Raw genomic sequence first — 115,343 nt, forward strand, 5'->3', positions numbered from 1 at the left:
CATACAATTTTATAATCAACAACGATTACAAAAAAGACTAGACGGCCTTAGCCCCTTAGAATACAGGTCTAAAGCCGCCTAGTGTCGTTTTTTTATTTCCACTGTCTACTTGACAGGGGGCAGTTCAGAGTGCCGAGTACCTTATTTACCTTTTCAACTAAATTATCGAAAAAGGGTTTAATTACAAAATCTCTAGCTCCGCTTTCTATTGCACTATTTACTAGATTATGGTGTCCTATAGCGGAACACATGATGACTTTTGCTTTTGGATCTATTTTTATTATCTCTTTAAGGGCATCAATACCGTCAAGCATGGACATTGTAAAATCCATCAATACAATATCCGGAGAATATAATTTGTACATTTCAATTGCTTTTAAACCGTCTTCAGCTTCAAGAAAATCATCAAAATCGTTTTCTAAAAGAAGTTGTTTTAGTAAATTTCTCATAAAAAGAGAGTCATCAACTAACAAAATTTTTGCCATTGACTATTTACCCTTTCAGTATATTTAGGCAAATTCGAAAGGTAAATTTAGTTATTTTTATTCAGGTATTACCTGGCAACCCGGCTACCGTGACAACAATGTGTTTTAGGCCCGTGGCTTTGCGTCTTTTACTTTCGTAAAATTTGCCTATATGCAAATGATATCGAATTTTGTAGATTAATTGAAATAAATTGACTTGTTGCACATTCCGAATAAATTGTGTATTTGTAAGATATTCCTTGTTAACTAAAGGAAAAAGTAAGAAGTTGTGAAGAAATACACTTAAACTAACGGGTAGCTTTACTTGAAGATCGATGTTTATCATGTGTTCAATAATTGGGCCATAACAAAAGGTCGCAATTTTGGAGCGACACTGGTAAAAATGATGGAACCTTTTGATAAACATACTTAAATCTGCTAGATAAGTTCCTAATAAAGACAGAACCTGATTACCTCATTTGTTCAGGACACCCATATCTTTTATTACAATGGGATAATTCGACATTTCCAGCATGACAGGCAGTTCGTGTAGATATCGACAGCATTGGAATTGAAGTGATTGTCTAAATTAGAATGTGTTGCTAAAGAAACTAGGGTTGTATAAAAAGCCAACATTCATTTGCAATGTGAAAAATAAACCCCGAAAATCCTGTACCAATAAAAATACTCCAAAACTGTACTATTAAAAAAACACTTAACTCCTTGGTAATAAAGGGCTAAGCGCATATCTGTTATATCGGGATGACAGGAATTGAACCTGCGCCCCCTAGCAGCCCATGCAAGAATTCAAAGCTTATATTAAACAAAAAGGTTCTGTGACATCGACTACCCTGAACAAAGTATGAAAATTACAAAGGAAGGAGAACGCGTCAAGGGAAGTCAGTTAAAAGGAATTGTGAAGTCATATTAGTGTCCGAAAAGTATCCGAAAAGTTTATAAAACAAATGATTATGTGTGACTTCGAAAATTAAAAACGTTGATTTAATAGGCTTTTAAGTGTCTGTTTTTGATTGTATGTAAGATTATTAAATGGGCGGCATGATGTAAGGATTTTAAGATCTTACATTTGAGAAGTGGTTATTACCATTTTTCATCCATTCTGAGAACTAGTCACGTAAATGATTTTTTCTCTAAAGTATAGACTACTTCCTAAAAACAAGGAGGTAGTCTTTTTTATGTTGTTTAAATTTGCTTATCAAGATTTAGATTGTTACATGCCTCTTCAATAAAAATAAAGTCATCAGGACTACCATTTCTTTACGCCGTGCAAATTATTGGATGTGGGCTTTTTGAATTTCTACATGCATTTCGCTCCCTCTTTAGTTTCTGTTATTCTAGGAGGCTATTGAAAATAAATGGTGATAAAGTTCCTGTTTGAATGGTTTGTCGGTTTCTTGATGTACTGTGGTTGCTTTGTACTCATGACACAAGCCCTCTTTACTTTATCCGTTTAATTTCCCTCTCTGTCTTGATGCGAATTTTATTTGAAGGTGTATTGGTTTTTGCTGTTTTCATGTTGTACGTTTCTCCTGAAGTTTTATTTTGTTTCGGTAGTTATCCATCGGCAGAAAGGATTCCACGGGAAAAAACAGTAGATAAATATTGGAAGGGAAAAGAATAGGCTCTATGTTTAGTGACAGAGACCTAAACGTAAACATAATTTGTTGTAGAGAGTGATTTCGTATACACAGAACTGGTATTGACTTTTCCACTCTCTATTCATGTTTAAACTAAATAAATATAATACAATGGGGAGGTAAGAAATAAAATGTTACAAAATGAGCTACAAGGGTTGGGAATCGACCCTTACCAAGTTGGTCAGTTAGTTCCTCTGGATCTTCAAAGCCACGACCCGTATATGATGAGCAGGCGTTGTGGAGGCTGTGGCTTCCGATGTGGAGGCTGTGGCTTCCGATGCGGCGGCTGTTTCGGCTTCCGATGTGGTGGCTGTGGAGGCTGCTTTGGTTTCGGCTGTTTCGGCTTTGGCCTCGGTTTTGGCTGTTTCGGTTTTATTTAATAGTTTTGGCAGTTTGAGCTGTTTGGCGCCGTGTAATTCCCTTAAGTAAAAATTAAATACTTTAAATCAAAAATGCCCTTGCGTAATTTCTCGCAGGGGCACTTCTTAAATTTAATGAAAGTATATTACTTTGACGATAATTCTACATCGAATCGCCACCGGCTCTTCGTGTTTGCTTTATCTCAGTTGGTGCCTCCTGGCCATACGCCGCTGAACATGGCGCTTCCGCTTTTCTTTTTATCATATTGGACAAAAAATCGTACATAAACTGATAGTGCATAATTTGTACGATTATGAATAAGGAGGAGCTGAATGACAAAACTTAACTCGTCCTCACGTATAAAGCTCAAAAGGGATACTTTTTTTCTTCCAGATCCAAAAGGCGGTGTGTATTTTAGAAACAACTTAAACTCATTCCGGATGGAGGGTAATACAATCTATCAGTGGATTGAAAAATTGCTTCCAATGTTCAATGGTGAGTATACAATGGGAGAATTAACAATGGGATTAACTGCCCCTTATCGAGATAGGGTGTACGAAATTGGAGAAACGTTGTACAGCAACGGTTTTGTTCGGGATCTAAGTAAAGAGGCTCCTCATCAATTAAATCAAAACGTTCTTGAAAAGTATGCTTCACAAATCGAATTTATAGAGAATTTTATGGAATCTGGTGCGTACCTTTTTCAAGAATACCGTAAGGCGAAAGTCCTGGCTGTTGGCTCTGGCCCCTTTATGCTTTCATTGGCTTCCGCTTTAATCGAATCAGGTCTTGCCAAATTAAATGTTATGGTCACAGATTCCATTCTTACCAATTGGCAGAGGCTAAATGAACTGGTGCAAAATGCCCGTAAGACCGATTCTGAAGTTGAAATCAAGAATGTACCCTTTCATAAAGACGCGGGGAGCAGTTTCTGGAAGCAAGCAGTTCAGCTTTATGATTGGATTCTATACGTCTCGCAGGATGGCAATATAAATGAGCTAAGGGATCTTAATCTGGTTTGCAAAGAAGAAAAGAAGGCATTTATGCCAGCCATCTATTTAGAACAAGTGGGGCTATCTGGTCCATTTGAACAACCGGATACAGATAGATGTTGGGAGACCGCATGGCGCAGAATCCATTACTCAGCACTAAAAAAAGATCGGCCGTCTCAATCCTTCTCTTCAACAGCAGGATCGATTTTGGCAAATGTTTCCGTATTCGAATTATTCAAAAGGGCTACAGGGATTGCAGATTCCAATGAGAGTCATAAAATTTACATGCTTGATCTTGAAACCCTTGAAGGAGACTGGCTTTACTTCATCCCGCATCCATTGGGTACGTCCAAACGTGAAACTCCAAGACTGGTGGAAGATTTTGATTTACGCCTCGAACTGGAAAAGGACAGAAATGAACCAACGAGTAACCTCTTAGAGTATTTCGGTGGGTTAACGTCAGAAGAAATAGGAATTTTTCATACCTGGGAGGAACGAGATTTACCCCAACTTCCACTTGCACAGTGCTATGTTCAAGCAGTTAACCCCTTATCAGAGGGACCGGCAGAACTACTTCCTGAGGTTGTCTGTGGAGGACTATCACATGAGGAAGCAAAAAAAGAGGCCGGGCTGACGGGCATTGAAATGTATGTTTCACAAATGATAAATTTGCCTGATTTGGGATACAAGCATCAGAAAAATAAGGTAGGTGCGAACATACCTGAGGAATTTATAGGTATCGGTGCTGGAGAAACAATCGCAGAGGCTGTTTGCAGAGGCCTTCAAGTATATTTAGGTGAAGAATTGAAAAAAAGAAAGGTCGATCAGCAGAGTAGGGTTTATCGAATTAAGTTGGGAGCCGTAGAAGATAAGCGATGCAGGTTTTATTTTAATGCCCTGACTACCTTAAATGGTGCTCCAACAATTGGTTTAAAAGAGGATGTTTTAGGCTTCCCTGTGGTATGGGTAAGGTCGAATCGCCGTTGGTACACCTGCTCAGGTTTAAATACTACATTGGCATTACGAAATGCATTGAAACAAGCGCTTTTGGATGCTCAAAACCAAGTGAATTCCACAGTAAAGCAAGAGATGGGACCAGCTGTTTTTCTGGAAAACAACGAAAACAAATTGGATATTCCATCTTGTGATGAAATGACATCTCGGGAGCTATTACAATCGTCTATTCATGTATTGAACCGGAATCGCATGCGGCTAGTAATCTATGACCTTGCCTATGAGCCTTTTTTAAGACAAGAACTGGCAGGGGTGTTTGGTGTTAAGGTACAAGAGGAGGGATCCTAATGGCTGCTCATATACTTATAGATGGTGAGGGGTTATTAGCGGATTATGTCGATGATCAATTGTCTCCAAGCTATTTTGTTAGGCGCCAAAGTATTCTTGAAGAGGTTCCCGAAAATACAAAATTAGTTCTTGTACTGCACGATACCTGGAAACCACACGTTCATCAAAAAGCCGAAGAGAGGTTAAGGACCCTAGGTATTCCGTGGTTTCGAGGCTTCGTTTCGTTTGGTGAAGGAATCATTGGTCCATTTGTACGACCTGATGTACCGGGATGTTCTCGCTGTGCTGACCTACGACTTTTGTTAGCTGGGCCTGATCGCCAAGAAAGTTTGGGGTTAAGGATGAAAATGGCAGCAAGTGAAGGTTTACTCCGTGATGCATGGGTATCACGAACTGGACTATCGCAAATGGCGAACTTGATTAGCAACGAAGTGATAAAGATTCTTCAAGGAGAACAAAGCCCTTTAGGAGAAAGGATGTTCATTACAAATCTGAAAACGTTAACGATCTCCAGCCACTTTTTTTTACCAGATTCGTTGTGCCCTATGTGCAGTCTAATACCTAAAGACACATCTGAATTGGCTTACATTAAGTTAGAACCAAGCCCTAAATTGAATCCTGGTAGTTACCGATGCCGTTCGATGGATGAATTAAAAAACGTGCTAGTCAAAGATTATCTGGATTATCGTACTGGTATCATGAATGGGAAAATGCAGGATTTCAGGCTGCCGTTCGCTGACGTTGTAGTGAACATGCCGTTGCTTGTTGGGGACGAGGGAGTAGCAGGTAGATCTAATTCTTATGAAGTGAGTGAGCTAACTGCTATTTTAGAGGGTTTGGAGAGATATTGCGGAATCGAACCTCGAGGCAAATGGAAGGTAGTTCGTGATAGCTATCACAATTTGGTGGATAAAGCATTAAATCCTGCAAAGGTAGGTTTGCATGAGGAGGAACAGTATGCAAAGCCACAATTTCCATTTAAACCATTTCATCCTGATCAACCAATGAATTGGGTCTGGGGATATTCATTTTTACAAGAACGCCCTATTCTCGTTCCGGAGTTACTGGCCTATTACAGTTTGGGATATGGAGAAGGATTTGTTTATGAGACTTCCAACGGCTGTGCATTAGGGGGGAGTTTAGAGGAGGCCATTTTCCATGCCATTATGGAGGTCGTTGAACGAGACTCATTCTTATTAACCTGGTATGCACAACTCTCCCTTCCCCGTCTTGACCTTAGTTCTTCGAACGATAAAGAATTGCAGTTGATGGTTAGCCGGATTCGTGAAGTCGCTGGTTATGACCTGCTTTTTTACAATGCGACAATGGAACATGAGATTCCGTCCGTTTGGGCAGTGGCAAAAAACAGGGGATCCAAGGGTGCAAACCTCATTTGTGCAGCCGGAGCTAATCCTGATCCTGTAAAGGCAGTAAAAAGTGCGATTTACGAGCTTGCAGGAATGATGTTTAGGCATGACGAAATCTTGGAGAAAAATCGACAGAAATATGAAGAAATGTTACAGAATCCGTTTGCTGTACGTACCATGGAGGACCATGGCATGCTTTACGGGCTAAAAGAAGCAGAGGAGAATTTAAGTTTTTTATTGGATGAAAATCGTCCTTTACGTACATTTGATGAGGAATTTAAATGTCCGCTTGTGAATGCTGATTTGAAGGATGATGTTGAGGATATTCTAAATAGGTTCCGAAAGTTAGACCTGGAAGTCATTGTGGTTGACCAAACATCACCTATAACCAAAAGGAACGGCTTATTTTGTGTAAAGGTATTGATTCCTGGAATGCTGCCAATGACCTTTGGGCATCACCTTACACGTATAAGAGGTCTTGAACGGGTACTCAACGTACCTGTGAAACTCGGGTTTAAAAAGCACCCGTTAACATATGAACAGTTGAATCCAAATCCCCATCCTTTTCCATAACTGCAAGAGTAGGAGGGTTTCAGGTTGGAACTAGATACATTCCTATACAATCTGCATTTTGATACTGATAAACTTCTTTCGTCGGATTGGCAACCGGATTGGGAAAACGCACCACTTCCCTATAAACTTTACCGTGGTTTACCAGAGGTTCCACTTACCTCAGATGTACCGTTAACTCTCAAAGGGAGAGAAGTTCATTCAATACCAAGCCTGAAGGAGTTTGGTCATTACTTGTGGTATGTATATGGTCTTACTCGTTACTCTCAAGTTGCTTTCATTGACGGCACCGAGAAGAAACCTACTGTAAGCTACGCCCAGTTGTTTCGCAGATTTGTTCCCTCTGGTGGAGGGTTGTATCCCAATGAATTATATGTGTACTTAAAGTTGGAGGATGTACCAGAGGGAGTTTACCACTACGATGTTGCACACCATTGCCTTTTATTGCTGCGAGAAGGCAACTACGATTCCTACCTATCCCGAAGTCTTGGAAATCGTTATAATCTTTCAGATTGTTTTTGCACTGTTTTTGTATCGACAGTTTTTTGGAAAAATTTTTATAAATACAATAATTTCTCTTACAGGTTACAAGGGTTGGATGCAGGCGTGCTAATTGGGCAATCGTTGGAAGTCGCGGGTAGGATGGGATTCTCAACAAGGGTATGTTACCAATTTCTAGATCGTTCTATCAATCATTTGCTTGGGCTATCTGAACAGGATGAAAGTGTATATGCTGTGATCCCATTATCTATTTATAATGTTGACCAATTTAATTTAGAAAAAAATATTTCTGCAACGGAATTGTCACGGGAAGTTCCGTTGCTCAAGCATATAACATATAACCGTTCAAAGAGAGTCATTGATTACCCTGTGCTGAAAGAGATCAATGAAGCTTCGATGTTGGAAACAACACATTCATTTGTGAACAAAAAGAAAGATGTTCCTCTTAACAATGCATTAGGCACAGAGTTAATCATACTGCCATTTACGGAGAAGTTTTCATACGATCTGGCATCCGTTTGCAGAGAGAGGCACTCTCCTGATACTGATTTTATGATAGGGAAAGTCAGTCAAACAAAAATAGCCACATTGTTAAAAGAGACCTTTGCATTATCGTACCAAAATGACCTTGACGACAAAAATAAGGATGCTGAGACTGGTCTAAATTTGTATGGCAGTTTTTATAATGTTGAAGGTATTCAAGATGGTGCTTACGCCTATGACAAAAACGTTCATGCACTTCGGAGAATATCTTTGGGGGATTTCCGGGAGTATATGCAAAATGGTTTAACAACGCCTAATCTAAATCTATTTCAGGTTCCGCTCTGTTTGCATGTTGTTGGAGACAAGGACTACTTCAAAAAGGAACTGGGCTATAGAGGATACAGAATTCAACAGATGGAAGCAGGTATACTCCTGCAGAGGCTGCTCTTAACAGCATGTGCTCTAGAGATGGGGGGACACCCACTATTAGGATTCGACACTAACCAAATTGATGAACTTTACGGAGTCAATTCGACAGAAAAAACGAGCCTTATACAAATCCCTGTCGGTCCATACCGTCCCCGTGTCTGGTTAAAAGGAAGTTTGAATAGCTAGGATAGAAAGGAGTAGTAAGTATTTTGGAATTGATTCAATTGAATTTTAAGACTTTAAGGATTGGACTGGTGTAAATAAGGAGATTATCCATGCCTAGTTGGAGATTTTGATTGGACTTTTTTAATTTTTGCATTAAAAAACTATTGTTAAAATTTCTTGTACCTCAATAACCATAAAAAAGATTACCGTTAAAGATGTTACACCTCAAATTCCGCAAAACCTTGATATATCGCACTGTTTTCATACAACATTAAAGATATTACACACTCTCATCTTACGGGCAGCATGATGTAACTCTCCACATTGAAATGTTGATATATCAAGGTTTTTACCAATGAAAAAGTGATATATCTGCAAAAATATCACATGAATATTTTAAAAAGCATTTTTATAGATTGCTTTTTGTAGAATGTCTCCGTAAAGTCCTCGACTTTATCGAAAGGGAAATTGGGATGGCAAGTATGCACCTTGTGATAATATGGTGGGGGATAATAATGATCATTTCAGTTAACCTTTTTTAATTATCGCTACATATTTTTTAAAGTAAATAAGTAAAACAAAAACCCGAAATATAGACACTCTTTTAGAGTGTCCATATCTCGAGTAGTATTTCAATATTGAAAAGGTGCTTTTTAATTCAATTTATTTTTCTCTTTTCCACCATAATGAATCTTTTGGATTTTCAACAGCTTCTATATACTCAGACTTTGAAGCAACTGTTGGGTAAGAACCTTTTAGTGATTTTCCTGAGGTGTTACTGAAAAAGAATGATATCACTAGAAATCCGATAATACTAACGATTGTTAGATAGAAACCAGGTGCTAAGTTATTCCTAGTTTGGTGGACTAGCCATGTTGAAACTAATGGGGTAGTCCCACCAAATATTGAAACAGAGACATTAAAGGTAACAGCTAATGTTCTATATCGAATATCTGTGTAGAACATAGTTGGTAACGATCCGGGCATTGTGCCTTCATAAGTTGAAAGAAGAACACCCAGAATTAAAATTCCTAAAGAAATAAATACTATCGTATTCAAGTTTATTAAATAAAAAGCTAGGACAGATAATAGGGTTAATCCCCCTAAACCAATTAAGAAGACAGTCTTGTTTCCAATTTTATCACCGAGCTTTCCAAACATGAAAGCAAGAGGCACCATAATAACCATTACAATAGTAATTAATACGGTTCCTAACGTACTAGATAATCCAATAATTTGATCTAAATAAGAGGGCATGTATGATAATAACATATAGTTTGTAATATTAAAAAATGCGACAGCCACAAAGCATACAAGAACATCCCTTTTGTGATTTCTTAAAATAGTTAGGAAGCCTTCCTCTTGGACTTCGTCATGAGAAAGTTCATTTTCAAAAATCGGTGTTTCTTCTAAGCTGCCTCTTAAGTAAAACCCAACAAGCCCTAATGGTAGACCAAGTAGAAACGGTATTCTCCAACCCCACGAGGCCATCTGCTGATCAGATAAAGTGATAAAGAGTATGCTGGCGAGTAGTGAAGCTAATATATAACCAGCGAGCGTACCAATTTCTAAACCACTTCCTAGCATATTACGTTTATTATCTGGAGAGGATTCTGCAATGTAAACCATTGCACCAGCATATTCGCCACCAGTCGAAAAACCTTGAATAATTCTTGCAATTAATAGGAGTATAGGAGCCCATATACCTATTTGATTATATGTAGGTAATAAACCGATTAGTAATGTGGAAATAGCCATTAACATAATCGTAATGGTTAAAACAATTTTTCTACCAAATTTATCTCCGATTTTACCAAATATAATACCGCCTATTGGGCGCATTAAAAAGGCAATCGCAAATGTGGCAAATATGAAAACTAATTTTATCTCATCATTCTTAACAGCACTAAAAAAGTTTTGACTAATAATAACAGCTAAATATGAATATAATCCAAAATCAAACCATTCCATAGCGTTTCCTACTGCTGTTACAAACACGCTTTTCTTTGTTTGTTTAATATTTACAACATTGATTTTTTTCTTGTTAAATTTCATATATCATGTCAGCCCCTTAACATGATATATTATTATCTAATAATAAAAATAAATTCTAAAAACTCTATTGTATAATCCGAAGCTTTAACATATCGCCTAAAATAAATCCTAAACTTTCAACTCTTCAAGTGTATATTGTGCCTCCACTTTATATTAGTTTGAGTAGGAGGGGCATCCTTACCGAAAAAGAGTAATCCGCCCTTTATGGAGCAATAGATAATCTCTACTTAAACCTTCAAACCTACATCTTTTGTTAGTCCACGCCTATAGTCCTTAATCAATTTCTCTTCAATAAAAATTTACTTTTCAAAGAAGGTCAAACCCCACCAAATGTCTAATATATAATTTGGTTGTCACTAGGAACATTGGGGGATACAAACTTGGAACATTCAGTAGAAAAACAATTCACTTCTGAAATCATGAATAAAATCTTGAGTACCTATCAGTTAGACACTAACTTTAAAAAGCTCGGTGATTTTGAGAATTACGCTTTTGAAGTTTATCATGAGGGAGAAGCGAAAATATTAAGAGTTACGCATAGTTCACATCGTACGCAAAAGGAATTAGAATCGGAGTTGGATTGGATTCAATATTTGCATGGTTGTGGAATCAGTATTCCAGCGGTGTTTCTGTCTCCGAACGGGAATACAGTAGAGGCATTTCAGTCAGAGGATTCCGTTTTCTATGCCTCGTTGTTTGAAAAAGCACCGGGAAATCCTGTGAAGCTAGTTGATTTTGATGAGAAGCTTTTCCGTATTTGGGGAAAAGTAATTGGAAAAATGCATCATTTTACAAAAAACTACCAACCAGGAGAGAACATCCAACCACGTTATCAATGGGATGAAAATGATTTATTGCGTTTAGAATATTACTATCCTAAGTCTGACCAGGAAGCCTTGAAAGCAGCTCGTAATGTCGTGGCAGAAATCGAGAAATTGCCAAAAACGAAAGATTTTTATGGACTTATCCATACAGATGTCCATGCTGGAAACTTTTTCTATGATGGGGATTCGATCCATATTTTCGATTTTGATGATGCAAGCTATCACTTTTTTGCATCGGATATTGCCATTCCGCTTTATTATTTTCTCATTAGTAAGCATTTATATGGAACAAGAGGGGAGCGCAATGAATTTGCAAGAGAGTTCATGCAAGCTTTTCTGGAAGGATATCGCGAGGAAAATGAGCTTTCACAAGAATGTATCGAAACGATTCCATTGTTTTTGAAGCTAAGGGATGTTGATTTATATTCTGTTTTTAGTAAAAAAATGCCGGCTGAGGAACGAACAGAACGAATTCAGCATTGGATTGCTGAAATCAAGGAACGTATTGAAAAAAATGTGGCTATTGTGGATCTTGATTTGAATAGTAACCTGAAATAGGATCGACCAAGTCGACACGGTTGTCCAACCTGATTTAACGGGGTTCTATTCAGTATTATCATTGTTAAGGCATACGACCGGCGTAAGAAATATCATATAATAATAAAACTCTACTTTTTCATGATAAAAAGAAGAGTTTTTTTGCCTTATGATTATTTGAAATAATAATCGAAGGAATCTTTTAGTATAAAAATATTATTTAGTAGTGAACAGAATATATCATTTTCCTACTAATGCTCGCTGCTCAAGTAACAGCTGTAGCCATTGGGATGGTTTGTTATAAGACTCATGCTTATTTTTGCGATTTGGTGTGATATATAAATGCCAGCTTAATGCCCTTTGCACACATGCAAGTTCATCAGAAATACGTAATGCTCGTTCAAGCTCCCTCATTGGCGCTATTTTTGTCCAAGGTTCTAAATAATACGGTCGAAATTCATCCACCAATCTCAACCATTCAGATTCGGATTCAATTAAATCATCGAGAGCATGCCAGAAAATTCGTGTACTGAAAAACGGATGTGAGACTGATGCATCGCCCCAGTCAAAGAATACGATGTTATTTTCCACAAGTCTAATATTATTGGAATGTAGATCCCCATGTTCAAGAGAAGCAGGAATAATTGATTCCAATTCATCACACATTTCTAGCAGGATTGGTAAAAGCGTCATAACTTGATTGGTTTGTTCTTTATTTAAACCTGTTGCACACATTTCTTCTAAACGTTGTTGGATTTCCTCTTTAAGAACGGACATTCTACGATCCGGAACTCCAAGCTGTAACAACCGTTCAATGTTCTCTAACTCAGTGATTTGAAGCTCACCAAATTCACTTATTGCCTTTTGCCAAATCTTTTTATCTTTCAGTGTGCGTAGAGATTGACCTTTCAGGTCTCTCATCAATAGCCAACCTCTCATTTCATTTACCGCAAGGACTTCAACTGTTTTTCCAGGGTGAGTGATATTAAGTTCTCTACTAAGCATTGCCTCTTGTTTTGAAGCAGAACCGACAACCTTAAAGTAATAATCATCTTCGTTTGTTGGAACACGGATAACAAGGCTCATATCGGTTTCCTTTACACGTTCCATCTTCCCTCTAATAGATAAACTAGCTTTCTCAAGTTCTTCCCTTATCCAGCCTTCTACTTGGTCATCATAATTTTCTTGAAACCAGGGAATAAGAATATCCTGTCCTGACATACCTTTCCTCTCCTTTATTACCTCATTTAAGATTGTAAAGTAGCTTCAGAAACTATAAAATAATGGACAAATTAATATTTATTTCTATATCCTCCTCCATCATGTTGATGTCATCATTTATGGGCTTAAGATTGTATTACTGTACCAATGATTTTAGGAGAACTTGGCTTTGGTTTTTGGTTATAACTTTAATTAAATTTCACCTCACATGAAAACTTTGCTAATAAAAACCTATATTACTATTTATTTATGAATATTAAACTTTTTTCGTTATTTTTAACCATATATTCCATTAGAGAAAAATAATCCCTCAGTTATCTTGAGGGACCTATACAAAAACATTGTCGTAATAAACTAATACAATGCTATCTTCACATGTTACATACAAATTGAACAATGGTATGATAATGGTCGTCATTAGGGTACTAAACTTTATACTGGAGAGATAGTGATGAGTACAAGGAAAACAATGCTACTACGACATTAACTTATAGTTAATTAATATAAAAAGCCTCATCTATTTATGATACGGGTCACCGTGCTTAATATTAAACGGTTTATAATATAGTAAAATCCATTCTTCAATAATCTGGCAAGCTTATGAGAAGAGGGAAATTACATATCTTGTTTCATGTATTTAAGTTAACGAGTAAATTTATAGAGGAGAGGTTTTTTGAAATGAATCGGAATTATAAGAAAAAAGAATTATTATTGGAGAATTTAACTGAAAAAGATATACCTGGATTAATACGTCTTACCAAATCAGTTGGATGGGATTATAACCGGGAGGAATTAACGACGATTTTTTCTACAGGAAAAGTATATGGACACAGAAGCCAACTAGGAGAAGTAGTTTCTGCAGCTGCAGTTATTTTATATGATAACGATTTATTGGCATCTATAGGAATGGTTCTTGTAAATCAAGATTATAGAGGGTTAGGCTTAGGGAAGGAAGTTACCACAATTTGTATGGACTCTGTTTCCCGAGATACAACTATTATGTTAGTTGCTTCAATTGCGGGTGAACCTGTTTATAAAAAGCTAGGTTTTGAAACGATTAGTTATGTATATAAGGTAACATGTGATTACTACATTCGATCAAATAAAATTCATGGAATACAAGTTGAAATTTCCCCTTATAGTGAAACAGATTTTTCTGAGGTTGTGAAATTAGATCAAAAAGCGACCGGAGTAAACAGGCGGGAGCTTTTATTACATAGAATTAACCAAGCAAAAAAATCTTTAGTTGTTAAAGATAAATATGGAGTAATAATCGGTTTTGGATTATCTATTCAAGGAACTAAAAGCTTAATATTAGGACCTTTAGTCACACCCAATGATGAAATAGCAGCTTTATTAATTGATAAATTAGTGGGTAACTACATGGGTAAGTTAAGAATTGATGTGGCATCAGGACACGAGAATTTTATAAGGTTTTTGGAAAAACAAGGATTTGATAATGTAACTAAAAGACCGATGATGGTTATTAATCCTGATAAGTTTCCGCAAAGAAATGGAACTTTATATGGGATAGCGGGGCAAACATATGGATAAAGGGCTGTTACAATTAAAAATGAAGACTTTGAAGTCAAGTGGTCAGAATATTTGAGGTAGTGGATGCTGTTGTAAAAGAAAGCCTAAGTTCCCTTTTTTAAGCGGAAACAATCTCTTTTATAAGTGAGGTGATGCCACTTTAGTGTCCGAAAAGGTTATAAAACAATTAATAAATGGCTGCATGATGTAACACCTCAGGACCCTTGATAGTTAGGGGGTTAGTGGTAATTAGTACTTTTGTTCATAGCAAGAAAAAAGAAATAAGGTTTAAACAAAAGGAATTGCCTCTTTTCGGCAATTCCTTTTTATGCTATGTACTTTAATTTAAGGGTCTATATGGTGTACCTTACATTTTAAGCGCAATCTAGCAATATTAATATATTTTGCAGAACGATTTCACTCCACCTCATTAAATATATATCTATTCAAAAAGTCATTGCGAAACTTACTAGTCGGATCATATTTCATAAGCAGTTGCTGAAAATCAGGCATCTTTTCATAAAGTGATTGTATTTTTGCAGGTGAGGTAGTAAACAGTTTTCCCCAATGTGGCTTTGCTTGAAAAGGTTCAAGCTGGGCTTCAATTATTGGTAGAACCTGCTGGACTTCAGCCCATTTGTCCTGCCACGTAAAGTGAATGGCAACCGAATCCTGCTTATAGGATGGGCTCATCCAAAGCTCATCCTGCGCAATGGTCCGCACTTCTGATATAAGTAGATGTGGTGCAATTTGTTCCCGAATTTCACTAATCGCACAAAGGGCGTCATAGGCGTGTTCGCGGGCGAAGATATATTCACTTTGCAGCTCTTGACCCTTACTTGGGGTGAAATCCATTCGGAAGTGTGGCAAGCGATCTAGCCAATCCCCTGGAACACCCAGCTGTGCTGTACAATTCTCTGCTCCAACCCCTGGAACGGGATGAAGATTTTCTTTGGCCGCTTTTGCTCCGTAAAAGTCCTCTCCTAACGAAAAAGTCTGATCATCCATTAGTTTGCTTTTTAGCCACACCTGATTAAACATTTCGTCCTGCCAATCAGTAAACAGACTAACGCTATAGGCACTGGAAAAGATGGTATCAATATCGTGTGCTAGTTGCGCTAACGGAAGATTTTCATAAATATCTTGCCTTAATTGACAGCTTGGTAGGACATCTAGTGTTAGTCTTAAGACGATACCGAGTCCACCCAATCCAACAACCGCGCCTTGTAATTCCTCTTTCGATTTTTCCCTTGAAAAAGTTGCAATATTTCCATCGGCTGTGACAACATCCATTGCACGCACAGCTGCAGCTAAATTTTGATTGCTATTACCTGATCCATGCGTTGCTGTTGAACAAGCTCCAGCAACCGAAATGTGTGGAAGGGAAGCAAGGTTATGTAAGGCATAACCATGTTGTTGAAGCACATGACAAAGGTCACCATACTTGATTCCTCCCTGCACGGTTACGCTTTCCTTTTCACGATCAATGGATAAGACTTTGTTAATCTTTTGCAAGGATACTATATTCTCATTTGAATCTGCGATGCTATTAAACGAGTGACCCGTTCCAATCACACGAAGCTTTGTTAACCTTGATACTAATTGTTGCACTTCTTCAACGGATTCAGGTTCATGCCAGTTAGTCGTACTATATTGAAAATTACCTGCCCAATTTCTTTTCATATCAATTAATCCTACTCCTTTTTTTGACTATGTAGCAAAGTTTTTAAGAGTAATTGCAAAGGATCTCTGGCTAAATGCTAATTAAACTGATGAATTTAGATCTTATATAAAAGAACGAAGTGAAGGGAAATTTTTTATTGAAGAAACCAAAAAACGATGGTAGTAATCCATGTTGAAAAGGTGTGAAGGAACTTTATAACTCAAAAGCATAAAAACTATAAATATATATCTTATGTATTTTTTATGGGAGGGTTCTGAGTAAAAAAATACAACACTAAGAGAAATACTTACATCAGATGAAATGGCTCAAATTAATGAGCTTAGAATTTCATTACTAAAATCAGAATCAGCTTCAAAACGAAATTATTATGTAACTGAAATTCTGAAAAAATTTGAACAAGCTAAAAATCGCTGTTCCCGACAGAATAAAAAGATAGTTTCCTCAATTATTAAGTTATCTTTTTGCTGGAAAGGATATAGGAGGGATGAACAAATTATTGATTTATATCATCTTCTTTAGGTAGTTCGTTAAGCGCATTTTCCAGAATATCAATTATTATTTTATTTTGCTCATATAGGAGATTAAGACGATTAACTACTGCTACAAAGCCCAAAATAATTGTTATAAGAAAAACAAAAAACATAAAATCTCCTCCATTTTTCATAAAGACACTACCAAAAGATTTCTTATATTTATTATTCTATCTACGCCGATTATATCCTTTTATCTTCATGATGAAAATCTGATTAATCAATTTGTAAACATTCAGCTATTAATCTTTTCAAGGAAGACTTTACTTAATACGTAAAAAGACCTTCACTAGAAAGCGAAAGTCTTAAGATACAAAAGGTTATGAAAGTCCCTGTAAGTAAGCGTTATAAAGAATATAGTAAAGTTTGCAACGGCATCATTATCTTACTTTCTAAATGTCATATTTCCAGGTGATACCCTAGTAGTAAGAAACTAGATAGATTTGCTAGGCTAACAGCAGAAGGTATCACTACAATTAAAAATTTGTTTGAACGAGGTAACAAAGTTCATGTCTTAAATATGGGTTTAATCGAGGTTATACCTACAGGTCGGTTAATTTTAAGTGTAATGTTCGCCTTTTCGGGAAAATGGGCAAACGTATGTCCTAATATTATGAACTTTCAGAAGCAAAGTATTTGGGCTAATAGGCAAGTTACCAAAACCAGCTTCAGGTAATAAGTTACTTGTATATACCGAAGGTGGTGAGAAAATGGGTCGACGAATAAAACATACTTCACGTGACGTGGAGGAGTTAGCGAGGCTCATGCTTGCGGAAGCAATCGGTGAAGGAGTTCAAGGGATGAACATGGTAGGCTCGGTTGTGGCTAATCGAGTCGAGGCAGACTGTGCTCCTGACTTCAAAGGGTTGCGCAATATCAGACATGCGATCTATCAAACCATACCTGGAACCAATATTCCTCACTTCGAGCCTGTCTTAAATGGATCATTGTATACACAACGTCCCACAGAAGCTGACCTCCAGAGGGCAAGGAATTTGTTACATGGTGATAGGGAACCTCGTGCAAGAATGAATTTGTGGTTCTTTAACCCCAGTCCGGGGAAAAAGTACCGAGCTCCTTGTACCGAAACGATGCCAAGATCACCCATGACAAAGTTCGATTTTGCGCACAAGAACCATTGCTTCTATGTCGCGGTACCGGGCTATTGCCCAGAGTTTTATAGATAAATTAATAAAGGAGCTGATCTTCCCATGACTAGTGGAGACCCTGGTCATTATCCAATGAATTATTATCCTGGTTTTTATCCAGCTTCCATGATGCGGACCAGTCGCGCACAACATGCTGGCTCTCAGATGGCTATGCCTTCTGGCCCCTCGTATGCCGCCCCAGTTGTCCCGATGGGGACCGCGCAGCAACTTCTGGCAGGCGCGATGGAAGAATCATTTATTGAAAATATCATACGCATCAACAAAGGTAAGGTAGGTACATTCTACTTTACTTATCAAGGTAACAACGAATGGAATGCAAGGGTTTACTACGGGCGCATAGAAACGGCTGGTCGTGACCACATCATCATCAGCGACCCGTCCAGCGGCAAACGCTACCTGCTAATGATGGCAAATCTCGACTGGGTGGAATTTGATGAAAAAATTAACTATCCTTTCCCGAAAATCAGTCCGGAAGTCCAGGCGTCCTTGACGACATCAGAATGAGTTATAGAATGCTTAAAACCCGCTTACTTCCTTTTTTGGAGGATGAGCGGTTTTTTAGTTCTGCGGTTGTTTTCATAAAGCAGTATTTTGAAGAACAAGGTAAAGAAAAAACAAAAAGAAGAGCCAAACCTCACTAGATCAAGATTTAGAAGTGTGTGGCTCTGGTTGGTTCAAAATCAAACGATAGTAAGTCTGTTTATAAGCAGTTATATTTTAATGTTGTACTTAATGCTGAATGTCTTCATTTTTTACAATAGATTCAAAGGATGGCTCTACACTTGAATGCAGGGCAATTAATTCATGATCATAATTACGCCTTACCTCGCAAGTTCTATCAAAAATCATCGTCGCCTCATCACCTGGTTTACAAGCAGGCCATTCAGGCAGGTCATTTGAAGAAGGCGTGCCATTCTTTGCAAAACTGATCCATGCATCAAACATCTGCTTCTCCAACAAATCTGAAACACCAGGAATATTACATACTGCAACTTTATCCGTATTCCGGAAGACAAAAGGAATTTCGCTGCAATGCCAAGCAGTCCTTCCACCATCATAAGGAAACTCTAAACTAAACAAATACGAATAAGTTGGAGATTCCTGATGCTCCGCTTTCTTAGCGATAAAATCAATAGAGGGAGCACGGAATAAGGAATCAAGAAATAATAAGTCTGTCAAATTTTTCTCAGGATAAGTTTCTTTAAAGAGGGCTATTAGTTTTTCACTATGTTCTCCGTATCTCTTTGTAATTAATTCTTCTATTTGTTCACTGGATAGCTTTTCTTTGTCAGCAATTCCTGGTCCAAATGCTGGGAATTCTGCGAAAACTGTGCCTATCATTATAGGTATCGTTTTGGCATGCTCCGTAAATCCAACAACTCGTGGATCTCCTACATAAAAATCATTCTGAATTGGAGTACAACCAACATAATGGCCCTCTATCGCCAGTTTTTCCGATACCTTGTTATAAACTTCTGCCAAAAGGGGATATGGAATAGTTTCTAGTTTTTCAACTTCTCCTTCTCCATAGCCAAGTTCATTTAGTAATGCTTTTACGATTTCTGTTCCATCAACTTTACCTGTTGCTACAAAACCATCAATCAATCCACTTTGTATGATTCCTTTGTGAAACAACCCATCAGCTTCTGGTGTTTGCATCAAAGTCCAAACTTTCATCCCGCCTCCAGACTGTCCAAATATTGTTACATTGTCTGGATCTCCACCAAAGTTCTCAATATTATCTTGAATCCACTTTAAAGCAGCAACCATATCTGCATTCCCTGCATTGCCTGAATTCTTATATTTTCCCCCGAAAGGCGATAAATCTAGATAACCTAAAATATTCAAACGATGATTTATGCTAACTACAACAACATCACCAAATTTACTCATATTTTCTCCATCATAAGCTACTTGCTCAATGGACGACCCAGCTGAGAAACCACCACCATGCAGCCAAACAAGTATAGGCTTTTTAGCGTTTTTATCTATACTTTGAGTCCAAATATTCAAATATTGGCAATTTTCATCCATTGGCCAATAACGATGAGGTACGAGTATCTCACCTGAAGGTTGTTCCTGTTTCAACAAAGGACTTACATACCCGTAAGATGTTGCTTCCTTCACACCGTCCCATGGCTGAACTTCTGTAGGCATCTGGAATCTTTTAGCATCTGCATATTTTATGCCGTGAAAAGCATACGTCCCATCAATCTTATAACCTCTTAATTTCCCAGCTTTAGTTTCTACGATTGGTTCTGTATTACTACAAATAAATGTTCTCGACATATCAACTTCCCCCTTATTTTCTATAGCTCAAACAATCATTTTTGGTAGACTTATCCTATCAATATCAATCTTAAACTAATAGAACAGTAAATGTAAGCGGTATATTTAAAATGGCTAAATTCAGTATCTATATACCGAATTCCCCAGTGAGCATGATGTATGGGCTTTAAGATAACATCATTTTGCTAACATTGTGGTAGATGAAAGGAGGGTTCTTGACCAAATTTGTAAGAAGCTTCTTTTTGGGGTTTAGTGTTACAATGAATTTAACATTTTTATTTCAGGGGGCGAACTAAATGTACATTGTTCTTACATATTTTGTTACCCTTTTAGTCCTAGTGATTTCAGTCTTTATTTCACTTTTATTTAAATATGAATTAGAGAAATTGTTTCGAGTTAAGAGTGATGTTCTCCCTTTTCATATATGTAATGTGCTCATTACATTCATGGTTTCATTTGGGGCCAACACTGTCATGACAATTTATATCGTTGAGAATGAATATAATTTCCTACTACAATTAGTCGTTGTACTGTTAATGAGCTTTCCCATTTATATTTTCGGTCACTTAGCATTTGAAAAATATAAATTAAAATACTGGCCATACGATACTACTGACAATAAGAAAGTGATTGTCCTTAACGAAAAATACTTAAAAAAGAAAAAAATGCCCTCAAGATTGAGGAATTATAATGCTGCTTCCAAGGAAAGTAAATCAAATAAGGATAAAATTAAAGGAGGATGACATGGAAGTTTTTGCAAAATATTTAGAAGGCATCGATAACCCCGACCATCGCGACCGAACAGAGGAAATTTTGGCTTGGATTGCTAATAGATTCCCAAAATTGGAACCGCAAATCAAGTGGAATACGCCCATGTTTACCGATCACAACACATTTATCATTGGCTTTTCGACAGCGAAGGAACATTTAAGCGTTTCACCCGAAGAAGTAGGCATTGAGCGTTTTGCTGATGAAATAGCACAAGCTGGCTATAGTGCTACGAAAGGCTTGTTTCGAATTCCGTGGAATGAGCCCGTAAATTACGAATTGCTTGAGAAAATGATTGAGTTTAATATACAGGACAAAGCAGAATATACGAATTTCTGGCGAAAATAATGAATCAGACTTATCAAAAAAGAAGCATGACTCCGAAATGTCATGCTTCTTTTTATCTCAATTAAACGTATTGATACACCTTGTAAACACAAGAAGGAGAATGCGGGTTTTTGTCGAATTTCTAGAAAGATACTAGAAACGTATAGAGAGGTTGAAGAATATGTACGAGCATATGGTATTTTTTAAATTTAATGAAAATATTACTCCAGAAAAAGAGCAGGAACTTTTAGCTAAGCTGCTAGGTTTTAAAGAAAAAATCCCTGGGATTGTTGAACTTTCTGCGGGCTTTAACGTTACAGAGGAAGAAGATCGAAAACAAGGTTACAGTTTAGGTTTACGCGTGACCTTTGAAGATAAACAATTTCTTACTGAATACGGTCCCCATCCTGTTCACCAAGATTTTGTTAAATCTTTGGAGGGTGTAATTGCAAATGTAGTTGTAGTCGATTACCCAATAGTTTAAAACTTCCCAAAAGAATTCCCCTTTCCTCAAGAATGGGAAGGGGAAAACTCAATAGTATGTTAATTACTGCGATTCTTCTTCTAATCCTTCTCTCCTGATTTCATTATCTGATCCGCTAACATCATCAATAACCGCTTTGATTTCACCTTCCATATAAGCATCCGAAACTTGTTCATGTGTAGTTGCCAGTCCTGAGGATAAAGTATCTTCCCTACCATAGTCCTGAACATCATACATTCTTCCGGCAAGTTTCAAAGAATCTTTTTTATTTTCATTCTTCTCCATTATTCTCACTCCTTTTTAGCTAATTCTCAATGTAGATTGATACTAATGGGTAGTTTCTATTGTAAGTTTCCCTATACCATTTGCTTTTATTATTTTTATCATTTATTGATGCTTTTCTTTAATGTTTATTTCCGATTTTTTACTAGTAGAGAGGACTTACACCATTATAAATTCTTGATTTTCGCTGTATAGTACCAAAGAATTTTAAAAAAGCGAATTAATTACTTTTCAATAGAAAAAATAATGAAGATGGATAAAAAGTTCTTAGAAAAGTGGTGAAACTATGCCTAAAAAAGGAATTAAAAATTCGAGTATTGAACAATTAAAAAAAGATCATGAGATTGAATCAGCATTCAAAGTAGATAATCCCAAAAAGCATGGTACTAGTTCAAAAAGAACAAAGTGAAGTAGGTTACATTCGGAATGAATAATGGTGCATGATTCTGTTGATAGCGGCTCCGGGGGAGGAAGTGTAGGGGGCTGACTGAAGAAGAAAAGTGAGGCGCAAAGGCTGCGCCTCGCTTTATTTATATGCAGTAATGCATTAATATTTGCTGTCCATTTCTATCGCATTTAAAAATAGATGTCCCTTCTGCGATAAAACAAATTCACATAAATTTTAATTGCCTATAAAATGATATGGTATAATTTTACATGCAAAACAGATAGAAGGTGAATGAATGGAAAAGTATATGAATTTGAATATCAATATAAATAGAAAGAGGAAGAAATCTTTTTCTAGAGCGATTTTATCTTTTCTAAAATGGTTAGGTATTTCTCTAGGAATTCTCATTTTAATAGGATTCTCTTATCAGCAAATTGTTACTCGAATAACTGCTGACAAGTATCCTACAGTAGGCGAAATAGTGGATATAGGAGAATATAGTCTTCACCTTTATGGTGTTGGTGAAGCAAAAAATCGACCTACGATTATACTAGAATCCGGTTTGGGAACCCCTACCTCATATAAAGACTGGGAAAATATACAATCAAAACTATCTGACTACACAAGAGTCATATCCTATGACAGGGCAGGCTATGGGTGGAGTGACGCCGCTATGAATGAACGAACAGCAGAACAAATTGCAGATGATTTACATAATCTGCTTAATCGGGCAGGTGAAAATGGTCCCTTTATTTTAGTCGGTCATTCATTTGGTGGTTTTACGTCGCAAGTATTTTCACAGAAATATAAAGAGGATGTAGCTGGACTGGTACTGATTGACTCCTCACATGTGGATGATGAGGGTGGTTTTTCAAAATTTGAAAGTTATCTAGTTAGAGGGTTGAAAGAAATTGGTGTTGGAAGATTACTAGGATCAATTAATATGCTGCCTCTTCATGAATATTTTGCAAATGACGAAGTAGCTGTGCATTTTTTCCATCAGCGATTCTACGATGCAGATCAAATAAGTGAACTTGGATTTTTGATGACGAAATCAAAGGATCAAGTTCGTGCTGCACAAATGGAGGGTTATGGTGAGCTGCCTCTTTATATTTTATCAGCAGAACATAAAGATTATCCAGAGTGGTCAGATCTCCAAGCTCAAACCGCTTCCTTATCAAGAAATAGTAAACATATAGTTGTCAACGATGCTAGTCATTATATCCATTTAGATCAACCAGAAGTAGTGATTGAATCAATTGTTGAGATGGTAGAGAACCTAAAATAAATGGCATTGAGTTGAAGGAAACTGTTATGGACTAACAATCATTTCTTTAGGGCAATAACATATTTTTACATATTTATAAGACTCTAGTTTTCAGCCCCGTCACTTATGTATATATGTCATAAATTATCCTTGATAGGTGGTATAAATATATCTATAGAAAAGGATGATTTTATGGGAATTAGGAAAGAAGTTTACGATTACATTGTCATAGGTGCTGGAACCGCAGGAGGGGTTGTTGCCAAGGAATTATCAGATGATTTCGGAACTTCTGTATTGGCTCTTGAGGCAGGAACAAACATGACAGATGAGTTAAGTAGTGCTTCTAACCCAGGCTCAGGCCTATTAGCTTCCGATAACAGACACTCATTTCAAATAATGTCTACAGTAGAACCTAATATTAATAGTCAGCTAAGAATCTCGGGTGGAAGAGCAATTGGCGGAAGCTCTGAACATAATGCTATGTATGCAGTAAGAGGGAGTCGCGAACTTTATGATCAATGGGGAGATCTTGTTGGATCTCAATGGAATTATGATAATATAAGTTCTTTATTCATAAAAAACGAAACATATACAGGTGAAACACAAGATCCGTCACAACGAGGTATAGATGGCCCCATATATGTTAGACAACAATTTATTCCAGAACACGAAAATGGACTAGTTCAAATATTAGCAAGAGCGACATCCAAAGTGCTGAATATCCCAATTGTTGAAGATTATAATACTGGAGTAAAAGATTGCACATTTTATAAATCACAGGCTACGAATAAACCAGTGGAAGGAGGTTTTGTTCGTTCGTCAACAGCAACTGGATATTTAGGTACTGATGTGGTTACGCAAGGTCATGAGTTAAAGCCAGATGAATTTGGAGTTGGGGAAAGGGATCTGACTATTTTTGCAAAAACTACAGTGAATAAAATTCTGTTTAAACAAAAAAATGGAGTTCAGGTTGCTGTGGGTGTCGAGTATGTCAAGAACGGGAAAACCAAAACGGCTTATGCAAAGAAAGGAATTATTCTTTCTGCAGGAAATTTTTCTTCGGTTATCCTGCAGCGTTCCGGAATCGGAAATCCAACGGATTTAGAAAAAATTGGTGTATCAACAATAGTGGATAGCCCTAATGTTGGACACAACTTCCAAACTCAATTTAATGGTGGAGTGGGAGTTGAAGTAGAGACTAGCCGACTTCTTGAAGTGAGGGATGCTGACCCTAATCTGCCTTTTCCGTTAGGAGCTTTTAAAGGAGAAGGTGCGACAGGAGGCCGACGACTTCAAATTTACAGCAGTTTAACACCTTCTTTTCTTCCACCCTCAGTCGTGATCGAAAACGACTGGGCATTTAATGAAAATAAAGAGACGAATGTGATGAGTATTGGTCCTTTTGACAATAACCCTAGAAGCAGAGGAACTATTTTGGCTGCCCACAGCGATCCTGAAGCTTATCCCACGGTTCACCTAAATCCATTGACAGATCAGAATGACTTAGAATTCATGATCAATCAGTATATTGAAATATACAACATTATGAAGGAAGCTCGAAGACTTGATCCTGAAGGAAGATATAAGTTAGTATACCCTTCTGAAGATGTCTTTGAAATAACAAATGAAGCGGATAAAAGAGCAGAGATTGCTAAATACGTTAAAGCCGCGTATCGCAATATTCAACACTTTGGCGGACAATGTAGAATGGCTACTAGCATTCAAGACGGAGTTGTAGATGGATATCTCAATGTTTTTGGAACTGAAAATCTAAAAGTCGCAGATCTTTCTATTTCTCCAATTTTACCGGACGGAAACACTGCTATCCCGTCTCAAATGGTCGGTTTAGCTTGTGTACGATTTATTGAAGAGGGCTTTTAAACACAAGAAAATTTGCAGACAGCGGATCAGAAGAACAAGAAATAAAAAGTTGAATGTTAATTTCCGATTCATATATTGTTGGTTTATTATAAAAGACCTTTGTAAGTTCGCTAAACTTATGAGAGGTCTTTTCTGTTAGTTTTTTGGACATGCAAGTCTATATAAACATTGTTTTTTTGAATTTTGAACTTGTATGATGAAGTACATATATTCTATATTTCTATCCGATAAAGTGCATTGAAAGAATTTATCTTATTATGATTAGACTAAAATCCCTCATTGTTCTCTCTTACTAAACAAATCTTTATGAAAGACTTCTAAATGATTGTACCTTCGGATATTAACCATACCATAAAGTTGTTCTTATCGTGAATTTCTATATCATAAAAAAATGATCGTAATAATTCTTGTCTTTTTTTTATATTTTGCAGATCTTCCAACTTTTTTCCCCTTACTGTATAGATAATGTCCTAAGAAATATGTCTTACTACCATTATACTGAAAATCAATCAGGAAAAATAAGGAGGAAGATTGAAATGGAATGGATTGTGTTATTAATTGGCGGTCTTGGCATACTTTTTGTAGCAGCAATGTTTAAGGATCTTTTTCTAAAGATGGACGTTACAGAAAATGTGAAGGATCACACTTCACATATTGCATATTTTAGTGGGGCTGGCGATACGATTGAAAAAACACAAGTGAAAGAAAGTGAATCCGAGGTACTAGAAAGATGGCAGGAAGACGAAATAAACAGGATAAACGAAGAAACGGTTGTACGCGACCAATTAGAGAATGATCGCCTATTTCAAGATGACCAGCATAGAAAGTTGCAAGAAGTAGGTGAACAACATTCTTTGAGGAAGCACAGCTGCTTGAAGATCTTTCAGATCGATTCAACCCATATAAGGATGTTGGAACGGATATGAATATAGACATACATTACCATGGAGTAGTTGATGACCCATTAGATATCCTTGAAGACGAAGTGGCTGACACAATGTACCAAGATTTTTACAATAATAATGATTAAATTTTGAATGTTATTAATGAAATCTCTCTGAAAATAATAAGTTCCAAAGACCTATATTACTTTTATGAAGAAGTGCTAATATTTTTCTATAGTTAGATCACTAGTGAAGAGATCCATGCTCCGATGAAAGTCTATGTCATATTGTTTTTCATTATTGAAACTAGTTAAAAAGATCTATTTTTCTAACGACCCCATAAAAATTAAAAGTTTATTCGAATAACTAGATGTCTACAAAAAAAGACAAAAATTGACGAGGTGACGAATGATGAAAGACAAATTGATGAAAACTGGAGCAGCACTACTTATTGCTGGTTTTACAGTAACTGGAACAGGGTATGCATGGGCAAATGGATTAGATTCATTTAAAAAAGATTCTACAGAATATGTAGCCGAGGAATCACAAGAAGTGGACGTTACTACAGAGGAAAATATAGCGATTGATGAAATACATGCAGATGATGAAACTGTTAATGAAGAGCTTGAGAATGAAGCGGATGAAACAGCAGAAAATGCTAATCAAGAAGAAATAGAGAATGGAGCAGACGAGAATGTGAATGATACTGATCAAGAAGATGAAACTTTGGAAGAGGTTGATAAAGAAGAAGCAGAGAACGATGACAAATCAGTAGAAGACTCTGATAAAGGGGAAGTAGAGGACGAAGCGGACGAAGATGAAGTTGCCCAAGAAGAAGTAGAAGATGGAGCAACTGAAACGGAAGAAAGTACACTTCCTGCTACACCAGAAGGTTATAAGGCTGGTAATCTAGCTGCTCTTGGAAAAGCCTACGGAAATGTGAAAAATCCAACAGCAAAAGCTGCAATTAAGCGTAATATGGAACGTTCAGTTGAAAGATGGGAGAACAAGCAATCGAAAGCTGAACAATCAAAGCAAACAACAGAACCAAAGGAAACTGAAGTAAAAGAAGAAACTGTTAAAGCTGATTCACCAGTTAAACAAGAAAAGGCGACTAAAAAAGCTCCACAAGCTCAATTGAATGCAAAGCATGCTGAACAGAGAAAAGAGTTAAGAGATACTCAAAAAGCAGAGCGTGAAGCACAAAAAACAGAACGAAAAGCGGGAAAAGAACAAAAGCAAAAGAATGGAAAAACGAACTAATTTCAGAAAACTTCTTTTCAATTTTCAATCTACCTTCTATAGTTAATAGGAATGTTGTTTGGTAAGAACGGAGAGATACCAATGCTTTTGTCTATCATACAAGGAGTATTCAATAATAAGTCCAATACAGAATTGAAAGAGCTTGTATTGAAGGCAAAAAAAGGCGATGAGAAGGTCATGAACGAACTTCTCATCGCCTATACTCCGTTTATGAAAAAAACTGCATCAGTAGTCTGTAAACGATTTATTAGTGAGCATGATGATGAATTTAGCGTAGCTTTAAAAGGTTTCTATGAAGCTATATTACAATATAATCCCGACGAGAAGACTTCATTGAAGACTTTTTCACATTTAATTATTAAAAGAAGACTCATTGATTATATGCGCAAAGAATCAAAAAGAAATGAAGAACTAATTGTATTAAATGATGAAGATAGGGAAGCAGGTGCAAATCCTCAACATTATGTATTCAACGAAATGTCGATATCCTCATTTTTGAAAGAACAGCAAGCTGTTGAGCGCCGTGAAGAGATTAAGGAATATTCACAGGTTCTTAAGGAATATGGCTTGTCGTTTCAAGAGTTAGTAGTATCCTCACCCAAACATGATGATTCAAGAAAAATAGCTTTTAATATTGCACAAATCATTTCTTCAACACCCGATTTTTATAGTTATTTTATCGAAAAGAAAAGACTACCGATAAATGAGCTTACATCCATTACCAAATTGTCTAGAAAGACAATTGAACGAAATAGAAAATATATTGTGGCGGTTACACTGCTAATTAACAGTAACTTTGTATACCTAAAGGAATACATTAGAGAGGAACTTTTATGATGCGGAAAAAGAGAGGCATTGTTTGCGAAAAGAAAAAATATTATTCAATCCTTCTAACAGATAAAGGGGAATTCTTACGCGGAATTCCGATGAAAGATAAAATAGAGATAGGAGATGAAGTTGAATTTCTTCAAGTTCTTTGGCCATTTCTATTTAATAGAAAAGTTAATCCAGCAATTATTGGAGCCGCTTTGATTGCAGCCATGCTTCTCTTTTTATCCGCTTCATTCTTGTTTCCGAATACGAGTACTGTGATGGCTTATGTACAACTAGATACAGACGAGGCAATGGAGTTTGGGGTCGATAAGAAAGGTAATGTCGTTTCCTTACGTCATTTGAAAGAATCGGCTTCAGAATTGGAGAATAGCTTTGAAAAATGGAAGGGGAAACCCTTACGTAGGGTATTAGATAGTGTAATAAAGGATTTATCTACAAATCCTAATGATGTACAAGTTATGATTACAACGATTTTTCCGAACGGAGAAAAAAAACCTATAGTGCACGAAATTATAGAAAGTGCTGTAAGTGATGTTCAAAAGTCATATAAAGAAGTGACCTTAGAAGTTAACGAAAGTACGTTTGAAGACAGAATGACAGCAAATAAACAGCAAATGTCAGTTCATGAATATAAAAAAAGTGATCAGGAAATTTCTGAGCCGGAAATAAAGGAATCTTCAGTAAAAGTTGAAAAAGAGACAAAATTAGATTCTAAAAATCAGAAGAAAGATCAGGAGCCTATACAACATAAGGAAAAACAAGAGAAAATATCAAATTCTAAAAATCAGGAAAAAGAACAAGAAAAAAAGGTACAGCCAATAAAGCAGCAGAAAAATCAAGAATTCCCGAAACAACCGAATAAGAAATCAGATGAAAGTAATCCAGCAAGTGAAAATCAAGTAGAACATAAGAGACCTAATAATTCAAAGACTAAAAAAGAAAAAGAGAAAAATCCTCAAAAGGATAAAGCAAAAGATTTCGAGCATCCTCCGAAAAAGAAGGAGCAGCCTACTAATCCTTCTTTAGATAATAATGGGAATAAGAAAAAGCAGGATTCTTCATCTAGAGGAGAAAAAAACAACTCAAGTAAAGATAAAAAACCGTGATGTATTGTCGGTTGGCTTAAAAAATATTGTTGAGGTTAGTTGATTATTTAATAGAAAGTGAAAATAAGGGCTATGGGGCTGTACTTATTTTTGAAGTGTATTATATGGAAGACTTCTATACTGATCTGTCATTTATCTCTCATTATAAACAATCAATTTTGATAGATATTCTTTATATTTCAGTGTGTATGTTTTTTTCTTTTTCCCCTGATTTAAGCACGTCTTTTTTTTGATTATGAAGATTGAAACATACGCCTGTATCTGTGTTCCCATTTAATACTCCAATTCAATAACTTAACATGATGAACAAGATCATGGCGACCATGATCTTGTTCAAACGAACTGGTAATACTCTTATCTTTTCACTGCATGCACGTAATGAATTGTTTCAAATGCTGTTAAATAATCATTTCGATTATTAAAATAAAGCTCATTAATTTTCGTTGGTGATAAATGTTCGTATATGAGTAGACCTGATGCTTCTAATAAACTCTCCATTTCAGAATAATAAAAGCACGATTTCATAGGCTATCCCCCAGCAGCAACCATTTTTAGCATATTTTCTACTCTATTAGAAATGCCTCTTTCTTCAAAAAGTTTTTCGTCTGCATAATCAAAGACTATGGAACTGCCTGATGGTACTGTCGTAAATAATTCATTGATTAAGTTTGCTAATTCTTCCTTCTTTAAATAAAAGGAAACACCTAACAGACTAAAAAACGTTTTTTTATTCTCAATTCCTTGATCGATTAATTTTTGAGTGGAATACTTCTTAGTGAAATCCATTGGAACAAAATGAAGGTTACTCGGTATTCTAAAATTTGTTTCTTCTAATCTATTCTTTTTAAAATCTTGCGTGGCTGGATAATCAATCTCGTATATATCTAGAATGCTTTCTAATTCCGGGTGGCGAAAGCAAAATGTATCTAACCCAGCCCCAAGAATAACATATTGGGTAACCACCGAAAAAAAAGGCCCTTTCTCACTTTAATGGTAAGAAAAGGCTTTTATTCTATAATCTTTCATCATACCAAACTATTTAATCCAGGCACCGTCAGTTCCAAGTTTATTTTCTGCTGCTCAGGCCTATATTGGTCTGATTTTCGACCCAAAAGTAATCCCCATTGACAGCCCAGCGTCTTCCGGAGAATAAACTCTGAGCTAATTCCCCACCAATACGCGGATACGGAATAATGTCCCACGCTTTGGCTCTGGCATAATAATTGTCAAGCTGCTCTTGGGTATTAACCACAGTAGTATCGGACACATATATGCCTGATTGCTTTAACTCAATGTATTTTTGTTGGGTTATATTTGGAGTAGTTAAGGGCCTGTTTCCTACCATCCCTTCAATTCCCCAACCATCAACTAAAGCAAGGATACCCTCGTCAACTCCGTTGGTAGAAACGCCATCTTTAAAAGCCTGATTGAATTCTGTCCTGCGGAATAATTTTAAAGTCCGGGTTTTTAGTGTTGGTGTATGGGACAGATGTTGTATTTGTGTTATTTTTATATAAGGTGTTCTAGTCAATTTTTTTGATGAAAAGGAATTTGATTTTTAAACCGAATAAGAGCTGCCAACTTTTTATGAAGCATTAAACATCATTGATAAGATGTAAAAGCCTGCTTTTGAAACATTATGAAAATTACTGTATGCTAAATCCCCTTTGAAAGCACAGAGTTTCCTCCTAGTTTGGTGCAGCCATACTAAAACAATTATTTTTTTCGCAAGGCGTTCCCTGCAAAGGGCAGTTGCCCCCATTGCTTTAATAAAAATAAATTGTTTTTAAAAAAGGACTTTACAGTTTAGACATCAAATGATATATTCTAAGCAACTGGTTATGACAACACTACATATGTTTTTATGTGTCTTGAGGAGATTGCTATGATTGATATGGATAGTCGCTTGCCACTGTATTATCAATTAATGGATATTATTATTGAAAAAATCAACAAGGGTGAACTAAAAGACCACGATAAACTTCCTTCTGAAAGACAGTTATGTGAACAATATAATGTGAGCAGGACGACTGTCAGACAAACAATGCAAGAGTTAGAGAAGGAAAAACTTATTTATAAGAAGCACGGAAAAGGTAGTTTTGTATCACCAAAGGTTATTAATCAAAGTTTGGTTAAGTTTTATAGTTTTACTGAAGAAATGAAAAAAATCAATAAAACTCCTTCAACAAAAGTAATCAAGTTTGAAGTCATTAAGTGTGAAGGAAAGCTAACAAAGAAAATGGGTTTAGCCGAAGGTGAATTATTATACAAAGTAACAAGATTACGTTTGGCGGATCATGTTCCAATGTTATACGAAACTTCATACTTACCTGTTAGTAGATTCCCAGGATTAAAGGAAACATATTTGGAGAAAATTCCAATGTATAATATTTTCAATGATAAATATCAAACAGAAATAACAGGGGCAAACGAACGGTTTCAGGTAACGATTCCTACAGACGAGGAGGCAAAACAACTTAAGATCAATAAAGGTGCCCCTTGCCTTCATATAGAAAGAGTTACACATGAAGGTTCATCCGTCATAGAATATACGAGTACAATAGCTAGAGGTGACAAGTTCACTTACTTTGTTGAGTTAAAGTGAACTTTTTCATAAGTTATCTGGTAGTGACAACATGACGTTATAATAAAAAAGAAGGGTGATAAATGTGAGTGATCAGCAAGTGAATATGTCAGATACACTGAGAGAAATTGGACAACAGCCATCTTTATGGAAAAAAACAATCGTCCATTTTTCAAAAAAAGTCGAATTGTTGAATTCATTTTTAAGAGATATTGAAAGGCAACATAAACGTGTTAGGGTTATTTTTACGGGGGCGGGCTCCAGTGCATTTGTTGGGGAAACACTTTATCCGCATATCCGCCGTGAAATTAATCAAAGAGGTTGGGATGCCGAATGTATTTCAACGACTAACCTTACATCTACACCGGATTTATTTTTAGATGAGAATGTGCCAACTATTATCGTTTCATTTGCAAGGTCCGGAAACAGCCCTGAAAGTATTGCGGCCGTGGAACTTGCCGACAAGATCATTAAAGATTTTTATGAAATTACAATCACTTGCAATAGTGAAGGCGCCCTTGCCAATAGGAAAAGAGAAGAAGGTAAGCAACTTGTATTAATATTACCTGAGGAATCCAATGACAAAGGTCTTGCGATGACAAGTAGTTTTTCAACAATGATGTTAACGGCGTTATATCTTTTTACGAATGATAAGGAGAATTTTTCCGAAAAACTTGAAAAAGTAGCGAGCGCCGGTGAAAAAATGTTAAGTGCCTGTACTGAGCTTCTTCCTAATCTTGTAAAAGAAGACATTTCAAGACTTGTATATCTTGGTTCAGGTGTATTTGAAGGTTTGTCACGGGAATCAGCCCTTAAATTTTTGGAGCTGACAGGTGGGAAATTCTCAACCATGTTTGATACATCATTAGGATTTCGTCATGGTCCAAAGTCATTTTTAAATAATAAGACGATGGTTGTTGTGTATCTATCCAATCAAGAATATACAAGAAAATATGATTTGGATATGCTGGAAGAGTTGTATTATGAGAAAAATCGCGGACCTTTAGTTGCTATTTCTGGAATGGAAGACCCATTTATTAAAAAGCATAGTGATATACAAGTAGTGAATCCCGAGCTTGTATCATTGGAGGATGTGTGGTTAACATTCCCATATGTCATATTTGCGCAATCATTTGCATATGAAAAATCTTTGGATAGCGGAATATCTCCAGATAATCCTTCTCCAGACGGTTTAATCAACAGAGTGGTCCAAGGAGTAAAAATCCATCCTTATGGGGGAAACGAATAATGTATAGACAAGCTAGAAACTTAGTTTTAGAGGCACAAGGTAAAAATTATGCAGTCCCAGCTTTTAATACACATAATATGGAAATTGCAAAGGCAGTGCTTGAAACGGCGGAAGAAATGAATTCACCTGTACTGCTCGCCTTAACACCAGGAACCATTAAATATGTGGGTGAAGAATTCATTGTTGGTATTATGGAGGCTGCCCGAAAAGTATATAGCGTTCCATTTGAGTTTCATTTGGACCATCACGAAAATGTGGATGACATCAAAAGATTGATCGATGCAGGGATTCGCTCTGTTATGATTGATGCCAGTCATCATCCATTTGAAGAAAATATTCGGATTGTTAAAGAAGTGGTTGATTACGCTGGCCCTAGAGGAGCCATTGTTGAGGCTGAGCTGGGACGTTTGAGCGGGATTGAAGATGATATGAGCGTCGATGAAAAAGATGCAATCTACACAAATCCAGATCAGGCACAGGAATTTGTTGAACGAACTGGAATTAACTCTTTGGCTGTTGCGATTGGTACAGCACATGGACTATATAAAGGGGAGCCGAAACTTGATTTAGAGCGTTTAAATGAAATTCAGAAGGTTGTTGATATTCCTCTTGTCCTACATGGTGGTTCCGGACTTCCAGATGCCCTTGTCCAGGAAACGATACGGATGGGGATATGTAAAGTGAATGTTTCGACTGAATTGAAGAATGCTTTTGCTTCAGGTTTACGTGGCTACTTTAGTGAGCATCCGGAAGAAAACGATCCGCGTAAATATTTCGAAGGGGCAACCGCAGAATTGAAACAGGTTGTTAAGAATAAAATCAATATGTGTCACAGTGGACAGAAAGCATAGGAGATTTGAATGATTATTACAATCACACTTAATCCTGCTATCGATGTTTCTTACCAATCGCACCACTTTCAGCTGAATAAAGTGCAGCGTGTGGCAAATGGCAGTAAAACAGCGGGTGGTAAAGGTTTAAATGTTTCGAGGGTATTAAAACAATTAGGATGTGAGCCACTATGTACCGGCTTTTTGGGGGGACATAGTGGTTCGTGGATAAAAAGTCGGCTAAACCAAGAAGGGCTAGATCACTCATTTATTGAAATTAATGAAGAAACAAGAACTTGTCTTGCGATCATTGATAATCAATATGGTACACAAACGGAGTTGCTAGAGGAAGGCCCATTTATAACGATTGCGGAAAAGGATAAATTTTTATCTGAGTTTTCCAAGATGTTGGAAAAGGCAAAGTTGATTACGGCATCGGGTAGTTTGCCTAAGGGGATTCCTCTAGACATTTATTCGGAAATTAGTGAAATGGCTAATGCGTCAAACGTTCCATTTATATTGGACACTAGTGGAAAAGCGCTTGAATATGGCATCCAAGGAAGACCATTTTTAATCAAACCAAATAAAGAAGAACTATGTCAATATGTTGGCAAACAAGAATTGACAATGGATGAAATGATCGACGCAGCGAAAAAAATTTGTGAAACGGGAGTTCAATATGTGCTCGTATCCTTAGGTAAAGAAGGAGCTCTTTTAGTAGGGCATGACACCGTATTGCTTGCGGAAATCCCCGAAATTCCAGTCATAAATCCAGTGGGTTCTGGTGATAGTATGTTGGCAGGGATGGCATATGCACTGAAAAATCAATATGATTTCAAAACCTGCCTAAAATGGGCGTGTGCTTGTGGAATGTCAAATGCAATGGAAGCAAAAACCGGGGAGATTCATTTACATAAGGTACAAGAACTATTAACTAAAATTGATGTAACCGTTTTATAAATATAGTGGGCTTTATCCTACGAATTCCATAACAAACGAGAAGACTCTATTCTATTCCCATTTACAATTTACAATTTTTGTAAACAACCATATTGAAAGCGCACGCAAAAAGGGTCCACCTATTTTAATGAATAACAATAGATTATTACTTTAGAAGTTAAATAGGACTTGCAGACATGTTTTATAAACAAAAAAATATATTCATATAAAGGGGAAGATTATTCTATGACAAAAGTAACAATTATTGGGGCAGGAAGCGCCTTTACACAAAACTTAGCGGTAGATATATTAAATATTCCTGGATTAGATGAAGGAAGTATTGGACTTGTAGATATCGATGAATATCGGTTGGAAATCGCCCATCAACTAGTAGAAAAAATTATTAAGCTTACAGGAAAAAGGTGGACAGTGGAATCTTCCATAAATAGAAGAGAGATCTTGCCTGGTTCAGATTTTGTCATCAATCAAATTGAAGTAGCAGGTTTGTATACAGTGAAAGCGGAATATGAAATACCTTTAAAATATGGGGTGAATCAATGTATTGGGGATACTCTTGGTCCTGGTGGGCTTTTTAAAACATTACGTACCCTTCCAGAATGGATAAAGATTGTGGAAGATATCAATGAGCTTTGTCCAAATTCAACGATATTGAACTATACAAATCCTATGTCCGCAGTAACCCTTGCAACGACGAGGGTTTCAAAGATTCCTGTTGTCGGATTATGTCATTCAATTCAAAATACATCAAGGCAATTATCAGAATATTTAGAAGTGCCTTACGAACAACTGGAGTGGAAAGCGGCTGGCATTAATCACATGTCATGGTTTACTAAACTGACCCATGATCAAAAGGATATGTATCCAGTATTAAAAGATAAAATAGCCAACGATCCAAACTTATTATTAAAGGATCCAGTTCGCTTTGATTTTATGAAATACTTAGGGGCGTTTGTTTCCGAGTCTAGTGGCCACTTCTCAGAATATATTCCTTACTATCGAAAACGACAAGACTTAATCGATCAACATTGTAGTGCTGGATATAATGGTGCAACTGGATTTTATGCAAATAATTGGCCGACATGGAGAAAAGAGAATGATGCGGAGATATTACGCAAGATTTCCGGTGAAGAGGAAATCAGTTTGGAATCAAGTAATGAATACGCCGCCGATATTATAGAAGCAATGGTAACGAAAACTCCGAAGATTATCTATGGAAATGTAGCAAACGAAGGGGTAATTCAAAATCTACCTCATGATGGGATTGTTGAAGTAGCCTGTCTTGTTGATGGAAACGGCATTCAGCCTACTAAGTTTGGGAAACTTCCTGAACATCTAGCTGCTCTATGTAGAAGCAATATGGCATTCTTTGAATTGGCTGTACAAGCTGTTCTTGAAAAAGATAAAGAAAAAGCATTTTATGCTTTAGCAATTGATCCATTGACTTCGGCAGTCTGCTCATTGGAAGAAATAAGGTCTATGTTCAATGAATTATTTGAAGCAGAAAGAGAGTATATCGGAGATCTTAAATAATAAAAAGCATATTTAAAGGTGGTGAAATATATGGATAGAAATATTTTTATACTAGGAGAAATTAATGCTGATTTAATTATTACAGGTGAAGATGTAACACCAGAATTGAATCGGGAAAAGCTTGTTGACAGATTCGACCAAGTATTGGGATCTTCTTCAGCTATTACAGCAAGTTGCCTAGCAGGAATGGGATACAATGTTTTTTTTGTCGGAGTGGTAGGAAATGATCCGTTTGGTCACTTTTGCTTAGATCAATTACAAAAAAATGGTGTAGATACATCGTATGTAACGATTGCCGATCATTTGCAAACAGGTGTAACAGTCTCTCTTTCTACTAAAGATGACCGCGCTTTATTGACTTATATGGGTGCCATATCGGAATTAACTGAAGAAAATATCCCGGATGATATATATTCCAAGGCTGATCATATACATTTTGGTTCTTTCTATCTCCAAGAAAAGATGAAGAAAAGTTGGAAAACAATTTTTGCAAAGGCTAAAAAGCATTCTATAAGTACATCATTCGATACAGGATGGGATCCACATAATAGTTGGGACAGGGAGGTGATATCGGAAGTAATCCAATTAGCGGATTATTTCATTCCAAGCGAAGATGAAATCCTGAATATATTTAATATTAATGGACTTGACCAGATTATTGATCAGCTTCCCGAGTTAAGTGGGAAGGTTGTTGTTAAAAGAGGTAAAAATGGATCCATCATGATTGAAGAGAGTAAAGATATTCTTGAAGCACCTGCTCTAAAGGTCAATCCGATTGATACAACGGGGGCGGGGGATTCCTTTAATGCCGGATTAATTGCCGGACATCTCCAAAATTTAAAAGGGATTGAATTACTGGAAATGGCAAATGCGTCTGGAGCACTCGCTACCCAAAGAATTGGAGGTGCAAGTAATGTTCCTTCAATGACCGAAGTTAAAGAATTTATGAAAAAAGCGAAAAGTGAAAAAGATGTTGCTCTGTGAACTAAGGTATTTAGTTGAAAGTGAATTAAAAAATAGAAACAAAATTATGGGGGGAACCAAATATTATGAAGAAAAGATTGCTTTCAGCATTAATGTTCGCTTTAGTCTCTATACTAGTTTTGCAAGCGTGTTCAAACAACTCATCTTCTGGCGGCTCAGATTCCGGCAAGGTAAAGCTCGTATGGTGGGCTCATGATAATCCTGCGTTTGTAAAAGCAAATAAGAAGTTTATTGAAGATTACACAAAGGAAAATCCAAATGTGGAGATAGACCTGCAAATTTTTCCATACGATGCTTTCGTTCAAAAATTGAAGACGGCCTATGCTGGAAATGCAGCTCCTGATATCGCCCAAGTTTTTGGCAGCTGGGCGCCACAATATATTAAAAATGGACACCTTTCACCTGTTCCTGATATGTATGCCGATAAGTTAGAAACGGACTTTTTTGAACCTGCTTTAGGTGCTTATACGAAGGATGGAACCATTTACGGGATTCCGCAAGAATACAATTTGGAAAATGGAGGAATGCTTGCAAGTCCCGATATGTTTAAAGAAGCAGGAATTGAATATCCAACAACATGGGACGAACTTGTTGATGCTTCTATCAAACTAACAAAAACCGAGAACATTAAAATCACAACTAAAGGATTCGAGTTTGTGAGTGGAGATAATATTACATTCTTTTTCTTGTCCCTTATTCTTCAACAAGGCGGAGAATATTTAACAGAAGACGGGCATGTGGATTTTGGTACTCCTGAAGCAACAAAGGCAATGAGTGAGATGAAGCGGTTTTTAACAGAGTATAAGGTTACGGACTTTAGAGATTTTGGTGGGGATCTAGATATTTCTGACTTTTTCTTCACAGGAAAGTCAGCAATGGCGTATAGAGGACCTTGGACCATTGCGGAAGGGCAGGAAAACTATGAATTAGGAGAGTTTGACTACATTCCGATGCCAGCCTATGGAAATAGTAAGCCATATTTTGCCGCGGAAACTGGTTGGGGAGAAATTGTTGCAAAATCCAGCAAGCATCAAGAGGAAGCATGGAAATTCGTGAATTATATGACTGAGAAAGAACAATCAAAATACTTTAATATTACTACGTTCACTGTACCTGCCAATATTGCGGCTGCTGAGGATCCGGAGCTTTTGGAAGCTCTACCTAAAATGAAGGCATCTTTGGACATTTTAGAGTACGGTAAATATATCGGTGATTTTGATACAGATTTCTTTAAACAGCAAGTGAATGATAACTTTCAATTGATCGTGGATGAAAAACTTTCAATTGAGGATGGTTTGAAAAAGATTGAAACAGAGATTAATAATATGGTGGATAAACAGAAATAACGAATGGTAATGAACAAAGAAGAGGGTAATCCCTCTTCTTTTAAAAGGAGTGATATTATGCGAGTACAAACCGAGACGAATATGCCAAGCAAAGAGAATCAACATCAAAAGACACTCTCAGACCTATATAAAAAGAAACGGCAATTTATTTTTGTCACCTTAACGCCTATTATGGTTTTGTTTATGATATTCTTTGTGATCCCAATTGTCTGGGGATTGCTTTTATCTTTATACCAGTATAATCCGTTAAATGCCAACTCTCCCTTTGTTGGACTAGAAAACTTTAAAGAGCTACTACGGGATGATGTGTTTAAAAAAACCTTTTGGAATACATTTAAGTTTATTATTATTGCTGTCCCTGGAAATATATTTTTAACATTATTCATTGCCATCGGAATTAGTAAAATTCGGAGCCGTTTTTTTCAAGATACATTCCGTACACTTTACTTTTTGCCATGTATAGCCCCTTTAGCTGCCTCGGCGGTTGTTTGGTCTACCCTTTTTAATTCTGATAGAGGTCTATTCAATATGATTTTAACGAGTATTGGGTTCTCAGGAATTGATTGGTTGACTGACCCAACAATGGCGATGTATTCCGTCATCATTATGACACTTTGGGCTGATATGGGCTTTAATATTGTCATATTTATCGCAGGATTGAATGCTATCCCAGAAATGTTTTATGAGGCAGCTGATCTGGATGGTGCCGGCAAGTGGGACAGGTTTCGAAATATTACAGTTCCTCTTTTGAGTCGTACAACCCTTTTTATTACCATTATGACAAGTTTGTCTTACTTCCAAATGTTTCCGCAATTCCAGGTGCTTACAAATGGGGAACCCCAGAATGAAACGAGGGTATTGGCATTAAGTATTTATGACCATGCTTTTAAGTATTTTAATATGGGTTATGCCTCCGCGATCGCAACGGTTCTATTTTTAATCATTTTAATCATCACGATTATTCAACTTCGTGTCGGCAAATCAAATTGGGAGTACTAGGAGGGCAAGGGTATGAAAGGTAAAGTAGATGTTCCTTATATCATTCTTTTTTTCTTTATTTCTGTAGGAGCAATCATTATGTTTATTCCTTATTTATGGATGGTGTTATCCTCCTTAAAAAGCAATCTGGAAATCATCTCCCCATCATCGGGATTATTCCCAAAATCAATCTCATTTGATGGTTATAAAACTGTTATTCAAGAGGCTCCCTTCATGAGGTGGCTTTTGAATAGTACGATTACGTCGGCGGCCATCACCTTGGTAACGCTATTCACAAGTGCGATAGGCGGTTATGTTTTTGCTAAGTATCGTTTTCGTGGTCAAAAGATCTACTTTGTTTTGCTGCTTGCAACCATGATGGTTCCATTTCAAGTTGTCATGATACCAAGCTATTTGATTATTGCTAAAATGGGATTGTTAAATAATCTGCTTGCTATTATCATTCCAAATTTAGTAAGCGGATTTGGCATCTTTTTAGCGAAACAGTTTATTGAAGCGATTCCAAATGATTTAATCGAGGCTGCCCGTATAGATGGAGCCGGAGAGTTCCGTACATTCTGGAGTATGATTTTACCCCAGTTAACACCAGCATTATCGGCACTGGGAATTTTCACTTTTATGGCAGCGTGGAATGATTATTTATGGCCACTGATTGTGTTGAATGACACCAATAAAATGACAGTGCCATTGGCGTTAGTTTTCTTTAATGGCCAGCATTCTGTCAACTACAATGTGGTTATGTCAGCAGGTGTTCTAATTATGATTCCAGTCGTTATTGTATTCCTGATATTCCAACGGCAGTTTATTAAAGGAATGGCCCTTACCGGTTTGAAATAACGTAATGGCTGTACCTTTTACTTATTGTGTATGTAACTTTTATTAATTAATGTACCGGCGTTGATGAAAAGGGGAGGTTCAAGATATTGGGTAGAAGGAAAATTGTTTTAATTGGAGCTGGTAGCGCCGTTTTTACGCAAGGACTAGTGACTGATTTTATTGTTTCGGAACGTATTGGTCGTTGGGAAATTGCCTTGGTCGATATAGATGAAAGGGCTCTTCAATCGATTACCACACTAACAAAAAAAATGGTCGAAAAGAAAAATGCCGATATTATTATCACTTCTTCTACCAATAGAAGGGAGTTATTGCCTGGTGCGGACGTTGTTGTTACAACCGTTGCAGTGGGGGGAAGAAGGGCTTGGGAAAATGATGTTCTTATCCCTAGAAAGTATGGGGTCTATCAACCAGTCGGGGATACGACAATGCCCGGTGGAATATCAAGGGCATTACGGATGATCCCTGCTATGCTTGAAATTGCAAGGGATGTTAAAGAACTATGTCCTGAGGCTTACTTTTTCAACTATTCAAACCCAATGACAGCAATCTGTACAGCGATAAAAAAAGAAATAGGCATCCCTGTCATCGGATTATGCCACGGTGTAATTCATGTCGAACAGTATTTGGCGAAGTTTCTTGGTGTACCACCCTCGGAATTTAAAACTTTGGGGGTAGGGCTTAACCATCTCACCTTCTTATATGATTTAAGATTAAAAGGTAAAGATGCAAAACCATTATTATTGGAAAAGCTTTCGGAGCAAAAGGGCTTATCGATACACCCAAACTTAGAGGCATTCCGTGAGATGGGCGGATGCGATTCAGATACCCCATTTTATGGAGATAATCCATTTTCATGGGAGTTCTTTGAAAAATATAATGTGTTTCCTGCTGTACTAGACAGACATGTAGTAGAGTTTTTCCCTGAACGTTTCCCAGCAGGGCATTACTATGGAAAGACACTCGGTAAAGATGCATTTTCTTTTGAAAAAGTGATTGAATATGGAGACCGTGAATATGAGAAGATGCATAAACAAGCTATAGACGGAAGTATCAATGAGAGATTATTCCATCGCTCAGAGGGCGAGCACGAACAGCTGGTAGAAATCTTACATTCTTTGTACTCGGATGACAGAAAAGTTTATTCAATAAATATTCCAAATCAAGGTGCAATTCCAAGCTTACCTTATGATGTAGTACTAGAGATGCCAGCTATAGCAACCGCTAAGGGTTTTATACCTTTATTTATAAATGATGTACCTGAAATTCCGAATAGCCTATTACATAATCATATTTCGGTAGTGAATTTGACTGTACGAGCAGCTTTAACAGGTGACTTTTCTATGTTTGTTGAAGCCCTTTTGTTGGATGGATCGGTTAACACAGAAGAAATCGCAGTGAGTTTAGCAAAGGAATTGATTGAAGCACATCGAGAATTTTTACCGCAATTTAGTCATACAGAAATTCCTAGTAAATAAAATATGCTATTTAGAAGGATACAAAGAAATTTCTCTGGTGTGACCTGAATGTAAGAAATAACTACGATCCTAAATGTGGGAGATATTTAATAGTACAAAATGGCAGTTCCAGGAAACAGCTATGTGTGCGAAGGCTAGGATTATGTGCCAGGTTCTAAAACAATTCGTATTTGTTTTAGAACCTGGCATCTATTCTATTAATATCTTATTTACACATGAATCTACTTTTTAATGTCGAACTCCCCATAATCCTAAGTACCTTCTCTGGAATATATCGTCTTCTTATTCTTGACTAGCCCTATCAATATCCATCTTATGGGTTACAAGATGATTATGACTGTACCATTGGCTTTGGTGTTTTTTAACAGTCAAAACACAACAAATTTTAATGTTGTTATGTCTGCCGCTGTCTTAATCATGGTACCCGTCTTTATCGTTTTTCTTATCTTCCAGCACCGCTTTAGTTCATTCAGAATAACAATTCTGTATATGCTAAATTTGCGTTTTGACCTTGCCACCTTGAGCATACTCATACTGTCATGAAGAAAATGCATATACAGAAGGAAGGTAAATGTTGATTAGTATAGAAGAATATACCTAAGTATTAGCTTATTCTTAGATTAATGTGAATGAAGAAGGGAGAATATTGCTTATGGAACAAATTAAATTAGAGGAAAAACTAGAAGACATTACAGGTGTAACTTGTATTTACATTCCTGTGCAAGACGTTTATGAGTCTATTAAATGGTATCAAAAAAATTTAGGATGTGAACCTACAAACCATAATCCTGTTAAACCGGGGATGGAATTATCGATTTTGAGATTTCCTGATCTTAACGGGAATTTCCTTGAACCGGGTCTCAGGCAAACAGTTCCTGCAATATTCCTTATAAAAACAAAACAAGCAGTAGGGGGCTTAGATTTTACATTAGAGAGCAGTGCTCGCCTTCCCCTAGCTTGCTTTATTACTCCCCGAATCCAAGAGATATACAATCGCTTTAAAGAAAACGGAGTAAACATTGTATCTGATATTCCAGAAAATAAGCCTAGTGGACCTAACTTTAAATTTCGTGACCCAGATGGAAATATGTTAGAAATATGGCAGCCCTGAAAACTATAGATAAAAAACAAGGAGCTTTCCTAATGAATACTACACAAATTTAGACATGTAGGAGAAAGCGGGAGAAATTGCCATGGTTATTAATGACGCCGATCGGAATGGAAATTTTAGTTGAAGAAATTCTTGGCGCTTAAGAAATTCCGTTTTAATTAAATGTATAATGAAAAAGGTAGTAAATCCACTTCTGGTTTTTCTACCTTTTTCTTATTGTGCTGTCCCTTAATTTCATCTGATAAATAATACATAGTTATCTTGTTTATGGACATTAATATCTTTATATCATTTGGATATGGAGGATAAAATATGAGCCATAATGGTCAAGAATTTGAAGATGAAATGACGCTAACGAATCGTCAAGGACACCCAATTTCGGATAACCAGAACATTAGAACTATGGGAAATAGAGGACCTTCCACATTAGAAAATTACCATTTCATTGAAAAAATTTCGCATTTTGACCGTGAGAAGATTCCTGAACGTATTGTTCATGCGCGTGGAGCAGGTGCTCATGGGTATTTTGAATCCTATGGGAAGGTGGGAAATGAGCCGATTTCCAAATACACACGGGCTAAGGTATTGCAAAAAGCAGGGAAGCAGACACCTGTTTTCGTTCGTTTTTCTACTGTAGCTGGTGGAGGTCACTCTCCAGAAACCTTACGGGATCCCCGCGGATTTGCTGTAAAGTTTTATACAGAAGAGGGGAACTGGGATTTAGTAGGGAACAACTTAAAGATATTCTTTATTCGTGACGCGATGATATTCCCTGATATGATTCATGCGTTTAAACATGACCCTGTGAACAATCTTCCTGATCCTGAGAGAATGTTTGATTTTGTTTCACAAACACCAGAAGCTACTCATATGATTACCTTTTTATTTTCTCCTTGGGGGATTCCGGCGAATTACCGCCAAATGCAAGGGTCCGGAGTGAACACGTATAAATGGGTAAACAGTGAAGGTGAAGCTGTCCTTATAAAATATCATTGGGAACCGAAGCAAGGTATAAAGAATTTAACGCAAAAAGAAGCAGAGGAAATTCAGGGTAAAAACTTTAACCACGCAACACAAGATTTATATGAAGCGATCGAACGTGGTGAATATCCCGAATGGGAGCTATTCGTACAAATCATGAGTGATGGCGTGCACCCTGAATTAGATTTTGATCCTCTTGACGATACAAAACTATGGCCAAAAGAACAATTTCCTTGGCTGCCCGTGGGAAGAATGGTCCTAAATAAAAATCCTGAAGATTATTTTGTAGAAGTGGAGCAGGCAGCATTTGGCACAGGAGTCCTTGTGGATGGACTTGATTTCTCTGATGATAAAATGCTTCAAGGCAGGACGTTTTCATATTCGGATACACAACGGTATCGCGTAGGTGCAAATTATTTACAGCTTCCAATAAATGCACCGAAAAAACGAGTGGCAACGAATCAAGGAGGAGGGCAAATGCAATATAAAGTGGATCGCGCTCCTGGACAAAATCTACACGTTAACTATGAGCCTTCCGTTCTAGGAGGATTAAAAGAAGCGACCAAAAATGTTAAAGATCATCAACCGCATTATGATGCAACATTAGTAAGGCAAAAAATTGATCGTACCAATGATTTCAAACAAGCTGGTGAAACGTATCGTGCCTTTGATGATGTAGAAAGGGAAGAACTCATATCAAATTTAGTCGATGCACTAAAAATTTGTAATCCCGTTATCCAAGAAAAAATGATTGAATACTTCACAAAAGCTGACCCGGATTATGGAAAACAAGTTGCAGATGGAATCGCGCATTCAAAAAGTGAAAATAATTCGCATACGAGTTCCTCCACTGCGGATAAAACGGTCAAAGATGCAGAAAAAATGGGGCACAAAACAGACGGATATTAAGTACTGAAAAAGAAAGGTGGAAGAAAAACAACTTATTTTTCTTCCACCTATATTATACTCATCTTATTTTTTCACAGCATACACAAAATGAATGATTTCAAATACTGTTAAATAACATCTCGTTTACAAAAATAATGCTCATTTATTTTTTCGGGTGATAGGTGTGCATAAATGAGTATTCTTTTATTGTGAGCGTGTTACCAGATTAATTGTTTCTCCGATGGTTTTAATAGGTGAAGACATAGGGAAGAGTAGTATAAGAGATATGAAACTATTCACACTATTCAACGGTTTGTTTTCTGCCAAAACAATGGAGAAAGGAACTTTTTTATGAAAGTAAAAGATTTTATGATTAATAATGTTTATATCATAAATGAAAATGATAGTGTAAAAAATGCTATAAAACAATTCATAGAACATCATATAGGTGGGATGCCTGTTGTTAATGATAATGGAATTTTAACAGGAATGATTACTGATGGAGATGTGCTGAGGTTTATCAAACCAAAAAATATATTCGCTTTTGATTACTATTCTTCTTTAACTTATGTTTTTGATAAGGAAAAATTAGAAGAGATTGTAATGTGTTTAAAGGATGTCCCCGTCCAGCAAATTGCTAAAAGTCGCTCCATTGTAAAAGTGTTTGAGGATGACGATTTAGAGGTAGTATTGGAATTATTGGCAAAGCATCATTTTAAAAAAGTGCCGGTGGTGGATAAGGAAAATAAAGTAATTGGGGTTATCAGTCGTGGTGATTTGATACGTACAATTCAGGAAACGTTGATAGAGAATTTATAAATAAGAAAAAGGCTGCTTGAAAACAGCCTTTTAGCGAACATGCATTTCATTAGGATCGGCATTATGACGCTCGCCACGATCCAAAGAAGCGATTTTTTCCATATCCGCTTCACTTAATTCAAAATCAAAAATATCGATATTTTCTTTCATCCGTGAAGGCGTGACTGTTTTTGGAATCACAATGACATCTGTTTGTAACTGCCAGCGAAGAATGACTTGAGCAGGTGTTTTTCCGTATTGCTCTGCCAATTCTTTAATGACAGGATCCTCTAACACCTTCGTCCCGTTCATTAAAGGACTGTAGGCTTCTAAATAAATGCCGTGTTTTTTACAAAATTCCTTTAATTCTTTTTGCTGTAAATATGGGTGGCACTCTACTTGGTTAACTGCAGGCACGACTTCACATTCATCCAATATACTCTGCAAGTGCTCAATCTCAAAGTTACAAACGCCAATTGCTTTTGCACGTCCATCTTTATAGATTTTTTCCAATGCTTTGTATGTGTCTACATATTGATCAAAATTTGGTGTTGGCCAGTGGATTAAGTAAAGGTCCACATAATCCAGTCCAAGTTTTTCAAGGCTTTCATCAAATGCCTTTAACGTATTTTCATATCCTTGATCGGCATTCCAAACCTTCGTTGTAATGAATAATTCCTCGCGTGGAACACTAGTTTTAGCTAGCGCTTCTCCGACACCTTCTTCATTTCTATAAATCATCGCAGTATCAATTAAACGATAGCCGGCTTCCAGTGCATGCTCTACAGCATTTGCTGCTTCTTCATTCGGAACCTTCCACACCCCATAGCCTAACTGCGGTGCACGATTCCCATTGTTAAACGTTATGTATTTCATGAAATCGCTTCCTTTCTTTATGTATATTAAAAAGTTTATCATAGATTTTTTAAAAGATGAAATAACTGACATACGCAAAAACCACCTGTGTAGGTGGATTGAGTTTATTGCATTTCCTTTGTTGGTCCCATAATAGGCGGTACAGTTAGTCCTGCCTGGCGTAGTAATACAGTCATTTGCCCTCTGTGATGGGTTTGATGATCGATTAAAGCTCGTAAAAGTGCTCCGCGTAGTGTTGGACCTCCGAATCCATTTACCTCTTCAAGCAAGGACTCGTCGGTTAGTTTAGTCGTTTCTTCTTTATAGGCATTAATAATTTTTTCGTATGCTGCAACTATTTCCGCTACATCAGTAGGGGCAGGTTGGTCTCGCGTAGGGCCAGGAATGTTAAGACCAGCAAAATGGCCAAATGCACCTGCAGCACCAACTAAATGCCAAGCCAACCATCCAAGACTATTATGACCTTCGATGATGGATTGATCCAGCTTATCATTGGTCATAGCTTTAAATACATTTAATGTTCCTGCAGAAGCAACATTCCAATCATTTACAAAATCCTCCACTTTTCGGTACACATACAACACTCCCTTATTATTTTTCGTCACAATTTGAATTATAACTAATAGGAGAGTATGCGTCCAAATGGTTGCTTAAGTTTACTATTTGGTGGTAGAAAAAGTAGCTGAAGGTCACCAATCGAGTTATAGATGACCTTAGCCTTAGAAAAAATAAAGATAAAGTTTGTCAAAAGGAAAATAGTAAAATTCACATCCTTTAACGCTTTAGGAAAAAGCTCAGTTTCAAACTCTAAAATCTATTAGGAAATTGTCTAACGATTGCTTCAGCTATCATATCTGACATTCCTAAAGCTTGCGCCTCAATTTCATCAAAAATTGCAACGTCGGCTTTATAATCTCTTTGAATCATTTTAACCGCTTCGTCTTTTGTTAAATCTAAATGCATGTAAAACATTTTTCTTACATCTTCTATACCTAAGTTAGGGTTAATGCTGCTTAAAAAGGCGGCAATATCATCTGCGTTCCGATACCATTGTTTATTCTTTTCTTCTGCTGTTTTGGTATCTCCTTTTACAGATGCTGTGACTAATTCAGCTGCCAAAATCAGATGTTCTTTTATCAGCATAGCGTATTGATCCGCAATATGATTACCATAAAAAGGTCTGAGACAATTTCCTAGATCTGTTGCATTCCGTAAAAGCCGTTCCTGAACAAATTGTAAATCGGGCAAGTTGAATACAATACTGATAATGGTCATCCTTGTCCAGTTAACATGCTCTTCCCAAAGCAGACGATTCATGCTTATAAAATCAACTACATTTTTCCTTATTACTTGGTTGCTCGGAGTAGTAGCAGCTTTAGCTAATACATATCTTACTGGAGCCGTATACTGTGAAATAGGTCCCCAATAAATAGGTTGTGAATAAGTAGGCATTGTATTTCGAAAGTAGTACATTCTACATTCTCTCCCTATATCCATAAATAGATTTTTTATGTTAGTATACTCAATCTACTGGTATAGGTGATTGTCCTAAGAAAATAAACTCGCTCCATAGGGACGATTTAAAAAAACTGATATATTATCAACCTTTGACCTCATTCTTGCAATAAAACCTTGTGAAAGAACATAGTTTGTCGTGCTATTTTCTTTAACAACATAAAGTTGTTTTACCATTAATTTACTTTACGATAATATAAATCTATTAATATGAAGAAATGGGAGATTCTATGAGATTTAGAAGAATTCATAAAAGTGATATTCTTGAGCTTGACGAGTTATTTAGAAATTGTCTTAAAGATTTAGTCATTCGTGAAAAAAAGGATTCTACCCTTATTGCTGATGAAGTTGAAAATTTAAATCGAGTTGTACAAGAAAGTTACGATAATAATGAAGTGCATTTTTTTGTAACAGAAATCCAAAATAAAATTGTTGGATCTATAGCACTGAAAAGACCTAATCGGGATATTACCGAAAATATTAATACAATTCCAAATGTATATGAGGTTGCGGGCGTATATATACTTCCAAGTTTTCAAAGGCAGGGCGTTGGGCAATTTATGTTCCAACAGATTAAAAAAGAATTAGCCCTTCAAGGTAAAAAGGAATTTTATCTTGATGCTGGTTTTTCAAGTTCGCAACAATATTGGAAACATGTATTAGGAGAACCTTCAGTTATTCTTGAGGATTACTGGGGACAAGGTGAACACCATCTTATATGGTTTCGTACATTAACTTGACCTACTTCATAAATTTGATCCTGTGATAAATTGATTGAGTTATATTTATCATTTTTGGATATGCAGCCTATACAAATTGATAAGTGCCTTCGTAAGATATGAGCAAGAGCCTGTTTTTGAGCTTTTATGGAGGTGACAAAGAGAGAATGGAAAATGTTTTAATTGAAACTGAGAAAGAAAATAAAAGTTTGTGTTCTAATAAAGATACATTCAATATTCATGGGGAATTAAAATGTAGAATAGATCAAATGGATGTAAGTCATGAAAAAATGCATCCTAATATTACCATTTCAGTATGTGGATTCATTGAAATTTTTATTAAAAGCAAAGAAACATGTTACAAATCTAAAAAACTTAAAATCCATCAAGTGAAAAATATTTCAATCATTGTTCCCCCTCATGCCAAATTAAAGTCTGAACTTACCGATTTTCGAATTATTCCAAATTCCCGTCATGGCAATAAATCACCGCTTAAGATTATTTTCTGTTGTAACACCTTCTTCATTAAAAACAAAGAAGAAAATCCGAATTGTTCAGTATTAGTGTCTGATTTTGAGATTACGTTGAATAATGTCAATTTCGAAATAATTCCTGATATGAATATAGAACATAATGAATTCAAAATTGTATCCAATATAATAAGCCTGGAACACTGTATCCCTAATGAGAAAGATGATTGTGGCACGACTAGAAAACGTAATCCTAAAAAATGCAATTGTAAACATATTTGTTACTGTGGCCCATTACATGATGTTGAGCCAGCTGACGATAGCGTGCCAATTCATGATTTCAAACCGACCGTCGTCTTTGAACCAACCAGCGAAATCGAACCGACTGTCGACTTTGACCCAACAAGTGACATCGAACCAACCATCTACTTTGAATCGGCCAGCGAAATCGAACCGACCGTCGACTTTGACCCAACGAGTGAAATCGAACCAACCATCTACTTTGAATCGGCCAGCGAAATGGAACCGACCGCCGACTTTGAATCAACGAGTAACATCGAACCAACCATCTACTTTGAATCGACCAGCGAAATCGAACCGACTGTCGACTTTGACCCAACGAGTGAAATCGAACCAACCATCTACTTTGAATCGGCCAGCGAAATGGAACCGACTGTTGACTTTGACCCGACGAGTGATCTCGAACCAACCATCAGCTTTGAATCGACCAGTAAAATCGAACCGACCGCCGACTTTAACCCAACAAGCGACATCGAATCAACCATCAACTTTGAATCGGCCAGCGAAATCGAACGGACTGTCGACTTTGACCCAACGAGTGACATCGAACCAACTATCTACTTTGAATCGGCCAGCGAAATCGAACCGACCGCCGACTTTGACCCGACGAGTGACATGGAACCAACCATCTACTTTGAATCGGCCAGCGAAATCGAACCGACGGCCGACTTGGAATCAACGAGTGACATCGAACCAACCATCTACTTTGAATCGACCAGCGAAATGGAACCGACTGTCGACTTTGACCCAACGAGTGACATCGAACCAACCATCTACTTTGAATCGGCCAGCGAAATCGAACCGATCGCCGACTTTGAATCAACGAGTGACATCGAACCAACCATCTACTTTGAATCGGCCAGCGAAATCGAACCGACCGCCGACTTTGAATCAATAAGTGACATTGAACCAACTATCTTCTTTGAATCGCCCAACGAAATCGAACCGACCGTCGATTTTGACCCAACGAGTGATATCGAACCAACCTTCGAATTTGAATCGAGCAGCAAAATCGAACCGACCGTCGACTTTGAGCAAACAAGTGACATCGAACCAACCATCAACTTTGAATCGGCCAGCGAAATCGAACCGATCGCCGACTTTGAATCAATAAGTGAAATTGAACCAACTATCTACTTTGAATCGGCCAACGAAATCGAACCGACCGTCGAGTTTGAGCCAACGAGTGATATCCAACCAACCTTCGACTTTGAATCGAACAGCGAAATCGAACCGACTGTAGACTTTGACCCAACGAGTTACATTGAACCAACCTTCGACTTTGAATCAACCAGCGACATCGAATCAACTCGCCACAGCGAACCAAACCAGGACATCCAAGCAATCAATGATTACGATCTGCAACTTGATATAGATGAAATTGATGCAGATTATTCGGAAATGGATAAAGACCTACGGGATGTTAAGTTGAAAGATATTTTGAGGCAAAATTATCCGCAATTACAAGAGCACCTTATCGAGGCAGATACCATATTAGTATCATCGGGCATTATTGGGCAACTCGTAGACAATCAAGAAATTGTCCATTTTGATCGGGTTTGGATTAATAGTGAAAGCATCGAACATTTTTATTATGATTATGCTGGTAATTTGATGGTCTATGAACCTGGTGATTATCGAATCTCCCATTATGTGCTATCCGATGAAATTGGATATTTTTCAATGAATGCAAACGGTGAAATCATTTCTCCATTGAGTTACTATAAGGGAGCGGGTGATGATTATTATATTGATGCCGCAGAAACGATCATAAGTGTAAAAGAAACCCCTGCGGCCTTGCAATTACAGAATGTAACGGGCAACGCTGTTATTCTCTCTCCAAATAAAGAGAGCATTGCGGTAATAGCAATCAAGAAGATTTAGGAAAACTTCTATATAATTTATAGAAGTTTTTTCTTTATTTCGGAGTTAAATTATATCGGTTTCTAGTAGGTTATGCATGGCGGATAAGACTTATGGAGGGTTTAAGTTTATGAAAAATTATGTTAATATTCAAAATATAACATACATTTTTTCAGTCATCGCTTGCAGAAAAATACTTTTTTTACAAGGGAGGAAGAGAAATGTTGGAGGTTACGGAGAAAAGTAAATTTGCCAATTACCCACAACAGCCGCATGGCGGAAAATTAGTGAATAAAGTGGTAACGGGCGAAGAATTGGAGGCGGAATTAATCAGGGCAAAGCAGCTCCCAACGATTATGGTAGACTTGGAAGCTGTTATAACACTTGAGATGATAGCTACTGGTGTTTTATCCCCTAATGAGGGATTTATGAATAAAGAAGACTATCATTCTGTACTGACGACAGGCCGATTGAAAAGCGGATTAATTTGGCCAGCACCGCTTAGCTTTGCTCCAATTGGTAATCGCAATAAAGAAGTTATTCTTACTCTTTCAATTGGCGATGAAGTTACACTTGCCGATGAAAAAAATGATCCTGTTGCGATTCTAAAAATAGAGGATATTTTTGATTACGATAAAGATTTTCGTGCATCCCACCTATTTGGTACGACGGATCGCAATCACCCAGGAGTCGATGCTATTTATAGGAGAATGGGAGATACTGCGCTAGGTGGACCTATTAAGTTATTGCGACGAGTGAATTGGGGGCCGTTTGAAAAGCTTCGACTCGAACCGCAAGATACGTGGCGAATATTTTATGAAGAAAAGAAGTTTCGCTCAACAGCAGGTTTTATTACAGGAGCAAATCCTTTACATAGAGGGCACGAATACATTCATAAAAATGCACTTGAAGAAGTAGATGGATTGTTTTTACAACCGTTAGTGGAAATGGCGAAACGCGAATACACCCGCCATGAGTTTCGTATGCTTGCGTATAAAAGTGTTCTAGAAACTTATTACCCGAAGGGTCGTTCCATTTTAGCCCCGCTTAGAGTGACGTATATTTTTGCCGGACCAAGGGAAACGGTTTTACATGCATTAATTATGAAAAACTATGGTTGTACACATGCACTAATCGGCCGAGACCACGCAGGAATTGGCGATTATTACGATAAGTATGCGAGCCATAGAATTTTCGATCAGTTTAAACCAGCTGAACTGGGTATTGATGTTCGCTTATACTATGAAGTTTTTTACTGCACGCGCTGTGATACCCCGGGGACTGTTCAATCTTGTCCACATGATGAGCGTTATCGCATCAGCATTTCCGGTACAGGAATTCGCGAGATGCTTCGTCACGGGATTATGCCGCCAAAAGAAATTGTTCGTCCTGAATCGGCTAGAATTGCAATGCAGGGAGTTCAGCCTAAAGGGCTTGATGAAGATGGAAACGCTATCTCACCTGTTGGAAAAACGATTAAGAGTATGTTCCCGTTTTATTTGGAGAGAACGAGGCTTGGTGGACCGAAGCGGAACACCCCTTTAACTATCGAAGAATTGACAAATCTTGATTTGGAAATGGCCAATTTGGATGTTCGTTCAAATGCAGACCGAATTTATCGGGACATTTTTGAAGCGTATAGTAGTGTTGGAGATATAAATCGTAATTTGCAACCGGAATGGGTAGCAGATGCGCGAGAAGCATTAAAACATCAACAGGAAATGGTCATCGAAGATTTGGAGGAAAAGGTGAAACAAGCTCCAGTCACAGCTTCCGATGAATTTATGTATCAAGATAAAGAAGAGGCAGAACAGGAATTGGAAGTTGCCAAAAAGATACTTTCAGATATTCCAAAGGTTCTGCGGGATGACGATATTAATTATCGATCGTGGAACACATTGCCATATCGTCGCTATCGTGGAAGCGATGAAACGAATAAGAAGATAGAAGAAAAAAATTAGTTTAAAAAAATCCGCTAATTGGCACTCCGATTGGCGGATTTTTGTATAAAGTGAAAATTCCTTTATTGGATAATTAGTGAAATTTTTAAAGGTTATTTATTGTCTTCCCAGAATATAAGTAGTAATAGATGATATTAGGGAGGGACAGGCTATGGCAATTCAAGGTGGAAAATATATTAAGATTGAACCCGGTGTAGAATTATTTGTTCAGGATGTTGGCATTGGAGATCCAATTGTTTTCATTCCGGGATGGACTTTTACAACGGAAGTTTTCTCAAAGCAAATTGAGTACTTTCAGAAAACCAACCGTGTAATTGTAATGGATCCCCGCAGTCATGGTAGATCATCCATCACATTACATGGCAATGATTACGTAACGCATGGAGCGGATTTGGTTAAAGTAATAGAGGCTCTAGAACTGAAAAATGTTACATTAGTTGGATGGTCGTTCGGCTGTTTGACGATATGGGAATATATAAAACAGCAAGGCACAGAAAATATTAAATCATTGGCTTTTATAGATCTATCCCCAAAACCGTTATCAATCAACCATGAACAAGACTGGGTTGAGGGGCCACTTGATGAAATTGCCGCTGCCTATACCCATTATCTTCAAGATCGAGATAAGCAACGAGAGTTTATTAGCGGTTATGCTACCGGTGTCATGGTACAAAGAGAGTTAGAGGAAAATGAGCTAAGCTGGCTAGTGGAACAATCTTTAAAAACACCACATTATATTGCTGCTAATTTATTTGCTTCTGGGATGTTTTCCGATTATCGAGAAGAAGCCAAACTTGCTAGCGAGTCAGTCCCTGTCCTTACAGTTATTGCCGAACACTGGGCTCCTATTGCAAAAGCATTTACCGAAAGGATTTCCCCTAAATCGTCAATTGAAGTTCTCGGTGGACATCTCATGTTTTGGGAACATGATGAAAAGTTTAACACGATGTTGGAAAATTTTTTAATGGAAAATAGTTAAAGTAATATATCATAATAAAATTCCTTGCCTCCTAAAAAAGGCCAAGGAATTTTTCAACTCTGCATTTTATTGACAAATATGGGTTTAGAGGATATCAAAGAACTGATAAAAGGATAGAATCTAAATTTTGATTAACATCCGTTGATTTCCAGTGGGTGTATGTATTTTTCGAGTGCAAGTCAAATGAATGTTGTTGTATAATACTTACATAGTTTCTGGAGGTGATATCACATGGCGTATTATACAGTGCCAGGGCTTGGATCGTCTCATGCAAAGCCTATTATGACAGGGCGATTCTTTGCATGAGGTGGAGAATGAAATATTATACATCGCCTAATTTATAAATGGCTTTGCCCCTTATTTCCACAAATATTTAAAAATAAGGAGCTGTCTTAAATGGAAAGCCATATGAACACAAAAGCATTTATCCGATGTGACCAATATAATTTTATAAAACATCAAGTGAAAAATTTAGTTTCTTCTTATTCTATAGTGAAGGATCCTGCTGTTCTTAAAGCAGTAGCGTTTAGATCTCTAGATAAGGTTATGAATCTATTTCCGGAAGATGAGTATGACAAAGCAATATTCGATAAAATACCGGAAATTGATGGAGAAATTCAAGCCAATTTTTTTCTTGAAGAATTAAAACCTTATGTCATTCCGTTTAGATCCGTATCAGAAAAGACGATTGAGAAGCTATTTCCTAAAGCGAAGAAATTGAAACTCCCCAAAATGGAGGAGATTGATTTAAAGGAAACTTCATATTTGGGATGGTATGATATTCGCTCAGAGAGAAAATATCTCGTTTTCGATTACAATGGAAAATTGATAGGGATAAACGGAACATTTAGGAATACGACAAAAGGAATTTGTTCTCTTTGTAATAGTCTTGAGGAAGTAGCTTTATTCATGGCAAATGTAAAAAGTGGGAAAGAAACGTACACGAATAGAGGAAATTACATTTGCAGCGATAGCCAAAAATGCAACCAGAACATTAAAACACTTGATAAACTAAATCAATTTATCGAATTGGTTAAACGTTAACATAGTAAAAGCCCCACAACCTGTTAAGGTGTGGGGCATTTTAAAAGTTTCGAGCACTCTATTAGATGATTTGCATGCTCTATTAGATGATTTAAGATTCTATTAGATGATTTGCATGCTCTATTAGATGATTTAAGATTCTATTAGATGATTTGCATGCTCTATTAGATGATTTAAGATTCTATTAGATGATTTGCATGCTCTATTAGATGATTTAGAATTCTATTAGACGTTTTGAGCACCCTATTAGATTATTTGTAAATCTATTAGATGTTCCGAGAGCTCTATTAGATAATATAAAAAGTAAAGAAAGTATCTTCGTCGACAGACCCGCATCTTACTGGCCTGTACGTCTATAAACAAGGCTCTTGTGCTTTTCGTATTACGCGGCAATCCGATCTGCTTGTCTCTTCCATCTTCCGCTATGATACTGAATAACAGATGGGATTAAACCTAGGGCCCAGCCAATAGGACCTGCCCACCAAACACCTATGTAACCGAACATCATACCTAGTGTTATAGATAGACCTACTTTCGCTATTAGCTCGACAATCCCTGAAAATAACGGGATCGCCACTTCACCCATGCCGCGTAATGTATTGTTATAGAACCATATTAGTCCTAAAAATGGGAAGAAGCAGGCACTGATGAATAGTAATTGTTTAGACATTTTTACAATTTCCTCAAGATGAGCATCTTGATTTGAAATAAATAACCTCACAATTTCATCTGCAAATATAATAATTAATCCACCAGAAACAAGCGTAATCGCAATTAAAATAAGTGCAACCTTTTTAAAGCTATCTTGGATTCTCGTAAACTTCTTGGCACCTAAGTTTTGAGCGGCAAAGGTGGAATAAGCTTGTGCCATATTAAAGAAGGCAAGAGTAGCAAATTGCTGTATTCTCATACCAGTAGTATAAGCAGCTACCGCGTTTGTACCGAATGAATTCACTACGCCTGTAACAGTCATTTCCCCTATTGAGAGTAATAAACTTTGCAAACCCATTGGAATACCGATTTTAGAAATCATGCCAATATTCCCATAATGAGGACTCCAGTCAGTACGTTTCACTCGGAATATCGGAAACTTTTGATAAGTGTAAATGACACAAATTACAGCTGAAACAACCTGTGATATAACGGTAGCAATCGCGACTCCAGCAACGCCCATGCCAAAACTTAAGACAAACAGTAAATCAAGCAGGACGTTAAGAATGGATGAAAGAATTAAAAAATATAGAGGTGTTCGACTATCCCCAACAGCACGGAGGACCGCAGACGCAGCATTATAAAAAAGAAGGCCAACACTTCCGCCGATACAAATTTGAATATAAAGCACGGCATCATCGATAATCTCTGTTGGCGCTTTCAAAAGCTGCATCAAAGGTCTAGCACCGAAAATTCCGACAATCGCTAATAAAATAGTACATGCTATTGTGATATAAATAGAACTTACTAACGTTTTCCTTACCATTTCCTCGTTTTTTGCTCCGAAATATTGGGACATCACAATTGAAAAAGCATTTGTCAGCCCAAGGGTCAAGGAAAGAATAAAAAAAAAGGTTGAACCTGTAGCACCAACTGAAGCAAGTGCACGAGAACCTACAAATTTCCCTACTATTAATGCGTCTGCCATATTATATAACTGCTGAAATAATCCCCTATGATCATCGGCCCCATAAATGCAAAAATTAGTTTGAGTGGCCGACCTTCTGTCATGTCTTTTATCACTACCCCATTACCCTCTCTCAGATGTTATCTTTCTATTTTTCTATCTTCAATATAATAGTTATATCATATGCGTGGCATAAAAAAGCAAGCATAATTTTTAGAAAAATAGAAAGAAATGAAGTCTGTACAGGATATAGTTAGAAAGAGTTATAAAATTGGAAGCGAAAATACTTAAATAGGAGGGGCGACAAACATCTTCAACTCTAATCAATAGAGTTAAAAGTTCAGTAGTACACAGATTACTGCGCTCCCATTTATTTAAATATTTTCAATGATTGAATCAACAAAAAGTATGTGAACATAAACCCTATTAAAAGACAAATTTCCCAATAATTGTATCGAATCTCCTAGAACAATGGTAAAATGGAACTGGAATGAAAACCCATTTTTGCTGAATTAAACTCTATTTAGGAATTAATTCTTAAGACTTTGTTGAAATTTATAGATATTTTTTCGTTTTGTTGATTGAAGTGGAAAGTTCGCACCTGTAGAGGTAATCAACATCCTTGGTTAAAAATTTTTTTAAAATATATAGACAAAAGGGGGGGAAACATGAATAAGGAGACTGTTTTAATTGTTGATGATGATGATGATATTCGTAAAGTGCTGGAATTGTATTTATGTAATGCCGGTTACCGTGTAGTTGAAGCAGACGATGGATATAAAGTTATGGATGTTTTTGTACAGGAAAAGCCGGATCTAATCATTTTGGATGTTATGTTGCCAGGGATAGATGGTTTGGAAGTATGTCAAATGATAAGACGGAAAAGTGATGTTCCTATTTTATTTTTAAGTGCAAAGGAAGATGATATTGATAAAATCGTTGGTCTTGGAGTAGGGGGCGACGATTATATTTCCAAACCTTTCAGTCCTTCCGTTTTGATAGCTAAAGTTAAAGCACATCTTCGCAGAAATCGCCTATTAGAAAAAATTTCCCCATCATCAGAGAATTTCCTTAATAGAAAGCCCATCATTTCGTATCCAGGACTATTGATTGATCAAGAGTCCTATTCTGTGAAAGCAAATGGCAGAGATATACACTTGTCTACAAAAGAATTTCAAATTCTTTGTTTATTAGCTTCCAATCCCGATCGTGTATTTTCATTCGAACAACTTTTTCATAATATTTGGGGTGAAAGTAGTTTCGGGGATCATCGAACGGTGATGGTTCATATAAGTAATCTTCGTAAAAAAATCGAAGTTGATCCAACGTCGCAAAAATATATCACTACGGTAAGGGGAATTGGATATAAGTTTAATTCTGACCTATATTAACTTCGCGATTTTTTTCTTTTAAGAAATTCCGTACATAATCTATACTCAATCCTTGATTTTTGGCTAATTTTATTAATAAAACCCATTCTTGGTCGAGCTGTAGATCTAAGGAGTTTTTCTCGGTCATTTGCACCATAAGATCACCTCTAACGTCATTTATCACATATGTTACAGAACTTAGTATAAGTTGCGTTCAAATTATTCTAAAGATTTGCTAAAGTTTTGCCGGCAGATATTGTCGAATGAGTAGATGTGGGTAATGATGTAAGTAAGGAGCAAATCCCATCATGATGTAATGGAGGAATTCTATGAATGTAGCTCTCGACCTACAAACAAATTTACCGGGTTATGAAGATATTGTTGAATTTGAAACTACCGAATCATGTGCCTATTTTAAAGCAGTTGATCAAGTGTCCAATCGAAAGGTTTTAATAAAGAGGCTTATAAAAGAAGAACTAGATTTCCAGGATATAGCTACCATTACTCATGAATATAATATTACGAAAGACCTTAAATTAACTGGATTATTAAAACCAATTAAGCTAGAAAGTTATTGGAATAAATCGTATTTAATTACAGAACCATTTGAAGGAATGTCGTTAACTTCTTTTATGAATAAACACGTGGTAGACATAAAACAATTTTTACAGATTGCTAAAAAGTTAACGACCATAATCGAAGAGCTTCATTTAAGTCAAATCATTCACAAAAATATACAACCGGATAATATTTTAGTAAATGAATGGGCGAATGAACTAAAAATTACCGGTTTTTATCACGCGGCCATGCTTAAACGTGAAAATTATCGTGCTCACATGAATCCTTACATATTAGGTAAGCAGCTCCACTATATTTCTCCAGAACAGACAGGTCGAATTAATCGCTTTCTTGATTCACGCACAGATTTATATTCACTTGGAGTCGTATTGTATGAGCTGCTAACGGGTCGTTTGCCTTTTGATATGGAGGATCCAATTGAACTTGTTCATGCCCATATTGCTAAAAGTCCTATCCCGCCTCACGAGATTAACCCATCACTTCCATATAAACTATCTGAAATGATTATGAAATTATTATCAAAAATGCCTGAATCTCGTTATAAAAGTGCTACTGGATTAAAACATGATTTATTAAAATTCGAACAGCAGTTGGATTTTTCAATAGCCGAAAATGATCCACATCAAATTTTTGATATTGAAGATAAGCTATATGGAAGGAATGAGGAATTAAAGACCATCATTACTGCCTTTAATCATGTTTGTAAAGGTCATTGTTCTTTTTTCCTGATTCCAGGAGTTTCTGGAATCGGAAAAACAGCTTTGGTTAATGAGGTGCAAAAACCACTTGTTCGAAATAAGGGATATTTTATTTCAGGGAAATTTGATCAATTGAAGCGTGATGCCCCATATTATCCTCTTATCGAAGCTCTTCAAGATTTGTTAAAGCAGGTAATGGCTGAAGGGGAAAACAGTATACATCATTGGAAAACTAGCTTGGAAACCGAAATGGGACCATACTTGGCATCCATTGCAAAAATGATACCGGCCATTAAATGGATCGTTGGGGATGTGGAAGAACCGGAAGAACTACCTGCTATTGAGAGTCATACACGCTTGCGTTTTGCTTTTTTAAGGTTAATCGACTTATTTTCTGATGAGAACCATCCACTCGTCATTTTTTTAGATGATTTACAATGGGCGGACCATGCGACATTAGATTTACTGCAATATATTTTATCTCAACAAATAGTTAAATCTTTATTCGTTATTGGAGCTTATCGAGATAATGAGGTAGATGTGACCCACCCTTTTCATCTAATGGTCAAAGAGCTCCAATCTATTCGGGGCCTAGTTACATCCATTCACCTAACTCCTTTGCAAGTAGAAGATATACGAGAATGGGTGGAGGACGCATTATATTGTCGTAAAGAAGAGTCGGAAGAACTTGCTGCTTTTATCGAAAAAATTACAAAAGGAAATCCCTTTTTTATAAAACAATTATTTCAATCCTTTTATGAACAACAATTCATTTCATTTAATGAAGAACTAAGAAAATGGACATGCGACTTAGGAAAATTGCCTAATATGAAAATTCAAGATGATATTATTGCGCTGATTGTGGAGCGATTTAATAAACTTCCTGAAGAAACTCAAAGGCTATTGAAACTTGCTTCATGTATTGGAAATCAGTTTGATATCAATGTGTTAAGTGCGGTCTACGAAAAAAATATAGTTGTTACTGTCAGTACACTTTGGGAAGCACTGCGAGAAGGGATGCTTTTACCACTTAGTCCTAGTTATAAGTGGATATATGAAGAAAGAGAGAATAACCTTACGGAAATACAACCACTCCATTATAAATTTCTTCATGACCGTGTCCAACAAGCAATATATTCAACAATGACCGTAAGTGAACGGGAGCAGTACCATTTATCGATTGGTAGACTGTTATTATCGTATTATACGAGTCAAAATCATTTTGAAGAAAAAATCTTTGATATTACAAACCATTTTAATCAAAGCCGGAATGATTTGAGTAAAAGTGAAAAACTTAAGCTTGTTGAATGGAATTGTATAGCGGGGGAAAAAGCAAAGCAAGGTGCAGCATTTAAGGCGTCTCTTTCGTTTTTTGAAATAGGAAAAGAACTACTAGGCGAGAACGGTTGGGAGCTGCATAATAAACTCGCCGCACGATTGACCATCGGGCTTGGAGAAGCTGAATATTTAGATAATCAATTTGATCTTGCTGAAGAACGATTTGATGAAGCGTTGAGTAGGGTCCAAACAAAACAGGAGCAGCTCCGAATTTATCAATTGAAAATGGCCTTATATACGCATTTGCATCGAGTAGAAGAAGCAATTGATTGTGGCTTGAAAGGAATTCAATTATTTGGATTTCAAATTAATAAAAAACCTGGAAAGCTTGCCGTAGCGAAGGAGTTTTTATTAACTAAGATGTATTTAAGCAGGAGAAAAGCAAGTGATTTAAAGCGACTGCCTCATATTTTGGATGATGAAAAGCAGATTATATTGCAGACACTCATTAATATGAACGCTTCTTCTTACCATGTGGATCAAAATTTATCTGCACTCCTAATGCTAAAGGCGTTTAACTTTACAATAAAGTATGGAATAACAGATGTTTCGGCTCTTGTTTATAATAATTACTCTCTCATTTTAAGTTCCGGATTTCATCAATATAATGACAGCTACGAATTTGGACGCCTGGCTCTTTATGAGGCGGAGAAAAGCCAAAATTCCCACTTGCTGGGCAGGGTGTATTTTGTATATGGATCCTTTGTAAATCATTGGAAAAATCATCTCGTATACAGTCAACAATATTTAGAGCATTCTCAAAAACATTGTATTGAATCGGGAAACGCCCACCTGGCAGGAGCATGCAGTTCGTTCATTTGTATGATTAGTTTTTTAAAAGGTCATCAGCTCGCGGAAACACTAAATACGATTGAAGAACAGCTCCAATTTTCCAATCAAATTCAATATGATCTATCAAGAAACTATTTGAATGAAGTGAAATATTGGATTCATATTTTAAATGAGGAAATTGCAAATATTAATTGGAGCTTTCCGAAAATAACTGATGATGATTCTGCAGAAATTGTTCACTATACTGTTCGTTTGCAGATGGCATATTTACTGAATGAACGAGATATTGCAAAGGAGTTAATGGAAAAATTAAATAATCTTGTCGATGGGTCTTTAACTCTAGTCATTGCTCCGGAGTATTATTTTTACAAAGATTTATGGATGGCTAAATTGTATAACGATTCAGTGATGAAAGAAAAAAGCTACTTTCGAAAACAATTAAAAAAGCATCTTTCTTTATGGAAGAAATGGTCAAAACATTCCCCTTCCAACTACGAGCATAAATATATGCTGATAAAAGCGGAAGAAGCAAGAATGAAAGGGGAGGTTACAAAAGCTTCGTTGTATTACGATCGATCCATTAAGCAGGCACAAAAGAATGGGTTTATTCAAGATACAGCCATTGCATCTGAATGTGCAGGACGCTTTTATCTTTCTCGTGACTTGCCTTTTGTGGCTAAAGCCTATTTATCTACAGCTCTATCGGCATATGAGAATTGGGGAGCAATACGAAAGGCAAAATCAATTAAAACAGAATATCAGAATCTATTAAAAGAAGAAATACTGGAAGTGAATAAAACTGGTCAATCAATAACGAACTCCTTTGATTTAGCCACAATGATGAAGGCAGCGCAGGCACTTTCAGGAGAAATTGTGCTTGAGGAGCTTCTTACTAGATTAATGAATATCGTATTAGAAAATAGCGGTGCAGAAAAAATAGTAATGTTTATAAAAGAAAATGAACAATTAGTTCCAGTTGCCCACGGGAACAAAGATGAAATCGAGATATTTAATGAAGAAGTCAAAATAGAGTACCCTTTAAACATGATTCATTATGTAGAAAAAAGTCATGAACCTATTGTCGTATCAAGTGGTGCTATTTATGGAATGTTTAAGAATGATCATTATATTAAGAAACACCAGCCTAAATCTATTTTATGCTTTCCAATTTTACATCAAGGTAAGCTAGTCGGTGCGATGTTTTTAGAAAATAATATGGTGACACATGCTTTTACAAAAGAAAGAATTGAAATATTGAACATATTCTCTACGCAGGCAGCCATTTCTTTAGAGAATGCCTTTTTATACAGAAATTTAGAGAGAAAAGTGAAGGAACGTACTGCACAATTAGAATTTGCATATGAAGATTTAGAAAAAGCAAACCGTGAATTAGCGCAATCTGAAGAAATGAGACGGAAATTTTTATCAAATGTATCTCATGATCTTAGATCGCCGATTACATCGGTTCGCGGCTATATTGAAGCAATTTTAGAAGGTGTCATAACAAAAGAGGAAGACAAAGAACTGTATTTAGAAAGAAGTCATCAACGCTTATTAATGCTAAATCGGATGATTGAAGATTTATTTGAACTAACAAAGCTTGAGGGAGGTGGATTGTCACTTCATCTCGAGTACGTCCCTTCCAATCAATTGCTGAATCATTTAAAAAAACTATTTGAGCACGAAGTAGTGAATGCAAATTTAAGTTTTACCGTTTTAATAGATCCGCTTTCTGAAACAGAAGAATATCCACTTCTCGAAGTTGATATTAGAAGAATTGAACAGGTGATTCAGAACCTTATTTCCAATGCATTAAAAAATACTAAGGTTGGTGGGGTTACTTTACAACATAAAGTGGATTTAGATAGAAACGAAGTTGTTTTTATTCTTTCCGATACTGGGATAGGTATATCAGCAGATAATCTCCCGTTAATTTTTGATCGATTTTATACAAAATCAGTAGAAAGAAATGATGGCAATGGATTAGGACTTGCAATTTGTAAAGAAATTATTCATTACCATCGTGGAGAAATTTCAGCAGAAAGTGTAGAAGGGCTAGGGACAAGTTTTATAATTCAACTGCCCATATTTGAACTCCAGGAAGAAGCTCTTTAGGTTTTTGAACAGGTTTTGCTTTTTATGGGATACATGTCCAATCACCACTAGATTTATAACATAATTTGTAGCATGCCTGTCACGGGTGAAAGGAGGGGTAATGTGGAGGAAGAAAAGGTTGAAAGAAAAGGTGGCTTCAGCTTTGCTTTAATTGTAGTGCTGTTTATTTTGTTGATTATTGTCGGAACCGCGTATGTAGGTGGTGGTTACGGAGGCGGAGACGACCCTGTCTTTGTCGGATTCGGGTTCTTTCCATTCTTCCCATTCTTCTTTATTTGATAAGTATTGTGTAACAGATTTCAGCTTTGATTGGAAAAACGAAGGCAACTTCCTTTTGGAATTGCCTTTTTAGTTCTTCTTTTTCTCAATATATTCGAATAAAAATGACTGGCCTTTGCGATAAAATCGAGGATCATATAAGCCGAGACGATCTTCGTCGTCTACTACTACTACAAATGGGGACCATTCATAAAGTGTCTTCGCCTGCGGCAATTTAGTAAATAGGGTGTCCAAGTCAGCATCTTCTTTTGACTGTAAAACATACATTTCTTTCTTTTCTTGAAAAAGATTATCTTGATAAATTGTAACTTTATCAGCTTTTTTCGTAATAACTGTGAATGTCCATGGGATAAAATTTGCAGAAAGGGCAACCTGGTCATTATTTTTTTCATACTGCTTATAAACGAGAAAGCCTTGTGTGCTCTGGACCAAAATATGAATGGCGATAAGCGCCCAAGCCATTTTAAAATAATATGGACTCTTTAGTTTAGTTCTCTTTGAAAATAGGAAGGCTATGCCGATTATAATCCAAATAGTAAAATCAACAATCGGAATCGTACCAAAACTTAAACGCATACTTGAAAATGGCTCTAAATATCCTGTACCCCAGGCATTAAATAGATCGCTCGTATCGTGGATGAAAACCGCCAGCCAAGCGAGTAAAAATAACTTAATATCTTTAATTTTAAATAACAATAGACAAAGAAGGAAAAACAATAAAGCCCAAACAGGAGTTAAAAACAGGGAATGAGTGATCCCTCGATGCCACATTTGATAAAGACCTTCTGAGTCCCATAATTGTGAAATTACATCAATATCAGGTATCTGGCTGGCACCTACAGCTGTTAGAAGATAGGCTCTTTTATATTTTTTATCCATATTCTTCTTATCAACGGCCCTGTATAATGCTAGCCCAAACAAAGTATGTGTGATCGTATCCACTCCCATACCCCCATTAATTAATATAAGATATCACTTAATTATATCCTATTTCCTTACGTAAAAAAGAACAAGGTTAAGAGTTTTTACTCTTAACCTTGTTCGAAATACAATTTATATGATATTAGCTATCTCTTCCACCGCCATGGCTATTTCTTCCGCCTTTACGGCCAGCTTCGGATAAGCTCATTTTGCCATCGTCACCATCTTGGCGGGCTCTAGCTTCTCCACCTTTTTTTCCGATTTCTTCATAAAAGTCTCGATCGTGATTTTCGGAGGTAGCCTCTCCGCCTTTTCTTCCAATTTCTTCATAGAAATCTCTATCGTGATTTTCGGAAGTAGCCTCTCCGCCTTTTTTTCCAATCTCTTCATAGAAGTCTCTATCGTGGCTTTCCGAAGTAGCTTCTCCACCTTTTTTTCCAATCTCTTCATAGAAATCTCTATCATGATTTTTGGAAGTGGCCTCTCCACCTTTTCTTCCAATCTCCTCATAGAAATCTCTATCATGGTTTTTAGCGGTTGCTTCTCCGCCTTTGCGACCTGCTTCTTCTAAGGACATTCCGTCACGATTGTTGTTATTGTTGTCTCTAGCCATTAGAATCTCTCCTTTGAAAAGTATTGGTCTTACATCCATATGTATATCCGTTAGATTTCTTATTAAACTTTTTTTTGGCTAGTTCTTTCGTACTTAAAAACTAGAAAGGTGCATGAATGGGAGGAGAAAAACATCTTGAAAATCGAATCTCATAAGGATACCATTATATTATCTCTAGCTGAGTCAAATAAAAAAGAACAAGGTTAAGAGAAAAATATCCCTTAACCTTGTTCCCATAATTCATTTATAAGGTATTAGCTGTCTCTTCCGCCGCCGTGGCTATGTTTTCCACCTTTACGACCAGCTTCAGATAAGCTCATTTTTCCATCTTGACCATCTTGGCGGGCTCTAGCCTCTCCACCTTTTTTACCTATTTTTTCATAAAAGTCACGGTCATGATTTTTGGAAGTGGCTTCTCCACCTTTTCTTCCAATTTCTTCATAAAACTCATGATCGTGTTTTTTAGCGGTTGTTTCTCCGCCTTTTCGACCTGCTTCTTCATGGGACATTCCATCACGGTTATCGTTGTTGCTTACCATTAGAATCTCTCCTTTAAAAAGTTTTGGTCTTTCATCCATATATGTATATCCGCTAGAATTATTATTAAACTATTTTTTCTGGCTAGTATATTAGAACTGAAAATCTATAAAGAAGCATGAATACTAGGAGAATAACATCTTGAAATATAAAATAATTAAATTATAATATTAAAATAGTCAGAAACAACTAGATTAATAATTAGTAAAAATTTCACCTATTTACGTTAATAGTTTCACATAAATTGAAAGTTAGGGGAAAAAATGAGAAAAAGAAATATAAATAAACGTATCAAGCAGTGGATACTTTCAACGACAAAAGCCGTTCATATGAATATAAATCTAAAAACAGAGAATACAGGCGTTAATATGAGTTATGACTTTATTCATCATTTTCTTGGCTGTGATTTGAGTCGTGTTCAAAAAGCTAGAAACAGCATGAAAAAACCAATTTCATTGGAAACTTATATTAAAGCTCTTACGATGCATGAATTGGGGCATGCTATGGATCGAGAGGCATTATTGAAATCATTGCCTAAAACGATTGAGATTTTTAAGATGAGAAGATATCATTCTGAATCAGAATATCGAAATAATGGCCAGCTGTTTCAAATGATTATCGAAGAGCATGAAATGAATATTGAATTTGAAGAAACGGCATGGAGAAACGCTGAAATATTAAATCGTATATACGGAATAGTTAATTGGGAAGATTTTTATAATGTGAAAGAACATAGTTTAGCCACATATAGAACCTTATACACTTCAGATTTATTACATTATAATAACATTGTAATGGAAGAAAACAGACAAACTGCTAGTTGATAAAGATATCAATGATGAACGGGAGGAGGGGATGACACTTGTCTGCTCCAGAGAAATGTAAGGTCCTAATTGTTGATGATGAAGTGTTAATCAGACAAGGAATTAAGCATTATATAAATTGGGAACAAGAAGGATTCACCATTGTCGGCGAGGCATCTAACGGAAAAGAAGCACTTTACTTGATTGAACAGGAGCACCCCCACATTGTCATTACTGATATGGTCATGCCTGTTATGGATGGTGAAAAATTAACAAAAGAGATTAAAGAACATTATCCAAATATTGAAGTCATTATTTTAAGTAGTTTTAGTGATTTTGAATATGTCCGTTCTACTTTTCAAAGTGGAGTAACAGACTATATACTCAAGCCTAAATTAGACGGACAAGAACTGTTAAAAACAATACAAAAGGCCGTTAATAAGATACCAAATTTTACTCTAAACCGTACCGTTAGCCCATTACATTCCATCGAAGAAATCATTCAGCAACTAATGGAAGGGTATGAGGTAGATTACGATCATCATTTAGTTAAAGAGTCATTTCCAAATAAATATTTTTGCTTACTTGGTGCCGATGCAAAAGATCAGGTTTTAGACCACTTACAAATAGAGCAAGTTTTGAGCATTCTATCTAACGTTACGAATTATCCCATTGTTAAAGAATCAACTAGCTATACGTTTTTGCTTAATATAGAAATTTATGATATCCCATTTATTCTTAAAGCTTTGGAAGATGTCCATCTAAATATGAATTGGGCTTTAAGTGAACCTTTTGCATCATTGAAAGATTTAAAAAAACAATTTCAAGATGACTTACAAAAGCTGAGGAAGTATCGATTTTACTTTCCAAACCAAACTTTGTTAACTTTTGCACAATTACCTAAACTACCAAAAGAAAATATAACGTTTGATTTAAATCAATTCATTGATGTCTTCAAAAGGAGAAATTTTGAAGAAGCCTTTGAATATCTAAATAAATATGTAGACTATTTGTCCCATCAATACACGAAGGATGAGAATGAATTTAAAGCATTTTTAGGAAATATTATTTTCAATACGACCATTTTGTTGGAAAACTTGAATTTTAAAAGTGATACATTACAACAAGACAAGTATCAACATTTTGCCATGATCAATGAGGCAAAAGATGTTGTGGAGACGGTCTATTATTTCCATACTTATTTAACCCAAGTAAAAGAAATCATTGATACGGAGCTACAAGACCCGAGTCAATCCAATATGCAAAAATTACTTGATTATATTGACCAGCATTATGACGAACCGATTAGTCTTTCTAACTTGGCGGAACATTTTCATTTTAACCCATCTTATTTATCAACTTATTTTAGTACTCACCATAGCATTGGGTTTAATGAGTATTTAACACATATTAGGATAGAAAAGTCGAAGGAATATTTACAAAATCAAAGAATATCCATTTCAGAAATTAGTGGCCTTGTTGGTTATTCAGATCATAGTTATTTTTGTAAGGTTTTTAAAAAAATGACAGGAATGTCTCCTAGTAAATATAGGAAAAGCTTTTCTGTATAGGACATGAGAAAATGGTAAGCAACTTTTTAAACAGCATAAAAAATAATAGCTTATTTTTTAAGATGTTTCTCGTAATGGTCGTAAGTATAGTGGCTGTATCCGTCTTAATTACATTTACCATGATTCGTGTGTCAGAAAGGCTTTTTATTGATACATTTAGTCTTGGAAATGCGAAAGTAATGGAACAAGTAACAACAGATTTTGAAGCTTTAAGTTATTCGCTCGTATCCGTCTCGAACCAAGTTCAGCAAAGCGGTTATGTGAAGAATTATTTAACGGATGAACGGTCAGATCCTATTGAATTAGCAAAGGCAGCACATCGAATAAAACTGCAAATGGATCGATATGTAACGATGATTGATCAAGAAGGAATCAATATAGTTTTATTTGGAGAGAATGGTCGGGTATATTCAACAAATTATGTGAATTGGCCTGTTTCGGCGGACCGATTAAAGAAAGATCGCATTACATTTAATTCTTATAAGGAACCAAATCGAATTTTATATCAATATGATCCGAAGAAAATCGATCATGATATTAATCAGGAAGAGACGATTGTCACTTCAAAAGCATTAATAGAAAATTCGACGGATCGAATTTATGGCGTAATGTATATTGCGATTCGCGAACGAGATTTCAAGCAATTATATACAAGATATACTGGTAACGGAAATAATGTACTGCTTCTTAATCAATCTGGAATGGTTGTATCCAGTAGTGACGAGTCTATTGCTGGACAGAAATTTCAAGAGTTGCTCCAAGATGTAAAGGGTATGGAAGGTCATCATCATACGTACAAACAGGTAGAAGTTTTAGGAGAAAACTATTTATTATTTTCCGAGTATTTACCTACATTTGATATGTATCTTGTCAACTTAATTGACCGTGAAAGTGTAATGAGTAATTTGCTTGATACGAAAATGATTGCAATGATTAGTGCTGTTATCGTTATGATTGCTCTATGCATCGTTTTTTTGATTTCTAGAAGGTTAACGAAATCATTATCATCATTAGTAAAACAAATCTCCAATATGAGTCAAAAGAATTTTGATTCATACATCGTTGAATCTGGAAGTTATGAGACAAGGCAGCTTTCGAAAGCATTCAACAATATGTTAGATGAGCTCCATGACTACGTGCAAAAGCTGATTGATACGCAGAAAAAGCAGCGGAATGCAGAGCTAGAAGCTCTTCAGCAGCAAATTAACCCACATTTTTTATATAACACATTAGCTTCGGTCAAATTCATGGTGCAAAATGGTGATAAAGAAAAATCAGCGCAAACGATTAATGCGTTAATTTCTTTATTGCAAAACACAATTGGAAACATCAGTGAAACCAATACTGTAGAGCAAGAGTTAAATAATATAAAGAATTATGTATATATCAACCAAATTCGATACGGAGATTCAATTAAAGTCCATTATTTCGTCTCACCTGAATGTTTACCATTTGAGTTACCGAAATTGATATTGCAGCCATTTATCGAAAATGCTTTTTTTCACGGTTTTAACCGTAAGAAAGAAGGATATATCCAGCTTATGATTCTACAAAAAGATGAGCAACTCATTTGTGAAATTAATGATAATGGTGATGGGATGGAAGAGAAGACGATTAATCGTAAAAGCAAGCGAAAGCTTTTTAGTGGAATTGGGATTCGGAACGTCCAAGAGAGGATTCAGTTAATATATGGTAATCGGTATGGTGTGAATGTAGCGAGCCAAATAGGGGAAGGGACAAGAGTTACTGTTCGATTGCCGGTCATAAAATCTAAAGATAATACAAATTTATAAAAAAAGTTTTAACGAGAAAACGTTTCCAGCTCATCTCCAAAATATATTTAAAGTTTTTTCTAAAGATCGTCCTAACGGTCTTTTTTTTTATTTTGTTATGATTTTTATAGGAAGCAAGCGTTTCCAATTTTGAGGAGGTATAACCAGTGAAGAAACTATTATTATTAGTTGTCGCAAGTATCATGATGCTTGCTGCATGCGGTTCAGGTTCAAAAGAAGGAGGAGACTCCGGTAAGAGTGGTGATTCTAATACGATTACTGCTTGGGCGTGGGATCCTAATTTCAATATAGCAGCTTTGAAGCTTGCTGATGAATCTTATAATGGTGAAGAAGAGATTAATCTTAACATTATTGAAAACGCTCAACCTGATATTGTTTCTAAATTAAATACAGGCTTAAGTTCCGGAACAATGAAAGGGATGCCAAATCTTGTTCTAATTGAAGATTACCGTGCGCAAAGCTTTTTAAAAGCGTATCCAGACGCATTTTATGATTTATCTGAGTATATCAATAAAGATGATTTTGCCCCTTATAAAATCGAGTCTGCTAGTCTAGATGGAAAATTATATGGCTTGCCTTTTGATACAGGTGTAGCTGGCTTATACATTCGTACAGATATGATTGAAGAAGCTGGATATACAGTGGATGATTTTACAAATATCACTTGGGACCAATTTATTGAAATGGGTAAAAAAGTGAAAGAAAAAACAGGAAAGCCAATGATTACGGTTGACCCTAACGACTTAGGAACCATTCGTATGATGATTCAAACAGCAGGAAAATGGTACTTAAAAGAAGATGGAGTTACTCCTGATATTAGTGGCAACAAAGCATTGGCTGAAGCATTCCGTGTTTATAAAACGATGCTAAAAGATGAAGTTGCTGGAGTTCATTCTGACTGGAGCCAATTACTTGCAGGCTTTAACAATGGGGAAGTAGCAGCAGTTGCGCAAGGTAACTGGATTACACCAAGTATTAAAGCTGAAGATTCACAATCTGGAAAATGGGCTGTCGTACCAATTCCAAGATTAGACTTACCGGGAGCAGTTAATGCTTCAAACTTAGGTGGAAGTTCATTCTATGTGTTAAATGTTGATGGTAAAGAAAAAGCAGCTGAGTTCTTAGCGAATACTTTTGGTTCTAATAAAGATTTTTATCAAAATCTAGTAACAAAAGTAGGGGCAATCGGTACTTATACACAAGCCTCTGATGGTGATGCGTATAAAGCAGAAGATCCTTACTTCGGTGGTCAAAAGACTGTTGCTGATTTTTCAAAATGGATGGAAGAAATTCCAACTGTTAACTACGGCATGCATACGTATGCGGTAGAAGATATTTTAGTAGCCGAGATGCAAAATTATTTAAACGGCCAAGATATTAAAGATGTCCTTAATAATGCTCAAAAACAAGCAGATGCACAATTAAAATAATTTTTCTAAAATCAGCCTTGGTCAAGTTCTGCATTCGGGCGTATGGACTTTTACCATAAGCCTAGTGGAGCTTGTTCCAAGGTTTTACCTAAAAGAGGATATTCAAAAAGTCCGGTAAAAATGACACTTCGAATTTCTTCGTTTGCTTGTTTCTCCGCTGCTCATGTATGTAATAGCATACATTCCGCTGCTCGAAACTACGCCGCCTTGAAATTTTTGGTCCTTTTTATCCTCCTTTTTGAATCCTCAATTTTTAGAGGACCTGCAATTGCTTTAGCCTAAGGAGATGAGAACATGAGCAACAAACTGAAGAATAATGCAATCGGCTGGTCATTTGTCCTTTTTGCCACCATTTTTATCGTTATATTTTATTTCTTGCCGATGATCCAGGCCTTCATCCTATCGTTTAAATCCGGTATGGGGAATAACTTGGAATTCGTTGGAATAGATAACTACACTAGATTATTTAAAGATCCTACATTTCTAGCAGCATTAAAAAATACTTTTATCTATTTGATTGTCCAAGTCCCTATTATGATCATTTTGGCTTTAGTTTTGTCAGTTTTATTAAATGATCCTAAATTGAAGTTCAAAGGCTTTTTTAGAACAGCGATCTTTTTGCCAGCTGTTACCTCACTTGTAGCTTATTCCATTATCTTTAAATATTTATTTGGTTTAGATGGAATCCTTAATCAGTTTTTAATGGGCATTTCTCTTATTTCAAAACCAATTCCATGGTTAACGGATCCATTACTTGCAAAAATAACCATTATTATCGCGATTACATGGCGCTGGACTGGCTATAACATGATTTTTTACTTGTCAGGACTTCAAAATGTAGATCAATCAATCTATGAAGCTGCAAAAATAGATGGGGCAAATGCGTTTCAAGTGTTCACTAAAATTACGATTCCTGTTTTAAAACCAATCATTTTATTTACCTCTATTACTTCAACCATTGGAACACTTCAAATATTTGATGAAATCATGAATATTACGAAGGGTGGACCTGGGAATTCGACCGTCTCCATCTCTCAATATATTTACAACTTATCATTTAAATATTCGCCTGACTTCGGGTATGCGGCGGCTGTATCATTTGTAATCGTTATATTAATCGTTATCTTTTCATCATTACAATTTAAAGCGGCAGGTGATCGAAATTGACTACATTTAAAAGAGTTTTTGCGTATGTCTTCTTATCGATAGCTGCATTCATTTCCATTTTTCCATTCTTTTGGATGATTATTAGTTCTACGAATGAATCGAAAGAAGTTACAAAAGGCCGGTTGCTTCCAGGGAGTCACTTTTTTGAAAACATGCAGAAATTATTTGAAAATGTCAATATGGGAACAGCGTTGTTAAACTCTGCGATTGTTGCGATTGCAACGACGGTTTTAGCGTTGATTATCGCGTCTTTAGCGGGATACGGATTTGAAATCTTCCGCAGTAAAAAGAAAGACATCGTATTTAATATTTTGCTATTGTCGATGATGATTCCGTTTGCAGCTTTGATGGTTCCGCTCTATCGTATGTTTGGTTCAATTTCTCAAGTAGTGCCATTCATTGGAATCGATACATTGGCAGCCGTTTCTTTACCGACAATTACGACAGCGTTTTTAATCTTTTTATTTAGGCAAAATACGAAAATGTTCGCAAAAGATCTAGTAGAAGCTGGCCGTATTGACGGTTTATCAGAAATAGGCATCTTTTTCAAAATTTTTATGCCATCAATGAAAACGACGTATGCAGCAGCAGCTATTATTACGTTTATGGGTAGTTGGAATAACTACTTATGGCCACTCGTTGTCATTCAATCGCCGGAAAAACAAACGATTCCATTACTTATCTCTAACTTAGGTTCAGGATATACACCTGACTACGGTGTGATTATGATGGCCATTGTGATTGCTACATTACCTACGGCACTAGTCTTTTTCTTAATGCAAAAACACTTTGTTGCCGGTATGATGGGATCTGTAAAATAAAGAAAGTGGGGATTTAGATGTTGAAACAGCTGAAGAAATTTGAATACACTCCACCGAAAAACGGATATCCAGAGTGGAATAATAACCCTGAAATCTTTCAATTGAATAGGCTAGACGCCCATGCAACATTAATGCCTTACGACACAATAGAAGAAGCGCTTGAGGGAAATCGCCAAGCATCGAAATATTATAAGTTATTAAATGGTGAGTGGAAATTTTCATTCTCTGAAACTCCTGATCAAAGAAATCGCGATTTCTTTAAGGCTGATTTTGATTCTAGTAATTGGGATCCTATTAAAGTGCCAGCCCACTGGCAATTGCAAGGATATGATTATCCACAATATACGAATGTAAATTATCCCTGGATTAACACGGAAGAGCTTAAAGCCCCGTTTGCACCTACGAAATACAATCCAGTTGGACAATATATTCGGTCATTCACGGTACCAGAATCATGGGAAAATCAACCTGTATATATTAGTTTCCAAGGAGTCGAATCGGCATTTTATATTTGGGTAAATGGAGATTTAGTCGGTTATAGTGAAGATACGTTTACCCCAGCTGAATTTGATATTACTCCATATTTAATTGATGGAGAAAACAAATTAGCGGTAGAAGTATATCGTTGGTGCGATGCCAGCTGGCTTGAAGACCAAGATTTTTGGAGATTGAGTGGAATTTTTAGGGATGTCTATTTATACTCAACGCCTCGTATCCATATTCAAGACTTTTTTGTCAATACAGAGCTTGATAGTGAATATCGCGATGCTGAGATGAAAGTGAATGCTAGCATCACCAATTATGTAAAAGAAACATGTGGGAATGTTACGTTTGAAGCAATGCTTTATGAAGATAACTGGAAAAAAGTGTTGGCTGAGCCGATTTCTGTAGAAGTTAATATTTCTGGCGAGGCAAAATGTGAAATTAGTGCTTCTACATTTGTTGAAAATCCATTGAAGTGGAGTGCAGAACAGCCAAATCTTTACATTTTGGTCCTTAGTTTGAAAGATGAAGACGGTCAACTTATCGAAACGGAAAGCTGCAAGGTTGGATTCCGTAAATTTGAGCTTAAAGATGGTTTGATGAAGATAAATGGAAAGCGAATTGTCTTTAAAGGTGTAAACCGCCATGAATTTAATGCCGATAAAGGACGAGCAATTGATCATGAGGACATGATTCATGATATTAAGCTTATGAAACAGCATAATATTAATGCAGTCCGGACTTCTCACTATCCGAACAATCCATATCTCTATGAATTATGTGATCAGTATGGCTTGTACGTCATCGATGAAAACAACTTAGAAACGCATGGTTCATGGATTTACGGACAGAAGGAACTTGAAGATACGGTTCCAGGAAGCAAGCCTGAATGGACAGAGAATGTATTAGATCGTTGCAACTCCATGTTTCAACGTGATAAAAATCATCCATCCATTGTCATTTGGTCTTTAGGAAATGAATCATTTGGTGGGGACAATTTCCTTAAAATGCATCAATTTTTCAATGAAATAGATCCAAGTAGACTCGTTCACTACGAAGGTGTATTTCATTACAGAGCATCCGAAGCAGCATCAGATATAGAAAGCACGATGTATATTACCCCTTCAAAAGTAGAGGAATACGCAATCGAAGCGGAAAAATCAGAGCAACAAATGAAGCCGTATATTCTCTGTGAATACGCTCATGCAATGGGAAATTCCGTTGGAAATTTATTTAAGTACACAGAGCTGTTTGACAAGTATCCAATCATTCAAGGTGGTTTTATTTGGGATTGGCGTGATCAAGCAATTCGTACGAAAACAGAAGATGGCATTGAATTTCTAGCGTACGGTGGGGACTTCGGTGAATCGCCTCATGATGGGAACTTTTCCGGTAATGGATTAATCTTTGCAGATGGTACAGTTACTCCTAAGCTTTATGAAGTGAAAAAATGTTATCAAAATATCGAATTTAGAGCGGTTGATCTTGCGAGCGGAGTTATCAATGTTCAAAATAAAAATCTTTTTACTAACTTAAATGATTTTGAACTTACCTTTTCACTTACTAGTAATGGAGAACTTATAAAAACAGGCAAGGAAGATTTGGATGTTCCGCCATTATCTTCGAAAGAAGTTAAAATAAGTTACGCAATGGACGAGCTTGATGCTGATGGAGAAATTATCTTGACGGTTAGTCTTCGTTTGAAAGAAGGTACACTTTGGGCAGAAGCAGGTCATGAGATTGCTTTTGAACAATTTGTTTTACATGAAGGTGTTAGTGTACAACCAGAAAGTGTAAATGGAAAATTGGAAACAGTCGATGAAGCCGATGAGCTAACGATTTCAGGAAAAGGATTTTCGATTCGATTTAATAAAAAGTCTGGTGATCTTGTCTCCTACCAATTTGCCGGAGAAGAATTAATCAATAGCCCGCTTATACCTAACTATTGGCGCGCCATGACGGATAATGATAGAGGTAATAAGCTTGATAAGCGTAGTGCTACTTGGCGTGAAGCGGGAATGAAGCGGACACTGGAAAACTTCCAAGTTGAAAAATCAAATGAAGAAGTAGTTGTTCTAGTAAAATATAGCTTACCTACTTCAACTGAATCTAGCACAGAAATTTGCTATTCTGTGAAAAGCAATGGAGAAATTGTAGTGGAATCCACATTGACTCCTGGATCTGATTTACCGGAAATCCCAGAGGTTGGAATGTTGTTTACGATGGATACAAGTTTTGACAACCTAAAATGGTACGGAAAAGGTCCTCACGAGAATTACATTGATAAGGAAAAAGGAGCAAAAATTGGTATCTATGAAGGAAAAGTAAAAGACCAATATATCCCTTATTTAAAACCACAAGAATGTGGAAATAAAACAGAAGTCAGATGGGCAACAATCACGAACGACAGTGGCATCGGATTTAAAATTACGGGATTGCCAACAGTAGAACTAAATGTTCTTCCATACACACCATTCGAATTGGAAGAAGCAAGCCATTCCTATAAATTACCGAATAGAAACCAATCCGTTATTCGAGTTAATCACAAACAAATGGGTGTTGGTGGAGACGATAGTTGGTTACAAAAAACACATCCGGAATTTACGTTATATGCTAATCAACACTATAGTTATAAATTTTCATTAATACCGATTAAAAAGTAATGTTTTGAAAGGAAAAGGATAGGTGAACGGGATAATATTCTGTAACCTATCCTTTTTCTATTTTTAATTATGGCAGGTGCAGCAGAGAAATGCTGTGATTCAGGTCGATTCACAGCAGAACTATGAGAAATACAAGAGTTATGCTGCGATAGAGATGGATGCACCGCAGAATAGTGACAAGTAGTGGAGTTATGCAACGATTGGAATGGATGCTCGGCAGAATTGTAACAAATCTTAGAGAAATGCAGTGATTAGGTTCAATACAGAGCAGAATGGTGGAATTTCATATATCGTTAAGCAGGCCAAATTCCTTAAAACTCCAAAAGTAGTAAACTATGAGAAAAAACAGTATCATTAACATAGGTATAATAATTTTTATATTGGAGGGATAAAATGAAAGCGCTATTTATTGGTGGAACAGGGACGATTAGTTCAGCTATTACACAGCAGCTAGCGGAAAGTGGTTGTGAACTGTATCTTTTGAATAGAGGTACAAGAAATGACAATCTGCCAGCTGGTGTCAAAGTCATTACGGCAGATATTCATGATGAACAAAAGGTTGCTGACCTTATAAAAGATCATGAATTCGATGTAGTTGCAGATTTTATCGCCTTTGTACCAGAACATGTGGAAAGAGATTACCGACTTTTTAAAGGGAAAACGAAGCAATATATTTTTATTAGCTCTGCATCTGCTTATCAAAAACCGTTATCTGATTATCGGATTACAGAAGGAACACCATTATCCAATCCATATTGGGAGTATTCTCGAAACAAAATTGCTTGTGAAGATTATTTGATGAAGCAATATCGAGATAATGGTTTTCCAATCACAATCGTTAGGCCAAGCCATACATATAGTGAACGTTCGATTCCACTTGGTGTGCATGGCAACAACGGCAGCTGGCAAGTAGCAAAAAGGATGCTTGAAAATAAGCCAGTCATTATTCATGGGGACGGTACTACCTTATGGACTTTGACACATAATCGTGATTTTGCAAAGGGTTTTATAGGTTTGATGGGGAATATCCATGCAATTGGGGAGTCTGTCCATATCACGTCGGATGAATCGGTTACTTGGAATCAAATATATGAAATTATCGCTGATGCTTTAGGAGTAAAACTAAATGCCGTTCATGTTCCATCTGAATTTTTAGATGCTTGCAGCATATATGACTTTAGGGGCGGACTTATTGGAGATAAAGCAAATACAGTTGTATTTGATAATTCAAAGCTAAAAAGACTTGTACCGGATTTTGTGGCTACGACTAGAGTTGATCAAGGCATTAAGCAAACGGTTCAATTTATTTTAAAACATCCAGAACTTCAAAAAGAAGATCCGGAATTCGACGCTTGGTGTGATAGAGTAATAGAAGTATTGGATGAAGCATTGAAGAAAATAAAAGAATAGAACTATGTCAATGAGCTATCGGGAAAAAATCCTGATGGCTTATTTTTTTGTGAAAACAAAATGAAATATTAGTAATGTAATTGTAACAATAGCTTAAATGGGAAAGCATTCAAAAAGTCATCCTAATTTAAAGAACATGAATCTTAAGTAAAATAGGAACAAATTGGATTTCATTAACAAAAAAATCAAAGAATCTACAAGTATTCTACCAAAACTACTTCGTCTACCATATGTTTTTTTTAATGATTCTGTCATAAAATATGCAAAAGAACCCGACTATTCTATTCTCTGATCAGTATATTCATCGGATTGTCGTAGCGCAAAGCCTGTCAATTGAGTAGTTAAATCACCCATTACAAACGGAACAATCGTTTTAATTCATGACATTCATTAAGAACACAGGTGCATTTCCTCAACTGTTAACAGCATAAGAAACGGAAGGCTATCAATTTATGACAGTGTAACAATTTCTTGAATGGAAAGAGCAAGGTAGGGAGGTCAGCATTATTGATATGTTAAATATCATTATTTTTATATGGTTGACTATTTTTTGAAAAAATCATTTTCCTTCATAGCCTTATGGTAAATGGCTGAACAAATCCCCATCCTCACTCTTTCCAAACAGACTAAATGGCTGATTGATAACACATTTATACTTTAATTACTCGAAATATTCCCCTTTTTCAAACTCGCCAATGGAAAGTCTCCTTTAAATAACTCGTTAATCCATAATGTTGCAGCACCAAGGACATCAGCGTTTCTTCCAAGTTTAGATTGAGTTAATTCCAACCTAGCTACATTTGTTTTTAGTGCATGACTTTTAAAAGACTCAGATAATGGATTCATGACCAAATCACCGCCGCGTAAAATACCACCTGTTACAATCACTTTTTCCGGATTAAAAACATTTACAAGCGTTGAGATGCCAATGCCTAAATAGCGTGAGGCCGTTTCTAAGGTTGTTAACGTTAGCTTATCATTTTGTTTTGCAGCGGCGTATACATGAACGGGATTAATTTGATCTGGGTCTTTTTCAATATCAGTTATAAGACTAGGAAATCCTTTTTTAATTTTAATTTTGATATTTTCAAGAATCGATAATTCACTTGATATTGTTTCTAAACATCCATAATTTCCGCAAGAACAAAGTGAACCATTATCTTGAACAATTGTATGACCTATCTGACCTGCTCCAAAATCATTTCCATGAAAAAGCTCTCCATTGATCATTATACTTGCACCAATTCCATAATCGATATTCAAAATTATAAAAGAATTTAGCCCAGCACCTTCTCCGAACCAATATTCAGCCATTGCTAGTGAATTACAGTCATTATCAACAATAACAGGAGTATTCATTTTTTCTTCGAGTATTTTCTTTATGGGAACATTACGCCAGTTTAGATGTGGAGGGTAAATAGAAATCCCTTTTATTGGATCTACAATCCCATGCATTCCAAGGCCAATGCCATTAATATCCGCTATTTTCGTTTTAGATAATTCCAGCATTTGATTAACTAAACCTGAAACTAGTTCCATCGTATTTTCGGGGGAGGTAACACGACCTAGTTTTTCTTCTAAAAAATATAAAGTCTCGCCTAGCATGTTAAATAATCCGATTTTTATTGATTCTGATCTTATAGTAATGCCAATTACTTTAAATGAATTTTTATTTAACTCATATATTACGGGAAATCTTCCCCGTTTAATGGGTGATTCCCCCATGTTTTTAATTAATTTATAACTTTCAAGTTCATTAATAATATCCGTCACCCCTGGAATTGTAAGTCCAGTGATTTTTGCTATCTCTGATTTTGGAGCGGGACCATTCTCTTTTAATATTTTTAAAATTAACTTTTGGTTCAATTGTTTCATTAAATTTTTACTTACTTTTCGGGTTTTATCAATCATTCATAATGACTCCTTATTAATTATTACATTATTATCATTAACTAAGTTTATTATATAAAAGAGTATATAAATAAACAAACTTATAATAAAAAACTATACACATCCTTAATACTAAAAACTCTGTATTTACGGCATTATTTTTTGAATTATTTAAAAATGCGGTTGACTTTATTAAGGTGACTTTAATATAATGTGAATAGTGAAAGCGCTGTCAAAAAAACGAGGGGGTATTAAGTGTGAAGATGAAAAAAAAGTATTTAATTTGGTTTGTTTTTATTCTCTCTTTGGTGTTGCTAACTGCTTGTTCTAGTGAAAAAGAAAAGGCAAATAGTGATGGCGGAAAAAAAGAAATTACTGTTTGGACTTGGCCAAATAATGATCAGACTTTTGAAGAAATTACGGTTCCTTTATTTGAAGAAGAATTTCCCGATATCAAAGTAAAGGTTCAGGCGTTTCCTCAAGGAGATTATCATAAAAAACTTGCATCTGCTTTAGTTGCCAATGAGGGTCCGGATGTAGCTATGGTTGAGATTGGAAATGTTATAAATTTTAAGGATATGGGGATGTTTGAGAACTTAAATGACGCACCATATAATGCTTCAGAGTATAAAGACGGTTACCTAGACTATTTTTGGGATTATGCATCAACAAAAGATGGGTATGTGTTTGCGTTACCAAAAAACTCTGGACCTGCCGCAATGTTTTATAATAAGAGAGTTTTTAAAGATGCGGGTCTTCCTACAGATCCTGATGGAGTACATGATTTACTAAAAACATGGGATGATTATATTGATTTGGCGGAAAAGCTATCAATTTCCGGTAAACAGTGGATGTTAGCGACACCGCATAAAATAGTTGATGCTATCGTTCAACAGTCAGGTACATCTTATTTCAATGGAGAGGGCGAATTATTAATCGATAACGAGCATTTTTTGTATAGTTATAAGCTGATAGAACAGTTGTATGCAAAAGATGCTATTGCACCTTTTGAGGAATGGTCCCCCGAGTGGAATGCATCCATACAAAATGGAACAGTCGCAACATATTTGTACGGTAACTGGTTTGGTAAGTACTTAAAGAACAATGCTGAAGGCTCCGATGGCGAATGGGGTGTTACATATGCTCCGTCATATAACGGAAAAAGTGCTTATGATAATGGTGGAGATTTTATAGGTATTGTTAAAACAAGTAAGAAAAAAGAAAGTGCATGGGAGTTTGTAAAATTTGTAACTCAAAATCATAAAAATTTAGAGGAAATGTACAAAAAAGATGATTTGTATCCAACTTATTTAGAAGTTTTAGATGAAGATTGGATGAATAATGAAGATTCTTTTTTTGGTGGTCAAATTACAAATGAGATATTTAAAAATGTTGCAGAAGATATGGCGGCACCATTTGTGACTACGAATGATCCAATAGCGTCAGATGGAATAAAAAGTTTAATAACGAATTTCACTATAGGTGAAATGAAAATGGAAGAAGCACTAGACCAAGCTATTAAGGAAATAGAAGCAAGGAAAAAGTAATAATAATTGCTTTGCATAACTAATGGGCAGTGAAAAATCTGCTCATTAGTTAAAGGAGGCGTTGAAAACCATGGTAATTGCTAAAAATCAAGAAAATAGAGCAAAATTGAATGAAGATAGCCAAGTGAATATAAACGTTGATAATAAATCTAAATTAACCACCTTATTGAAAAAAGTGAAGCAAAATAAAATGTTTTATGTATTTGTCGCCCCCTTCTTTATTCTTTTTATCATATTCAATGCATTTCCAATCATAGCGTCATTTTTTCTGGGATTTACAAGTTGGAATGGAGTAGGAATACCGGAATTTGTTGGTATTAGAAATTATTCCAGATTATTTAATGATCCAGTATTTATAAAGTCAATTTATAATACCATTTTTATGTGGTTTTTCTCGACTGTATTAACTTTGGGATTGGCATTTATCCTAGCTTTCATGGTGAATCATTATATTACAAAGGCAAGAGGATTTTATAGAGTAGTCTTTTTATTTCCTTTATTAGTAGCACCTGCATTAACAGCAATCATGATTAGTGTCCTATTTTCTACAAATTCCGGGATAATCAATGTTGTGATTAGTCTTTTTACTGGGGGCACTTTTACACACGAATGGTTGCGGTCAACGTTTTGGGTCAAACCCTTGGTTGTATTAATTATAATTTGGAGATGGACCGGATATCATTTTATTTTACATATTGCAGGGTTACAGACAATTCCGAATGATTTATACGACGCAGCAAAAATAGATGGTGCAAATGGAAAACAAATTGTATGGTACATTACATTACCTCTTATGATTCCGATTTTATTTGTAAGTTTAATAACGGCTACTGTCGGAGGTATCCAGTTATTTGATGAACCGTTTGTGTTAACCCAAGGTAGCGGTGGTGTTAATAACGCGGGTCTAAGTATGGGAATGTATTTATACAAGACAGCTTTTGAATACTTTGAATTTGGCTTAGCTTCAGCACAATCTTATGTCCTTTTTGGAATGATCATGATTGTAACCTTGATAAATGCTCGATTACTAAGAAAGAGAACTTAGGGAAGGAGGTATTTATTTTGGTTAAATCATCTACTAAACTTATTACTCATATCTTTGTCATAGTTTCGATGCTTTTATTTACATTTCCGCTCCTTTGGATGTTAATTTTATCGACAAATTCCAAGAGTGCTGTTTTTAATTTCCCACCACCATTGCTTCCAGGAAAAGAGTTGATTAATAACTTTATTAGATTAAATGAGCAAATTCCATTCTTCCTTAACCTATGGAATAGCGCCTATATTGGTATTCTAAGTGCATTACTCATTTTATTCGTTTGCTCCATTACAGCATTTGGACTGGCAAAGTTTCCTAATGCACCAGGTAACAAAATACTGCTTTATATTATAGTTGGGTCCATTATGATTCCTCCGTTAGCTGGAATTATACCTTGGTTTATGGAAATGAAATGGTTTGGTTGGATTGATACACATTTACCATTAATTATCCCGACTGCTGCATACCCATTTGGTATCTTTTGGATGTATCAATTTATAAAGGAAGCTGTCCCAGATGAGTTACATGAATCAGCTAAATTAGATGGGGCATCTGACTTTAGAGTGTATTGGCAAATTGTACTCCCATTAATTAGGCCGGGGTTAGGCGCGCTCGCCATATTATCTTTCCTAAATTCTTGGCAAAGTTTTCAAATACCATTGATAGTTTTAAATAGCAGTGAATTATTTACAATCCCACTTGCACTTACAACTTTAACAACGATGTATGGAACGGATATACCTGGAATAATGTTAGGCACATCAATAAGTGTATTGCCTTTAATCATTGCTTTTATATTTGCATCGAATCATTTTATTTCGGGGTTAACGAGTGGAGCTGTAAAATCCTGAAACAAAATTAAAGTGGGGTGATATGTCTTGGGCCATCTAAAAGAAAAAGTTGCTATTGTTACCGGTGCAGGTCGAGGAATTGGAAAAGGAATTGCTGAGTGTTTTATAAGTGAAGGTGCGACGGTTATTATTGCTACCGTCGAATATGAGGAAGGGAGCAATGCAGAACAAGAATTGAGAGAAAAAGGTGGAAATGCAGCCTTTATCCAAACAGATGTTTCTTCGGAAGAAAGTATTAAAAACATGATCCAAGAAACAATAAATCGATTTGGAAAAATAGATATTTTAGTTAACAATGCGGGAATCACGACATTTAAGCCGATAGAAGATACAACTATAGATGATTGGGATCGATTAATAAATATTGATTTAAGAGGACCATTCTTGTGCAGTAAATATGTTTTACCACACATGAAAAAACAAAAACATGGATCAATTATTAATATATCCTCGAATCATTCAATTGCAACACTACCTAATACAGAAATATATGCGGCTGCTAAAGGCGGAGTAAATGCTATGACAAAGAGTATGGCACTTAGTTTAGGAAAAAATGGAATTAGGGTGAATTCAATTTGTCCTGGATTTACAGATACACCTCACTATAGGAACTGGTTATTGGATAATAAAGATCCAAGTATAGTGCATAATGATGTTTTACTATTACATCCTTTGAATAAAATTTGTTCCCCAAAAGACATTGGGAAATTAGCAGTTTATTTATCTTCAGAAGAATCTCAAATGATTACCGGACAAAATATTGTAATCGATGGAGGCGTTACATCTAGACTGTATAACTCTGAAAAGTTTTAGATTAGAAACGTTATTAGAAAGGAATTTAATCATTTTTACCGGTAAAAACAAAGGTTTATTTAAGATAGATTAAAGATTTCATAGTAATTATTATCAGAATGGAGGAAAAAGGCATGCATTCTCAAAGTTTAAAAGAATCAAAGACTCTCATAAATTTAAATACTGAATGGAAATTTAAACTAGATCCAAACGATCAATTGAAATTGTTTCAAGATAATAATGCTGACATACTTGAGGGGACAATCCTTCCTACAAAATCTTGGGAAGAACAAGGGTACGGATCAAAATCATCCCACCAACCGATCGGGACTTGGAAAAAAGACCGGGAATATGAAGGAGCAGCTTGGTATATAAAAGAAATACAAATTCCTCAAGACCTTGCAAATCAAAATATATTCTTAGTATTAAAAGGAGTACGTTGGTTAACAGAATTGTGGATTGACGGTGTTTTTGTGGGTAATGGGGAAAGTTTATCTGTTCCGCATAGATTTGATATCACATCATACGTTCATGCGGGACAAAAGCATCGATTTGTAATCAGAGTGGATAATAGAATGAAATTTTTTTTGCATGAAAGTCACATTCACTCATATCATACAGCTACTAATTGGGGCGGAATCACCGGAGGCATTTATTTAGAATCCGAAATGCCATTTTCAATAAGTGATATTAAGATTTATCCGGATATTGCAGAAAAATGTGTCAAATTTCAGGTAACAGTGAGCCGTGAAGGTTGTAACGATCTAAGTAATTGGACTCTTACAGCGAATGTAATACATAACGGAAATATTGAAGCGACGGAGATAGTAGAGGTTCCAGATAGAGTAGAAGGTTCTGTTATTAATCAATCATTTGCTGTTCAATTAGAAGACGCAAAGCTTTGGTCACCAGAATACACTTATTTATATGATGTAGAGCTTGAATTAAAACATAACAATGAACAATATGATTTGAAGAAAATTACCTTTGGATTCAGAGAAATAAGAACAGAGGGTAAACACATTTTATTAAATGAAAAACCAATCTTCTTAACAGGGTATGTGGATTGTTGTATATTTCCTCAAACGGGTTACCCTGTTTGGGATATCGAATTTTACAAAAAGCAATTTAAAATTGTGAAAAGTTATGGTTTCAACCATGTTCGTTTACACGGCTGGACTCCACCAGAACCATTTTGGGAAGCTGCTGACCAAGAAGGTATGCTAGTCCAAACAGAATTACCACATTGGAGTCAGGAATTTCTTATTAGAAAAAAGGAAGCTAATCAAGAAACAAGTGAATTTTTAAAAAGGGAACTAAAAAGAATTATCCAAGCTTTACATAAACATCCATCTTTCATGATGTTATCTATGGGTAATGAATTAATTAGTGTTGAAGGGCACAACCAATTAAATGAATTTGTTAGACTTGCAAGGGAACTAGATTCAAGCAGGATATATACGGATAATACAGGATTTGGGGAGTTGCCTGCGCATGATCGTGAAGGTGACTATTATATACCAACTTTAAACTGGCATCCACCATATGATATAGCGTTCTCCGCCCTTCCGGATACCACACTTGACTATGACGAAGTTACTAGATTGGAAGACAAGCCATTAATTGCTCACGAACACGGGCAGTTTACAATGTATGTAAGGCCTGAAGAATCGGATAAATATAAAGGTATTCTTAAACCTCACTGGTTAGAATATATTAACGAAACATTAAAGGCAAAAAAATTAGATGAGAGATTAAATGAATTTAATGAAGCCACTGCCATACATCTCGTACGATCTTTGAAGGAGACAATGGAAAAAGCAAGAAGAACAAAAGGACTATCTGGTATCCAACTATTAGATATACGTGATTTTCCTGGACAGGGTCATGCTACTGTTGGAATTCTAGATGTATTTTGGGATTCAAAAGATATTATTCAACCAAAGGACTTTCGTCAATTTAATGATCAAACAGTCCTACTAATGAGAGCAAAAAAACGGACATTTTTTAATGGAGAAGAATTAAGTGCTGATTTAGAGGTTTCCCATTTTGGTGAAGCGGCTTCATCAGCGAAGCTTACTTGGAAATTAGAAGAGGAAGGCAATATAGTCGGAGAGAGAAAACAAAATATAATTGATATCCCTGCCGGAGGTTTATTTGAGCTTTCCAAAGTCCGGGTAAAAATACGAGATGGAAAAGCGCGTAAATTGACGCTCAAAGCCTCTATAGAACTGAATGGCAATATTTTTACGAACGAATGGGATTTTTGGACTTTTCCACGTCTAACTTTACCGAAGAATCCTGAGCGGATATGGACAAATATCGAAACACTCAGATCTATTCTTTATGGAGCAAGAATTGAGGGAACCGTTGGTATTAACCATCTTAGTTATAAAGAAGAAAACGAATTAGATCTCGTGATTACGGATCAATTATCACGCGATGTTCTTCAATATTTGGTTGACGGAGGCTCAGTTTGGCTTATGGCTAAAGAAGGTCGCCAACATGATGAGGTACAAACTCGATATTTACCAATATTTTGGAACTATGTTTGGTTTCCTCAACAAACTGGGACTACGATGGGATTGATTATCCATGATCATCCTTCAATGAATCATTTCCCACACGATCGATTTTCTGATTGGCAATGGTTCCACTTAGTTGACAATACTGCAGCACTAGGTATGGATCTTATACCACAAGTAAAACCAATAGTAGAAGTAATTGATAATTTTAACCGTGCAAAAAGTTTGGCATATGCATATGAAGTAAAAGTAGGAAGAGGTAAACTTTTTGTCACTTCTTTTAATTTAAATGAAAAACAGAAAATGAAAAGTCCCGAAGCACATAATCTCTTTTTCCAACTACTAAACTACCTAAATAGTAATGATTTCAGCCCAGACGTGGAAATTACTATTGGTGAGTTGCTGCGGATCTTTAAAGTACGATCTTTGTTTAGGGTATGATGTTCTTTTAGGGGAGTTCTTCGTATGAAGGACTCCCTAATTAAGTCGCCTTGTATTTGAAAAAATTACTTTAAACCTAAGGAGCAAAGATTATGTCATATAAAGCCTATCGTACAAAAGAAAAAATAATGGTTGATGGTCAGTTAAATGAAAAGTCATGGTTATTAGCCCAAAAGTCACCCCGATTTGTAGATATTATTAATGGCGGTCCAGCGTTATATGAGACAAGGTCTGCAGTATTATGGGATGATGAATACTTATATGTTGGGTATTGGATTGAAGAACCATATGTTCAATCAGAAATAACTGAGCGGGATGGACTTATTTTTAATGAGAATAACGTGGAATTATTTATAGATGGGGGCGACACTTACTATGAATTTGAAATTAATGCATTAAATACAATATACGAAGTGTTTTTTATTTGGAAAGATGCATATAAGAAGGGAGGAAAGTATGACGTTCCTGAATTTGATATCTATGAAAAGAATGTATGTACCTTTGGAGGTAATCATGATAGAATTCCCAAGTATTTTTGGAATGGAACTCACCCGCGTGGACTAAGATGGGCTTTTAAAAATTGGGATTTTCCAGGATTAAAGACTGCTGTTCATGTGGATGGAATAATAAATGATCAAAATAAAATCAGTAAGGGATGGACTGTTGAGCTAGCGTTTCCATGGTCGGGAATGAAATGGTTGGCCAATGGCAGATCGTTACCTCCAGTTGAAGGAGATACATGGAAATTCCAATTTGCAAGATATGAAAAACTAATTTCATTAAATAAGAATGTTGGATGGGCTTGGTCCTCCATAGGGTCTGATGATAATCATAGACCAGAAAAGTTTACTAAGATAGAGTTCTCTAATACCGTAGTAGGAGAATAGTGCGGAATAGGGATTGGCAAAGGAATTATTAAACGATTTGCAGAAGAGGGTGCAAAAGTCGTTATTGCTACCATTGATCGGGATGAAGGAATACAGGTGAAAGCGGAAATCAATGAAAGTGGTGGAGAAGCGTTATTTATCCAAACGGACGTACAATCGGAAGAAAGTATTCGCATGCTTGTTGCCGAAACGGTAAAAAATTACCAGAGGATAGATATTCTCGTAAATAATGCGGGAATAACACTTTTCAAATCATTGCTCGATGCGACGATTGCGGACTGGGATCTTAATATTGATTTGCGAGGTGCGTTCCTTTGCTGTAAATATGTTGTAAAAGAAATGATTGATAATGGCGGCGGGGTCATTGTAAATATATCCTCAAATCATGCGATCGCGACCATTCCACATTCGGAAATGTATGCCGCCGCTAAAGGTGGATTAAATACAATGACGAGGAGTATGGCATTGAGCTTAGGAAAACATAATATCAGGGTCAATGCGATATGCCCAGGATTTACAGTTACAGAACGTGGCTTCAGGAAAAAGAGAAACCTATTCATGTAGAAAAAGAGATTTTAGAACTACATGCTACTGGTAAAATTTGCACTCCAGATGATATTGCAAACTTAGCTTTATTTCTTGCATCGGATAACGTGGATAAAATGACAGGCGAAAGCATTGTGTTAGATGGTGGATTAAGTAATAGGCTGTATCATTCTGATGATTTTTAAAAATTCTGTGATCGGAGACATTCCCTGAGTTTTTTCTTCTGGCGACTAAGGTTATCAATACTGGAATGGATGCCCTCCACCGTGTTTTTAAAACGACTATGGTCACCAATTATCTTATAGGTACCTTAACCATTTTTTTCCGTCCACTAAGGTCACCCACAAATATAGTGATTTATGACCAACAACAACTAAGAGGACCTAGCTTTGTGTTACTTTTTTCGTTCGAAATATGTAACTTATACAAAAACCAAAGGGGGATTGAAATGGATGTAATTGGTATCGGTGAAACGATGGTTTTATTTACCCCTATAACAAATGGGCCAATGAGGTATGCCAGACAATATTCATCTAGATTTGCAGGGGCCGAGACGAATACATTAATCGGGCTCACAAAACTAGGACATCAGACGGGTTGGATTAGTAAAGTTGGCGAAGATGAATTTGGGAAATCCATCCTTTCCTTTATAAGGGGGGAAGGTGTGGATGTGAGTAGGGTCCGAAAAGAGCCAAGCTTATCTACAGGGATCTTTTTCAAGGAAATTATAAATCCAGAAAGAATAAATATACATTACTATCGTAAAAATTCAGCCGCAAGTCATTTAACGGCTAGTGACATCGATGAGGACTATCTTCTCATGACAAAGTATTTGTATATAACGGGAATCACGCCGGCGTTAAGTATGACTTGTAGGGAAGCGGTTTTTCGAGCGATTTAATTTGCTAAGAAGCATAAAATCAAGGTAGTGTTTGATCCTAATATTCGCCGGAAATTATGGGGTGACTCAGAGGCGAGGAGCGTGCTGTTAGAAATTGCGGGGATCTCTGATATTATCTTGCCCGGGATTAGTGAAGGGGAATTTTTATTTCAAATGAAAGATTGCGAAAAAATAGCTGAGTCTTTCCATCAACTCGGAGCTGAAACGGTGGTTGTAAAGAGGGGAGAAGAGGGTGCTTACTTTTCAACTACATCGGAAACTGGGTATGTACCGGCTATGAAAATCACGAATGTGGTGGATCCTGTTGGTGCGGGCGACGGATTTGCAGCGGGATTATTATCTGGCCTCCTTGATGGTTTATCTTTTCAAGATGCAGTGCATCGAGGTTGCGCGGTTGGTGCTATGGTCACAACGGTCATGGGAGACATGGAAGGTTTGCCGAACCGAAAGGACTTAGAGGCTTTTATAGAGTTTTCAGCAAATGATGATGTGATTAGATAGGAGGCGTAGAAAATGGGAGTTCTTTCATCCATTTTAGAAAACAAGATTGTAGCAATCATTCGAAATATTCATCCGGATAATGTAGAGGACATTGCAAATGCCCTTTATGAAGGCGGTATAAGAATCGTCGAAATTACGTTAAATTCTCCAAAAGCTCTTTCGGTTATAGAAAATCTTTCGGAAGATCTAGGTGAAAAAATGGTGATCGGTGCTGGAACTGTTCTTGATCCTGAATCTGCAAGGGATGCACTCTCGGCGGGAGCGAAATTTATTTTATCCCCGACGGTCAATACCGAGACTATAAAAATCACAAAAAGATACGGTGCGGTTAGTATTCCGGGCGCGTTTACACCGACTGAAATTCTAACAGCTTATGAGAGTGGAGGAGATATTATCAAAGTTTTTCCGGCGAATTTCGGGTTAGGGTATATAAAAGCGGTTAAAGGTCCATTACCGCACATACCGCTTCTTCCTACCGGAGGCATCAATCTGAAGAATGCCAGGGAGTACATTGACAACGGTGCCGTAGGGATTGGTGTTGGAGGTTCACTCGTTGATTCCAAAAGTGAAGTTAATGAAACGTATTTGACTGAGTTGACAAATAAATCACGACAATACGTAAACGTTGTGCATGGAAAGTAAAGGCGACAAAGCGGTAGTATTTTTCAAATATATATAATTGAAAAGGACTAGTTGGTAGAAAGGTGTAATAGGGGAATAGTAAACATAACAATATAATTCTACTAAATTGGCGGACCTAGGTAGAATTGCATAAAGTTGTAAGGTTATCAAACGTGTGTACTAATTTAATTCGATACCACATCAAATCTCGAATTTGGCGAATGTGAAGAGGGTGGTATAAACCTTCCCGGAACAAAGCCATGTTTGTGTAAGTCACAAAGCCAAATGAATTATTTTCACGTATACCTTGACATATTTTGGGTTAGCCAAGGCAACTTCACAATTTTTGTGCCTTAAGGACAGCGAAAGGAATGAATCTTACGATGAAAATCACAAATATGGAATGTTTTATTGTTCCACCACGTTGGTTATTTTTAAAAATCGAAACCGATGAAGGGATTGTTGGCTGGGGTGAACCGATTGTCGAAGGAAGGGCAAATACAGTTAAAGCTGCAGTCAAGGAACTTAGTGAATATCTGATTGGAAAAGATCCAATGAAAATTGAAGATCATTGGCAAACCCTTTATCGTTCTGGTTTTTATCGCGGCGGTCCGATTTTAATGAGTGCAATTGCCGGAATTGACCAGGCTTTATGGGACATTAAGGGGAAGTTTTATAATGCTCCCATATATAATTTATTAGGTGGGGCATGCCGAGATTCCGTTCGTGTGTATTCTTGGATAGGCGGTGATCGACCAAGTGATGTTGCTAGGGATGCGAAAGAAAAGGCAGATATTGGGTTTACCGCAATCAAAATGAATGGAACAGAAGAATTACAATATATTGATTCGCATAAGAAGATTGATGAAGTCGTTGAACGAGTGTCCGCGGTTCGTGAAGCTGTTGGAACTGACTTTGGAATTGGTATTGACTTTCACGGACGAGTTCATAAACCAATGGCCAAAATTTTAGCCAAAGAGCTTGAGCCATTTCGTCCAATGTTTATAGAGGAACCAGTTTTAGCTGAGAATAACGAAGCTTTGCGTGAAATTGCCCAAGCCACGGCGATCCCGATTGCTACGGGAGAGCGCATGTACTCACGTTGGGACTTTAAAAATCTATTATCAGAAGGCTATGTAGACATTATCCAACCTGATCTTTCACACGCCGGAGGGATATCGGAATGTAAAAAAATCTTCGCGATGGCAGAAGCCTATGATGTCGCAGTTGCTCCACACTGTCCACTAGGTCCAATCGCATTAGCAGCCTGTTTGCAAGTCGATGCAACTGCACACAATGTCTTTATTCAAGAACAAAGCCTAGGCATTCATTATAATCAAACCAATGATCTTCTAGACTACATCAAAGATCCATCCGTTTTTGAATACAAAGATGGATACGTAAACATTTTAAACAAGCCCGGCCTCGGAATTACGGTAGATGAGGAGTTTGTAAGAAAACAAGCGGCAATCGGACATAATTGGAAAAATCCTGTATGGAGACATAAAGATGGGACAATTGCAGAATGGTAGTCCTAGTAATTGAAACTTTATACGCCACAATCATGTCAGATTTTTCATTTTGTCGGCGGTGAATAGTTTATTAATAGCTTTAAGTGTTTTCTCCTATTAGATAAAATTTTAAAATGGATGACTATTTTTTTGAAAAGCACATTATATACCTTGAACTTCACTTGGAACCAAATATACGAAATTATCGCTGATGCTTTAGGAGTAAAACTAAATGCCGTTCATGTTCCATCTGAATTTTTAGATGCTTGCAGCAAATATGACTTTAAGGGCGGACTTATTGGAGATAAAGCAAATACAGTTGTATTTGATAATTCAAAGCTAAAAAGACTTGTACCGGATTTTGTGGCAACAACTAGAGTTGACCAAGGTATTAAACAAACTGCTCAATATATTTTAGAGCATCCAGAATTTCAAAAAGAGGATCATGAATTTGATAATTGGTGTGATAAAGTAATTGAAGCATTAAATGATGCACGTTTGAAAATAATCGAATAATGATAAGACACCAAGCTATCAGGCATTTAAACCGGATAGCTTGTTTGCTGCTTTGAAGCGATTGGTACAGAGTGAAAAATATGCTATAAGGTTATTAATGGTGGTGATGTCCGTGGGCTTCCTTGGATGGATTGTTTATTTCAAAACCTTCTTCTGGAACATAAAAATATTTGATCCAAACCCCATCTAAAAATGCTTCACGCTTGTCCAATAAAATATCAATATCCTTGTCTGTTTTAACAATTTCATCATGCTCAGTCGGTGTATCAAGTTTGATGTCGTAATGTGCGTGATCACCGTGCATATGTGTAATATATACACGAATCATTTTTCCTTCAGCTTCTTCAGTACTTAACATTTTATTCAGTACTTTCGCAGCATTTCTGTTAATTTTACATTTCATTTCCATTCCTCCAAACTATTATTGTCTATGCATCATTTTCATCTTACTAAAAATTTAGAGATAATCCAGCTAACACGATTTGCAAGGAATTTCTTAAAGATAGCCTGTGCCTGTTATATAAATTTCTATTCAATAAAAAAGCTTCCTAAAAAGGAAAAAAATTTTAAACATCTTGCTTACTTGAGCTTAATTTGGTATAATTTTTGAAATATTTAAATGCGACGAAAAGGAATAGTAAGATTTGATGAAGCGCACAGAGAGCTGTTGGTTGCTGCGAAACAGCCGTGGATCAATCTGAACTCGCCTTGAAGCAGCCTACTGAAATGAAAAAATTAGGTAGGGACGGATCCTGACCGTTATATCAGAGGGATATGTGGTTTTTAAAACCCTATCTACATGAGTGCATACCTTTTTTGGGTATGAATTAGAGTGGTACCGCGAATGATGACAAAGTCTTTCGTCTCTATATAAATAGAGTCGAAGGGCTTTTTTTATGTTGAAAGTGCATATAATCAGTTATATTCGAAAGGGCGGTTGTCAAAATGAAAAATGTGGATAAGTATGCGAGAGGTTATTTTATGCCCCCAGAGATGAGCTTAAATTGGGCGAAGAAGGAATATATTACAGAGGCACCTATATGGTGTAGTGTTGATCTTCGCGACGGAAACCAGGCTCTCGTCGTTCCTATGAATCTAGAGGAGAAGCTTGAATATTTTCAATTACTTGTTCAAATCGGTTTTAAAGAAATTGAAGTAGGTTTTCCAGCAGCATCCGAAACTGAATATACATTTTTGCGTAGGTTAATAGAAGAAAACCTAATACCTGATGATGTAACGATTCAAGTTTTGACCCAATCAAGAGAACATATTATCCAAAAGACATTTGAATCACTAAAGGGGGCAAAAAGCGCAGTCGTTCATCTATATAATTCCACGTCAGTAGCCCAACGTGAGCAGGTGTTCAGAAAGTCGAAGGATGAAATCGCTGAAATTGCTGTATCAGGAGCAAAGTTATTACAAAAATATGCGGCTGAAACGGAGGGAAACTTTAAGTTTCAATATTCCCCAGAAAGTTTTACAGGTACAGAAATTGATTATGCACTTGATGTTTGCAATCAAGTTCTCGATGTTTGGAAGCCGACATCAGATAATAAGGTTATCATTAATTTGCCTGCAACAGTTGAGATGTCAATGCCTCACGTGTATGCGAGCCAGATCGAATACATGAGCAATCACTTGAACTACAGAGAAAATGTAATTCTGTCGCTTCATCCACATAACGACAGGGGAAGTGGGGTAGCCGACGCGGAGTTAGGGCTTCTCGCTGGCGGGGAGAGAATTGAAGGAACGTTGTTTGGAAATGGTGAGAGAACAGGAAATGTGGACATTGTAACCCTTGCTTTGAACTTGTATTCTCATGGAGTGGACCCAAACCTTAACTTTGAAAACATACTTGAAATTAAAGAAGTATATGAGCGCATGACAAAAATGAAGGTAGATGAGAGACAGCCGTATGCAGGAAAACTTGTTTTCGCAGCTTTCTCTGGTTCGCATCAGGACGCAATCGCCAAAGGAATGAAATGGCGTGAAGAAAATGATTGCGATAAATGGACGGTTCCATATTTGCTCATTGATCCAAAGGATATTGGCAGGGAATATGAAGGTGACGTTATCCGTATTAACAGTCAGTCTGGTAAAGGCGGAATCGGTTATGTGCTAGAGCAGCAATACGGATTTGATTTGCCGCCAAAAATGCGCGAAAGCTTTGGGTACCTAGTGAAAAACGAATCAGACCATATGCAAAAAGAACTTTTGCCGAATGAAATCTACAGTATTTTTACGAAAGAGTATGTCAATGTTTCTACGCCAGTCGAATTTATTCGTTATCGTTACACTCAATCCGACGATTTCATAACAACCGTTACAGTTAAAATGAGTGGCGAAATTGAACAATTAACGGGTGAAGGAAATGGAAGACTCGACGCCATTAGCAATGCCATTCAAAAAAGACTCGGAATTCAATATACAGACTTGGTCTACAAAGAGCATGCCCAGGAAATCGGATCAAGATCAAATGCCGTATCGTATGTGGGTATTACAGCATCCGATGGTTCTGTGTATTGGGGAAGCGGGATTGATGCGGATATTATGACTTCTTCAGTGAAGGCGCTTTGTAGTGCAGTTAATAATTTGTTGAAAAAATTGGCGGTTAGTAAGGTGTCGGTGGATGTATAATGTGAGAAACACCAGATTAAAATAATGTTTCAAAATAGAGTGTCGGTTCGATCAGAACCACCGGTATCAATAAAATTTTCAGATAAAAAAGTCAATGCTTTGTAGACAATCAGAGTATTGGCTTTTTTGTTATTTATGGATTATTAAAGGTTTGAGTAAATAGTACTGTGGAAGTGGTGAAATTAATTAACATCAAGTCTAAAGTAACAATTGAACGAATATAATTTATTGTTTTTATAAAAATGCGAGTGATTTATTTGTTGAAAAAGCCAAAAAATTTATTTCGCACCTCGATTTCAACTGCAATACTTTCTTTTCTTTTTCAGCAGTATCCTCTGCCCATTATGTTATGTAGCTAACAAACCAAGTGGTGCAGGAGCTGTAAGTTTTGAAGATATTAAACCAGCAGGGAAATCAGGTAAGTTAGTAGCTCCTGGAGCATTTATTGATTTATCTTCAGAAGGGTTGCCCGATCTTTTTATTCGTGGAGGGACAAAAGAGACGAACCATTTGTGGTTGGTGAAGGCTCATTGCACAATTCACCTGCTACCGTAAAGGGAAGCACTGTAAACGGAGTACAAAAGTTACCATTAGAAGAATAAAAATCTTTACTAATTCAGCCGTTTTTACGCAAATTATAAGCTGGAAAAGTTAAATCCAGGAAAACAATACAAATAAAATCGTTTTTTGGTCTTCTGCCAAGGAAAGCGAATCACGTTCAATTGCTGTATCTTATGTAGGAATCACAGAAATGGGGAAGTGTGGAATTGATTCTGATATCATGACATCTTCTGTAAAAGCACTTTGTAGTGCGGTTAATAATTTACTAGAAAAGTTGGCGGTAAGTAAAGTTTCGGTGGATATATAGAAAAACGAAAGAGCTAGTCTCAAAAGAGTGCTCCGTGAGGAGTGTCATTTCGACTCCGACCACCGGTACTTTTAGGTATTTTTAAATTAAAATATGATTTTCTGAAAGCAAGCTCATAAACCTTTATATGAGGAGGGTTATGAGCTTTTTTTCAATTTCTGGTATATTTGTTAGAAAGCGATAGGATTTCAAAACATTCTACACTCTTTTATACAAGGTTTTACACAATCATCTGCCATTAAGAGCATCTTCAAATAGAAGGTGCTTTTTTTATTTTTAAAGATATACGTGAAATGACATGAGTGATCATTATTGCCAAATTTAAGAAGTTCACGGCTTCTTTATTTTAAATGGTTTTGCTATTTAATCTCCCCCCAATCGATAACGGATTGCAAGATTTTATATGTTTGAAGGAATGAATCTGGTGATATAACCCTTTTTAAAATTAGGTATGTAGGGCTAGGAATGATAGTTTCCAAAAATAATAGTAAATGGAGAAATGAGGAGCCTCTTCCTATTGGAATAAGAATAGATGGGGATACATTTAACTTTTAAAGTAATAGAAAATAGAGGTACTAAGAAAACGTATCTATTTGCATAGAATTATCGAAACCTGACAAGTGAATTCGTTAAAGGGGGTTTTTTACATGGGTATAATCTCAGTTTTAGCAGGAAAAAGAAAAGAAATGAATGGCAAAAATTACTATTCCCTTTTTGGTAGTGGGAGGTTGCTTAATGAAACGACATTTCTTACTTTATTTGAAAATCATCCCGATTCGGTATTTGCATTAAGTGTTTATGGAGAGCCAATATATTTTAATAAAACTGTGATAGAGAAATTTGGTCTAACTGATCAAGAATTAGAAAATGAATTAAAGAAATATATTAAAGAGAGAAATAAGAAAAATAGTAAATATTTTAAGCTAGCGTTAAAAGGGAATGCCCAAAAGTTCCAGACCTATATAAGTTGCAAAAATATCAACAAATTAAAAATGGATGTCACGTATCTTCCAATTTTAAATCACGATATGAAGGTAATCGGAGTTTATGCCATTGCAAAGGATATTACAGTTAAAATTGAGCACGAAGAGGAAATAGAAAAAATAAAAACCAGCTTAGAATTATCACAGCAAATTGGAAAAATTGGCAGCTGGGACTATGACGTTCTAAAAGATGAAATTTACTGGTCCGACTACCTGTTTGAACTTACTGGGAGAGAGAAAAATAATAATCATGTTACAAATTTGAATGAAGGCTTACAATTTGTACACCCTGATGATTGTGACCGATATAAAAAAACATTAAACCAGGCCTTAGAGGAGTCAAAAGGCTACAGTATTGAATACCGAATTATTCGTAAGGATTTGACCCTTATTTATGTTTCGGAAGAAGTAGAAATGGTCTTTGATACAACTGGCAGCCCAATCCGTTTATTAGGAATGACAAAAGATGTTACAAAAAGAAAATTAGTCGAAAACAAGTTGCAAGAAAGTGAGCAAAGGTTAGAACATATTTATGAGAATTTATCATTAGGAATAAGATCCTTCGATGTATTGAAACAAGAGAACATTTTGATAACTCCAGGTATAGAAGATATCACGGGATATCCTCCAGAATATTTTTATAAAAGAGAAGCTTGGGATTCTATTATTCACCCCGATGATCTTCATGATTATCTAAATGAATATTCTAATACAGCAGAAGGAAGAAGCTTCAATATTCAATATCGAATATGCCATAAAAATGGTCAAATTATATGGGTTCAAGATAAAACCATTCCAGAGATCGATGAGAAAGGCAATGTTGTTAGGGTTGATGGATTTGTTAGCGATATTACAGAACAGAAAGAATATGAAAAACTAATCCAATATTTAGCCTTCCATGACCATTTAACTGAATTACCAAATCGCAAGCTTTTTGATGAAAAAATCACTTCTCTATATTCAAAAAGAAATAAGGAATCATTTTCAATTTTGTATGTGGATATGGATCGTTTCCGAAATATTAACAATACTCTTGGTCACGTTATTGGGGACAAATTATTGCATCAATTTGGTCAAAGAGTTCAAAAGTTATTGACTGAAAAGTCTTTATTTGCACGAATTGGCGGAGATGAATTTGGCATCCTCCTATGGGGTTATATGGAAAAAGATTATCCAGAATCAATTGCGAAGATGATAATTGATAGTTTAAAACAACCATTCATGGTTGATGATTTCGAATTATTCATTACGGCTAGCGTAGGGATTAGTACATCCTCTTCTGATGGAGTAACTTTTGAGGAATTGACTAAGTATGCGGATATTGCGCTAAATAGGGCGAAGACTAACGGGAAGAATAATTTCCAAATTTATTCCCCTACTTTAGATATACCTTCATTTAAACAATATGAACTAGAGAGGGATTTACGGAAAGCAATTGACAATGACCAATTATTGATTCATTTTCAACCAAGAGTTGAAGCATCCACTGGAAAAATTGTCAGTGCAGAAGCTTTAGTTCGTTGGCAACATCCAGTGTGGGGATTAGTTTCTCCAGGAGAATTTCTCCCACTTGCAGAGGAAAATGGTTTTATAATAGACATCGGTGATTGGGTTTTAGAGAAAGTATGTCAATATATCGCAGAATGGAAACGAGTAAGGCTTCCAATTGTTCCAATTTCCATAAATATTACGGCTCAACGATTTTTAAGAAATGATTGGAAATCGACAATTATTAGTATTTTGAAAGAAACAAATGTTGATCCTACTCTCATTGAGTTCGAGATTACAGAAACAACAATTATTCAAAATGAGAAGTTGGTTGAATCTGCACTCAAATTCCTAAAAGAACTCGGAATAAAAGTCGCTTTGGATGATTTTGGGACAGGGTATTCTTCTTTGTCTCATATTAAGAATTTGTCAATTGATACGATTAAGATTGACCAATCTTTTGTGAGTCAGATTACCCAAACACCTAATGTAGAAATCATTATAAAATCTATTATCTTTATGGCGAATGCTCTTAATATGAATGTTGTTGCAGAAGGAGTTGAAACCCTGGAACAACTAGCATTTTTAAAACAACAAGAATGTACGGAAATACAAGGATATATCTTTAGTAAACCGATTCCAGAGGAAGAGTTTCAGGACCTATTAATAAGGTTTATCCTTAGACCAATTACTAGAAGTAAAAAACCTAAAATAAAAGATCGAAGAAAATTTTTTAGAATCGAGCTACTATCCCCATTAAAAGCTAATTTAACTTTAACTTGTATACAGGGCAGAGAGGTTAATTTAGGGCGAACAGAGGCACTAATCGAAGATATTGGTCCTGGAGGACTGAGGTTCCTATCTGCGATACATTTACCAGTACGCCCTGACATTACCTATAAATTTGTAATGATTATTTTGGGTGAAAAGCTAGAACTTTATGGACATATAACTTGGAAAAAAGAAGTAAAGGATATTTTCCAATATGGACTGGAATTCACAATAGATGAAAAGGAAAGGGATTCTCTTATTAAAATATTAAATAATTTTTCACTCCAGTTAAAAAATCAAGCGTTTCCTCCTGAATGTAATTTTATTAGTGAAGACAAAATTACCTATTTGAAGAAGCTTAAGGCAACTGGATAAGGAGGTGGAAATTTGGATAAATCCGTACTTATAGCAGACGACTCTTCGTTTATGAGAAAGTGGTTGAAGGATATGTTGGATAAAGGCGGGTTCTATGTAATTTTAGAAGCACATGATGGTCAAGATGCGATACAAAAATATAAAGCTTTTTCACCAGATATTTTACTACTAGATCTAACTATGCCTAAAGTAAATGGGCTTGATGTCTTAAAAGAAATCCGTGATTATGATTCTTCTGCGAATGTGATTATTTGCTCTGCTATGGGACAGAAGTACTTAATTAAAGAAGCACTTCATTGTGGAGCTAAGGATTTTGTTATTAAGCCTTATTTTAATAATCTGTTAACTATCCTAAAGAATATGTTTTAATATTTGGTATACTTCGACAATAATTTCCAAACATATATGCCATCATTCCTAGTAGTATGCTATCCTATATTTAGGTATTTCATATGATAGGAATGGGGCGTATGGGCTTTGAAAAATGAAGACAAGATTAATATTCTCTTAGTAGATGACAGACCCGAGAATTTATTAGCTTTAGAGGCTATCATTGAAAGAGATGATTACAATCTCGTTAAAGCATCATCAGGGGAAGAAGCATTAAAATATTTGTTAAAATATGATTTTGCGGCGATTCTATTAGATGTTCAAATGCCTGGTATGGATGGTTTTGGAACAGCCAAGATTATTAAGGCTCGTGAAAAAACAAAAAACATTCCAATATTATTTATTACAGCCAATAATATGGATACAGAGCATATTTTTATGGGCTATTCTTTAGGAGCCATTGACTATATTTTAAAACCTTTTGACCCAATTATTTTAAAAGCAAAGGTTGAAGGATTTGTTGAAATCTATAAGTTGAAACAGACTCTTATTCATCAAGCAAATGCACTTGAAGAAAAGAACAAAGTTATAGAATATATGGCCTTTCATGATGGGTTGACAGATTTACCAAACAGAAGAATGTTCAATGATCAATTGCTATTTAAACTAAATCATGCAAAAAGAATGAAACAGACACTGGGTATTATGTACTTAGATTTAGATCGTTTCAAATATGTGAATGATTCTCTTGGTCACATTGTTGGCGACAGACTATTAAAAGAAGTTTCCAAAAGGCTGTCAGCAAGTGTCCGTGAGAAAGACCTTGTCTCAAGGGTAGGCGGTGATGAATTTAACATCATCTTAGTAGATACTGACCGTGAAAAAGCTCTAGAGGTAGCTGAAAACATAGTAGAAAGGTTAAGCCAGCGGTTTATTATAGATCAATATGAGATTTTTATTACAACATGTATCGGATTATCTGTTTTCCCTTACGATGGTGAAGATTCTAACACTTTAATGAAAAATGCAGACGTAGCATTACATCGTGCCAAAGAGCAAGGGAAAAACAAGTTTAAAGTATATCACTCAGGAATGAATATGCAATCATATCGAACTTTTCTAATGCAAAATGATCTCCGTAAAGCAATAGAAAATGAGGAACTTGAGCTTGTGTTCCAACCTAGAGTAAATATTAAATCTGGAAAAATCACGAGTGCTGAAAGCTTATTAAGATGGAATCACCCAAGTTGGGGAGCAATTTCACCGAGTGAGTTTATCCCAATAGCTGAAGAAACTGACCAAATAGTTGAGATCGGAAAATGGGTACTTCAAAAGGTTTGTGAACAAATACAGATATGGAATAAGAAAGACCTTAATCCTATTCGAATTGCCATTAACTTTTCAGCACGTCAATTTTTACAAAAAAATCTAATTGAACATATTCAACAGGTACTGACTGAAACAAACATAAATCCAGAACTGCTAGAAATTGAGATTACAGAGTCTGTACTTTTGGGAAATGAAGATGTTATTACAAGCACTTTGCAGCAACTTAGAAAAATGGGTATTAAAATTAGCCTTGATGACTTTGGAACGGGGTACTCTTCTTTGAATTATTTGAGGCGTTTTCCGTTTGATACTATTAAAATAGATAAATCCTTCATTGATGATATTTTAAATCACCAAAATAATAGTAAAGCTGTTATTCAATTTATGATCTCCTTAGCAAATAGTATAAACATGTCCGTAATAGCAGAAGGGATTGAAACAGAAGAACAATTAAAAGAAATCAACAACTTAAATTGTGACGAGGTGCAAGGATATTTACTCAGTCCTCCTTTGTTATCTTCTGATTTTGAAAAATTCTTTGTGAATCGAAGTAAGAACCCCTTCGTGTTTAGAGAAGAGGATAGAACAAAAATGACAACCGTTCATTTGTCAGAAAATACTGACATAAATGATGATAAAAAGTTTAAAAAAGATGTTCTCGATGTAGCCCTTACATATATTAAAAAGTCCTATTCAATCTCTAGTAGAGAAATGGAAGTATTCGAGTTAATTATGGATGGATTAACCAACAAGGAAATCTCTGAACAATTATTTATAAGTGAACATACTGTTAAGAATCATATTACTCGTATTTTTCAAAAACTCAATGTTACTGACCGTGTCCAAGCGATCGCTTTGGTATATGAGACTTTCATGAATGAAGGGAATACGCTTTTTAATTAAGGCCCTTTTCCCAAACATTGTAGCTATTAGATGTAAATTTTAATAACAAGAAATAAATTTTATCCTTGGAACTTATATTAAGATGGGAAAAGAGTTACCGGCTTAATAAGAACCGCTAAACTTCCTTATTAGGCGTAAAAGCCGGCTCTTGGGCTTTTACAAACAACAAACTTTAAGAAAATAGCCTTAATTAAGGAGAACCAGAAGCAATTAAGTAAATCTTCAACAAGGGGAAGAAACAAATGAAAATAAGAACAAAGCTATTATTAGCTCTGAGCACATTACCTATAGTCCTAATCGTTCTTATTGGAGCTGGCCTGATACAAATAAACCACCTCAATATTGCGAGTAATGTGATTGAAGATAACTATGATGCATCTATTTTAGCTGGACAAATTCGTGCAGACATTAAGGACGAAAGGATACTACTAAGAAATCTGGTTATTTTTACAGATGAAGTAACGATTCAGGAAGAAATCCATCAATTGCGGTTAATAAACGAAAATATAAAAAAAAATATTAGTATTTTGGAGTCAAAGATTTCTACAAAAGATCAAGTAGAGGCTACTGAAAGACTTATAAAAATAAATGATGATTTTAATGTCTATAAGGAAAGATTACTTACTTTTGTTTCCGAAGATAAAAAAGAAGAGGCTCGTGCTCTTATTAAAGAAAATTCCAAACACCTTGATGATCAACTAACTAATGTTATTGCAGATATAACGGATTCATTTAATGATGAACTAGGAGCATCGTTAAATACTATGAAAAAAGATTCTCAGCGAGATATCATTATCAGTTCAGTCCTTTTAGCTTTATGTATCATGCTCGTTTTATGGATTCTCTATAAAAGTATTTGGACACTTTCAACTAGACTAAATAAAATGTCCAGCATTATGAGTAATGTGGCTAATGGAAATACAGATTTGAATACGAAAGTTGAAGTACTATCTAATGATGAAATTGATGAGGTTGCAAGATCATTTAATCAGATGGGCGATTCTTTAATAGAACAAATGAAAAAGCAACAAGAACTGACTTGGACCAAAACAAATATAGCTGATATTACAACGAGCCTAAGCGGTGTTCATGACTTAGAAACATTGGGTAGCACATTCCTTTCAAAAGTGGTTCCAACAGTGGAAGCAGCTCATGCTGTATTATATGTAATAGATATCGATGCGAAAAATGAAGATATAATGTATAAACTCCTTTCATCATACGCTTTTAAGGAAAGAAAACATGTCACGAATACTATTCAAGCTGGTGAAGGTCTAATTGGTCAAGCAATCCTAGAAAAATCACCGATTATCCTTACAGATGTCCCATCAGATTATGTACGGGTTTCATCGGGACTAGGGGAGGCAGCACCATTAAATCTATACGTACTGCCAATCATTTTTGAAAGAGAAGTAAAAGCAGTTCTTGAAATTGCATCCTTTAAACCTTTCAATGAAACGCAACAAAACTTTTTAGAAGAATTGATGCATGATGCTGGAACTATTATTGAAAGTGTAATGAGCAGAATTCAATTAGCCAATTTATTAGAAGAATCTCAAATGCTAATGGAAGAAATACAGGCTCAATCTGAAGAACTCCAAAGTCAGCAAGAGGAACTAAGAGCAGCAAATGAGGAACTTGAGGAGCAAACCAGTGCCCTTCGTCAATCTGAAGAAAAGCTGCAAATTCAGCAGGAAGAGCTTGAACAAACAAATGCAGACTTAGAGGAAAAGGCAAAAAGCTTGGAAGTTCAAAATAAGAACTTTGAGCGGGTTAATCGAGAGGTAGAAAAGGCACGGGCAGAACTTGAAGCAAAAGCCGAGCAATTAGCCTTAAGCTCAACATATAAATCTGAATTTCTTGCAAATATGTCTCATGAGCTTCGTACACCTTTAAATAGTTTATTAATATTGTCTAAACTTTTAGCTGACAACCCAGAACAAAATCTTTCGCCAAAACAAGTGGAATATTCAAAAACGATCTATTCCTCAGGGCAAGATCTTTTGTTATTAATCAATGATATTCTCGATTTAGCAAAAATTGAGTCTGGAAAAATGAGTGTTAACCTTAGTAATGTCATGTACAAAGATATCGTTGATTTTGTTGAGAAAAACTTTAGACCAGTTGCAGATAAAAAAGGTTTATCTTTAAAAATTCAATTAAAACATGACCTACCTCCTTTTATTTATAGTGATGAAGCTCGAATACAGCAGGTCTTGAAAAATCTATTATCAAATGCTTTTAAGTTTACGGAACAAGGCGAAGTGAAGGTAGATATTTCAAAAGCAAATCATCATGATATGATTGCATTTTCTGTTACCGATACTGGAATTGGTATTTCAAAAGATAAGCAGGATATAATCTTTGAAGCTTTCCAACAAGCTGACGGGACAACGAGTCGTAAATATGGCGGAACAGGCTTAGGACTATCTATTAGCAGGGAAAGCGCTGCCCTTCTAGGCGGAGAAATCATGGTTGAAAGTACTGAAGGGGTAGGAAGTACTTTCACATTCTATGTTGGGAATTATAAAAACGAAATAAATCATAATATTAAAGTTGGACAAGATGAAGCGGCTGTTTCAATTGAAACTTCCACACTTCAATTAGGAACTAGTGAACAGCATCAATCTCATTCTGATCGGCCAAAGGCGGAGAATAGTCATATTAAAAGATTACTAATTGTTGATGATGATTTAAGACAAAGAAATAGCATAATGGAATTAATTAGCGACATGGATTTCATTATGAAATCAGTTTCTACTGGTCAAGAGGTAATCGAACAACTCAAAGTAAATAAGTTTGATTGTTTGATTTTAGATTTAGGACTGAAAGATACAAGCGGTTTTGATCTGATAGAAAGAATATGTGAGGAAAACCATGAAATAAAAGTGTTTGTGTATACTGGAAGAGACTTAACCTTAAAAGAGGAGATGCAATTAAATAAGCATGCACATACCATTATCATCAAGAATGAACATTCGCCGCAGCGGTTAAAAGCTGAGCTTCAATTATATTTGAGTGAAAGCAGTCAATCGGACGAAAAGGATCATCTTTCAAATATAGAGGAATTAAGTAAGAATAAGGAGCTTAAAGGAAAGAAAGTTCTTTTAGTTGATGATGATGTTCGGAATGTATTTGCTATTTCCAGCATTCTTGAAACCAGTGGAATGGAAGTTATCTTTGCCGAAAATGGCTTGGAAAGCCTTGAATTATTGCAAGATCGTACGGATATAGATATAGTACTCATGGATATTATGATGCCGGAGATGGACGGATATGAAGCAATAGAAAGAATAAGAAAAGTGCCTGATAACAAAACTCTTCCTATTATTGCTGTTACTGCGAAAGCAATGAAAGAAGACCGAGAGAAGTGCTTAGCAGTAGGGGCATCAGATTATCTAGTTAAACCTGTAGATCCTGATCAGTTAATCTCTTTAATAAAGGTTTGGCTATACAATGGAGAAAGGGATAATTAGGGAATGAACAATTCACAGGGAAATTTGTATTTACATCAAAATAGTCCCAAGAACGATTTAGAGGAATTAGAAGTTAAGTTATTATTACAAGGGTTATTTGAATGGTGTGGATATGATTTCCGAAACTATGCTTATGAATCTATAAAACGACGAATATGGCATAGAGTTCACTCGGAGAATTTAAGGACTATCACTGAGTTGCTTAACAAGGTTCTACATGACCCTCAAGTTTTACAAAGACTTGTGGGGGACTTTTCCATCAATGTAACCGAAATGTTTAGAGATCCATTGTTTTTCTTAAACTTCAGGGAAAAAATAGTACCACTTCTATACACTTATCCCTCAATCCGTATATGGCATGCAGGTTGTTCAACAGGGGAAGAAGTGTATTCAATGGCGATCTTGCTTCATGAAGCTGGCCTGCTTGCAAAAACAAAAATATATGCTACGGATATTAATGCAAATGCACTTAGCACAGCGAAAAATGGCTTATTTCCATTAGATAACATGAAAAAATACACTAATAATTATTTGCAGGCAGGTGGCGAAAGGGCATTTTCAGACTATTACAATGTCACTAATTATGGAGTTAAATTCCATTCCTTTTTATCTAAAAACGTAGTCTTTACTCAGCACAATTTAGTAACCGATAGATCATTTAATGAGTTTCACGTAATTCTCTGCAGAAATGTATTAATTTATTTTAATAAAATACTACAAAAAAAGGTCCATGAACTATTTCATGAGAGCCTATGCATGTTTGGTGTTCTCGGTCTGGGTGATAAAGAGACCATCTCTTATATGGAAGTTACAGACTTTTATAAAGAAATTAGTAGTAAGCACAAATTATATCAGAAGATAAAATGAGTAGGGAGTATAAATACTCCCTATGTTATTTCCCTAATTTGTCCATATAAAGATTCTTATTTCTATACGATATAAGAGGTGAGAATATAACACTTGATGTCTCATGAAGAATTTTAACGCCCCTCTTGATGAAATAGAATATGAATTTTAATAATGGGAATCTACAAAACCAAAAGATATTGGACTCATCATACAAAGTGTTTTTAAAAACTGTTAAGGGGATTCGCTTAAGGCTCAAAAATTACTTACCATCAATATGGAGTACATGCAACGGAAAACCTAGTGAAATGTTCGCCATTTGTTATTGCCTACATAGATCAAACAAAATCAATTAGTTAACGTTGGTGCTGCTAAGTTGGGCACCGTCACGGCCATAGCAGTAGGACTGAAGGGTTAAAAGTAAAATATTTTGTAAAGAGCAAAATGAATGAATAAAAAGAGAGTTGATTGTTTTTAAAAGTCAGATTTATTTAGTACAAAGTTCATATTAATAAAGATAGGAGTTACTAATGGATCTTCAAAAATATATAAATCATTTATTCCAATCTATTAAAAGTAAATTGTCAGAATGGCTATCTTTAGAAGATGGAGAAACCATTTTAGCTGAGGATGTCTATCGGTTTCTCCACTCTATTAAAGGGACTTCAGGAACACTCCAACTTGTCAATTTAATGCAGGTTTCAGACGGGCTGTTAAATAAGTTGGATAGATACAAAAAGGAATGGGATATAACGGATTTGAAGACTTTCCTATTCCCGATAATTGAACTTACATATTCACATGAAAACTTTAATGAATCAGTAATTTCTGATGAACCTGTCTTTCATACTAATGCACCTCTTATTCAAATCATAGATGATGATGTTTCGCTACTTATGCTTCTAAAAGATGTATTAGAAGAAAAAAACTGGATAGTTGTGACTAATACAAACCCAGATAAGGCGGTTAAACAATATTTTGAAATGAAACCAGATTGCCTCATCCTTGATATTCAGTTACCACATAAAGATGGTTTTCAAGTACTACAAGAAATTCAAGAACATAATGAAAAACACTTTATCCCGACCATTATGATCAGCATCAAAAACAATAAGCAAACAAGAATAGAAGCTTATCAAAAGGGTGCAGACGACTTTTTGAACAAACCTATTGATATTCAAGAACTTGTTGCAAAAATTGAACGACATTTGCAACGAAAGAGAATTTTTGAACAATCAGTACTTATTGATGAATTAACTCAAGTTTATAATAGGAAATTTTTGGTAGAAAGTTTACCTCGTTTTTTTCAACACTTTAATCGCTCGAAGGAAGAATTTTCGATTTGTATCGTTGATATTGACTTCTTTAAGAAAATAAACGATACCTACGGTCATCTTATGGGGGATAAAGTGCTTAAAGAATTCGCCCAGTATCTTAAGAGCCATATCCGGACTCTAGATATGATATATCGATATGGGGGAGAAGAATTTGTAATCGTATTTCCGAAAACCACCAATAAGGAAGCAAAGGGACGGATAGAAGAACTAATAAAAGGTTTTTCGCAAAAGGTCTTTAGTCATAATGACATTGACTTTTCAGTCTCCTTTTCAGCGGGAGTATTTACCGTTGAGGATGAATCTGTAACGATGGACGAAGCTTTCAAAAGGGCCGACAGCTCTTTGTATGAAGCAAAACGCCTCGGTCGAGCGAGGGTTGAATGTTCACAGTTGGTGGATAACGTATATCAAAAGGTTATTCTCAATATTTCAGTTGTCGATGATGACATTATCATTCGGACAATATTGGCTCAAATTCTAGAATCCTTAACCATTAAGCATGTAGAATTAAACATCAAAGTATTTGAGAATGGTCCATCTTTTTTGAATTCCGAACATGCCAAAGAGGATATCAATCATTTCTTAATCTTAGATGGTATTATGCCGATTATGGATGGACTAGAAGTTCTTCAGAAAATAAAACAAAGCAGCAATGCACACAGGTATAAAGTATTAATGCTTACAGGTAGAAAAAGCAAAAATGAGATAGAACATGCTTTAAAGCTCGGGGCTGACGACTATGTCATAAAACCGTTTTATGTGAGAGAGCTCAAAGAGAGAATTGAAAGAATGTTAAATCGGATGAAATAAGTAAAGGATGATAAAAATTTGAAAAGAATTTTATTGGCTGAAGATGAAGAAGTGCTCCGTATGCTTGTGGTAGATACATTAGAAGATCAGGATTATTATACGGTCGATGAAGCAATTGATGGTGGTGAAGCATGGGATTTAATTCAAAGCAATCACTATGATTTGATCATACTTGATTATATGATGCCTATTTATACAGGGCTTGAGATTATCGAGAAAATACGGAACGTTGAGAATAAGAACGAGTATACAAAAATTCTGATGCTGTCAGCGAAAAGTCAGATGTATGAACAAGAACGGATTTTACAAGCAGGCGCTGATTATTTTATGGCTAAGCCATTTAGCCCAATGGAACTCTTGGGACTAGTTGTGGGGATTCTACATGAAAATAGTTAATTCTATGAAAAAATCTTTATCAAATAAAGTTTTATTTTTGTTTGGAATGTGTTCCCTCTTTTTCATTGTAGGAACTGGATCCTTATTCTATATTCAGCATCAAGCACAGGTTGAATATGTTGAAAAAAGGGAGAATATTCAAGGGAAACTGAAGATTATTAATGATATTTACGAACCGTTTCACTCACAGGTTTTAGTCATGTCTAACTCTGTAGCCATTAGGGTACCAATTACTCTACATGAGGCAATCGATCAAGAAAAGTCACTTAGACAAGAGCTTAATGAGTTCAGTAAATTGATAAAGACAAAAGAAGAAAGCTCTATCCATCAAAATATTGATGATTTTATAAACTATTATTTCACGGAAGTAATTCCCACAGTTCTGAATGATTATGAACAACATCATGATCCTAGTGTTAATCTTTCTAATAATGATGTCCACTTACGAGTGAATGAATTTTTGGAAAGTATGAATTCAACCATTAATAAGCTTAATTATCAACTTACAAATAATGCCGCAAAATTTGCTGAAGAACAATCAAACTTGCAAAATAGCCTGATTCTATTTTTGATATTATTTCTGATAGTATTACTCATTACACTTTGGAGGATGTTCAAAAGTGTTGGGAAGCCTCTTGCAGAGTTTACCCATTCCGCCAATGAAATAGCTGCTGGAAGAGAGACAGTAATAAATGTAGATTCAAATCGAAAAGATGAATTGGGTACTTTATCAATCGCTTTTCAAAAGATGCTGGAAAGTATTCATTATAAAGAACAAGATTTGGTAGCCCATAACGAAGAACTTATTGCACAGCAAGATGAGCTTGAGGCGCAACAACAAGAACTTAGAGCTACTCTCGAGATATTAACAGAAAAAGAACAAAAGCTTGTGCAAAGGAACGAGTTAATCAAGGGTATTTCTTCATCTCTTAATAAAGAAGAGGTGCTTCAAAGTATAGTTAACAGTATGTGTAAAATTACTTGTTCAGATAAAGGAATCATTGCTTACCTTCATGAAGAAGTTTTTGCTTCTTATGGGATTTCCGACTCGGGGGTTAAACAATTTATTAGTAATCTAAACAGTGATTTGATACTGCGCTTAACTAATGAGAAAAAAGCTTACACTGTCAAACGTGAACAGCACCTGATGGAGAAAGGCTATCATGAAACACTCCAATATAGTTATGACATTTATTTGCCAGTTATTTCTTCATCTGAAATAAAAGCTATTTTGGTTTTCACCCGATACGGAGTGCCTTTTACAGAAAAAGAGATAAATGAATATGAAATACTTGCCATACAAATTGCTATTTATCTCGAAAAAATTAGTCTTTTCGAACAGTCTGAGGAAGACAGGCGCTTAAGTCAGGATATCTTAAATACGGTTCAAGAAGGGATCCAGCTAATTGATAAAGATCGGAAAATTATACTAGTAAACCAACAGCTAGGATCAATATTCGAAAAGATTGCTATTGATGAGATGTTGGGGCTTTCATGGGATCGATGGAGCCGTTTCATGGCGGATCAAATTGAAGAAGTTGAGTTTATTGAATTAATGGAGAATCTAATAAACTCAGCATATCTTAGCTCTGCTGAAGAGCATTCGTTTGTTTATAGGAAAAATAATGGTAAACAAGTAATTAGAGTTTATTGCAAAACATTTAAAAAAGACTGTAATGAAGACTTTGGGTCTTTACTTGTGCATCGTGATATTACGAAAGAGTATGAAATAGCGAAAACGAAATCCGAAATTGTTAGTACTGTTAGCCATGAATTAAGAACACCGTTAGCCAGTGTTCTCGGTTTTACGGAGTTGTTGTTAAACAAAGAACTAAAGCCTGAAAGAAAAACAAAATATTTACAGACTATTTATAATGAAGCGAAAAGATTAACTGCCTTAATTAATGATTTTCTTGATATTCAAAGGATGGAATCAGGAAAACAAACGTATGAGAAGAAATTTATAGACATCACATCTATTTTGCAAAATGTAATTGAACTTCAAAAAGTTAATACATCATCCCATAAAATTCAGTTTTCAGTTGAGCTGGAAGAAACAATCATTCTAGGAGATCGGATGAAAATAGAACAGGTGTTTACAAATCTATTAAATAATGCGATCAAATATTCTCCAAAAGGAGGAAATATATTCATACGAGTTTATGGAAGCGAAGATATGATTTCTATTGATGTTAAAGATGAGGGGCTTGGCATCCCTGAAGATGCTATACCTCATTTATTCCAACAATTTTATAGAGTCGACAATTCTGATCGAAGAAGGATTGGGGGAACTGGTCTTGGACTTGCTATTGTCCAAGAAATTGTCAAGGCCCACGGCGGTGTGATTACGGTGAGCTCTGAGTATGGAAAAAGCAGCACCTTTACCACTCACTTTCCGCATGTAATGATGAAAGTCAATAAACAAAATGATTATGGAGCGGCATCCATGCTTAGGTACAAGATCATGGTCGTAGAGGATGATTTAAGTCTTGCCGAACTTTTAAGCCATGAGTTACAAGATAGTGGGCTTAACGTTATCTACCATAATAACGGGATCAAGGCATTAGAAAAAATGAAAATAGAACCACCTGATGCCGTTGTTCTGGATATTATGCTTGATGATGGAATGGATGGTTGGACAATTATGAAGGAAATGAAAGCTAGCGAAGAACTCAAAGATATTCCCATTTTCGTTTCAACCGCAGTTGATGATAAGGAGCAAGGCTTCTCTCTTGGAGCACAAGATTACCTAATCAAGCCTTACCAACCTAGCCAGCTTTCCAAACTAATAATGCATACACTATTAAGCAATGAAAGGAACGGCCAGATTTTGTTGCCACATCAAGACAACTAGACATAGAATAATGTAATGAACTATAAAAGAAGAAAGGAAGAATTTTATTCCTTTCTTCTAAGATATGAATTATTTTTACACAAATTTTACACATTGGCTCTGCAATAACTTATTAAATCAATACTTTGACCGTTATTTCGACTCCGACCACCGGTATTCAAGAAAAAATTAAATTCATTTTAGAAACGATGAAACACTTAAAAATGTTGATACATTTAAATAGATTAAACTAATAAGAGGATAGTATGTTCAATATATGAGCATATATCCTCTTATTTTTTACATAATATAAATATTAAGAGCGTTTTAAAAATCCTGTATATTACGTAAGTTATATAAGGAACGTATATTCATTATATCTTGCTTCATTAATGTTGTACCATATGGTAACTTTACCCCTTTTAAGATTCCGGAAGAGAGTGAAGTAGATGATGATAACTTAGTATTACTTTTCTAAGGCTGGGGCAACGGCATACTGGAGTATAAATAATTCTGGGATGAAAGAAGGGTATACGGTTATCATTCTTGGTTGTGGACCAGTGGAATTATTAGCACAAAAGCTTGCATGGTTAAAAGGGGCGAAATGGGTTACTGCCGTCGATTATATCGGATACCGTTTGGAACATGCAAAACAATCGCATCATGTGGAAATCATTAACTTTGAGGATTATGAAAATGCCGGAGCCTATTTACATGAGATTACAAAAGGCGGGGCTGATGTTGTCATTGATTGTGTTGGCATGGTTGGGAAAAAAACAAAAGAAAAATGATCAGAGTGAGAAAAAGTGAAGGATAGGTTGTTAGAACAAGAAGAATCGATACTAGAGTATTATTGTAATAGCGAAACTAGATATGAATCAAATTGGCGCTACCACAAGAAATTAGTTTAAGTTTTTGTCGAGGTACAAGATGATAATATCGGGGACGGGAATTTTAGTAAAGGTATAATACTTTTTAATAACTAGATGATACAGGATAAAGCACCTGTCTTTTTTTGGGTCTATAAAAAAACGATTTTTATAAAAAACGAGACGAAAATTATTTTACTAGAATATTATTTTTTAGTTACATTGATTACAAAATTATCGCTGATGGAATCAAAAATAATATAAGAAAGGCCCATTAGAAGCGGATAAAATAGCTATAAACAAGTTATTTGATAGTTAATTTGAGAGCGGTAGGGATATTTTTAAAGCTAATTTCAAAGTAAACTGGAAATAATCAATTATTTACTGATATAGTAATTTAATGATAATATTTACTAAGATAATATTTCGCTTAATCTTATTTTAAGAGCGGGGGACCCAAATTATTTATGCGGATGTTTCCGTTATAGGTGAATTCTTAAAAGAAGGGGCTCTTAGTTTCCCTTAGTCCTAACCTGAAAGCTAACCTCGTCAGCGTTTTAGTGGAAACAGAATGAAAGTATTAAGTTAGTCGGTACGAGCTTTTTTTTTTGTGTTAAATCAATTAATAGTTTCATTCATATTACTTGTTTCCCTTACCTGAGCAATATATTAACAATCATCAAGAAGGTGGGGTAAATAATGAAAAGGTTTAAATTAAGTTTAGCAAATCAAATTTTTATCGGTCTTATATTAGGTATTATTGTCGGTGGGATCTTCTATGGAAGTGAAACTGCACAGAGTGTCTTACAGCCATTTGGTGATCTTTTTATCCGATTAATTAAAATGATTGTAGTGCCAATTGTACTTTCTAGTATTATCGTTGCTATAGCTGGTGTTGGTGATATAAGATCTGTTGGTAAGTTAGGTGCTAAATCACTTACCTATTTTATTGGTATGACATTGGTTGCCATTGCTGTTGGCCTTATTGCAGCCAATATATTTCAGCCTGGTGCTGGATTAAATATGGACAAGCTTGAGAAAAGTGACATTTCAGGTTATGTACACACTTCAGAGGAACAAGAAGGAAAATCAATTGCCGACACCCTACTTCATATTGTTCCAACAAATCCTATTCAAGCCATGGTTGAAGGCGATATGCTTGCGATTATTTTCTTTGCCGTTGTATTTGGTCTTGGAATTGCAGCCATTGGAGAAAAAGGAAAACCGGTTTTGCGTTTCTTCGAAGGTACGGCGAATACCATGTTTTATGTTACGAACTTATTTATGAAGTACGCTCCAATCGGTGTCTTTGCATTAATCGGAGTAACAATTTCTAAATATGGTTTCAACTCACTTATCCCATTAGGTAAGTTAGCCTTTACAGTATATGGAACCATGATTTTCTTTGTAATCATAATTTTAGGTTTGATGGCTAAGTTTGTTGGAATCAGTATTTTTAAATTACTGAAGATGATTAAAGAAGAGTTAATTTTGGCTTTTTCAACATCAAGTTCAGAGACCGTACTTCCAAAAATTATGGACAAGATGGAACGAGCCGGAACTCCCAAACACATTGCCACTTTTGTTATTCCAACAGGTTACTCCTT

85 protein-coding genes, 6 pseudogenes, 2 riboswitches and 1 other annotated feature (1 of these 94 only partly in view) are annotated in these 115,343 nt (G+C 36.0%); of the genes and pseudogenes, 72 read left to right on the forward strand and 19 right to left on the reverse strand.

The features are described from left to right. The first annotated feature begins 1 nt into the window (after position 1). Complete coding sequence (locus KHA97_RS24695) at positions 2-82, forward strand: IS3 family transposase (protein ID WP_407658063.1); 81 nt, start codon at positions 2-4, stop codon at positions 80-82. Between the two features lie 10 nt (positions 83-92). Here the strand turns inward: KHA97_RS24695 and KHA97_RS21810 are convergent, their stop codons facing one another. Further along, positions 93-485, reverse strand: coding sequence for a response regulator (locus tag KHA97_RS21810; protein ID WP_213126919.1), 393 nt, complete (start codon positions 483-485; stop codon positions 93-95). A 71-nt stretch (positions 486-556) separates the two neighbouring features. Continuing rightward, positions 557-643: riboswitch (cyclic di-GMP riboswitch) on the reverse strand. A gap of 1,610 nt (positions 644-2,253) precedes the next feature. Here KHA97_RS21810 and KHA97_RS24700 point away from each other — a divergent pair. The 4 genes from KHA97_RS24700 (at position 2,254) to KHA97_RS21830 (ending at position 8,312) form a co-directional block, all read left to right on the forward strand. After that, entirely contained in the window at positions 2,254-2,502 is a 249-nt protein-coding gene (locus tag KHA97_RS24700; RefSeq protein WP_213126920.1) for a heterocycloanthracin/sonorensin family bacteriocin, read from the forward strand. Between the two features lie 312 nt (positions 2,503-2,814). Beyond that, positions 2,815-4,776: a putative thiazole-containing bacteriocin maturation protein gene (locus tag KHA97_RS21820; protein WP_213126921.1), complete on the forward strand. Its 1,962-nt coding sequence runs from the start codon at positions 2,815-2,817 to the stop codon at positions 4,774-4,776. Then, positions 4,776-6,716 (forward strand): TOMM precursor leader peptide-binding protein, encoded by a 1,941-nt coding sequence (locus KHA97_RS21825; protein ID WP_213126922.1) that lies wholly within the window; start codon positions 4,776-4,778, stop codon positions 6,714-6,716. Before KHA97_RS21820 ends, KHA97_RS21825 begins: the two co-directional genes overlap by 1 nt. A 24-nt stretch (positions 6,717-6,740) precedes the next feature. Beyond that, a complete protein-coding gene (locus KHA97_RS21830) occupies positions 6,741-8,312 on the forward strand; it encodes a SagB family peptide dehydrogenase (RefSeq protein ID WP_213126923.1) in 1,572 nt (523 codons plus the stop codon). Between the two features lie 642 nt (positions 8,313-8,954). On the opposite strand, the gene KHA97_RS21835 is transcribed toward KHA97_RS21830, so the two are convergent. Beyond that, positions 8,955-10,346 (reverse strand): MFS transporter, encoded by a 1,392-nt coding sequence (locus tag KHA97_RS21835; protein ID WP_213126924.1) that lies wholly within the window; start codon positions 10,344-10,346, stop codon positions 8,955-8,957. A 380-nt stretch (positions 10,347-10,726) separates the two neighbouring features. Between KHA97_RS21835 and KHA97_RS21840 the strand changes: the two genes are divergently transcribed. Then, positions 10,727-11,728 (forward strand): phosphotransferase enzyme family protein, encoded by a 1,002-nt coding sequence (locus KHA97_RS21840; protein WP_213126925.1) that lies wholly within the window; start codon positions 10,727-10,729, stop codon positions 11,726-11,728. A 219-nt stretch (positions 11,729-11,947) separates the two neighbouring features. On the opposite strand, the gene KHA97_RS21845 is transcribed toward KHA97_RS21840, so the two are convergent. Continuing rightward, positions 11,948-12,928, reverse strand: a complete 981-nt coding sequence (locus KHA97_RS21845; protein WP_213126926.1) for a phosphotransferase — start codon at positions 12,926-12,928, stop codon at positions 11,948-11,950. A gap of 678 nt (positions 12,929-13,606) precedes the next feature. Between KHA97_RS21845 and KHA97_RS21850 the strand changes: the two genes are divergently transcribed. After that, positions 13,607-14,482, forward strand: a complete 876-nt coding sequence (locus KHA97_RS21850; RefSeq protein ID WP_213126927.1) for a GNAT family N-acetyltransferase — start codon at positions 13,607-13,609, stop codon at positions 14,480-14,482. Between the two features lie 396 nt (positions 14,483-14,878). On the opposite strand, the gene KHA97_RS21855 is transcribed toward KHA97_RS21850, so the two are convergent. Together KHA97_RS21855 and KHA97_RS21860 are read right to left on the reverse strand one after the other, a co-directional pair. Continuing rightward, positions 14,879-16,150: an FAD-binding protein gene (locus KHA97_RS21855; RefSeq protein ID WP_213127054.1), complete on the reverse strand. Its 1,272-nt coding sequence runs from the start codon at positions 16,148-16,150 to the stop codon at positions 14,879-14,881. Between the two features lie 488 nt (positions 16,151-16,638). Next, positions 16,639-16,809, reverse strand: coding sequence for a hypothetical protein (locus KHA97_RS21860; RefSeq protein WP_213126928.1), 171 nt, complete (start codon positions 16,807-16,809; stop codon positions 16,639-16,641). Positions 16,810-17,082: 273 nt separating this feature from the next. Between KHA97_RS21860 and KHA97_RS24205 the strand changes: the two are divergent. The 3 genes and pseudogenes from KHA97_RS24205 to gerQ form a co-directional block, all read left to right on the forward strand. Next, positions 17,083-17,258: pseudogene (locus tag KHA97_RS24205) on the forward strand (recombinase family protein); the annotation flags it as partial. Between the two features lie 181 nt (positions 17,259-17,439). Further along, positions 17,440-17,862 carry a cell wall hydrolase gene (locus KHA97_RS21865; RefSeq protein ID WP_267912474.1) on the forward strand — a complete coding sequence of 141 codons (423 nt, stop codon included), beginning with the start codon at positions 17,440-17,442 and terminating at the stop codon, positions 17,860-17,862. 24 nt (positions 17,863-17,886) lie between these two features. Then, complete coding sequence (gene gerQ / locus KHA97_RS21870) at positions 17,887-18,348, forward strand: spore coat protein GerQ (protein ID WP_213126930.1); 462 nt, start codon at positions 17,887-17,889, stop codon at positions 18,346-18,348. 225 nt (positions 18,349-18,573) lie between these two features. On the opposite strand, the gene KHA97_RS21875 is transcribed toward gerQ, so the two are convergent. After that, the gene (locus KHA97_RS21875) at positions 18,574-20,133 is read right to left on the reverse strand and encodes a carboxylesterase/lipase family protein (RefSeq protein WP_213126931.1); all 1,560 of its coding nucleotides are present in this window, start codon (positions 20,131-20,133) and stop codon (positions 18,574-18,576) included. Positions 20,134-20,429: 296 nt separating this feature from the next. On the opposite strand from KHA97_RS21875, the gene KHA97_RS21880 reads away from it, so the two are divergent. The 3 genes from KHA97_RS21880 (at position 20,430) to KHA97_RS21890 (ending at position 21,712) form a co-directional block, all read left to right on the forward strand. Further along, on the forward strand, positions 20,430-20,876 hold the full coding sequence (locus tag KHA97_RS21880; RefSeq protein WP_213126932.1) for a hypothetical protein: 447 nt from the start codon (positions 20,430-20,432) through the stop codon (positions 20,874-20,876). Between the two features lies 1 nt (position 20,877). After that, entirely contained in the window at positions 20,878-21,249 is a 372-nt protein-coding gene (locus KHA97_RS21885) for an iron chaperone (protein ID WP_213126933.1), read from the forward strand. Positions 21,250-21,409: 160 nt separating this feature from the next. Beyond that, the gene (locus KHA97_RS21890; RefSeq protein ID WP_213126934.1) at positions 21,410-21,712 is read left to right on the forward strand and encodes a Dabb family protein; all 303 of its coding nucleotides are present in this window, start codon (positions 21,410-21,412) and stop codon (positions 21,710-21,712) included. A gap of 63 nt (positions 21,713-21,775) precedes the next feature. Here the strand turns inward: KHA97_RS21890 and KHA97_RS21895 are convergent, their stop codons facing one another. Beyond that, positions 21,776-21,997, reverse strand: coding sequence for a YozQ family protein (locus KHA97_RS21895; RefSeq protein WP_213126935.1), 222 nt, complete (start codon positions 21,995-21,997; stop codon positions 21,776-21,778). Positions 21,998-22,280: 283 nt separating this feature from the next. Between KHA97_RS21895 and KHA97_RS21900 the strand changes: the two genes are divergently transcribed. From KHA97_RS21900 to KHA97_RS21930, 7 genes are all read left to right on the forward strand, one after another. Beyond that, on the forward strand, positions 22,281-22,403 hold the full coding sequence (locus KHA97_RS21900) for a biofilm-forming protein (protein WP_213126936.1): 123 nt from the start codon (positions 22,281-22,283) through the stop codon (positions 22,401-22,403). A gap of 274 nt (positions 22,404-22,677) precedes the next feature. Beyond that, positions 22,678-23,670, forward strand: a complete 993-nt coding sequence (locus KHA97_RS21905) for an alpha/beta fold hydrolase (RefSeq protein WP_213126937.1) — start codon at positions 22,678-22,680, stop codon at positions 23,668-23,670. 171 nt (positions 23,671-23,841) lie between these two features. Next, complete coding sequence (locus KHA97_RS21910; protein ID WP_213126938.1) at positions 23,842-25,530, forward strand: GMC family oxidoreductase; 1,689 nt, start codon at positions 23,842-23,844, stop codon at positions 25,528-25,530. Positions 25,531-26,066: 536 nt separating this feature from the next. Then, positions 26,067-26,456, forward strand: a complete 390-nt coding sequence (locus KHA97_RS21915) for a hypothetical protein (protein WP_213126939.1) — start codon at positions 26,067-26,069, stop codon at positions 26,454-26,456. Positions 26,457-26,822: 366 nt separating this feature from the next. After that, on the forward strand, positions 26,823-27,677 hold the full coding sequence (locus tag KHA97_RS21920; RefSeq protein ID WP_213126940.1) for a hypothetical protein: 855 nt from the start codon (positions 26,823-26,825) through the stop codon (positions 27,675-27,677). 81 nt (positions 27,678-27,758) lie between these two features. Next, the gene (gene sigI / locus KHA97_RS21925; RefSeq protein WP_213126941.1) at positions 27,759-28,514 is read left to right on the forward strand and encodes an RNA polymerase sigma-I factor; all 756 of its coding nucleotides are present in this window, start codon (positions 27,759-27,761) and stop codon (positions 28,512-28,514) included. After that, positions 28,511-29,617 carry an anti-sigma factor domain-containing protein gene (locus KHA97_RS21930; RefSeq protein ID WP_213126942.1) on the forward strand — a complete coding sequence of 369 codons (1,107 nt, stop codon included), beginning with the start codon at positions 28,511-28,513 and terminating at the stop codon, positions 29,615-29,617. The genes sigI and KHA97_RS21930 overlap by 4 nt, the downstream gene beginning before the upstream one ends. Positions 29,618-29,971: 354 nt before the next feature. Here the strand turns inward: KHA97_RS21930 and KHA97_RS21935 are convergent. Both KHA97_RS21935 and KHA97_RS21940 read right to left on the reverse strand, forming a co-directional pair. Further along, positions 29,972-30,571 (reverse strand): annotated as a pseudogene (locus KHA97_RS21935) (class I SAM-dependent methyltransferase); the annotation flags it as partial. A gap of 112 nt (positions 30,572-30,683) precedes the next feature. Beyond that, positions 30,684-31,148 carry a hypothetical protein gene (locus KHA97_RS21940; RefSeq protein ID WP_213126943.1) on the reverse strand — a complete coding sequence of 155 codons (465 nt, stop codon included), beginning with the start codon at positions 31,146-31,148 and terminating at the stop codon, positions 30,684-30,686. A gap of 354 nt (positions 31,149-31,502) precedes the next feature. Here KHA97_RS21940 and KHA97_RS21945 point away from each other — a divergent pair, with 354 nt between their 5' ends. From KHA97_RS21945 to KHA97_RS22005, 13 genes are all read left to right on the forward strand, one after another. Beyond that, the gene (locus tag KHA97_RS21945) at positions 31,503-32,222 is read left to right on the forward strand and encodes a GntR family transcriptional regulator (RefSeq protein WP_213126944.1); all 720 of its coding nucleotides are present in this window, start codon (positions 31,503-31,505) and stop codon (positions 32,220-32,222) included. A 64-nt stretch (positions 32,223-32,286) separates the two neighbouring features. Further along, entirely contained in the window at positions 32,287-33,450 is a 1,164-nt protein-coding gene (locus KHA97_RS21950) for an SIS domain-containing protein (RefSeq protein WP_213126945.1), read from the forward strand. After that, entirely contained in the window at positions 33,450-34,301 is an 852-nt protein-coding gene (gene gatY, locus KHA97_RS21955) for a tagatose-bisphosphate aldolase subunit GatY (RefSeq protein ID WP_213126946.1), read from the forward strand. Before KHA97_RS21950 ends, gatY begins: the two co-directional genes overlap by 1 nt. A 9-nt stretch (positions 34,302-34,310) precedes the next feature. After that, positions 34,311-35,240: a 1-phosphofructokinase gene (pfkB, locus tag KHA97_RS21960; RefSeq protein ID WP_213126947.1), complete on the forward strand. Its 930-nt coding sequence runs from the start codon at positions 34,311-34,313 to the stop codon at positions 35,238-35,240. A gap of 225 nt (positions 35,241-35,465) precedes the next feature. Beyond that, positions 35,466-36,770, forward strand: coding sequence for an alpha-galactosidase (melA, locus tag KHA97_RS21965; protein ID WP_213126948.1), 1,305 nt, complete (start codon positions 35,466-35,468; stop codon positions 36,768-36,770). A 30-nt stretch (positions 36,771-36,800) separates the two neighbouring features. After that, a complete protein-coding gene (locus KHA97_RS21970; RefSeq protein ID WP_213126949.1) occupies positions 36,801-37,754 on the forward strand; it encodes a carbohydrate kinase family protein in 954 nt (317 codons plus the stop codon). A 65-nt stretch (positions 37,755-37,819) separates the two neighbouring features. After that, on the forward strand, positions 37,820-39,100 hold the full coding sequence (locus tag KHA97_RS21975; protein ID WP_213126950.1) for an ABC transporter substrate-binding protein: 1,281 nt from the start codon (positions 37,820-37,822) through the stop codon (positions 39,098-39,100). A 57-nt stretch (positions 39,101-39,157) separates the two neighbouring features. Further along, complete coding sequence (locus KHA97_RS21980; RefSeq protein WP_233713722.1) at positions 39,158-40,099, forward strand: carbohydrate ABC transporter permease; 942 nt, start codon at positions 39,158-39,160, stop codon at positions 40,097-40,099. Positions 40,100-40,111: 12 nt separating this feature from the next. Further along, entirely contained in the window at positions 40,112-40,936 is an 825-nt protein-coding gene (locus KHA97_RS21985; protein ID WP_213126951.1) for a carbohydrate ABC transporter permease, read from the forward strand. A gap of 86 nt (positions 40,937-41,022) precedes the next feature. Continuing rightward, a complete protein-coding gene (locus KHA97_RS21990) occupies positions 41,023-42,411 on the forward strand; it encodes a family 4 glycosyl hydrolase (protein ID WP_213126952.1) in 1,389 nt (462 codons plus the stop codon). A 652-nt stretch (positions 42,412-43,063) separates the two neighbouring features. Further along, on the forward strand, positions 43,064-43,522 hold the full coding sequence (locus KHA97_RS21995; RefSeq protein WP_213126953.1) for a VOC family protein: 459 nt from the start codon (positions 43,064-43,066) through the stop codon (positions 43,520-43,522). A 312-nt stretch (positions 43,523-43,834) separates the two neighbouring features. After that, positions 43,835-45,412: a catalase gene (locus tag KHA97_RS22000; protein ID WP_213126954.1), complete on the forward strand. Its 1,578-nt coding sequence runs from the start codon at positions 43,835-43,837 to the stop codon at positions 45,410-45,412. 330 nt (positions 45,413-45,742) lie between these two features. Further along, positions 45,743-46,210: a CBS domain-containing protein gene (locus tag KHA97_RS22005; protein WP_213126955.1), complete on the forward strand. Its 468-nt coding sequence runs from the start codon at positions 45,743-45,745 to the stop codon at positions 46,208-46,210. A 30-nt stretch (positions 46,211-46,240) separates the two neighbouring features. Here KHA97_RS22005 and KHA97_RS22010 read toward each other — a convergent pair whose 3' ends face one another. From KHA97_RS22010 to KHA97_RS22020, 3 genes are all read right to left on the reverse strand, one after another. After that, entirely contained in the window at positions 46,241-47,065 is an 825-nt protein-coding gene (locus KHA97_RS22010; protein ID WP_213126956.1) for an aldo/keto reductase, read from the reverse strand. 104 nt (positions 47,066-47,169) lie between these two features. Then, positions 47,170-47,640: a DinB family protein gene (locus tag KHA97_RS22015; RefSeq protein ID WP_213126957.1), complete on the reverse strand. Its 471-nt coding sequence runs from the start codon at positions 47,638-47,640 to the stop codon at positions 47,170-47,172. Between the two features lie 232 nt (positions 47,641-47,872). Further along, the gene (locus tag KHA97_RS22020) at positions 47,873-48,538 is read right to left on the reverse strand and encodes a hypothetical protein (RefSeq protein ID WP_213126958.1); all 666 of its coding nucleotides are present in this window, start codon (positions 48,536-48,538) and stop codon (positions 47,873-47,875) included. Between the two features lie 272 nt (positions 48,539-48,810). Between KHA97_RS22020 and KHA97_RS22025 the strand changes: the two genes are divergently transcribed. The 5 genes from KHA97_RS22025 (at position 48,811) to KHA97_RS22045 (ending at position 55,916) form a co-directional block, all read left to right on the forward strand. After that, positions 48,811-49,320 carry a GNAT family N-acetyltransferase gene (locus KHA97_RS22025; RefSeq protein WP_213126959.1) on the forward strand — a complete coding sequence of 170 codons (510 nt, stop codon included), beginning with the start codon at positions 48,811-48,813 and terminating at the stop codon, positions 49,318-49,320. Positions 49,321-49,466: 146 nt separating this feature from the next. Next, positions 49,467-51,953, forward strand: a complete 2,487-nt coding sequence (locus tag KHA97_RS22030) for a hypothetical protein (RefSeq protein WP_213126960.1) — start codon at positions 49,467-49,469, stop codon at positions 51,951-51,953. Positions 51,954-52,153: 200 nt separating this feature from the next. Beyond that, complete coding sequence (locus KHA97_RS22035; RefSeq protein WP_213126961.1) at positions 52,154-53,893, forward strand: sulfate adenylyltransferase; 1,740 nt, start codon at positions 52,154-52,156, stop codon at positions 53,891-53,893. A gap of 151 nt (positions 53,894-54,044) precedes the next feature. Further along, the gene (locus KHA97_RS22040) at positions 54,045-54,872 is read left to right on the forward strand and encodes an alpha/beta fold hydrolase (protein ID WP_213126962.1); all 828 of its coding nucleotides are present in this window, start codon (positions 54,045-54,047) and stop codon (positions 54,870-54,872) included. A 396-nt stretch (positions 54,873-55,268) separates the two neighbouring features. After that, the gene (locus KHA97_RS22045) at positions 55,269-55,916 is read left to right on the forward strand and encodes a FusB/FusC family EF-G-binding protein (RefSeq protein WP_233713724.1); all 648 of its coding nucleotides are present in this window, start codon (positions 55,269-55,271) and stop codon (positions 55,914-55,916) included. Positions 55,917-56,298: 382 nt separating this feature from the next. Here the strand turns inward: KHA97_RS22045 and KHA97_RS22050 are convergent, their stop codons facing one another. Beyond that, complete coding sequence (locus KHA97_RS22050) at positions 56,299-57,603, reverse strand: MATE family efflux transporter (RefSeq protein WP_325167529.1); 1,305 nt, start codon at positions 57,601-57,603, stop codon at positions 56,299-56,301. Between the two features lie 599 nt (positions 57,604-58,202). On the opposite strand from KHA97_RS22050, the gene KHA97_RS22055 reads away from it, so the two are divergent. Beyond that, positions 58,203-58,925: a response regulator transcription factor gene (locus KHA97_RS22055; protein ID WP_213126964.1), complete on the forward strand. Its 723-nt coding sequence runs from the start codon at positions 58,203-58,205 to the stop codon at positions 58,923-58,925. Here the strand turns inward: KHA97_RS22055 and KHA97_RS22060 are convergent. Then, positions 58,906-59,061, reverse strand: coding sequence for an anti-repressor SinI family protein (locus tag KHA97_RS22060; protein WP_233713725.1), 156 nt, complete (start codon positions 59,059-59,061; stop codon positions 58,906-58,908). The genes KHA97_RS22055 and KHA97_RS22060 overlap by 20 nt on opposite strands. Positions 59,062-59,233: 172 nt before the next feature. Here KHA97_RS22060 and KHA97_RS22065 point away from each other — a divergent pair, with 172 nt between their 5' ends. Beyond that, complete coding sequence (locus tag KHA97_RS22065; RefSeq protein WP_213126965.1) at positions 59,234-64,426, forward strand: ATP-binding sensor histidine kinase; 5,193 nt, start codon at positions 59,234-59,236, stop codon at positions 64,424-64,426. A gap of 102 nt (positions 64,427-64,528) precedes the next feature. After that, positions 64,529-64,630, forward strand: a pseudogene (locus tag KHA97_RS24210) (YjcZ family sporulation protein); the annotation flags it as partial. A 144-nt stretch (positions 64,631-64,774) separates the two neighbouring features. On the opposite strand, the gene KHA97_RS22075 reads toward KHA97_RS24210, so the two are convergent. From KHA97_RS22075 to KHA97_RS22085, 3 genes are all read right to left on the reverse strand, one after another. Further along, entirely contained in the window at positions 64,775-65,647 is an 873-nt protein-coding gene (locus KHA97_RS22075; protein WP_213126967.1) for a metal-dependent hydrolase, read from the reverse strand. Positions 65,648-65,768: 121 nt separating this feature from the next. Next, positions 65,769-66,239, reverse strand: coding sequence for a con-10 family general stress protein (locus KHA97_RS22080; protein WP_213126968.1), 471 nt, complete (start codon positions 66,237-66,239; stop codon positions 65,769-65,771). Positions 66,240-66,493: 254 nt separating this feature from the next. Then, the gene (locus KHA97_RS22085; RefSeq protein WP_233713733.1) at positions 66,494-66,748 is read right to left on the reverse strand and encodes a KGG domain-containing protein; all 255 of its coding nucleotides are present in this window, start codon (positions 66,746-66,748) and stop codon (positions 66,494-66,496) included. A 291-nt stretch (positions 66,749-67,039) separates the two neighbouring features. Between KHA97_RS22085 and KHA97_RS22090 the strand changes: the two genes are divergently transcribed. The 8 genes from KHA97_RS22090 to KHA97_RS22125 all read left to right on the forward strand — a co-directional run bounded on the left by KHA97_RS22090 (position 67,040) and on the right by KHA97_RS22125 (position 78,917). After that, positions 67,040-67,600 carry an integrase gene (locus tag KHA97_RS22090; protein ID WP_213126970.1) on the forward strand — a complete coding sequence of 187 codons (561 nt, stop codon included), beginning with the start codon at positions 67,040-67,042 and terminating at the stop codon, positions 67,598-67,600. Between the two features lie 38 nt (positions 67,601-67,638). Further along, positions 67,639-69,150, forward strand: coding sequence for a response regulator transcription factor (locus KHA97_RS22095; protein WP_213126971.1), 1,512 nt, complete (start codon positions 67,639-67,641; stop codon positions 69,148-69,150). Positions 69,151-69,224: 74 nt separating this feature from the next. Further along, entirely contained in the window at positions 69,225-70,943 is a 1,719-nt protein-coding gene (locus KHA97_RS22100) for a sensor histidine kinase (protein ID WP_233713726.1), read from the forward strand. A gap of 146 nt (positions 70,944-71,089) precedes the next feature. After that, positions 71,090-72,373, forward strand: coding sequence for an ABC transporter substrate-binding protein (locus KHA97_RS22105; RefSeq protein WP_213126973.1), 1,284 nt, complete (start codon positions 71,090-71,092; stop codon positions 72,371-72,373). 294 nt (positions 72,374-72,667) lie between these two features. Further along, positions 72,668-73,540 carry a carbohydrate ABC transporter permease gene (locus KHA97_RS22110; protein ID WP_213126974.1) on the forward strand — a complete coding sequence of 291 codons (873 nt, stop codon included), beginning with the start codon at positions 72,668-72,670 and terminating at the stop codon, positions 73,538-73,540. Continuing rightward, positions 73,537-74,361: a carbohydrate ABC transporter permease gene (locus KHA97_RS22115; RefSeq protein WP_213126975.1), complete on the forward strand. Its 825-nt coding sequence runs from the start codon at positions 73,537-73,539 to the stop codon at positions 74,359-74,361. The genes KHA97_RS22110 and KHA97_RS22115 overlap by 4 nt, the downstream gene beginning before the upstream one ends. Before the next feature lie 17 nt (positions 74,362-74,378). After that, positions 74,379-77,507: a glycoside hydrolase family 2 TIM barrel-domain containing protein gene (locus tag KHA97_RS22120; RefSeq protein WP_213126976.1), complete on the forward strand. Its 3,129-nt coding sequence runs from the start codon at positions 74,379-74,381 to the stop codon at positions 77,505-77,507. A 393-nt stretch (positions 77,508-77,900) separates the two neighbouring features. Then, entirely contained in the window at positions 77,901-78,917 is a 1,017-nt protein-coding gene (locus KHA97_RS22125; RefSeq protein ID WP_213126977.1) for an SDR family oxidoreductase, read from the forward strand. Between the two features lie 657 nt (positions 78,918-79,574). Here KHA97_RS22125 and KHA97_RS22130 read toward each other — a convergent pair. After that, complete coding sequence (locus KHA97_RS22130) at positions 79,575-80,828, reverse strand: ROK family transcriptional regulator (protein WP_213126978.1); 1,254 nt, start codon at positions 80,826-80,828, stop codon at positions 79,575-79,577. A 242-nt stretch (positions 80,829-81,070) separates the two neighbouring features. Here KHA97_RS22130 and KHA97_RS22135 point away from each other — a divergent pair, with 242 nt between their 5' ends. The 12 genes and pseudogenes from KHA97_RS22135 to KHA97_RS22185 form a co-directional block, all read left to right on the forward strand. Further along, positions 81,071-82,354: an ABC transporter substrate-binding protein gene (locus KHA97_RS22135; protein WP_233713735.1), complete on the forward strand. Its 1,284-nt coding sequence runs from the start codon at positions 81,071-81,073 to the stop codon at positions 82,352-82,354. Between the two features lie 70 nt (positions 82,355-82,424). Beyond that, a complete protein-coding gene (locus KHA97_RS22140) occupies positions 82,425-83,399 on the forward strand; it encodes a carbohydrate ABC transporter permease (protein WP_213126980.1) in 975 nt (324 codons plus the stop codon). Between the two features lie 17 nt (positions 83,400-83,416). Further along, positions 83,417-84,244 (forward strand): carbohydrate ABC transporter permease, encoded by an 828-nt coding sequence (locus KHA97_RS22145; protein WP_213126981.1) that lies wholly within the window; start codon positions 83,417-83,419, stop codon positions 84,242-84,244. A gap of 27 nt (positions 84,245-84,271) precedes the next feature. Then, positions 84,272-85,057, forward strand: coding sequence for an SDR family NAD(P)-dependent oxidoreductase (locus KHA97_RS22150; RefSeq protein WP_213126982.1), 786 nt, complete (start codon positions 84,272-84,274; stop codon positions 85,055-85,057). Between the two features lie 113 nt (positions 85,058-85,170). Then, entirely contained in the window at positions 85,171-88,002 is a 2,832-nt protein-coding gene (locus tag KHA97_RS22155; protein ID WP_213126983.1) for a glycoside hydrolase family 2 protein, read from the forward strand. A 92-nt stretch (positions 88,003-88,094) separates the two neighbouring features. Beyond that, a complete protein-coding gene (locus KHA97_RS22160; protein ID WP_213126984.1) occupies positions 88,095-88,889 on the forward strand; it encodes a carbohydrate-binding family 9-like protein in 795 nt (264 codons plus the stop codon). 63 nt (positions 88,890-88,952) lie between these two features. Next, the gene (locus tag KHA97_RS22165) at positions 88,953-89,453 is read left to right on the forward strand and encodes an SDR family NAD(P)-dependent oxidoreductase (protein ID WP_325167530.1); all 501 of its coding nucleotides are present in this window, start codon (positions 88,953-88,955) and stop codon (positions 89,451-89,453) included. Then, a complete protein-coding gene (locus KHA97_RS24355; protein WP_267912470.1) occupies positions 89,393-89,620 on the forward strand; it encodes an SDR family oxidoreductase in 228 nt (75 codons plus the stop codon). Before KHA97_RS22165 ends, KHA97_RS24355 begins: the two co-directional genes overlap by 61 nt. Before the next feature lie 263 nt (positions 89,621-89,883). Beyond that, a pseudogene (locus tag KHA97_RS22170) lies at positions 89,884-90,837 on the forward strand (sugar kinase). 12 nt (positions 90,838-90,849) lie between these two features. Further along, on the forward strand, positions 90,850-91,479 hold the full coding sequence (locus KHA97_RS22175; RefSeq protein WP_213126985.1) for a bifunctional 4-hydroxy-2-oxoglutarate aldolase/2-dehydro-3-deoxy-phosphogluconate aldolase: 630 nt from the start codon (positions 90,850-90,852) through the stop codon (positions 91,477-91,479). 362 nt (positions 91,480-91,841) lie between these two features. Continuing rightward, entirely contained in the window at positions 91,842-92,990 is a 1,149-nt protein-coding gene (dgoD, locus tag KHA97_RS22180) for a galactonate dehydratase (RefSeq protein WP_213126986.1), read from the forward strand. A 159-nt stretch (positions 92,991-93,149) separates the two neighbouring features. Continuing rightward, positions 93,150-93,485 (forward strand): annotated as a pseudogene (locus tag KHA97_RS22185) (NAD-dependent dehydratase); the annotation flags it as partial. 94 nt (positions 93,486-93,579) lie between these two features. Here the strand turns inward: KHA97_RS22185 and KHA97_RS22190 are convergent. After that, a complete protein-coding gene (locus tag KHA97_RS22190; protein WP_213126987.1) occupies positions 93,580-93,888 on the reverse strand; it encodes an iron-sulfur cluster assembly accessory protein in 309 nt (102 codons plus the stop codon). Between the two features lie 212 nt (positions 93,889-94,100). Further along, positions 94,101-94,356: a binding site (T-box leader), on the forward strand. 74 nt (positions 94,357-94,430) lie between these two features. Between KHA97_RS22190 and KHA97_RS22195 the strand changes: the two genes are divergently transcribed. The 11 genes and pseudogenes from KHA97_RS22195 to KHA97_RS22245 form a co-directional block, all read left to right on the forward strand. Beyond that, positions 94,431-96,122 carry a 2-isopropylmalate synthase gene (locus tag KHA97_RS22195; RefSeq protein ID WP_213126988.1) on the forward strand — a complete coding sequence of 564 codons (1,692 nt, stop codon included), beginning with the start codon at positions 94,431-94,433 and terminating at the stop codon, positions 96,120-96,122. A 1,515-nt stretch (positions 96,123-97,637) separates the two neighbouring features. After that, on the forward strand, positions 97,638-100,607 hold the full coding sequence (locus tag KHA97_RS22200; protein WP_213126989.1) for an EAL domain-containing protein: 2,970 nt from the start codon (positions 97,638-97,640) through the stop codon (positions 100,605-100,607). A gap of 12 nt (positions 100,608-100,619) precedes the next feature. Continuing rightward, positions 100,620-100,976 carry a response regulator gene (locus tag KHA97_RS22205; protein ID WP_213126990.1) on the forward strand — a complete coding sequence of 119 codons (357 nt, stop codon included), beginning with the start codon at positions 100,620-100,622 and terminating at the stop codon, positions 100,974-100,976. 108 nt (positions 100,977-101,084) lie between these two features. Further along, entirely contained in the window at positions 101,085-103,169 is a 2,085-nt protein-coding gene (locus tag KHA97_RS22210; protein WP_213126991.1) for an EAL domain-containing protein, read from the forward strand. 242 nt (positions 103,170-103,411) lie between these two features. Further along, on the forward strand, positions 103,412-106,645 hold the full coding sequence (locus KHA97_RS22215; protein ID WP_213126992.1) for a response regulator: 3,234 nt from the start codon (positions 103,412-103,414) through the stop codon (positions 106,643-106,645). Positions 106,646-106,648: 3 nt separating this feature from the next. Further along, complete coding sequence (locus tag KHA97_RS22220; RefSeq protein ID WP_213126993.1) at positions 106,649-107,512, forward strand: CheR family methyltransferase; 864 nt, start codon at positions 106,649-106,651, stop codon at positions 107,510-107,512. A 509-nt stretch (positions 107,513-108,021) separates the two neighbouring features. Next, on the forward strand, positions 108,022-109,638 hold the full coding sequence (locus KHA97_RS22225) for a diguanylate cyclase (RefSeq protein WP_213126994.1): 1,617 nt from the start codon (positions 108,022-108,024) through the stop codon (positions 109,636-109,638). A gap of 18 nt (positions 109,639-109,656) precedes the next feature. Continuing rightward, the gene (locus tag KHA97_RS22230) at positions 109,657-110,034 is read left to right on the forward strand and encodes a response regulator transcription factor (RefSeq protein WP_213126995.1); all 378 of its coding nucleotides are present in this window, start codon (positions 109,657-109,659) and stop codon (positions 110,032-110,034) included. Then, positions 110,021-112,888, forward strand: coding sequence for an ATP-binding protein (locus tag KHA97_RS22235; RefSeq protein ID WP_213126996.1), 2,868 nt, complete (start codon positions 110,021-110,023; stop codon positions 112,886-112,888). Before KHA97_RS22230 ends, KHA97_RS22235 begins: the two co-directional genes overlap by 14 nt. Before the next feature lie 376 nt (positions 112,889-113,264). After that, positions 113,265-113,646: pseudogene (locus tag KHA97_RS22240) on the forward strand (zinc-binding dehydrogenase); the annotation flags it as partial. Positions 113,647-114,153: 507 nt separating this feature from the next. Then, positions 114,154-114,306: riboswitch (cyclic di-AMP (ydaO/yuaA leader) on the forward strand. A 129-nt stretch (positions 114,307-114,435) separates the two neighbouring features. Beyond that, a protein-coding gene (locus tag KHA97_RS22245) for a cation:dicarboxylate symporter family transporter (RefSeq protein WP_213126997.1) crosses the window boundary here: on the forward strand, positions 114,436-115,343 show its 5' portion. The gene runs 352 nt beyond the window's last position; 908 of the gene's 1,260 nt are visible here — the first part of the coding sequence; it begins with the start codon at positions 114,436-114,438; its stop codon lies beyond the right edge, outside the window.

This window comes from Lederbergia citri, from assembly GCF_018343625.1.
Lineage (GTDB): Bacteria > Bacillota > Bacilli > Bacillales > Bacillaceae_C > Lederbergia > Lederbergia citri.

What these genes read in the sequence shown, in the direction of transcription:
- KHA97_RS21910 (WP_213126938.1), top strand. Translation starts at nt 23,842, where the DNA reads ATGGGAATTAGGAAAGAAGTTTACGATTACATTGTCATAGGTGCTGGA.
- melA (WP_213126948.1), top strand. Translation starts at nt 35,466, where the DNA reads ATGACAAAAGTAACAATTATTGGGGCAGGAAGCGCCTTTACACAAAAC.
- KHA97_RS22080 (WP_213126968.1), bottom strand. Translation starts at nt 66,239, where the DNA reads ATGGCTAGAGACAACAATAACAACAATCGTGACGGAATGTCCTTAGAA.
- KHA97_RS22030 (WP_213126960.1), top strand. Translation starts at nt 49,467, where the DNA reads ATGGAAAATGTTTTAATTGAAACTGAGAAAGAAAATAAAAGTTTGTGT.
- KHA97_RS22035 (WP_213126961.1), top strand. Translation starts at nt 52,154, where the DNA reads ATGTTGGAGGTTACGGAGAAAAGTAAATTTGCCAATTACCCACAACAG.
- KHA97_RS21995 (WP_213126953.1), top strand. Translation starts at nt 43,064, where the DNA reads ATGGAACAAATTAAATTAGAGGAAAAACTAGAAGACATTACAGGTGTA.
- KHA97_RS22055 (WP_213126964.1), top strand. Translation starts at nt 58,203, where the DNA reads ATGAATAAGGAGACTGTTTTAATTGTTGATGATGATGATGATATTCGT.
- KHA97_RS22120 (WP_213126976.1), top strand. Translation starts at nt 74,379, where the DNA reads ATGTTGAAACAGCTGAAGAAATTTGAATACACTCCACCGAAAAACGGA.
- KHA97_RS21915 (WP_213126939.1), top strand. Translation starts at nt 26,067, where the DNA reads ATGGAATGGATTGTGTTATTAATTGGCGGTCTTGGCATACTTTTTGTA.
- pfkB (WP_213126947.1), top strand. Translation starts at nt 34,311, where the DNA reads ATGATTATTACAATCACACTTAATCCTGCTATCGATGTTTCTTACCAA.
- KHA97_RS22085 (WP_233713733.1), bottom strand. Translation starts at nt 66,748, where the DNA reads ATGTCCCATGAAGAAGCAGGTCGAAAAGGCGGAGAAACAACCGCTAAA.
- KHA97_RS22200 (WP_213126989.1), top strand. Translation starts at nt 97,638, where the DNA reads ATGGGTATAATCTCAGTTTTAGCAGGAAAAAGAAAAGAAATGAATGGC.
- KHA97_RS22060 (WP_233713725.1), bottom strand. Translation starts at nt 59,061, where the DNA reads ATGGTGCAAATGACCGAGAAAAACTCCTTAGATCTACAGCTCGACCAA.
- gatY (WP_213126946.1), top strand. Translation starts at nt 33,450, where the DNA reads ATGTATAGACAAGCTAGAAACTTAGTTTTAGAGGCACAAGGTAAAAAT.
- KHA97_RS22100 (WP_233713726.1), top strand. Translation starts at nt 69,225, where the DNA reads ATGGTCGTAAGTATAGTGGCTGTATCCGTCTTAATTACATTTACCATG.
- KHA97_RS22175 (WP_213126985.1), top strand. Translation starts at nt 90,850, where the DNA reads ATGGGAGTTCTTTCATCCATTTTAGAAAACAAGATTGTAGCAATCATT.
- KHA97_RS22045 (WP_233713724.1), top strand. Translation starts at nt 55,269, where the DNA reads ATGGAAAGCCATATGAACACAAAAGCATTTATCCGATGTGACCAATAT.
- KHA97_RS21820 (WP_213126921.1), top strand. Translation starts at nt 2,815, where the DNA reads ATGACAAAACTTAACTCGTCCTCACGTATAAAGCTCAAAAGGGATACT.
- KHA97_RS22000 (WP_213126954.1), top strand. Translation starts at nt 43,835, where the DNA reads ATGAGCCATAATGGTCAAGAATTTGAAGATGAAATGACGCTAACGAAT.
- KHA97_RS21835 (WP_213126924.1), bottom strand. Translation starts at nt 10,346, where the DNA reads ATGAAATTTAACAAGAAAAAAATCAATGTTGTAAATATTAAACAAACA.
- KHA97_RS22235 (WP_213126996.1), top strand. Translation starts at nt 110,021, where the DNA reads ATGAAAATAGTTAATTCTATGAAAAAATCTTTATCAAATAAAGTTTTA.
- KHA97_RS21885 (WP_213126933.1), top strand. Translation starts at nt 20,878, where the DNA reads ATGGAAGTTTTTGCAAAATATTTAGAAGGCATCGATAACCCCGACCAT.
- KHA97_RS22025 (WP_213126959.1), top strand. Translation starts at nt 48,811, where the DNA reads ATGAGATTTAGAAGAATTCATAAAAGTGATATTCTTGAGCTTGACGAG.
- KHA97_RS22090 (WP_213126970.1), top strand. Translation starts at nt 67,040, where the DNA reads ATGAGAAAAAGAAATATAAATAAACGTATCAAGCAGTGGATACTTTCA.
- KHA97_RS21845 (WP_213126926.1), bottom strand. Translation starts at nt 12,928, where the DNA reads ATGTCAGGACAGGATATTCTTATTCCCTGGTTTCAAGAAAATTATGAT.
- KHA97_RS22140 (WP_213126980.1), top strand. Translation starts at nt 82,425, where the DNA reads ATGGTAATTGCTAAAAATCAAGAAAATAGAGCAAAATTGAATGAAGAT.
- KHA97_RS21895 (WP_213126935.1), bottom strand. Translation starts at nt 21,997, where the DNA reads ATGGAGAAGAATGAAAATAAAAAAGATTCTTTGAAACTTGCCGGAAGA.
- KHA97_RS21825 (WP_213126922.1), top strand. Translation starts at nt 4,776, where the DNA reads ATGGCTGCTCATATACTTATAGATGGTGAGGGGTTATTAGCGGATTAT.
- KHA97_RS22065 (WP_213126965.1), top strand. Translation starts at nt 59,234, where the DNA reads ATGAATGTAGCTCTCGACCTACAAACAAATTTACCGGGTTATGAAGAT.
- KHA97_RS22225 (WP_213126994.1), top strand. Translation starts at nt 108,022, where the DNA reads ATGGATCTTCAAAAATATATAAATCATTTATTCCAATCTATTAAAAGT.
- KHA97_RS21970 (WP_213126949.1), top strand. Translation starts at nt 36,801, where the DNA reads ATGGATAGAAATATTTTTATACTAGGAGAAATTAATGCTGATTTAATT.
- KHA97_RS21900 (WP_213126936.1), top strand. Translation starts at nt 22,281, where the DNA reads ATGCCTAAAAAAGGAATTAAAAATTCGAGTATTGAACAATTAAAAAAA.
- KHA97_RS24700 (WP_213126920.1), top strand. Translation starts at nt 2,254, where the DNA reads ATGTTACAAAATGAGCTACAAGGGTTGGGAATCGACCCTTACCAAGTT.
- KHA97_RS22135 (WP_233713735.1), top strand. Translation starts at nt 81,071, where the DNA reads ATGAAAAAAAAGTATTTAATTTGGTTTGTTTTTATTCTCTCTTTGGTG.
- KHA97_RS22110 (WP_213126974.1), top strand. Translation starts at nt 72,668, where the DNA reads ATGAGCAACAAACTGAAGAATAATGCAATCGGCTGGTCATTTGTCCTT.
- KHA97_RS21905 (WP_213126937.1), top strand. Translation starts at nt 22,678, where the DNA reads ATGGAAAAGTATATGAATTTGAATATCAATATAAATAGAAAGAGGAAG.
- gerQ (WP_213126930.1), top strand. Translation starts at nt 17,887, where the DNA reads ATGACTAGTGGAGACCCTGGTCATTATCCAATGAATTATTATCCTGGT.
- KHA97_RS21880 (WP_213126932.1), top strand. Translation starts at nt 20,430, where the DNA reads ATGTACATTGTTCTTACATATTTTGTTACCCTTTTAGTCCTAGTGATT.
- KHA97_RS22190 (WP_213126987.1), bottom strand. Translation starts at nt 93,888, where the DNA reads ATGAAATGTAAAATTAACAGAAATGCTGCGAAAGTACTGAATAAAATG.
- KHA97_RS22160 (WP_213126984.1), top strand. Translation starts at nt 88,095, where the DNA reads ATGTCATATAAAGCCTATCGTACAAAAGAAAAAATAATGGTTGATGGT.
- dgoD (WP_213126986.1), top strand. Translation starts at nt 91,842, where the DNA reads ATGAAAATCACAAATATGGAATGTTTTATTGTTCCACCACGTTGGTTA.
- KHA97_RS22195 (WP_213126988.1), top strand. Translation starts at nt 94,431, where the DNA reads ATGAAAAATGTGGATAAGTATGCGAGAGGTTATTTTATGCCCCCAGAG.
- KHA97_RS22125 (WP_213126977.1), top strand. Translation starts at nt 77,901, where the DNA reads ATGAAAGCGCTATTTATTGGTGGAACAGGGACGATTAGTTCAGCTATT.
- KHA97_RS21980 (WP_233713722.1), top strand. Translation starts at nt 39,158, where the DNA reads ATGCGAGTACAAACCGAGACGAATATGCCAAGCAAAGAGAATCAACAT.
- KHA97_RS22010 (WP_213126956.1), bottom strand. Translation starts at nt 47,065, where the DNA reads ATGAAATACATAACGTTTAACAATGGGAATCGTGCACCGCAGTTAGGC.
- KHA97_RS22155 (WP_213126983.1), top strand. Translation starts at nt 85,171, where the DNA reads ATGCATTCTCAAAGTTTAAAAGAATCAAAGACTCTCATAAATTTAAAT.
- KHA97_RS21930 (WP_213126942.1), top strand. Translation starts at nt 28,511, where the DNA reads ATGATGCGGAAAAAGAGAGGCATTGTTTGCGAAAAGAAAAAATATTAT.
- KHA97_RS21875 (WP_213126931.1), bottom strand. Translation starts at nt 20,133, where the DNA reads ATGTCGAGAACATTTATTTGTAGTAATACAGAACCAATCGTAGAAACT.
- KHA97_RS21860 (WP_213126928.1), bottom strand. Translation starts at nt 16,809, where the DNA reads ATGAAAAATGGAGGAGATTTTATGTTTTTTGTTTTTCTTATAACAATT.
- sigI (WP_213126941.1), top strand. Translation starts at nt 27,759, where the DNA reads ATGCTTTTGTCTATCATACAAGGAGTATTCAATAATAAGTCCAATACA.
- KHA97_RS22215 (WP_213126992.1), top strand. Translation starts at nt 103,412, where the DNA reads ATGAAAATAAGAACAAAGCTATTATTAGCTCTGAGCACATTACCTATA.
- KHA97_RS21865 (WP_267912474.1), top strand. Translation starts at nt 17,440, where the DNA reads ATGCTTGCGGAAGCAATCGGTGAAGGAGTTCAAGGGATGAACATGGTA.
- KHA97_RS21890 (WP_213126934.1), top strand. Translation starts at nt 21,410, where the DNA reads ATGTACGAGCATATGGTATTTTTTAAATTTAATGAAAATATTACTCCA.
- KHA97_RS22130 (WP_213126978.1), bottom strand. Translation starts at nt 80,828, where the DNA reads ATGATTGATAAAACCCGAAAAGTAAGTAAAAATTTAATGAAACAATTG.
- KHA97_RS22040 (WP_213126962.1), top strand. Translation starts at nt 54,045, where the DNA reads ATGGCAATTCAAGGTGGAAAATATATTAAGATTGAACCCGGTGTAGAA.
- KHA97_RS21975 (WP_213126950.1), top strand. Translation starts at nt 37,820, where the DNA reads ATGAAGAAAAGATTGCTTTCAGCATTAATGTTCGCTTTAGTCTCTATA.
- KHA97_RS21945 (WP_213126944.1), top strand. Translation starts at nt 31,503, where the DNA reads ATGATTGATATGGATAGTCGCTTGCCACTGTATTATCAATTAATGGAT.
- KHA97_RS22020 (WP_213126958.1), bottom strand. Translation starts at nt 48,538, where the DNA reads ATGTACTACTTTCGAAATACAATGCCTACTTATTCACAACCTATTTAT.
- KHA97_RS22220 (WP_213126993.1), top strand. Translation starts at nt 106,649, where the DNA reads ATGAACAATTCACAGGGAAATTTGTATTTACATCAAAATAGTCCCAAG.
- KHA97_RS21920 (WP_213126940.1), top strand. Translation starts at nt 26,823, where the DNA reads ATGATGAAAGACAAATTGATGAAAACTGGAGCAGCACTACTTATTGCT.
- KHA97_RS21810 (WP_213126919.1), bottom strand. Translation starts at nt 485, where the DNA reads ATGGCAAAAATTTTGTTAGTTGATGACTCTCTTTTTATGAGAAATTTA.
- KHA97_RS24355 (WP_267912470.1), top strand. Translation starts at nt 89,393, where the DNA reads ATGCCCAGGATTTACAGTTACAGAACGTGGCTTCAGGAAAAAGAGAAA.
- KHA97_RS21850 (WP_213126927.1), top strand. Translation starts at nt 13,607, where the DNA reads ATGAATCGGAATTATAAGAAAAAAGAATTATTATTGGAGAATTTAACT.
- KHA97_RS21985 (WP_213126951.1), top strand. Translation starts at nt 40,112, where the DNA reads ATGAAAGGTAAAGTAGATGTTCCTTATATCATTCTTTTTTTCTTTATT.
- KHA97_RS22005 (WP_213126955.1), top strand. Translation starts at nt 45,743, where the DNA reads ATGAAAGTAAAAGATTTTATGATTAATAATGTTTATATCATAAATGAA.